The sequence below is a fragment of the Halegenticoccus soli genome, from assembly GCF_002844195.1.
GTDB classification, from domain to species: Archaea; Halobacteriota; Halobacteria; order Halobacteriales; family Haloferacaceae; genus Halegenticoccus; species Halegenticoccus soli.
The window spans coordinates 1-108,123 of sequence record NZ_PEND01000010.1 but is presented as its reverse complement, the minus strand read 5'-3'; the positions used below and the strand labels follow the sequence as shown (position 1 = coordinate 108,123).

107 protein-coding genes, 6 tRNA genes and 1 pseudogene (1 of these 114 only partly in view) are annotated in these 108,123 nt (G+C 69.2%); 50 read left to right on the top strand and 64 right to left on the bottom strand.

The genetic code is table 11. The features are described from left to right. The 5 genes from CNO20_RS21280 to CNO20_RS21260 form a co-directional block, all read right to left on the bottom strand. Nucleotides 1–698 carry the 5' portion of a tripartite tricarboxylate transporter permease gene (locus CNO20_RS21280; protein WP_101298214.1) on the bottom strand. Its footprint begins 544 nt before the window's first position, so only the first 698 of its 1,242 coding nucleotides appear in the window; the start codon lies at nt 696–698; its stop codon lies beyond the left edge, outside the window. A gap of 160 nt (nt 699–858) precedes the next feature. Beyond that, on the bottom strand, nt 859–1,188 hold the full coding sequence (gene rpl12p / locus CNO20_RS21275) for a 50S ribosomal protein P1 (RefSeq protein ID WP_101298213.1): 330 nt from the start codon (nt 1,186–1,188) through the stop codon (nt 859–861). A gap of 15 nt (nt 1,189–1,203) precedes the next feature. After that, a complete protein-coding gene (locus CNO20_RS21270) occupies nt 1,204–2,241 on the bottom strand; it encodes a 50S ribosomal protein L10 (protein WP_101298212.1) in 1,038 nt (345 codons plus the stop codon). After that, a complete protein-coding gene (locus CNO20_RS21265; protein ID WP_101298211.1) occupies nt 2,238–2,879 on the bottom strand; it encodes a 50S ribosomal protein L1 in 642 nt (213 codons plus the stop codon). Before CNO20_RS21265 ends, CNO20_RS21270 begins: the two co-directional genes overlap by 4 nt. 310 nt (nt 2,880–3,189) lie before the next feature. Next, nucleotides 3,190–3,678 (bottom strand): 50S ribosomal protein L11, encoded by a 489-nt coding sequence (locus CNO20_RS21260; RefSeq protein WP_101298210.1) that lies wholly within the window; start codon nt 3,676–3,678, stop codon nt 3,190–3,192. Between the two features lie 200 nt (nt 3,679–3,878). Between CNO20_RS21260 and CNO20_RS21255 the strand changes: the two genes are divergently transcribed. Together CNO20_RS21255 and CNO20_RS21250 are read left to right on the top strand one after the other, a co-directional pair. Beyond that, complete coding sequence (locus CNO20_RS21255; RefSeq protein ID WP_101298209.1) at nt 3,879–4,091, top strand: hypothetical protein; 213 nt, start codon at nt 3,879–3,881, stop codon at nt 4,089–4,091. 133 nt (nt 4,092–4,224) lie between these two features. Beyond that, a complete protein-coding gene (locus CNO20_RS21250; protein ID WP_101298208.1) occupies nt 4,225–4,533 on the top strand; it encodes a hypothetical protein in 309 nt (102 codons plus the stop codon). 108 nt (nt 4,534–4,641) lie between these two features. Here CNO20_RS21250 and CNO20_RS21245 read toward each other — a convergent pair whose 3' ends face one another. Next, entirely contained in the window at nt 4,642–5,037 is a 396-nt protein-coding gene (locus CNO20_RS21245) for a PIN domain-containing protein (RefSeq protein ID WP_101298207.1), read from the bottom strand. Continuing rightward, nucleotides 5,018–5,251 (bottom strand): antitoxin VapB family protein, encoded by a 234-nt coding sequence (locus CNO20_RS21240; protein WP_101298206.1) that lies wholly within the window; start codon nt 5,249–5,251, stop codon nt 5,018–5,020. The genes CNO20_RS21245 and CNO20_RS21240 overlap by 20 nt, the downstream gene beginning before the upstream one ends. A gap of 196 nt (nt 5,252–5,447) precedes the next feature. On the opposite strand from CNO20_RS21240, the gene tmcA reads away from it, so the two are divergent. Beyond that, nucleotides 5,448–7,709 carry a tRNA(Met) cytidine acetyltransferase TmcA gene (gene tmcA / locus CNO20_RS21235; RefSeq protein ID WP_101298205.1) on the top strand — a complete coding sequence of 754 codons (2,262 nt, stop codon included), beginning with the start codon at nt 5,448–5,450 and terminating at the stop codon, nt 7,707–7,709. Nucleotides 7,710–7,760: 51 nt separating this feature from the next. Continuing rightward, the gene (locus CNO20_RS23580) at nt 7,761–7,925 is read left to right on the top strand and encodes a DUF8014 family protein (protein WP_199174954.1); all 165 of its coding nucleotides are present in this window, start codon (nt 7,761–7,763) and stop codon (nt 7,923–7,925) included. 97 nt (nt 7,926–8,022) lie between these two features. Here the strand turns inward: CNO20_RS23580 and CNO20_RS21230 are convergent, their stop codons facing one another. From CNO20_RS21230 to CNO20_RS21205, 6 genes are all read right to left on the bottom strand, one after another. Beyond that, a complete protein-coding gene (locus tag CNO20_RS21230) occupies nt 8,023–8,757 on the bottom strand; it encodes a GNAT family N-acetyltransferase (RefSeq protein WP_101298204.1) in 735 nt (244 codons plus the stop codon). A gap of 132 nt (nt 8,758–8,889) precedes the next feature. Then, entirely contained in the window at nt 8,890–9,351 is a 462-nt protein-coding gene (locus CNO20_RS21225; protein ID WP_233204273.1) for a DUF8055 family protein, read from the bottom strand. Nucleotides 9,352–9,358: 7 nt separating this feature from the next. Then, complete coding sequence (locus CNO20_RS21220) at nt 9,359–11,032, bottom strand: FAD-dependent monooxygenase (RefSeq protein ID WP_101298203.1); 1,674 nt, start codon at nt 11,030–11,032, stop codon at nt 9,359–9,361. Beyond that, nucleotides 11,025–12,857, bottom strand: a complete 1,833-nt coding sequence (locus CNO20_RS21215; protein WP_101298202.1) for an electron transfer flavoprotein subunit alpha/FixB family protein — start codon at nt 12,855–12,857, stop codon at nt 11,025–11,027. The genes CNO20_RS21220 and CNO20_RS21215 overlap by 8 nt, the downstream gene beginning before the upstream one ends. Before the next feature lie 2 nt (nt 12,858–12,859). After that, entirely contained in the window at nt 12,860–13,723 is an 864-nt protein-coding gene (locus CNO20_RS21210; protein WP_101298201.1) for an electron transfer flavoprotein subunit beta/FixA family protein, read from the bottom strand. A 197-nt stretch (nt 13,724–13,920) separates the two neighbouring features. Further along, nucleotides 13,921–14,250, bottom strand: coding sequence for a 4Fe-4S dicluster domain-containing protein (locus CNO20_RS21205; protein ID WP_101298200.1), 330 nt, complete (start codon nt 14,248–14,250; stop codon nt 13,921–13,923). A gap of 100 nt (nt 14,251–14,350) precedes the next feature. Here CNO20_RS21205 and CNO20_RS21200 point away from each other — a divergent pair, with 100 nt between their 5' ends. Next, nucleotides 14,351–14,833: a DUF456 family protein gene (locus CNO20_RS21200; protein ID WP_101298199.1), complete on the top strand. Its 483-nt coding sequence runs from the start codon at nt 14,351–14,353 to the stop codon at nt 14,831–14,833. 92 nt (nt 14,834–14,925) lie between these two features. On the opposite strand, the gene CNO20_RS21195 is transcribed toward CNO20_RS21200, so the two are convergent. The 4 genes from CNO20_RS21195 to CNO20_RS21180 form a co-directional block, all read right to left on the bottom strand. Further along, nucleotides 14,926–16,641, bottom strand: a complete 1,716-nt coding sequence (locus CNO20_RS21195) for a glutamate--tRNA ligase (RefSeq protein WP_101298198.1) — start codon at nt 16,639–16,641, stop codon at nt 14,926–14,928. 99 nt (nt 16,642–16,740) lie between these two features. Then, complete coding sequence (locus tag CNO20_RS21190) at nt 16,741–17,544, bottom strand: DUF4397 domain-containing protein (RefSeq protein WP_101298197.1); 804 nt, start codon at nt 17,542–17,544, stop codon at nt 16,741–16,743. Nucleotides 17,545–17,862: 318 nt separating this feature from the next. Next, nucleotides 17,863–20,124: a CDC48 family AAA ATPase gene (locus CNO20_RS21185; protein WP_101298196.1), complete on the bottom strand. Its 2,262-nt coding sequence runs from the start codon at nt 20,122–20,124 to the stop codon at nt 17,863–17,865. Next, nucleotides 20,121–20,369, bottom strand: coding sequence for an Hsp20/alpha crystallin family protein (locus tag CNO20_RS21180; protein WP_101298195.1), 249 nt, complete (start codon nt 20,367–20,369; stop codon nt 20,121–20,123). Before CNO20_RS21180 ends, CNO20_RS21185 begins: the two co-directional genes overlap by 4 nt. Before the next feature lie 155 nt (nt 20,370–20,524). Here CNO20_RS21180 and CNO20_RS21175 point away from each other — a divergent pair, with 155 nt between their 5' ends. Further along, on the top strand, nt 20,525–21,295 hold the full coding sequence (locus tag CNO20_RS21175; RefSeq protein ID WP_394337279.1) for an alpha/beta fold hydrolase: 771 nt from the start codon (nt 20,525–20,527) through the stop codon (nt 21,293–21,295). 12 nt (nt 21,296–21,307) lie between these two features. Here CNO20_RS21175 and panB read toward each other — a convergent pair whose 3' ends face one another. Next, nucleotides 21,308–22,117, bottom strand: a complete 810-nt coding sequence (panB, locus tag CNO20_RS21170) for a 3-methyl-2-oxobutanoate hydroxymethyltransferase (RefSeq protein WP_101298194.1) — start codon at nt 22,115–22,117, stop codon at nt 21,308–21,310. A 209-nt stretch (nt 22,118–22,326) separates the two neighbouring features. Here panB and CNO20_RS21165 point away from each other — a divergent pair, with 209 nt between their 5' ends. The 6 genes from CNO20_RS21165 (at nt 22,327) to CNO20_RS21140 (ending at nt 31,406) form a co-directional block, all read left to right on the top strand. Beyond that, nucleotides 22,327–23,742, top strand: a complete 1,416-nt coding sequence (locus CNO20_RS21165) for a diaminobutyrate--2-oxoglutarate transaminase (protein WP_101298193.1) — start codon at nt 22,327–22,329, stop codon at nt 23,740–23,742. Between the two features lie 95 nt (nt 23,743–23,837). Further along, nucleotides 23,838–25,307, top strand: coding sequence for a pyridoxal phosphate-dependent decarboxylase family protein (locus tag CNO20_RS21160; protein WP_101298238.1), 1,470 nt, complete (start codon nt 23,838–23,840; stop codon nt 25,305–25,307). After that, on the top strand, nt 25,304–27,151 hold the full coding sequence (locus CNO20_RS21155; protein WP_101298192.1) for an IucA/IucC family protein: 1,848 nt from the start codon (nt 25,304–25,306) through the stop codon (nt 27,149–27,151). Before CNO20_RS21160 ends, CNO20_RS21155 begins: the two co-directional genes overlap by 4 nt. Nucleotides 27,152–27,354: 203 nt before the next feature. Beyond that, nucleotides 27,355–27,933 carry a GNAT family N-acetyltransferase gene (locus tag CNO20_RS21150; protein WP_233204276.1) on the top strand — a complete coding sequence of 193 codons (579 nt, stop codon included), beginning with the start codon at nt 27,355–27,357 and terminating at the stop codon, nt 27,931–27,933. Next, nucleotides 27,930–29,396: a lysine N(6)-hydroxylase/L-ornithine N(5)-oxygenase family protein gene (locus CNO20_RS21145; protein ID WP_101298190.1), complete on the top strand. Its 1,467-nt coding sequence runs from the start codon at nt 27,930–27,932 to the stop codon at nt 29,394–29,396. Before CNO20_RS21150 ends, CNO20_RS21145 begins: the two co-directional genes overlap by 4 nt. Nucleotides 29,397–29,462: 66 nt before the next feature. Then, nucleotides 29,463–31,406 carry an IucA/IucC family protein gene (locus CNO20_RS21140; RefSeq protein ID WP_101298189.1) on the top strand — a complete coding sequence of 648 codons (1,944 nt, stop codon included), beginning with the start codon at nt 29,463–29,465 and terminating at the stop codon, nt 31,404–31,406. 75 nt (nt 31,407–31,481) lie between these two features. On the opposite strand, the gene CNO20_RS21135 is transcribed toward CNO20_RS21140, so the two are convergent. After that, nucleotides 31,482–31,859, bottom strand: coding sequence for a hypothetical protein (locus tag CNO20_RS21135; RefSeq protein WP_101298188.1), 378 nt, complete (start codon nt 31,857–31,859; stop codon nt 31,482–31,484). Nucleotides 31,860–31,989: 130 nt separating this feature from the next. On the opposite strand from CNO20_RS21135, the gene CNO20_RS21130 reads away from it, so the two are divergent. Beyond that, a complete protein-coding gene (locus CNO20_RS21130; protein WP_101298187.1) occupies nt 31,990–32,298 on the top strand; it encodes a DUF5822 domain-containing protein in 309 nt (102 codons plus the stop codon). Between the two features lie 85 nt (nt 32,299–32,383). Here CNO20_RS21130 and CNO20_RS21125 read toward each other — a convergent pair whose 3' ends face one another. Further along, a complete protein-coding gene (locus tag CNO20_RS21125; RefSeq protein ID WP_101298237.1) occupies nt 32,384–32,935 on the bottom strand; it encodes an HAD family hydrolase in 552 nt (183 codons plus the stop codon). A gap of 118 nt (nt 32,936–33,053) precedes the next feature. Here CNO20_RS21125 and CNO20_RS21120 point away from each other — a divergent pair, with 118 nt between their 5' ends. Continuing rightward, the gene (locus tag CNO20_RS21120; RefSeq protein WP_101298186.1) at nt 33,054–34,427 is read left to right on the top strand and encodes a DolP-mannose mannosyltransferase; all 1,374 of its coding nucleotides are present in this window, start codon (nt 33,054–33,056) and stop codon (nt 34,425–34,427) included. An 84-nt stretch (nt 34,428–34,511) separates the two neighbouring features. Here the strand turns inward: CNO20_RS21120 and CNO20_RS21115 are convergent, their stop codons facing one another. From CNO20_RS21115 to CNO20_RS21105, 3 genes are all read right to left on the bottom strand, one after another. Next, nucleotides 34,512–35,660: an acyl-CoA dehydrogenase family protein gene (locus tag CNO20_RS21115; RefSeq protein ID WP_101298185.1), complete on the bottom strand. Its 1,149-nt coding sequence runs from the start codon at nt 35,658–35,660 to the stop codon at nt 34,512–34,514. 114 nt (nt 35,661–35,774) lie between these two features. Then, nucleotides 35,775–36,989: an alanine--tRNA ligase-related protein gene (locus CNO20_RS21110; RefSeq protein ID WP_101298184.1), complete on the bottom strand. Its 1,215-nt coding sequence runs from the start codon at nt 36,987–36,989 to the stop codon at nt 35,775–35,777. 49 nt (nt 36,990–37,038) lie between these two features. Next, nucleotides 37,039–37,560 (bottom strand): helix-turn-helix domain-containing protein, encoded by a 522-nt coding sequence (locus tag CNO20_RS21105; protein WP_101298183.1) that lies wholly within the window; start codon nt 37,558–37,560, stop codon nt 37,039–37,041. 214 nt (nt 37,561–37,774) lie between these two features. Here CNO20_RS21105 and CNO20_RS21100 point away from each other — a divergent pair, with 214 nt between their 5' ends. Continuing rightward, a complete protein-coding gene (locus CNO20_RS21100; RefSeq protein ID WP_101298182.1) occupies nt 37,775–37,981 on the top strand; it encodes a hypothetical protein in 207 nt (68 codons plus the stop codon). 203 nt (nt 37,982–38,184) lie between these two features. Further along, nucleotides 38,185–38,850 (top strand): helix-turn-helix domain-containing protein, encoded by a 666-nt coding sequence (locus CNO20_RS21095; RefSeq protein ID WP_101298181.1) that lies wholly within the window; start codon nt 38,185–38,187, stop codon nt 38,848–38,850. Between the two features lie 214 nt (nt 38,851–39,064). Here the strand turns inward: CNO20_RS21095 and CNO20_RS21090 are convergent. Then, a tRNA-Leu gene (locus CNO20_RS21090) sits at nt 39,065–39,149 on the bottom strand. A 157-nt stretch (nt 39,150–39,306) separates the two neighbouring features. Here CNO20_RS21090 and CNO20_RS21085 point away from each other — a divergent pair. Next, a complete protein-coding gene (locus CNO20_RS21085; RefSeq protein WP_101298180.1) occupies nt 39,307–39,867 on the top strand; it encodes a DUF420 domain-containing protein in 561 nt (186 codons plus the stop codon). Here the strand turns inward: CNO20_RS21085 and fdhF are convergent, their stop codons facing one another. Both fdhF and CNO20_RS21075 read right to left on the bottom strand, forming a co-directional pair. Then, complete coding sequence (gene fdhF / locus CNO20_RS21080; RefSeq protein ID WP_101298236.1) at nt 39,868–43,263, bottom strand: formate dehydrogenase subunit alpha; 3,396 nt, start codon at nt 43,261–43,263, stop codon at nt 39,868–39,870. Then, nucleotides 43,260–44,813, bottom strand: a complete 1,554-nt coding sequence (locus CNO20_RS21075) for an NADH-ubiquinone oxidoreductase-F iron-sulfur binding region domain-containing protein (RefSeq protein ID WP_101298179.1) — start codon at nt 44,811–44,813, stop codon at nt 43,260–43,262. The genes fdhF and CNO20_RS21075 overlap by 4 nt, the downstream gene beginning before the upstream one ends. Before the next feature lie 105 nt (nt 44,814–44,918). Between CNO20_RS21075 and yqeC the strand changes: the two genes are divergently transcribed. Then, on the top strand, nt 44,919–45,644 hold the full coding sequence (gene yqeC, locus CNO20_RS21070) for a selenium cofactor biosynthesis protein YqeC (protein ID WP_101298178.1): 726 nt from the start codon (nt 44,919–44,921) through the stop codon (nt 45,642–45,644). 15 nt (nt 45,645–45,659) lie between these two features. Here yqeC and mobA read toward each other — a convergent pair whose 3' ends face one another. Both mobA and CNO20_RS21060 read right to left on the bottom strand, forming a co-directional pair. Further along, nucleotides 45,660–46,280, bottom strand: coding sequence for a molybdenum cofactor guanylyltransferase (gene mobA / locus CNO20_RS21065; protein ID WP_101298177.1), 621 nt, complete (start codon nt 46,278–46,280; stop codon nt 45,660–45,662). Between the two features lie 8 nt (nt 46,281–46,288). Then, nucleotides 46,289–46,492, bottom strand: a complete 204-nt coding sequence (locus tag CNO20_RS21060; protein ID WP_101298176.1) for a hypothetical protein — start codon at nt 46,490–46,492, stop codon at nt 46,289–46,291. Nucleotides 46,493–46,634: 142 nt separating this feature from the next. Between CNO20_RS21060 and CNO20_RS21055 the strand changes: the two genes are divergently transcribed. Beyond that, on the top strand, nt 46,635–47,870 hold the full coding sequence (locus CNO20_RS21055; protein WP_101298175.1) for a CobW family GTP-binding protein: 1,236 nt from the start codon (nt 46,635–46,637) through the stop codon (nt 47,868–47,870). Here the strand turns inward: CNO20_RS21055 and CNO20_RS21050 are convergent. Beyond that, the gene (locus CNO20_RS21050) at nt 47,856–48,095 is read right to left on the bottom strand and encodes a hypothetical protein (protein ID WP_101298174.1); all 240 of its coding nucleotides are present in this window, start codon (nt 48,093–48,095) and stop codon (nt 47,856–47,858) included. The two genes, CNO20_RS21055 and CNO20_RS21050, sit on opposite strands and share 15 nt — an antisense overlap. Before the next feature lie 249 nt (nt 48,096–48,344). Here CNO20_RS21050 and CNO20_RS23575 point away from each other — a divergent pair, with 249 nt between their 5' ends. Continuing rightward, nucleotides 48,345–48,518 carry a hypothetical protein gene (locus tag CNO20_RS23575; protein ID WP_199174952.1) on the top strand — a complete coding sequence of 58 codons (174 nt, stop codon included), beginning with the start codon at nt 48,345–48,347 and terminating at the stop codon, nt 48,516–48,518. A gap of 51 nt (nt 48,519–48,569) precedes the next feature. Here the strand turns inward: CNO20_RS23575 and CNO20_RS21045 are convergent, their stop codons facing one another. The 4 genes from CNO20_RS21045 to CNO20_RS21030 all read right to left on the bottom strand — a co-directional run bounded on the left by CNO20_RS21045 (nt 48,570) and on the right by CNO20_RS21030 (nt 52,149). Next, a complete protein-coding gene (locus CNO20_RS21045; protein WP_101298173.1) occupies nt 48,570–49,730 on the bottom strand; it encodes a glutathione-independent formaldehyde dehydrogenase in 1,161 nt (386 codons plus the stop codon). Between the two features lie 123 nt (nt 49,731–49,853). Continuing rightward, nucleotides 49,854–51,353: an amidophosphoribosyltransferase gene (gene purF / locus CNO20_RS21040; RefSeq protein ID WP_101298172.1), complete on the bottom strand. Its 1,500-nt coding sequence runs from the start codon at nt 51,351–51,353 to the stop codon at nt 49,854–49,856. A 395-nt stretch (nt 51,354–51,748) separates the two neighbouring features. Next, on the bottom strand, nt 51,749–51,922 hold the full coding sequence (locus CNO20_RS21035) for a 50S ribosomal protein L37e (protein ID WP_101298171.1): 174 nt from the start codon (nt 51,920–51,922) through the stop codon (nt 51,749–51,751). Then, entirely contained in the window at nt 51,919–52,149 is a 231-nt protein-coding gene (locus CNO20_RS21030; protein ID WP_101298170.1) for an LSM domain-containing protein, read from the bottom strand. Before CNO20_RS21030 ends, CNO20_RS21035 begins: the two co-directional genes overlap by 4 nt. A gap of 235 nt (nt 52,150–52,384) precedes the next feature. On the opposite strand from CNO20_RS21030, the gene CNO20_RS21025 reads away from it, so the two are divergent. The 3 genes from CNO20_RS21025 (at nt 52,385) to idsA3 (ending at nt 57,131) form a co-directional block, all read left to right on the top strand. Beyond that, the gene (locus tag CNO20_RS21025) at nt 52,385–54,454 is read left to right on the top strand and encodes an Eco57I restriction-modification methylase domain-containing protein (protein WP_158237460.1); all 2,070 of its coding nucleotides are present in this window, start codon (nt 52,385–52,387) and stop codon (nt 54,452–54,454) included. 284 nt (nt 54,455–54,738) lie between these two features. Beyond that, a complete protein-coding gene (locus CNO20_RS21020; protein ID WP_101298168.1) occupies nt 54,739–56,085 on the top strand; it encodes an RNase J family beta-CASP ribonuclease in 1,347 nt (448 codons plus the stop codon). After that, nucleotides 56,085–57,131, top strand: coding sequence for a geranylfarnesyl diphosphate synthase (gene idsA3 / locus CNO20_RS21015; RefSeq protein WP_101298167.1), 1,047 nt, complete (start codon nt 56,085–56,087; stop codon nt 57,129–57,131). The genes CNO20_RS21020 and idsA3 overlap by 1 nt, the downstream gene beginning before the upstream one ends. Before the next feature lie 302 nt (nt 57,132–57,433). Here idsA3 and bcp read toward each other — a convergent pair whose 3' ends face one another. The 4 genes from bcp to CNO20_RS20995 all read right to left on the bottom strand — a co-directional run bounded on the left by bcp (nt 57,434) and on the right by CNO20_RS20995 (nt 60,642). Further along, nucleotides 57,434–57,889 carry a thioredoxin-dependent thiol peroxidase gene (bcp, locus tag CNO20_RS21010; RefSeq protein WP_101298166.1) on the bottom strand — a complete coding sequence of 152 codons (456 nt, stop codon included), beginning with the start codon at nt 57,887–57,889 and terminating at the stop codon, nt 57,434–57,436. A gap of 34 nt (nt 57,890–57,923) precedes the next feature. Beyond that, the gene (locus CNO20_RS21005) at nt 57,924–58,886 is read right to left on the bottom strand and encodes a DNA replication complex subunit Gins51 (protein ID WP_101298165.1); all 963 of its coding nucleotides are present in this window, start codon (nt 58,884–58,886) and stop codon (nt 57,924–57,926) included. Continuing rightward, nucleotides 58,883–60,043, bottom strand: coding sequence for a DNA primase small subunit PriS (gene priS, locus CNO20_RS21000; RefSeq protein WP_101298164.1), 1,161 nt, complete (start codon nt 60,041–60,043; stop codon nt 58,883–58,885). The genes CNO20_RS21005 and priS overlap by 4 nt, the downstream gene beginning before the upstream one ends. A 122-nt stretch (nt 60,044–60,165) precedes the next feature. Further along, entirely contained in the window at nt 60,166–60,642 is a 477-nt protein-coding gene (locus CNO20_RS20995) for a GNAT family N-acetyltransferase (protein ID WP_101298163.1), read from the bottom strand. A gap of 99 nt (nt 60,643–60,741) precedes the next feature. On the opposite strand from CNO20_RS20995, the gene CNO20_RS20990 reads away from it, so the two are divergent. From CNO20_RS20990 to CNO20_RS20980, 3 genes are all read left to right on the top strand, one after another. After that, nucleotides 60,742–61,155 carry an archease gene (locus tag CNO20_RS20990; protein ID WP_101298235.1) on the top strand — a complete coding sequence of 138 codons (414 nt, stop codon included), beginning with the start codon at nt 60,742–60,744 and terminating at the stop codon, nt 61,153–61,155. Nucleotides 61,156–61,299: 144 nt separating this feature from the next. Next, nucleotides 61,300–62,397: a DoxX family protein gene (locus CNO20_RS20985; RefSeq protein ID WP_101298162.1), complete on the top strand. Its 1,098-nt coding sequence runs from the start codon at nt 61,300–61,302 to the stop codon at nt 62,395–62,397. A gap of 51 nt (nt 62,398–62,448) precedes the next feature. Beyond that, the gene (locus CNO20_RS20980) at nt 62,449–63,909 is read left to right on the top strand and encodes an RtcB family protein (protein ID WP_101298161.1); all 1,461 of its coding nucleotides are present in this window, start codon (nt 62,449–62,451) and stop codon (nt 63,907–63,909) included. A gap of 205 nt (nt 63,910–64,114) precedes the next feature. On the opposite strand, the gene CNO20_RS20975 is transcribed toward CNO20_RS20980, so the two are convergent. Continuing rightward, on the bottom strand, nt 64,115–64,546 hold the full coding sequence (locus CNO20_RS20975) for a DUF7969 family protein (RefSeq protein WP_101298160.1): 432 nt from the start codon (nt 64,544–64,546) through the stop codon (nt 64,115–64,117). 179 nt (nt 64,547–64,725) lie between these two features. Here CNO20_RS20975 and CNO20_RS20970 point away from each other — a divergent pair, with 179 nt between their 5' ends. The 3 genes from CNO20_RS20970 to CNO20_RS20960 all read left to right on the top strand — a co-directional run bounded on the left by CNO20_RS20970 (nt 64,726) and on the right by CNO20_RS20960 (nt 66,805). Next, nucleotides 64,726–65,766, top strand: a complete 1,041-nt coding sequence (locus CNO20_RS20970) for an Mrp/NBP35 family ATP-binding protein (protein ID WP_101298159.1) — start codon at nt 64,726–64,728, stop codon at nt 65,764–65,766. Continuing rightward, nucleotides 65,763–66,074, top strand: a complete 312-nt coding sequence (locus CNO20_RS23570; RefSeq protein WP_199174951.1) for a DUF7976 family protein — start codon at nt 65,763–65,765, stop codon at nt 66,072–66,074. Before CNO20_RS20970 ends, CNO20_RS23570 begins: the two co-directional genes overlap by 4 nt. 95 nt (nt 66,075–66,169) lie before the next feature. Next, nucleotides 66,170–66,805 carry a uracil-DNA glycosylase gene (locus CNO20_RS20960; RefSeq protein WP_101298158.1) on the top strand — a complete coding sequence of 212 codons (636 nt, stop codon included), beginning with the start codon at nt 66,170–66,172 and terminating at the stop codon, nt 66,803–66,805. A 4-nt stretch (nt 66,806–66,809) separates the two neighbouring features. Here the strand turns inward: CNO20_RS20960 and CNO20_RS20955 are convergent, their stop codons facing one another. Together CNO20_RS20955 and CNO20_RS20950 are read right to left on the bottom strand one after the other, a co-directional pair. Beyond that, the gene (locus CNO20_RS20955; RefSeq protein WP_101298157.1) at nt 66,810–67,010 is read right to left on the bottom strand and encodes a hypothetical protein; all 201 of its coding nucleotides are present in this window, start codon (nt 67,008–67,010) and stop codon (nt 66,810–66,812) included. A 244-nt stretch (nt 67,011–67,254) separates the two neighbouring features. Beyond that, on the bottom strand, nt 67,255–68,229 hold the full coding sequence (locus CNO20_RS20950; protein ID WP_101298156.1) for a right-handed parallel beta-helix repeat-containing protein: 975 nt from the start codon (nt 68,227–68,229) through the stop codon (nt 67,255–67,257). 94 nt (nt 68,230–68,323) lie between these two features. Here CNO20_RS20950 and CNO20_RS20945 point away from each other — a divergent pair, with 94 nt between their 5' ends. The 4 genes from CNO20_RS20945 (at nt 68,324) to CNO20_RS20930 (ending at nt 70,038) form a co-directional block, all read left to right on the top strand. Further along, a complete protein-coding gene (locus tag CNO20_RS20945) occupies nt 68,324–69,079 on the top strand; it encodes a glycosyltransferase family protein (protein ID WP_101298155.1) in 756 nt (251 codons plus the stop codon). Between the two features lie 47 nt (nt 69,080–69,126). Beyond that, nucleotides 69,127–69,209 (top strand) — tRNA-Ser (locus CNO20_RS20940). Between the two features lie 230 nt (nt 69,210–69,439). Further along, nucleotides 69,440–69,628, top strand: a complete 189-nt coding sequence (locus CNO20_RS20935) for a hypothetical protein (RefSeq protein ID WP_101298154.1) — start codon at nt 69,440–69,442, stop codon at nt 69,626–69,628. Between the two features lie 89 nt (nt 69,629–69,717). After that, nucleotides 69,718–70,038: a DUF5785 family protein gene (locus CNO20_RS20930; RefSeq protein ID WP_101298153.1), complete on the top strand. Its 321-nt coding sequence runs from the start codon at nt 69,718–69,720 to the stop codon at nt 70,036–70,038. A 30-nt stretch (nt 70,039–70,068) separates the two neighbouring features. On the opposite strand, the gene udk is transcribed toward CNO20_RS20930, so the two are convergent. After that, entirely contained in the window at nt 70,069–70,764 is a 696-nt protein-coding gene (gene udk, locus CNO20_RS20925) for a uridine kinase (RefSeq protein WP_101298152.1), read from the bottom strand. A gap of 127 nt (nt 70,765–70,891) precedes the next feature. On the opposite strand from udk, the gene CNO20_RS20920 reads away from it, so the two are divergent. From CNO20_RS20920 to CNO20_RS20905, 4 genes are all read left to right on the top strand, one after another. Further along, complete coding sequence (locus CNO20_RS20920) at nt 70,892–71,653, top strand: GTP cyclohydrolase III (protein WP_101298151.1); 762 nt, start codon at nt 70,892–70,894, stop codon at nt 71,651–71,653. A gap of 86 nt (nt 71,654–71,739) precedes the next feature. Further along, complete coding sequence (locus CNO20_RS20915; RefSeq protein ID WP_101298150.1) at nt 71,740–72,366, top strand: CBS domain-containing protein; 627 nt, start codon at nt 71,740–71,742, stop codon at nt 72,364–72,366. A 132-nt stretch (nt 72,367–72,498) separates the two neighbouring features. Beyond that, a complete protein-coding gene (locus CNO20_RS20910) occupies nt 72,499–72,978 on the top strand; it encodes a GNAT family N-acetyltransferase (protein ID WP_101298234.1) in 480 nt (159 codons plus the stop codon). Between the two features lie 16 nt (nt 72,979–72,994). Continuing rightward, nucleotides 72,995–73,068 (top strand) — tRNA-Thr (locus tag CNO20_RS20905). Between the two features lie 111 nt (nt 73,069–73,179). Here the strand turns inward: CNO20_RS20905 and CNO20_RS20900 are convergent. After that, the gene (locus tag CNO20_RS20900) at nt 73,180–73,839 is read right to left on the bottom strand and encodes a helix-turn-helix domain-containing protein (RefSeq protein ID WP_101298149.1); all 660 of its coding nucleotides are present in this window, start codon (nt 73,837–73,839) and stop codon (nt 73,180–73,182) included. A 206-nt stretch (nt 73,840–74,045) separates the two neighbouring features. Then, entirely contained in the window at nt 74,046–74,213 is a 168-nt protein-coding gene (locus CNO20_RS23565) for a hypothetical protein (protein WP_199174950.1), read from the bottom strand. A 189-nt stretch (nt 74,214–74,402) separates the two neighbouring features. Here CNO20_RS23565 and CNO20_RS20895 point away from each other — a divergent pair, with 189 nt between their 5' ends. Continuing rightward, nucleotides 74,403–74,756 (top strand): hypothetical protein, encoded by a 354-nt coding sequence (locus CNO20_RS20895; RefSeq protein ID WP_143423310.1) that lies wholly within the window; start codon nt 74,403–74,405, stop codon nt 74,754–74,756. A gap of 434 nt (nt 74,757–75,190) precedes the next feature. Here the strand turns inward: CNO20_RS20895 and CNO20_RS20890 are convergent, their stop codons facing one another. From CNO20_RS20890 to CNO20_RS20855, 8 genes are all read right to left on the bottom strand, one after another. Beyond that, nucleotides 75,191–75,445: a DUF7999 family protein gene (locus CNO20_RS20890; RefSeq protein ID WP_101298147.1), complete on the bottom strand. Its 255-nt coding sequence runs from the start codon at nt 75,443–75,445 to the stop codon at nt 75,191–75,193. A 584-nt stretch (nt 75,446–76,029) separates the two neighbouring features. Beyond that, nucleotides 76,030–76,245, bottom strand: a complete 216-nt coding sequence (locus CNO20_RS20885) for a helix-turn-helix domain-containing protein (protein WP_101298233.1) — start codon at nt 76,243–76,245, stop codon at nt 76,030–76,032. Between the two features lie 230 nt (nt 76,246–76,475). After that, nucleotides 76,476–76,572: transfer RNA gene (locus CNO20_RS20880), tRNA-Leu, on the bottom strand. 172 nt (nt 76,573–76,744) lie between these two features. Further along, nucleotides 76,745–78,580 (bottom strand): FAD-binding protein, encoded by a 1,836-nt coding sequence (locus CNO20_RS20875; protein ID WP_101298146.1) that lies wholly within the window; start codon nt 78,578–78,580, stop codon nt 76,745–76,747. A gap of 16 nt (nt 78,581–78,596) precedes the next feature. Beyond that, nucleotides 78,597–79,478 carry a succinate dehydrogenase/fumarate reductase iron-sulfur subunit gene (locus CNO20_RS20870; RefSeq protein WP_101298145.1) on the bottom strand — a complete coding sequence of 294 codons (882 nt, stop codon included), beginning with the start codon at nt 79,476–79,478 and terminating at the stop codon, nt 78,597–78,599. A gap of 1 nt (nt 79,479) precedes the next feature. After that, a complete protein-coding gene (locus tag CNO20_RS20865; RefSeq protein ID WP_101298144.1) occupies nt 79,480–79,851 on the bottom strand; it encodes a succinate dehydrogenase hydrophobic membrane anchor subunit in 372 nt (123 codons plus the stop codon). Nucleotide 79,852: 1 nt separating this feature from the next. Further along, nucleotides 79,853–80,245, bottom strand: a complete 393-nt coding sequence (sdhC, locus tag CNO20_RS20860) for a succinate dehydrogenase, cytochrome b556 subunit (protein WP_101298143.1) — start codon at nt 80,243–80,245, stop codon at nt 79,853–79,855. A 213-nt stretch (nt 80,246–80,458) separates the two neighbouring features. Continuing rightward, entirely contained in the window at nt 80,459–81,484 is a 1,026-nt protein-coding gene (locus tag CNO20_RS20855; RefSeq protein WP_101298142.1) for a succinylglutamate desuccinylase/aspartoacylase family protein, read from the bottom strand. 162 nt (nt 81,485–81,646) lie between these two features. On the opposite strand from CNO20_RS20855, the gene CNO20_RS20850 reads away from it, so the two are divergent. After that, nucleotides 81,647–83,008, top strand: coding sequence for a RimK family alpha-L-glutamate ligase (locus CNO20_RS20850; RefSeq protein ID WP_101298141.1), 1,362 nt, complete (start codon nt 81,647–81,649; stop codon nt 83,006–83,008). Nucleotides 83,009–83,043: 35 nt separating this feature from the next. On the opposite strand, the gene CNO20_RS20845 is transcribed toward CNO20_RS20850, so the two are convergent. Continuing rightward, nucleotides 83,044–83,589 (bottom strand): DNA-3-methyladenine glycosylase family protein, encoded by a 546-nt coding sequence (locus CNO20_RS20845; RefSeq protein WP_199174949.1) that lies wholly within the window; start codon nt 83,587–83,589, stop codon nt 83,044–83,046. 166 nt (nt 83,590–83,755) lie between these two features. On the opposite strand from CNO20_RS20845, the gene CNO20_RS20840 reads away from it, so the two are divergent. The 5 genes from CNO20_RS20840 (at nt 83,756) to CNO20_RS20820 (ending at nt 88,114) form a co-directional block, all read left to right on the top strand. Then, nucleotides 83,756–84,091 (top strand): HalOD1 output domain-containing protein, encoded by a 336-nt coding sequence (locus CNO20_RS20840; protein ID WP_101298140.1) that lies wholly within the window; start codon nt 83,756–83,758, stop codon nt 84,089–84,091. A 66-nt stretch (nt 84,092–84,157) separates the two neighbouring features. After that, nucleotides 84,158–86,149, top strand: a complete 1,992-nt coding sequence (locus CNO20_RS20835; RefSeq protein ID WP_101298139.1) for a 3-hydroxyacyl-CoA dehydrogenase/enoyl-CoA hydratase family protein — start codon at nt 84,158–84,160, stop codon at nt 86,147–86,149. Nucleotides 86,150–86,214: 65 nt separating this feature from the next. Continuing rightward, nucleotides 86,215–86,289, top strand: a tRNA-Glu gene (locus tag CNO20_RS20830). Nucleotides 86,290–86,883: 594 nt separating this feature from the next. Then, the gene (locus CNO20_RS20825) at nt 86,884–87,534 is read left to right on the top strand and encodes an FxLYD domain-containing protein (protein ID WP_143423309.1); all 651 of its coding nucleotides are present in this window, start codon (nt 86,884–86,886) and stop codon (nt 87,532–87,534) included. A 157-nt stretch (nt 87,535–87,691) separates the two neighbouring features. Continuing rightward, nucleotides 87,692–88,114 carry a disulfide bond formation protein B gene (locus tag CNO20_RS20820; RefSeq protein ID WP_101298137.1) on the top strand — a complete coding sequence of 141 codons (423 nt, stop codon included), beginning with the start codon at nt 87,692–87,694 and terminating at the stop codon, nt 88,112–88,114. Nucleotides 88,115–88,247: 133 nt separating this feature from the next. Here CNO20_RS20820 and CNO20_RS20815 read toward each other — a convergent pair whose 3' ends face one another. From CNO20_RS20815 to CNO20_RS20795, 5 genes are all read right to left on the bottom strand, one after another. Next, the gene (locus CNO20_RS20815; protein WP_101298136.1) at nt 88,248–88,811 is read right to left on the bottom strand and encodes a DUF7344 domain-containing protein; all 564 of its coding nucleotides are present in this window, start codon (nt 88,809–88,811) and stop codon (nt 88,248–88,250) included. 177 nt (nt 88,812–88,988) lie between these two features. Further along, the gene (locus tag CNO20_RS20810) at nt 88,989–90,998 is read right to left on the bottom strand and encodes a SpoVR family protein (protein WP_101298135.1); all 2,010 of its coding nucleotides are present in this window, start codon (nt 90,996–90,998) and stop codon (nt 88,989–88,991) included. Then, nucleotides 90,995–92,314 carry a YeaH/YhbH family protein gene (locus CNO20_RS20805; RefSeq protein WP_101298134.1) on the bottom strand — a complete coding sequence of 440 codons (1,320 nt, stop codon included), beginning with the start codon at nt 92,312–92,314 and terminating at the stop codon, nt 90,995–90,997. Before CNO20_RS20805 ends, CNO20_RS20810 begins: the two co-directional genes overlap by 4 nt. Further along, a complete protein-coding gene (locus CNO20_RS20800; RefSeq protein ID WP_101298133.1) occupies nt 92,305–94,572 on the bottom strand; it encodes a PrkA family serine protein kinase in 2,268 nt (755 codons plus the stop codon). Before CNO20_RS20800 ends, CNO20_RS20805 begins: the two co-directional genes overlap by 10 nt. 3 nt (nt 94,573–94,575) lie before the next feature. Next, entirely contained in the window at nt 94,576–96,648 is a 2,073-nt protein-coding gene (locus CNO20_RS20795) for a PrkA family serine protein kinase (protein ID WP_101298132.1), read from the bottom strand. A gap of 594 nt (nt 96,649–97,242) precedes the next feature. On the opposite strand from CNO20_RS20795, the gene CNO20_RS20790 reads away from it, so the two are divergent. After that, nucleotides 97,243–97,647: a DUF5820 family protein gene (locus CNO20_RS20790; protein ID WP_101298131.1), complete on the top strand. Its 405-nt coding sequence runs from the start codon at nt 97,243–97,245 to the stop codon at nt 97,645–97,647. Between the two features lie 89 nt (nt 97,648–97,736). After that, nucleotides 97,737–98,186, top strand: a complete 450-nt coding sequence (locus CNO20_RS20785) for a UPF0179 family protein (RefSeq protein WP_101298130.1) — start codon at nt 97,737–97,739, stop codon at nt 98,184–98,186. 56 nt (nt 98,187–98,242) lie between these two features. Here the strand turns inward: CNO20_RS20785 and CNO20_RS20780 are convergent, their stop codons facing one another. Both CNO20_RS20780 and CNO20_RS20775 read right to left on the bottom strand, forming a co-directional pair. Beyond that, nucleotides 98,243–99,046, bottom strand: a complete 804-nt coding sequence (locus CNO20_RS20780; protein ID WP_101298129.1) for a M14 family metallopeptidase — start codon at nt 99,044–99,046, stop codon at nt 98,243–98,245. Between the two features lie 75 nt (nt 99,047–99,121). Then, nucleotides 99,122–99,604 (bottom strand): DUF309 domain-containing protein, encoded by a 483-nt coding sequence (locus CNO20_RS20775; protein ID WP_101298128.1) that lies wholly within the window; start codon nt 99,602–99,604, stop codon nt 99,122–99,124. A 118-nt stretch (nt 99,605–99,722) separates the two neighbouring features. Between CNO20_RS20775 and CNO20_RS20770 the strand changes: the two genes are divergently transcribed. Together CNO20_RS20770 and CNO20_RS24190 are read left to right on the top strand one after the other, a co-directional pair. Beyond that, nucleotides 99,723–99,806, top strand: a tRNA-Leu gene (locus CNO20_RS20770). A gap of 135 nt (nt 99,807–99,941) precedes the next feature. After that, nucleotides 99,942–100,073, top strand: coding sequence for a hypothetical protein (locus CNO20_RS24190; protein WP_269844165.1), 132 nt, complete (start codon nt 99,942–99,944; stop codon nt 100,071–100,073). Nucleotides 100,074–100,145: 72 nt separating this feature from the next. On the opposite strand, the gene CNO20_RS20765 is transcribed toward CNO20_RS24190, so the two are convergent. Beyond that, entirely contained in the window at nt 100,146–100,421 is a 276-nt protein-coding gene (locus tag CNO20_RS20765; protein ID WP_101298127.1) for a hypothetical protein, read from the bottom strand. An 82-nt stretch (nt 100,422–100,503) separates the two neighbouring features. Next, a complete protein-coding gene (locus CNO20_RS20760; RefSeq protein WP_101298126.1) occupies nt 100,504–101,139 on the bottom strand; it encodes an RNA ligase partner protein in 636 nt (211 codons plus the stop codon). A 571-nt stretch (nt 101,140–101,710) separates the two neighbouring features. On the opposite strand from CNO20_RS20760, the gene CNO20_RS20755 reads away from it, so the two are divergent. Next, nucleotides 101,711–102,160, top strand: coding sequence for an Lrp/AsnC family transcriptional regulator (locus tag CNO20_RS20755; RefSeq protein ID WP_101298125.1), 450 nt, complete (start codon nt 101,711–101,713; stop codon nt 102,158–102,160). A 103-nt stretch (nt 102,161–102,263) separates the two neighbouring features. Continuing rightward, a complete protein-coding gene (locus CNO20_RS20750) occupies nt 102,264–103,406 on the top strand; it encodes a DUF63 family protein (RefSeq protein ID WP_101298124.1) in 1,143 nt (380 codons plus the stop codon). A 151-nt stretch (nt 103,407–103,557) separates the two neighbouring features. Here the strand turns inward: CNO20_RS20750 and CNO20_RS20745 are convergent, their stop codons facing one another. The 3 genes and pseudogenes from CNO20_RS20745 to CNO20_RS23560 all read right to left on the bottom strand — a co-directional run. Beyond that, the gene (locus CNO20_RS20745; protein ID WP_101298123.1) at nt 103,558–105,261 is read right to left on the bottom strand and encodes a YcaO-like family protein; all 1,704 of its coding nucleotides are present in this window, start codon (nt 105,259–105,261) and stop codon (nt 103,558–103,560) included. A gap of 114 nt (nt 105,262–105,375) precedes the next feature. After that, the gene (locus CNO20_RS20740) at nt 105,376–107,769 is read right to left on the bottom strand and encodes a lamin tail domain-containing protein (RefSeq protein ID WP_101298122.1); all 2,394 of its coding nucleotides are present in this window, start codon (nt 107,767–107,769) and stop codon (nt 105,376–105,378) included. A gap of 177 nt (nt 107,770–107,946) precedes the next feature. Continuing rightward, nucleotides 107,947–108,123 (bottom strand): annotated as a pseudogene (locus CNO20_RS23560) (transcriptional regulator TbsP domain-containing protein); the annotation flags it as partial.

The following is a 108,123-nucleotide window of genomic DNA, read 5'->3' as shown; positions in this document are numbered from 1 at the left end:
CGCGGCAGCGCGAGGTGCGGGTCGTCCTGCGGCGGGACGCCCCCGCCGCCGAGCGCGTCGAGCAGGACGGGCGCGCCGAACAGTCCCGCGAACAGGGGCGCGAGGACGCCGCCCGCCGGGAGCGGCGCAGCGGGTGAGAGGTCGAGCGTCGCGGCGCCGAGCGCGGCGCTCAGCCCAAAGGCGACGACGCCCGCGACGGCGGCGCGGCGCGACGGCTCCGTGAGGACCACGAACGCGACCACCGCGGCGAGCACCAGCGGGAGGTGCGCCCGGACGTCGGCGTAGACGGCGGTCACGAGCCACGTGACGGGCAGGGCCAGCGGCACCGAAAGCGCGACCGCCGCGACGCTCCCGACCGCCGACAGCCTGAGCGCCTCCCGGCCCCGTCCGGCGAGGACCAGCCGGTGGCCGGGCAGCGCGGTCGCCGCCATCGCCGCGTCGGGGACGCCGAGCGCGAGCGCCGGAACCACGTCGAGGAACGTGTGCACGACGCCCGCCGCGAGTATCGCCGCGCAGACGGACGTTGGCGGGCCGGGAACCACCGGCGCGGCGGACGCGAGGAGGAGCGCGAAGTTGTTCGCGTGCAGCCCCGGCGTGAGACCGCTCACCGTCCCGAGGGCGACGCCGCAGAGCGCGAACGCGAGCGTCGACAGCGCGAGGTCGGGGGCGGCGACCAGCCGGGCGTCGAGGGGATCCATCGCGGCGAGTTGGCCGCCTCTTGGTACGTAAACGTTCGCGTCGAACGGCCCTCGGCGTTCCTCGGGCCGGGTTGATTCGGCGGTTCTCGTGGTAAACCGTCGGCTCGCGCGACGTCGATCGAAAAAATTCGGCTTTCGAGGGAGGACGGCCTGCCGAAGCTCAGCCGAACAGCTCGCCGAGGCCCTCGCCGCTGGCCTCGTCTTCTTCCTCGTCTTCCTCTTCTTCCTCGGCGGCGGCCTCCTCTTCCTCCTCGTCGGCTTCGGCCTCCTCGGCCTCCGCGCCGCCCGCGGCGGGCGCCGCAGCGGCGGGCGCGGCGGCGGCCGTCTCGACGGCCTCGTCGATGTCGACGTCCTCCAGCGCGGCGACGAGCGCCTTGACGCGGGATTCCTCGACGTCGACGCCCGCGGCCTCGAGGACCGCGGTCAGGTTGTCTTCGTTGATCTCTTCGCCCGTTTCGTTCAGGATGAGTGCTGCGTAGACGTATTCCATTGTCCTTCTCCGTTGTTATCCGAACATCGCGCCGAGCCCCTCGGCCCCCTCGTCGTCATCGTCGTCCTCGTCTTCGTCCTCGGCGGCTTCGGTCTCGGCGGCTTCTTCGTCAGACGGTTCCTCTTCGGCCTCCGCGGCGGGAGCGGCCGGCGCTTCCACGCCGCGTAGCTCCTCCGGGAGCGCCTCCTCGTCGTCGATCCGCGCGGCGAGCGCGCGGAGCTGCGCGTCGGCCTTGGCGACGAGATCCGGCACGAGGTCGGGCTCCGCGATCGCGGCGGAGAGGCCGACCGCCTTCGCCTCGCCGGTCGCCTTGGCGATGAGCAGCGGCGCGGTCTGTTCCGTCGGGTAGACGGCGTTGACCGACAGGTTGGTCGCGGCCGAGACCGCGGACTGGATGTTCGCGCGGTACTCGTCCACGTCGATGGCGAGCTCCTCGGGCTCGAACAGGACGCCCTCGGAGTAGACGCCCTTCAGGTCGAGCCCGACCTCCTTCGGCTCGATGCCGAGTTCGCTCAGGACGGAGGCGAGCTGCGCGCTGACCTCCTCGCCGGCGTCGAGGACGTGGCTGTCCTCGGTGACCTTGATCGACCCCTCCATGATGCGGGCCGACGCGCCGACCTGCTGGAGTTCGCCGACGAACGGACCCGGGTCGACGCCGGTGTCGCCCTCGGGGATGACGATGTCGTTCGGGGCGATCTCGCCCGCGTTGATCGGGGCGGGCGTCTTCGACGCTTCGAGCTGCCTGTACAGCCCGAACGGGTTGTCGTTCGTGCCGATGAGGGCGACCTGCCCTTCGATGTACCCCGTCAGCTGCTCGACGCCGTCGTCGACCTCCTCCAGCGCGCGGACGACGAGCGTGTTCCGGCTCATGCGCACCTCGGCGCTGCCGTGAAGCTCGCGGCGCATGTTCTGGAGCTGCCGGCTCGGGATCCCCGTGACGCCGACGACGCCGACGGACGCGTAGCTCTCGATGAACTCGACGAGTTCGTCGACCTCGTCCTGCTTCCACTGCGGGATGACCTCGGTTCGACGGACGGATTCGCTCTCGCTCATGCGGGTACCTCCACGGAGGGGCCCATCGTCGTCTTCACGTAGATGGAGTCGATGTTGAGCGGCCCCTTCTCGAGGTTGGCCTCCAGCCGCCGAACGATGACGTCGATGTTGTCGGCGATCTCCTCCGCCGACATGTCGTCGGCCCCGACGCGCGTGTGGAACGTGCGGCGGTCGCGGCTTCGAAGCTGAACGGTGTTCTTCATCCGGTTCACCGTCTCAACGACGTCGTCGTCGGGCTGCAGCGGCGTCGGCATCTTGCCGCGCGGACCGAGCACCCGACCGAGGTAGCGACCGATGTCCTGCATCAGGTTCGCCTCGGCGACGAAGAAGTCCGTGTCGTCCGCCAGATCTTTGGCGGCGTCGGTGTCGTCTCCGAGGTCTTCGAGGTCGTCGGGTCCGAGCACCTGATCGGCGACGTCTTCGGCGCGGAGCGCCGTCTCGCCGGTCGCGAACACGACGATCGTCGTGTCCTGGCCGGTGCCGGACGGCAGTACGATCCCCTCGTCGACGCGGTTCGACGGGTCGTTGAGATCCAGATCGCGCAGATTTATCGCGAGGTCGACCGTCTCGCGGAAGTTCCGCGGCGGCGCCTCGTCGAGAGCGCGAGAGACTGCTTGTACTAGTGTGTCGTCTGCCATTATTCACCTCCGTAGTGCGCAGGAGTCTGCTCCTACGGGTCAGTGAAACAGGCGAAGCCTGTCTCGTTTCTGACGAGGGCGATGCGCTACTTAAGCCCGTCGAACCTCCCACGGAAACGGACGGATCACGCGGTCGAAGCGGTCGCCCGCCCCGTTCGCGGCGGAGGAGCCGGCTCGGCGCGGGACCGTCGCCGCGCAGTTGTTATCAGAAAGGATACCAGTGGGCGGAGAATCGCGCGACCTACGCCGCCGCTTCCTCGGCGAAGACGGTGAGGCGTTCGCTTCGCTCGCGCCTCGTGCCGTCGCCTCGCTACGCCGCCGCTTCCTCGGCAAAGACGTCGTCGTACTCGCCGTCGTCGATCCGCTCTTTGAACTCGCGGGGGTCGTTGCCCTCGATGGTGACGCCGAGCGAGACGCAGGTGCCGACGACCTCCTTCGCGGCGTTCTTCAGGTCGTACGCCAGGAGGTCCGACCGCTTCTGCTCCGCGATCTTCTTCACCTGGTCGACGGAGATGTCGGCGACGAAGTCCTTCTGCGGCTCGCCGCTTCCGGTTTCGAAACCGGCCTCGTCCTTGATGAGCGCCGCCGTCGGCGGGACGCCCACCTCGATGGTGAACGAGCCGTCGTCCTCGTACTCGACGGTGACGGGCACTTCCATCCCGTCGAACGCGGCGGTCTGTTCGTTGATCTCGTTGACGACGTCCTGGACGTTGACGGGCGTCGGTCCGAGCTCGGGACCGAGCGGCGGGCCGGGGTTGGCCTTTCCGCCCGGAACGAGCGCTTCGATGGTTCCGGCCATGTCTCAGAGAAACCCGCGGCGACCTTTAAACGTTGCCAAGTCGCTTTTCGGCGGGCTTCCGCGATCGCTCCTCGGCGCATTACGACGCCGCGACGTCGCGGTGTCGTAGCCCCGCGGCCTCGCGGTACCGCCGTCCCGTCGCCGCCCCGTCGCCGTCGGCTCGATCACACTTATCCCCGACGGCGTCGTCTCTGTTTCGCATGGGAGGGACCGAAATCGCGCTTCGACTCGACGCCCGAACCCACGATCAGATCCGCGCGCGGCTGTCGGAGGACGAGACGATAGAAGAGTGGATCCACTGGGTGATCGACCGCGGGCTGACGGCCGACGAGGCGACCGAGGGGACGGACGACGGAGGCGACGGCTGGTACGACGAGGGGTTCGTCGAGTTCGTCGACGACTGCGCCATCTGATCCGATCCGCCGGTCGCGAATCGTCGCCGACGGATCGCCGACGTGATTCGGAGCCCGCGCCGACGCGCCCGCGGTCGGCGGCAGTCGGGTGCCGGGCAAAACGGCTAAGGGTTCCGTCGGTGTACTGACGGGTATGGCTGAGAAATCGTTCACGATGTTGGAGCTCCACTTCCACGACGGCACCGTCCAGCTCGGTTCGAAGACGTTCGGTCGGTCCTCCGGCGAAGAAGCCGAGGACGGCGAAGACGAGTTCGACTTCGACGAGGGAACGGACGCGGAAACGGCCGAAGCCGAGGAGACCGGCGGCGGAAACGGGCTCAAGGTCCTGCTCGCGCTCGCGGTGCTTATCGCCATCGCGGCCGTCGCGAAGAAGGTCACCGGCGGCGACGAGGAGTTCGAAGAGCTCGAGGAGCTCGACGACCTCGCCGAAGAGACGGCGTAGCTCGGCGACGAGATCCCGGGCGGTGCGCTTTTTCGGTGATTAGGTCGGCGCGAGGAGAGGGTGGAACGCAACGCGAGTCGCCGTCAGTAGCCGTTGACGTTCAGTCGGTCAGTAGCGATCGACGTCCAGTCCGTCGACGCGCTCGTAGTCCCGATCGCGGGTGACGAGCGTTCCGCCCGCCGCGCGGACGGTTCCCGCGATGAGTACGTCCATTTCGTTGATAGGCGTCCCCGAGCCGTGGAGTTCGGCGTTTATACGCGCGGCTTCGGTCGCCTCTTCGCTTCCGAACGCCAGCGATTTCGTCCACGCGAGGTCTTTCGAGAGCTGAGAGAGCCCCTCCGGCCCCTTCGTTTCGATTGCGTACTGAGATAGTTCGTACGCGACGTGCGGCGGGACGAAGAACGATTCCCCGTAGTGGTCTTTGACGTACGAGACGGCGGCCGCGTGCCCGTCGCGATCGGGACGGAAGTAGTCGATGAGGTGGCTAATGTCCAGACAGCGCATTTCGTCGCTCCTTCGCGTCGCGGTCGAACTTCTTCCGCCACTCGTCTCGCGTCTCGCCGAAGGTCGTTCCCTCCCACGCGCCGGCCGATTCGAGAGGGTCCGCTTCGGTCTTCGTGAGCCGTTCGAGCAGATCGCTAAAACTCTCCCCCTCCCGCTTTTCGGATGCGAGACGCTCGTAAACGTCCTCCCGAATCGTGATCGTTTTCGTCGCCATCGTGTACACGTACGTTTACGTTCACCCCGCGGATAAGCGTGTCGTCCGAATCCGCTCACGTCCGACCGGTCGCGGGCGAACGCGAGAGCCGCGGCTCGGACGCTGCGGACGACAACCGGCTCGGGGGTCGCGGAGGGGAACTAACTCGGAAGTCGCGGACGGAAACCATTACCCCGCGCGGTCGGTACCCGACGGTATGGACGTCTCCACGCTCGCGGCCGCGCTCCGCGAGGAGGCCGCGCGGACGAACGAGCGCCGCCTGCTCGTCCTCGCGGGCGACCGCGACGCCGGCGTCGACGCCGCGTTCGCGGCCGTCGAAGCGGCCGGTGTCCCGGACGAGGGGGTGACGCTCGTCACGTCGCGCGAGGGGTTCCGGTTCAAGCGGCTGTCGCCGAAGCGCGCCGCCGCGCTGCTCGGCACCACGCGCGACGCGATCGTCCTCGACGCCCACGAGGACTTCTCGCCCAACGCCCTCGGCCGCGTCGTCGGCGCGGTCGACGGCGGCGGCCTGCTCGTCCTCCTGACGCCGCCGCTCGACGAGTGGCCCGTTCGGCGCGACGCCTTCGACGAGCACCTCGCGGTCCCTCCGTTCGGCGTCGACGACGTGACCGGGCGGTTCCGCGAGCGCCTCGTCGGGACGCTCCGCCGGCATCCCGGCGTGGCGATCGTCTCGCTCGCCGAGGGTGACGCGACCGTCGAGCGCGACGGACTCACCGGCGCGGACGCGACCGTCGGAGCGTCCCCGCCGACCGTCCCCGCGGATCGGACCTTCCCGGCCGGCGCGTACGAGGCCTGCCTGACCGCGGACCAGGCGCGCGCCGTCCGCGCGCTCGAAGCGCTGTGCGACCCCGGGAACGCCGTCGTCGTCGAGGCGGACCGCGGTCGCGGCAAGTCGAGCGCGGCCGGGCTCGCCGCGGGGAGTCTCGCCTCCTCGGGCGCGGACGTGCTGATCACCGCCCCCGGCTTTCGGAACGCGTCCGAAGCGTTCGCCCGCGCCCGCGAGCTGCTCGACGCGCGAGGCGCGCTCGCCGCCGAAAGCGAGGACGGTCGAACGCTGGACGCGGCGGGCGGCGGTCGAGTGCGGTTCGCCCCGCCGCCGGACGCCGCCGAACTCCCCGGCGGGCCGGACGCGGTGCTCGTCGACGAGGCCGCCGCGCTGCCGGTTCGGCTCCTCTCGCGCTTCCTCGACGCGCCGGCGGTCGGCTTCTTCACGACGGTCCACGGCTACGAGGGCGCCGGACGGGGCTTTTCAGTCCGCTTTCGGGACCGCCTCGACGCGAGCGCCCTGGCGGTCCGCGACGTGCGACTCGACGAGCCGATCCGGTACGCCCGGGGCGATCCCGTCGAGTCGTGGGCGTTCCGCGCGCTCCTGCTCGACGCGCGGCCGGCGGTCGAGCCGCTCGTCGCCGACGCGACGCCCGAGTCAGTCGACTACCGGGCGCTGTCGTCGGAGGACCTGCTCGCCGACGAGCACCTGCTGCGCGAGGCGTTCGGCCTGCTGGTGCTCGCGCACTACCGGACCGAACCGGACGACCTCGCCCGCCTGCTCGACGCGCCGAACCTCGCGCTCCGCGCGCTCCTGCACCGGGGACGCGTGGTTTCGGTCGCGCTGCTCGCCCGCGAAGGGGGGCTGTCGGCGGAGACGCGCCGGTCGATGTACGACGGCGCGCGCGTCCGCGGGAACATGCTCCCCGACGTACTCACGAGCCAGCTCCGCGACGAGGACGCGGGGATCCCCGTCGGCTACCGGGTGATGCGCATCGCCACGCACCACGCCGTCCGATCGGAGGGGCTCGGGAGCCGGCTGCTCGCCGAGGTCCGCGCGGAGGTCGAGGGGGAGAACCCTGCCCGGACGGACTGGCTCGGCGTCGGCTACGGCGCGACGCCGGAGCTCGTCTCCTTCTGGGAGCGCAACGGCTACCGGACGGTCCACCTGTCGACGACCCGCAACGAGACCAGCGGCGAGTACTCGGCCCTGATGCTGCTGCCGCTGAGCGGGGCAGGGCGCGACCTCCGCGACCGCCACGCGCGGTGGTTCACGGAGCGCGCCGCGGGCGTGCTCTCCGACCCGCTCCGAGACCTCGACCCCGACGTCGCGCGGGCGGCGCTTCGGGCCGCCGGAGACGCCGTCGCCCCGGAGCTCACGGAGCGCGAGTGGCGGATCGCCGTCGGAGCGTCCTACGGCCCCGGGCTGTACACGACCGCGCCGGAGGCGTTCCGCACCCTCGCGCTTGCGCACCTGACCGCGCCGGACGGCGGCGCGGAGCTGACCGCGCGCGAGGAGCGGCTGCTCGTCCGGAAAGTACTGCAGGCGCACCCCTGGCCCGCCGTCGCCGACGAACTCGGGTTCGTCTCCGCCGGTCAGTGCATGCGGGCGCTCGGCGACGCCTACGCGCCGCTGGTCGATCGCTACGGGACCGACGCGGCGTTCGAGGAGCGCGAGCGGTACGCGGAGTAGCCCGGGGACGGCAGCGGTACACGGATTAGCCCGGGGGCGGTAGACCGTCGCATGGAGCAGTGCGCGGAAGAGGGGTGCGACAACCCGGCGGCCGTGCGGCTGTACGTCCCGTGGGCCGACGACCGGGACGTGTGTACGGCGCACGCTCGGGCGCAGGTGCAGCGGGACGGCGTCGTCGCGGAGCCGCTGGACGGGGCCGAGGAGAACTGGCGGTGAGACCGGCGGTGAGCGGCCGGACGTCGACGGCCGGCGGTGTGCGGCGGTGAGCGATGAACGGCGAGAGGCGGGGCCTCGATCGCCGCTCGACGGCCCCTCAGCGGAGATCCACCGCCATCATCACCTCGTCGACGTAGTCGCCGTTGATCTTGTAGTGGTCCTTCCGGACCGCCTCGGTCTCCCAGCCGTGGGCCTCGAGGAACTCGATGGCGGTCTCGTTGGTCGCGGGGACGCTGTTGTAGAGCTTCTCGAACCCGCGGTCGCGCGCCCACTCGACGCCGCGGTCGAGGAGCCTGCCGCCGATGTCGTGGCCCCGGTGTTCCGGGTGGACGCCGACGGTGAGCACCGCGGTGTGGCTCAGCTTCTCCGCCTCCGGCAGGTCGAGGTGGACCCAGCCGACCACCTCGTCGTCGACGGTCGCGACGAAGAACATCCGCGAGCGGACCTCGTTGTGCCGGAGGACGACCTCCTCGTGGTCGATCATGTCGGCCACCGTCTCCGCCTCGATGTACGTGCCCTCCTGGGCGACCATCCGCATCAGGTCGATGAGCCCGTCCAGGTCGACCTGGTCGGCCCTCCTGATCGTGAACCACATGCCGTCGGACTCGTGTTCGACGCCGGCGTCCTCCTGGTACGCGACCTGGAGCTTGTTGCCGACCTTCCGGACGTAGCCGTCCCTGCGGAGGATCGTCAGGTGGGCGCCGAGCGCGCCCGGATCCAGCCGCAGCGCGCGGCGCACCTCGTCCTCGCGCACCGTTCCGTGCCGCTCGATGTAGTTGTACACGTCCCGGCGGTCCTTGTCGTTGAACGTCAGCGTCTCCGTTATGTCCATGGGTACTGTTACCGCGCGACACTACATAATTGTTGTTCGTGATAGTACCGCGGGAGGTGTAGGGCGGATGACGCGTCTGTCGGGCGACCACCGGGTTCCGACGGGTGCGCACGGGCGCGCGTCAGTCGAGGGTCAGCGCGCCGGCACGCGGGTCAGAAGCTGCGCCGTGTCGCGGATGTTGTGCGTCCGGACGAGGAGTTCGGCGGCCTCGCGGACCGTGAACTCGGCGTCCATCTCGACGCCGTAACACCGCGCGTACAGCGAGAGCCAGTCGTTCGTCGCCCGCTGGAGCAGCGCGAACTCCTCGGCGGAGAAGGCGACCGTCCGCCCGCCGGTGCGCGCCTCGACGTAGAGCGCGACGACCGGGCCGAGGCCCGACCGGAGGTACGACATCGCGCGCTCCTCGGCCGGCGGGTCCGCCGGGGGGACGAACGCGTCTCGCTCCCGGCGGGCAGCCTCGGCGAGGTCGCGGATCCGCGCGCCGTAGGCCGCGTCCGCGGTTCCGTTCGTCACGCTCGCGTTCCCGTCCGCCGCGCCCGCGTCTTCGTCCGTTCCGTCCGTCGCGTCCCACGGATCCGGTGCTCCGTCCGCCATCGTCCGCTCACCCCTCCCTGAACTCGACGCCCTTGCCGCCGCGCGGGTGCTCCCACTCCGTCTCGGCGACGATGGCGCAGGTGCCGCACTCGACGCACGGCTGGGTGTCGAGGCTCACGACCGTCTCCTCGCTCCCGTTCGTCCGGATCGTCTCCTCGCGGTAGCAGCCGCCGCCGAAGTCGCGGGCGCTGACCGGACACGCCGTGACCGCCGCGCCGCTGGCCTCGTAGGAGTTGTCCGTGAGCGCGATGTGGGGGTTGCCGATGTCGGTGTCGTACGTCAGCTCCCCGATGCGCTCTTCGAGGCTCGGCGGCCGCACCCTGTTCTCGTCGCCCACTCGCTCGCCCAGCTCCTCGGCGATGACCGTCGGGAGCGTCACGTACGGGGTTCGCGTGTCCGGCACCATCGCGGCGAGCCGCGGCGAGCTGTACAGCCGGCCGAGCAGGCCGGAGAGCGCGCGGACCCCGGTCCGCCCGACCGCGGAGGTCAGGACGGAGTCGACGACGTTCTCGGCTGCGTCGCGCTCGCCGAGCGTCCGAACCGCCTCGTAGCCCCGCGGCCGGAGCTTCCGCATCACGCCCTCGTCGCGCAGCTTCCGCGCGTACCGCTCGCCCGCCGAGTCCGGGTCGCCGCGGGCTCTCGCCTCCGCGTAGGCTTCCGCCGCCAGCGCCCCGGCCGTGACCGCGTGGTTCATCCCCTTGATGATCGGCCCCTGCGCCTGCATCTGGCCGGCGGCGTCGCCGACGAGCAGGAGGCGGTCCGCGTGGGGCTCCGGGTGAGCGACCTTCTTCGAGTCCGGGACGAGCTTCGCCGAGTACTCCCGCTCGCGGTACTCGTCGCCGAGCCACTGCGCGAGGAGCGGGTGCGTGAGCAGCGCGTCGAGCAGCTCGTGCGGCTCCGCCCGCTCCGCGACGAGGCTGTCGAGGTGGAACACCGTCCCGATCGAGAGCGAGTCGGCGTTCGTGTAGAGGAACCCGCCCCCGCGAACGTCCCGGAACAGGTCGCCGGAGAACAGGTGGGCGACCCCCTCGTCCTCGTCGATTCCGAACCGTTCGGCGATGGCGTCCGACGGCACGTCGACGACGGCCTTGACGCCCTGGAACCACTCCGAGGGGTCCTCCCAGTCCATCAGCCCGGCGTCGCGCGCGAGTTCGCTGTTGACGCCGTCGGCGGCGACGATCACGTCCGCCGTGATCGGGTCGAGCTCGTCGCAGGTGACCCCGACGATCTCTCCGCCCTCGCGGAGCAGGCCGTTCACCCGGACCTCGGTCAGGAGCCCGCCGCCCGTCTCGCGCGCCATCTCGTGGACGCGGTCGGCGAGCCAGGAGTCCATCTTCCGCCGGAGGACGGCGTCCGACCACTCGGTGTCGTGCTCGTGGAGCCGGGTGATGTCGAACGTCTTGACGGCGTCGCCCGCGACGTTGTGGAGGTAGTACTCGGTAACGGGGCGCTCGGCGGCCTCCTCGCGGAAGCCCTCGAAGAGCGCGTCGATCGTGTACGGCGCTGACTCCTCGGCGTAGATGAGCCCGCCCGAGACGTTCTTCGAACCCGCGTCGACGCCGCGTTCGAGGACGAGCGTCTGGACGCCGTAGCGGGCGAGCGTCGCCGCCGCGGCCGCACCGCCCGGCCCCGCGCCGACGACGACCGCCTCGAAGTGCTCGTACTCCTCGGCCTCACTCATCGGTCTCACCCCCGTCGACCGCGGCGTCTCGGTCGTCGTCCGCCGCGGCGTCGCCGCCGCCGTCCGCGCCGTCTACGGCGTCACCACCGCCCGCCGCGGCGTCTCTCCCGCCGTCCGGCGCGGTGTCGTTGCCGCCGTCCGTGACGCCGCCGCTTCCGCTCCCGTCGGCGACCGCCTTCAGATCCAGTTCGCCGGTCTTCACCGCCTCCGTCAGCCGCGGGAGCACCTCGAAGAGGTCGCCCTCGATGAAGTAATCGGAGAAGTCGCGGATCCGGGCGTTCGGGTCGGTGTTGACGGCGACGATGGTGTCCGACTCGTCCATGCCGACCTTGTGCTGGACGGCCCCGCTGATGCCCGCCGCGACGTACAGCGTCGGCGCGACGACCTGCCCCGTCTCGCCGATCTGCCGCTCCTCGCGCGTGTACTGTTCGACGTGCGCGTCGAAGTTGTACGAGCCGGTGACGATGCCGCGGGAGACGCCCACCTCGGCGTCCTCGAAGGCGTCGGCGAGATCGATCGCCAGCTCCATCCCGAGCGTCGGGTCCTCGCCGATGCCCCGCCCGACGGCGACGATGACCTCGTGGCCAGAGAGGTCGATCCCCTCGTCCAGCCGGTCCCACTCCGTCACGTCGACGCGGAACCAGCCGTCGTCGAGTTCGAGGTCGTGGTCGACCACCTCGCCCTCGCGCTCGTAATCCGGCTCGGGTATCTCGAAGCTCCCCGGGATCACCGAGGCGCCCTGCGGGTGGAACTCCCGGTTCGGGTTGTCCAGACAGAGGATGGTGGAGTACTCGAAGCCGCTGAAGTCCGGCCGCTTCATGTGCAGGACGCGCTCGAAGGTCTTCTTTTCGCCCGGCGCGCCCGTCTTCACGGGGTTCGAGATGACCGTGTCCTCGATGTAGAGCCCGGAGCAGTCGCTGGCGAGGCCGGAGTCGAGTTCGGCCTGCACCTGCGCGGAGAGGTCCCGGCCGTTGTTCGTCGCCGGAAAGAGCACGTAGCGCGGCTCGTCGTAGTCGCGCCAGTCGGCCTCCTCGGGCCCCCTCTCCTCGCGCGGGTCGCCGCCCCACCGGGCCATGTCGCAGAAGATCTCGGCGTACGGCTTGTGCCGGAAGCGTTCGAGGCGCTCGTCCTCGTGGACGACGACGACGTCCGCGCCGCAGGCGATCACCTCCTCGGCGTGCCTCTCGACGTCGCTTCCGACGAGGACGCCGACGACCCGCTCGTCCTCGCCGTACTCGTCGTTGTACCCGTCCATCAGTTCGCGGGCCTTCCCGAGCATCTCGCGGGACACGTCGACGAGGTCGCCCGCCTGCGTCTCGCAGTACACCCACATGTCGCGGTAGGTGCCGCCCGAGAGCGCCCGGACGTGCTTTTTGTCCGCGGTCGGGTGGTCGAGGTCGGGGTGACGCTCCTCCGGCGTCTCCGGCTCCTCCGCCGCCCCCTCTTCCTCCTCGCTGCCCTCCACGGAGTCGATACGGCTCCGGATGAGCCGCTTCACGCTGTCGCGGTCTTCGCCTCCCTCCTCCGCTTCGAGGAGCCGTTCGAGCTCCTCGACCTCCTCGATCCCCTGGACGGCGTTGCCGACGTCCGCGGTGCTCATCTCCGACAGGTCGATCTCGTCGAGCTCGACCTCGTCCTCCGGACCCTCGTACTTCTCGATGCGGCTCTCGATGAGCGCGATCGCCTGCGGGCGGTTCTGCCCGGACTCCTCGCGCTCCAGGATCGCCTTCAGCGCATCGACGTCCTCGACGTCCTTGATCGCCGGGCCGAGTTCGGCGATCTCGTGCTCGTTCGGGTCGAAGTCGTTCGAGTCGGAGTCCGCCATCGTCAGTCACCCCCCGCCGCGAGCGGCGCCATGACGTCGAGCACCTCTCTCATCCCGTCCTCGTCGTCCGGGTCGACCATCGTCGCCTCGCGCTCGGCGGGCGCCTTGGGGATGGGGTCGACGGAGGAGACGATCGTCGGCGACCCGTCGAGGCCGATGTAGTCCGGATCGAGGTTCAGGTCGACGTGGTCCCAGACGGTCAGGTGCTCTTCGAACTCCTCGGCGCGGCGCTCCGTCCGCGCCCGGAGGTCCTTCAGTTCGAGCCGGTGGGACGCCGTCCGGTAGGACGGCTCGAACTCGGGGTCGGCGACGACGAACGCCGGCAGCTCCGTCTCGACCGTCTCGATCTCCTCGATGTCCCCCTCCACGAGGCGCTTCGCGCGGAGGGTGCGCTCCTCGGGGTCGATGTCGAGAGCGATGACGTGCGTGACGATCGGCATGTCGAGACACCAGCACGTCTGCGGGCCGGTGTGGCCCGTCTCGCCGTCGGCGGTCTTGAAGCCGGCGAAGACGACGTCCGGCTCGCCGAGTCGCTCGATCGCCGTCGACAGCGTGATCGCCGTCGCCCACGTGTCGGAGGCGGCGAGCTCGCGGTCGGAGATCAGATAGAGGTCGTCCGCGTACACCGACGCCATCGCCTCGCGGAGCACGTCCTTGTACCCCGGCGGACCCATGCTCATCACGCTCGTGCACCCCCCGTGTCGGACGCGCGTCTGCAGCGCGGCCTTCAGCGCGTGCCGGTCGTTCGGGTTCATCACGGTCGGCGTCTTGCCCCGTTCGAGGTGACCCTCCTCGTCGAACGATACCTGTCCTTCGCGGAAGTCGGGTACCCCCTTCGTGAGGACGGCAGTGTGTAGTGATACCATCGAACTAGGAGAGGGTCGCGCTGTTTCTTAATTGTTTTTCATAACGGGCTCCCCGAGGGTCAAAAGCCGACGGCTCGGCGGCGGGGCTTCGCGTCGACCGGCGCGGGAACGGCGCGCGGGTTCGGCGGCCCCCGCGGTTCCGCGCGCTCGGAGGGCCGGCCGGCCGAACCGACGCGCTCGCTGGCTTCCGCGGGAGCTCAGATGCGGCCGGCGCGCCCGGGGTCGACGTCGATGGCGTCGACGGGACAGACGTCGACGCAGAGCATGCAGTCGATGCACTGCGCCTCGTGCGTGGGTTCGGCCTTGATCTCGCTCTCCGGGTGGCCGGGGGAGTCGACCCACGTGAACACGTCGACCGGGCAGTCTTCCAGGCACGCGCCGTCCGCGATGCAGATGTCGAAGTCCACGGCGACGTGGGTGCCGTGGATGCCGAGTTTCTCCGGCGGATCGACCGGCCCCCACACGTCGACGCCGTTTTCCTCGCCAGCTAGCTCTCGGTTCTGCTCGAAGTTCGGATCAATGGGCATCGCTAACTATACACATTAATCGTAGCTATTTAAACCTACTAGGGAACGGGTTCGGCCGCGGGGACAAGCGGTATGTCGGTTCGCGGCGTCCGAACGGACGATGGTCGAAGCCCTGGCGCTCCTGGCGTTCGTCCTCCTCGTCGTCGGCGTGATCGGGAGCGTCGTTCCGCTCGTGCCCGGCGCGCTGTCGTCCCTTGTCGGCGTCTACCTCTACTGGTACGCGACCGGCTACTCGGATCCCGGTCCGCTCGCCCTCGCGGGGCTGACGCTCGTCGGCCTCGTCGCGGTGGCGGTCGACTACCTGTCGGGACCCATCGCGGCGCGCGCCGGTGGCGCGTCGCTGGCGACGACGGCGGTCGCGGCGGCGGTCGGCGTCCTCCTCGCGTTCGTCGTCGGCCCGCTGGGGCTGGTACTCGGCGTCGCCGGGACCGTGTTCGCCCTGGAGTTCTACCGGAACCAGGACGCGGAGGCGAGCCTCCGGACCGCACTCTACGCGACGGTCGGCGTGCTCGCGTCCTCCGTCGTGCAGGTGCTCCTGACCGGGTCGATGCTGGTCGCGATGGTGCTCGTGGCGGCGTTGTGACGACGCGGCGACGGCGTCGTGGGCGTGTTGACGGCGCGCGGAGACGGTACGGCGCCGACGGCGGTCGATCGTCGTCGGTTCGACCGCCGTCCTTACCGGTGCGCGAAGTAGACGACCGACCCGTCCTCCCCGTGAGCGTCCACGCGGGCGAAGCCGACGCGCTCGAACTGGACCACCTCGTCGACCTCCGTTTCGGCGAAGTCCGGCTCGGCACGCCCCGTTACGTCGCCGTCGGGCGTCCGCATCGTCACCGGCACCGCGCCGTCGGCGGGCACCCAGTGGATCACGTCGACGCCCTCCTCCCGGACGGCGTCGATGTCGTCGCCCGCGTACTCGAAGGCGTCCCGCGTGTGGCGCACGCAGCCGAAGCCCTTCAGCCAGACGCGCTTTCCGTTCGGCGGGACGTCCTCGGCCTCGACGCGCACCGCGCCCCCGACGGGGATGCGCCGCCGGCCGCGCTCCTCGTGGTCCGGGTGCAGCGGCGGCTCGCCGGCCTCGGGTCCGCCGACGACGGCCTTCTCGACCCCGTCGCGGACGAGGAAGTACCGGTTCGCCTCGTCGTCGACGAGCTCGCGGTTGTTGGCGTAGACGCTGCTCATCGCCAGGTCGACGTCGCTCGTCGAGAGGCCGAGGTCCACCATCGCGTCGGTGACGGCGGCCCCCCGGATGCCGCGCCGGCGGACGCTCGCGAGCGTCGGGGCGCGGGGGTCGTCCCAGCCGTCGAGTTCGCCCTCCTCGATGAGCCGCGCGATGGTCGAGGTGCTGAGCTTCACGTCGTACTCGTCGACCTGGATCTTCCCCCAGTGGAGGACTTCGGGGTACTCCCAGCCGAAGTAGTCGTAGACGAACCGCTGGCGCTTGGCGCTGTCCTGGAGGTCGATCCCGCGGATGATGTGGGTGATCCCCGTCAGGTGGTCGTCGATCCCGGACTGGAAGTCGAGCATGGGCCAGCAGCGGTACGCCGCGGCCTCCTCGCGCGGGTGCGGCGTGTCGACGACGCGGAAGGCGACCCAGTCGCGCAGCGCGGGGTTCTTGTGCTCGATGTCGGTCCTGACCCGGAGCACCATCTCGCCCGCGCCGTACTCGCCGTCGACCATCGCCTCGAACTCCCGGAGCGTCGTCTCGGGGTCCTTGTCGCGGTGGGGGCACGGCTTCCCGGCGTTCTTCAGCTCGGAGAACGCCTCGCCGGAACAGGAACAGGTGTACGCGCCGCCCATCCCGATGAGCTCCCTGGCGTGGTCGTAGTAGGTTTCGAGGCGGTCGCTCGCGCGGACGACCTCGTCGGGCTCGAAGCCGAGGTACTCGACGTCCTCCAGGATCGCGTCGTAGGCGTCGAGGTCGGGGCGCTTCGTCTCCGGGTCGGTGTCGTCGAACCGGCAGAGCATCCAGCCGTCGTACAGCTCCTTGTACGTCCCGATGACCGCCGGCATCCGGCCGTGGCCGAGGTGCCAGGGGCCGTTCGGGTTCGGGGCCGCCCGCATCCGGATCTCGTCGTACCCGTCGGCGTTCGGGAGGTCCGGCAGGGTCCGCTCGTCCTCCTCGTCCTCGGCCTCGAGTTCGGCGAGGAGGTCGGGGGCGAGCGCTTCCAGGCGCTCGCGGCGCTCGTCGGGGGTCAGGCCGTTCACCTCGCTCACCACGCCGCCGACGACGCCGGGGATCTCGCTTCCGTGGGGCCGGAACTCCGGGTTCTCGCCCATGAGCGGTCCCATGACCGCGCCGACGTCCGCGTCGCTCCCGTACTTGACCGCGTTGAACAGCGCGTGCTTCTCCGCCTCCGTTCTGACCCGATCGCGCAACTCCTGATCCATTACCGTCCGATTTCGGTCGCCGAGTAAAAACAGGCGTGGATTGGCCGTCCGCCCTCGCGGCGGTCGGCGCAGGCGCGGAGGTGGACCGCGCAGGGCCGTTCAGGCGTTGCTGCCGTCGCCGCGCAGGTCGCAGGGGTCGAGCGGCTCGGTTCCCGCGTCGGTGGCGACCAGCAGGTCGAACGCGCGGTCGTCGGGCGCGTCAGCGGGCGCGTTCTCCGGCGAGAGGTACCCGATCGCGAAGGCGGTGTACTGGACGCCCGGTTCGAGCGCCACGTCGAACGTCGCGACCACGTCGCCGTCGTCGTTCTCGGTGTCGCCCCGGACTTCGAGCGTGTACTCGCCCGCCGGAACGACGACGTAGTCGGTCTGGTCGCCGAAGCTCACGCCGTCGAAGAGCGTCAGGTCCGCGCCCTCGACGGTCACGTCGACCGCGGGCGCGTCCGGCGACGTGTGGACGAGGCGTACGAGCGCCACGTCGTCGTCGACGAGCACCAGCGGCTCGAACGTGCCGTCGGAGAGCTGGCCGACGGCCGCGACGGTGTAGAACTTGCTCTCGAGGGTCACGTCGCCCTCGAAGGCCACGGTTTCCGGGTCGCCGGCCGCCGTGATCTTCACCGTGTACGTCCCGGGCTCGACGACGAGGTAGTCGGTCACGGTCCCGAACTCGACGTTCGAGAGGACCTTCTCGCCGTTCACGTACACGTCGACGGCGGGCGCGTCCGGCGACGCGTGCGCGACGCGAACGGCCGCGCAGTCGCCGCCGTTTCCGCCGCCCCCGTCATCGTCCGAGCCGCCGTGTTCGTTCGCGCCGGCGACGCCCGTCCCGCCGACGAGCGAGAGCGCTCCCGCGGCGCCGACAGCCTTCAGTACCGTTCGCCGCGACTGATTCGATTTCGATGTCACGTCCGACCACAGGGACGTTCACGGGATGAAGCCGAACGACCGTTGCGGGCCGGTTTACCGGGCCTACAGGGGACTACGCCCCGTTTATCCGGCTCTTCGAGTGATAGATCGGCGCTCGCCCGCGAGTGCCGATAGCGCGCAGACGGCGGCGCGCGAACCGGCGGACTCCGGCCCTCTCGGAGGAAAACCGGACGCCGAAGCGCTCCGAAATGCGCGTTTCGGGCGGTGGCTCGATGTTTCGACTGCGAGCCGGAAAAGTCGAGGAGAGCCGGCGCGGCGCGCCGAAAACCGAACGTCGAACGGCGGGTGCGGTCGGACCTACTGGAAGGTGCGGCTGACCTCTCCCTCGGTGTCCCGCCCGACCTCGCTCTTCTGGAACCGCTCTTCGATCTCGTCGTAGCGCTGGCGGACCTCGTCGGTCACGCTCGGGCCGACCTGATCGAGCGCCTGGTCGAAGTGGTCCATCGTGATGCGGACGTTCCCGACGCTCTCTGCGATCTCCTCGGGTTTCACGCTTCCGATGAACTCGCGGGACGCGGCCAGCGCCGCTTCGCGGGCCAGCGCTTCGAGGTCCGCGCCGACGTAGCCCTCGGTCCTGCGGGCGAGCCGGTCCAGGTCGACGTCGTCCGCGAGCGGCTTGTTCCGCGTGTGGACCTCGAGGATCTTCCGGCGGGCCTCCTCGTCCGGGACGGGGACGTGCACGTGGCGGTCGAGCCGGCCCGGGCGCAGGAGCGCCGCGTCGATGAGGTCCGGCCGGTTCGTGGTCGCGATGACGACCACGTCCTCGAGCGCCTCCAGGCCGTCGAGTTCGGTGAGGAGCTGCGAGACGACGCGCTCGCCGACGCCGGAGTCGCCGGTGCGGCTCCCCCGCTCGGTCGCGATGGCGTCGATCTCGTCGAAGAACACCACCGTCGGGGCGTTCTCGCGGGCCTTGCTGAAGATCTCGCGGACGCCCTTCTCGGACTCGCCCACGTACTTGTTCAGGAGCTCCGGCCCCTTGATGGAGATGAAGTTGCTCTCCGACTCGTTGGCGACGGCCTTCGCGAGCAGCGTCTTGCCGGTGCCCGGCGGGCCGTACAGGAGCACGCCCTTCGCGGCGTCCATGTCCATCGCCTGGAACACCTCGGGGTAGTCGAGCGGCCACTGGATCGTCTCGCGGAGCCGCTCTTTGGTGCTCTCGAGGCCGCCGACGTCGTCCCACGTGACGTTCGGCACCTCGACGAACACCTCGCGGAGCGCCGAGGGCTCGACGCCCTTCAGCGCCTCCCTGAAGTCGCCCTCGGTGACGACGAGCGAGTCGAGCACGTCGGCGTCGATCTCCTCGGCTTCGAGGTCGAGCTGCGGGCGGATGCGCCGTAGCGCGTTCATCGCCGCCTCCTTCGCCAGCGATTCGAGATCCGCCCCGACGAACCCGTGGGTGCTCTCGGCGTACACGTCGAGGTCGACGCCGTCCGCGAGCGGCATGTTCCGGGTGTGGACCTGCAGGATCTCCTTGCGGCCGTCCCGGTCCGGGACGCCGATCTCGATCTCGCGGTCGAACCGCCCGCCCCGGCGGAGCGCGGGGTCGATGGCGTCGAGGCGGTTGGTCGCCCCGATGACGACGACCTGCCCGCGCTCTTCGAGCCCGTCCATGAGCGAGAGCAGCTGCGCGACGACCCGCCGCTCGACGTCGCCGCCGGCCTCGGATCGCTTCGGCGCGATCGAGTCGATCTCGTCCATGAAGACGATCGCCGGCGCGTTCTCGGTCGCCTCGTCGAAGATGTCCCGGAGCTGCTCCTCTGACTCGCCGTAGTACTTCGACATGATCTCCGGCCCCGAGATGGTGTGGAACGAGGCGTCGATCTCGTTGGCGACGGCCTTGGCGATGAGCGTCTTGCCGGTGCCCGGCGGGCCGTGCAGGAGCACGCCCTTCGGCGGCTCGATGCCGAGCCGCTTGAACAGCTCGGGGTGACGCATCGGCAGCTCGATCATCTCGCGGACCTGTTCGAGTTCGCGGTCCAGGCCGCCGATGTCCTCGTAGGTCACGTCGGGACCGTCGCCGCCGCCGGCGGCCGCGCCGCGGATCTGCTCGGCGGGCTTCTCGCTGATGGAGATCTCCGTCGAGTCGTTGATCACGACGGTTCCGCTCGGCTTCGTGCTCGCGATCTTCAGCGGGACCGCCTGGCTCTGGTTGGCCATGAAGCCGAAGCCGAAGGGGATCTGGATGGACTGGCCCTTCGTGACCGGCTGTCCCGAGAGCTTATCCCGGATGTGCGGCCCGATGTTGCCGCTGATGCGGAGGTTCTGCGGGAGCGCGATGCTCACCTCGCGGGCGGGCTTGACGTCCGCCTTCTCGACGTCGACCTTGTCGTCGATGCCGACGTCCGCCTGCTGGCGGAGTCGCCCGTCGATCCGGATGACGCCCGTGCCGTCGTCCTCGGGGTAGCCGGGCCAGACGCGCGCGATGGCGGTTCCCTCTCGCCCCTCGATTCGGATGAAGTCGCCGCCGCTCAGCCCCATCTCCTCGGCGGCGACGCGATCGATGGCCGCGAGCCCGCGGCCGGCGTCCTTCTGTTTAAGCGGTTTGACGGTGAGCTTCATTTCGCACCACTGAGAGTGAGTACGCCGTTTTTCATAAACGCTTCCGCGCCCGCGTCCGGGAGTTCGAACTCCGTCTCCCAGACGCGGCCGTCCCGTTCGACGACGATGATGGCGGTCTCGCCGACGACGTCGACGTCGACCGCCTCGTCCGAGACGCCGAGGTCGGCGGCGACGACCCACTCGTCGCCGTAGTCGTACCGGCGGAGGAACCGTTCGCTCCCGCCGACGAATTGCTGCTGACTCATGATGAATCCTAACTCCAAGTTAGTCGGTTAAGTATATAACTCTTCTGTCGACGAAATCGGAAGACGGGATCGGGTTACGTTCTAACCGGTCGAAATGCGGTTCCGGCGATCCGCGCGACGCGTGGCTTCATATGCCGCACGCGACAAGGTTGGATATGGACGAAGTTACACATCACGGCCGGACCACGGCGTACCGCCGGTCCGACCGGGGCGGATCAGAGCCGGGAGTCCTCTGCGTCCACGGGAGCGGCGGCTCGCACGCCGTCTGGAAGTCGCAGTTCCGCCTCGCGGACGATCGGCCCGTCGTCGCGCTCGACCTGAGCGGGCACGGCGAGAGCGATGACGTCGACGCGGACGCGGGGTACGAGTCGCTCTCGGCGTACGCCGACGACGTCGTCGCGGCGGCCGAGGAGACGGGCGCGCGGGTGCTCGTCGGCAACTCCCTCGGGGGCGCGGTGGCGATGACGGTCGCGCTGGAACGCGACCTCCCGCTCGACGGCCTCGTGCTCGCGGGGACGGGCGCGAAACTGACGGTTCTCGACGACCTGCTCGCGTGGCTCTCGGACGACTTCGACCGGGCGGTGGAGTTCCTCCACAAGCCGGACCGGCTGTTTCACGACCCCGACGAGCGGTACCTCGACCTCTCGAAGGAGGCGATGTACGACGCCGGCCGGGCCGTCACGGAGCGGGACTTCCGGACCTGCCACGGGTTCGACGTGCGGGACCGCCTCGGCGAGATCGACGTCCCGGCGCTCGCCGTCGTCGGCGAGCACGACAAGCTGACGCCCCCGTGGTACCACGAGTTCCTGGCGGAGGAGATGCCCGACTGCGACGCGGTCGTCGTCGACGACGCCGCCCACCTGGCGATGCTCGAACGGCCGAAGGCGTTCAACCGGGCGGTGTCTGCGTTCCTCGACGGGCTGTGAGGCGGCGGGAGGTCAGTACAGCTCGTCCAGCTCCTCCTCGACGTGGCTGTGTTCGGCCGTCGGGAACTCGCCGGCCTCGACCGCGTCGCGGTACGTTTCGACCGCCGCCCGCATCTCCGAGCGCACGTCGCCGAACTGCTCGGCGAAGGGCGGCGCGTAGTCGCTCAGCCCGAGCACGTCGGTGATCACGAGCACCTGGCCGTCACAGTCGGGGCCGGCGCCGATGCCGATCGTCGGGGCGCCGATCGCCTCCGTCACCTGCGCGGCGAGGTTCGCCGGGACGTGTTCGAGGACGAGCGAGAACGCCCCCGCCTCCTCGTGGGCGCGGGCGAGGTCGAGGATCTCCCGCGCCTCGTCGCGGGTCGTCCCCTGGCGGGCGTATCCGGTACGCTTGACCTGCTGGGGGGTGAGGCCGAGGTGCGCCATCACCGGAATGCCGAGCCGGACGAGCTTCTCGGTCAGCTCGACCGTGTGCGGCCCGCTTTCGAGCTTGACCGCGTCCGCCCCGGCCTCCTTGAGCATCGCGCCGGCGTTGCGGACGCTCTCCGCCTCGCTCACGCCGACCGAGAGAAACGGCATGTCCGCGACGACCAGCGACTCCTCGGCCGCGCGCGCGACGGCCGCCGTCCGGCTCTTGACCTCCTCGAAGGTGACCGGGAGCGTCGAGTCGTACCCGAGCACCGCGTTGCCCATGCTGTCGCCGACGAGGATCACGTCGACGCCCGCCGCGTCGACGACGGCGGCCGTCGGAGCGTCGTAGGCGGTCAGCATCGTGATCGGTTCGACCCCCGCCTTCGTCGAGAGGTCCCGCGTGGTTGGCATGCCCGGCGGTTGGTCGCGGGGCGGATAAATACGTGCGGTCGCCGACGGGTCTGCCGGATTACAGGCGAGAACCGCCGCCCGACCGGCCGCCGACCCGGCTGAGCGGCGCGTCGGTCTCGACGCTTTTCCGCGCACACATGTTTGTGAATTTTTAGGTATGCCTAAAAATCGAACGCTTTAATAGGAGTTAGGTTGGCCTAAAACTCCACATGCAACACGAGAGAACGAAAGCGTCGAACGGGTCGGCGTCCGCGGACCGGGCGGCGGCGCACGGCTACGGAGACGCCTCGAACGCGCGGTTGCTCCGACAGCAGGCGGCGCGCGAGTCGAACGCGCGGACGTATCCGCGGAACCTCCCGTTCGCCATCAGCCGGGCGCGGGGGATCGAAGTGGAGGACGCGGACGGAAACGTCTACTACGACTGCCTCGCGGGCGCCGGGACGCTGGCGCTCGGACACAACCACCCGGCCGTCGAAGCCGAGATGCGGCGGCTCCTCGACGAGGACCGCCCGCTGCACACCCTCGACGTCACGACGCCGGAGAAGGAGGCGTTCGTCGACGCGCTGTTCGACAGCCTCCCGACCGAGTTCGCCGAGTCGGCGAAGGTGCAGTTCTGCAGCCCCGCGGGCACTGACGCCGTCGAGGCGGCGCTGAAGCTCGTGAAGACCGCGACCGGCAACCGGAGCGTGCTCGGGTTTCAGGGCGGCTACCACGGGATGACGAACGGCGCGCTCAGCCTCATGGGCGACACGGACGCCAAGGAGCCGATCGCCGGGCTGATGCCGGGCGTCCACCACCTGCCCTACCCGTACGACTACCGGCCGCCGTTCGGCATCGGCGGCGAGGAGGGACACCGGGCGATCAGCCGGTACGTCGAGCACCTGCTCGACGATCCAGAGAGCGGGATCACGAGTCCGGCGGGCGTGGTCGTCGAGCTCGTCCAGGGCGAGGGCGGTGCGATCCCCGCTCCGGACGAGTGGACCCGCGAGATCCGGCGGATCACCCGGCAGCGCGACGTGCCGCTCGTCGTCGACGAGATCCAGACCGGGCTCGGCCGGACGGGGGAGCTGTACGCCTTCGAACACGCCGGCATCGTCCCGGACGCGGTGACGCTCTCGAAGGCGATCGGCGGCGGCCTCCCGCTGTCGGTCGTCGTCTACCGCGAGGAGCTCGACGAGTGGGAGCCCGGCGCGCACGCCGGCACCTTCCGCGGCAACCAGCTCGCTATGGCCGCCGGCCGGGCGACGATCGAGTACGTGCTCGAAAACGACCTCGACGAGCGCGCCGCCGAGATGGGCGAGCGCCTCCGCGGGCGGCTCGAACGGACGGCCGAGTCGTTCGACGCGGTCGGCGACGTGCGCGGGCGCGGGCTGATGCTCGGCGTCGAGTTCGTCGACCCCGACGCCGAGCCCGACGCGGTGGGCGCGCAGCCGGCGGACGGCGACCTCGCGGACGCCGTCCAGTCGGCGTGCTTCGACCGGGGTCTCGTCGTGGAGACCGGCGGCCGCCACGGCGCGACGGTCCGCTTCCTGCCGCCGCTCGTCGTCACCGCGGAGCAGGTCGACGAGATCGGCGAGATCTTCCGCGAGGCGGTCGCGGCGGCCGTCGAGGGGGTGGACGCGTGAACCGTCCGGAATCCGGTATCCACGGCGCGGAGGGTCGGTCGGCCGACGACCTGTTCCTCTGGAGCGCCGCCGGTTCCGCGACCTACGAGGAGGCGATGGACCGCACGGTCGACGCGGTCTGTTCGTCGGTCGCCGGCTCCGCCGCGCCGTACTCGGGTCGCACCTACGAGGAGCTCGCCGAGGAGCTGACGGACGTGGAGGCCATCCCGGACCGCGGGGTCGGCCTCGACGCCGCGATCGACTGGGTCGCAGAGCACGTCCTCGCGCACTCGGCGATCGTCTCCGACCCGCGGTGCGTGGCGCACCTCCAGTGTCCGCCGCTCGTGCCCGGGCTGGTGGCCGAGACGCTGCTCTCGGCCGCGAACCAGTCGCTCGACTCGTGGGACCAGAGCCCCGCGGCGACGGTCGTCGAGGAGGCGCTCGTCGGGGAGCTGTGCGAGCTCTTCGGGTACGACGGGGCGGCGGACGGCGTGTTCACGAGCGGCGGGACGCAGTCGAACCTGATGGGCCTCCTCCTGGCCCGAGACCGCCGCGTCCACGAGACGTGGGACCGATGGGTGCAGGACGAGGGCCTGCCGCCGGAAGCCGACTCGCTCCGCGTCCTCTGCTCGGAGGTCGGCCACTTCACCGCCAAGCAGGCCGCGGCGCAGCTCGGCCTCGGCGAGGACGCCGTCGTGGCGGTCCCGACGGACGACGACTTCCGGATGGATCCCGCGGCGCTGGACCGGTCGATCGCCCGCCTGCGCGAGGAGGAGTTGCGCCCGTTCGCGCTCGTCGGAACCGCCGGGACGACCGACTTCGGGAGCGTCGACCCGCTCTCGGCGCTCGCGGACCGCGCCGAGGCGCACGACCTGTGGTTCCACGTCGACGCCGCCTACGGCGGCGCGCTCGCCCTGAGCGACGAGCACCGGGGGACGCTCGCGGGGATCGAGCGCGCCGACTCGATCGCCGTCGACTTCCACAAGCTGTTCTACCAGCCGATCAGCTGCGGCGCGTTCCTGCTCCGAGACGGGGCGAACTACCGGTACATCGACCGGAACGCGTCGTACCTCAACCCCGAGGAGGACGAGACCGCCGGCGTGCCGAACCTGGTTTCCAAGTCCGTCCAGACGACCCGCCGGTTCGACGCGCTCAAGCCCTTCCTGACGTTCCGGGCGCTCGGGCGGGACGGAGTCGCGGAGCTCGTCGAGTACACCCTCGACCTCGCGGACGACGTCGCGGAGCTGATCGACCGCGACCCGGCGTTCGAACTCGTGAACGAGCCGACGCTGAACGCGGTGGTGTTCCGGTACGAGCCGTTCCGGAGCCACCCCGAACTCGACGACGGCGAGTGGGCGGATCGGCTCAACCGCGAGATCCGCGACCTTCTCCTGGAGCGCGGGATGGCGGTCGTCGCCCGAACCGAAGTCGAGCGGACGGGGCGCGACGGCGACGCCGAGGTCGAAAGCGACGCCTGTCTGAAGTTCACCCTCCTAAACCCGCAGACGACGGTCGACGACGTCGCCGACGTGCTCCTGAGCGTCAAGCAGTACGGCGCGGCCATCGAATCGGAGGTGGGCGAATGACGTCGGTCGGCGACGGCTGTGCGACCCCCGCCGAGCACGCCGAGTCGGCGACGGTCCACGCCTTCCTGAACTGCTACCTCCGGGAGACGGGGGACTACGAGGTCGTCCGGGCCTCGCGGACGCCGGTCGAAACTGACGCCGATCGCGCGGTCGTCTGCGAGCTCGAAGCGCAGGGCATCGCCCTGTTCGCCCCCATCCGGTACGAGTCGCCGACCGGGCGACACCTGTTCGACCTGCCGGTGCGCTACCGTTCCGGAGACGGTGCGCCGGTGCCGGCGGACGCCGCCACCCTCGCCGCCCTGCTCGGCAAGGAGCTCTCGCTCGCGGCGGGCGGCGAGGACGAGGGCGAGGGGAACCTCTCGGAGCTCCTCCGCCGGGTGCTCGAAAGCGAGCGCAACGTCGAGCGGTTCGTCGCGGCGCGCTCGGACGACGCCGAGCGGCTCTACGGCTTCGAGACGTCGTTCCGCGACGCGGAGCAGTCGCTGGTGTACGGCCACCTGCTCCACCCGACGCCGAAGAGCCGCGAGGGGATCGCGCGTCGCGACGCGTCGACCTACGCCCCCGAGCTCCGGGGGTCGTTCCCGCTGTACTACTTCCGCGCCGACCCGGACCTCGTCGAGAGCGGATCGGCCCGCGAGGAATCGGCGGTCGAGTGGATCGAATCGGAGCTGCGCGCGGACGACGCCGTCCCGGAGTCGTTCCTTGAAGCGCACGTCGAGAGCGACGACGCGCTCCTTCCCGTCCACCCCTGGCAGGCCGAGTACCTACTCGACCAGCCGCACGTCCGCGCCGCGGTCTCCGGCGGCGTGCTCGAACCGCTGGGACGGGTCGGCCGCGAGTACTACCCGACGACGTCCGTCCGGACGGTGTACAGCCCCGAGTCGTCGTTCATGCACAAGGGGTCGCTCGCCGTCAAGATCACGAACTCCGAGCGGACGAACAAGCTCCCGGAGCTGGATCGCGGCGTCGCCGTCGCCGAGCTGCTGGCGACCGAACTCGGCGACGAGCTCCGCGACCGGTTCCCGTCGTTCGACGTGATCCGCGACCCCGCGTACCTCACGCTCGACCTGGACGCGTACCGGGACGACGGAGGGGGACCGGAGGGACCGGAGTCGGGCTTCGAGGTCGTCCTCCGCGAGAACCCGTTCCGCGGGCTGGACGCCGCGAACGCGACGCCCGTGGTCGGGCTCTGTCAGGACGGGATCGACGGCCCCTCCCGGCTGGCGCGGATCGTCGAGACGCTCGCCGAGCGCGAGGGGCGATCGACCGACGCCGTCGCCCGCGACTGGTTCCGGCGGTACCTGCGGATCTCCCTGCGCCCCGTGCTGTGGCTCTACCTGACGCGGGGCGTCGGCGTCGAGGCGCACCAGCAGAACAGCGTCCTCCGGCTGGAGGAGGGCTACCCCGCGGAGTTCTACTACCGCGACAACCAGGGGTACTACTTCTGCGAGTCGACCTACGACGAGATCGACGCGATCCTGCCCGGCGTGGGAGAGCGGGCGGACACGATCTGTCCGGACGCCGTCGCCGACGAGCGGATCCGCTACTACGTCGTGCTCAACAACGTCTTCGGCGTCGTCAACGCCCTCGGCGTCGCCGGGCTCGTCGACGAGCGCGACCTGCTCGCGATCCTGCGGGAGGAGCTTCGCTCGCTGCGGGAGTTCGACCGCGACTCCTCGGAGCTCATAGAGAGCCTGCTGTCGGCGAGGCGGCTCCCGTGCAAGGCGAACCTGCGGACGCGCTTCCGCGACATGGACGAACTCGTCGGGTCGCTCGAAGAGCAGTCCGTCTACACCGAGATTCCGAACCCGCTCGTGACCGAACTGGAGGTGACACGGCGATGAACGACGACGAATCGGCGGTGCACGCCGACGAGGTGAGCGCTGACGAGTCGGCCGGAAGCGCCGACGAGGTGAGCAACGACGAGTCGGCGACGACCACCGACGAGGTGAGCGACGACGAGTCGGCGACGACCGCCGACGTGAGAGGTACCGACGCGAACAACCGCGCGACGAGCGCCGCGGTCGCCCCCGACCCGGCGGCGACCGTGACCGCGCCGTACGATTACCAGCGGTACGACCCGGAGATCGACCGGACGGTCTCCTTCAGGCCGGCGACCGTGGCCGCCGACCTCGGCCGGCTCCACTGCTGGCTGAACGAGGAGCACGTCCTGCCGTACTGGCGGTTGAACCACCCCCTTCCGGTCTTTCAGGAGAAGCTCGCGGAGAAGCTCGCCGACGATCACCTGACGCCCTACGTCGGCTGTCTGGACCACGTCCCGATGAGCTACTGGGAGCGGTACTGGGCGGCCGACGACCCGCTCGCGGACCACTACGACGCGGAGCCGACCGACCAGGGGATCCACCTGCTCATCGGCGCGCCCGAGTACCTCGGTCGGGGGTACGCGACGCCGCTGCTCCGATCGATGACGGAGCTCATGTTCCGCCACCCGGAGACCGACCGCGTCGTCACCGAGCCCGACGCGCGCAACGAGAAGGCGATCCGCGTGTTCGAGGCGTGCGGCTACGAGCCCGTCCGGGAGTTCGAGTTCCCGGCGGAGGACAAGACGGCGCTGCTGATGACGTGCTCGCGCGAGCGCTTCGAGTCGGAGGTGCTCGGCCGATGAGCCCGCCGGACGACGGTGCGGCCGCCGAGGGCGTCGAAGGTTCCGGCGTCGAAGACGGCAACGGCGCGGACGCCCGAGCCGCCGAAGGTCACGACGCCGACCGCGTACACGACGTGCTCGGCGTCGGCCTCGGGCCGTTCAACCTCGGGCTCGCGGCACTCGCGGATCCGATCGACGACCTCGACGCGGTGTTCCTCGAACAGAAGCCCGAGTTCGCCTGGCACGAGGGGATGCTCATCGAGGGCGTGACGCTCGAAGTCCCCTTCACCGCGGACCTTGTGACGCTCGCCGACCCGTCGAACCCCTACAGCTACCTCAACTACCTCCGGGAGACGGACCGCATCTACGAGTTCTACTTCTACGAGCGGTTCCACATCCCGCGGCGGGAGTACAACGAGTACTGCAAGTGGGTCGCGGACCGGCTCCCCGCCTGTCGGTTCAGCCGCCACGTGGTCGACGTTCGGGGCGGCGCGGACGGCCCGTTCGAGGTCGTCGCCGCGGACCCCGAGACGGGCGAGCGGCGCACGTACCTCGCGCGGGACCTCGTGGTCGGCGTCGGGAGCCGGCCGTACGTCCCCGAGGCGTTCGCCGGCCTCCCGGACGAGGACGTGTTCCACACCGCCTCGTACGTGCGCCGGCGCGATCGAGCGCTCGACGCCGACGGGATCACCGTCGTCGGCTCCGGCCAGAGCGCGGCCGAGGTGTTCCAGGACCTGCTGGAGCGCCAGCCGGACCGCGGCTACCGCCTCGACTGGATCACCCGGTCGGACGGGTTCTTCCCGATGGAGTACTCGAAGCTCGGGCTCCAGCACTTCACGCCCGAGTACTCGCGGTACTTCTACGATCTGCCGCAGCCGGTGTGCGACGACCTGCTGCCGGAGCAGGACCTCCTCTACAAGGGGATCGACCCCGACACGAGCGACGAGATCTACGAGGCGCTGTACGAGCGCTCGATCGGCGACGCCGACCCGGCCGTCGGGATGATCGCGATGACGGAGGTCGAGGGGATCGAGCCGACGGCCGACGGCCGGTACCGCCTGCGCTGCGAGCAGTGGCAGGAGGGAACGCGGTTCGCCCACGAGAGCGACGTGGTGATCCTCGGCACCGGGTATCACCGCCCGACGCCGGCGTTCCTCTCGTCGCTCGAACCGAACATCCGCCGCGACGAGCGCGGTCGGTTCCGCGTGAAGGAGGGCTACGGCCTCGAAACCGACGGACTCGACGGCCGACTCTTCGTCCAGAACGCGGAGGTGCACACCCACGGGGTCGGCGCGCCGGACCTCGGGCTCGGCTGTTACCGCAACGCGGTCATCCTCGACCAGCTGGTCGACGAGTCGCCGTACCCCGTCGACCGCGACACGGTTTTCCAGGACTTCAGCGCCGAGCGGTTCGTCGAGAAGTCGCCGGCGAGCGAGCTGCTGCCGACCGAACCGACCGAACCCCCGGCGCAACTCGACGACTGAGCGTGAGGCCCCGGAAATCGGCTGGATCGTCCCTCCGACCGAATCGCCCGCGAAACGAACCCCACGATGCGAGACACGACCACGACAACGATGGACGACACGCTGACGGACGACACGCTTCGGAACGCACTGGACGACGAAAACTGGACCGCGGCCGAGCGCGAGCTGCTGGAGAAGATGCTCGCGGAGTTCATGTACGAGGACCTGGTCGACGCCGAACCCGTCGGCGAGGTAGACGGCAGCACCCGATACGAGCTCGATCTCGGCGACGTCGCGTACCGGTTCGTCGCCGAGGAGCGGCTGATGGACAGCTACCTGATCGACGAGGGCTCCGTCGAAAAGCGGGTCGCGGACCGGGACGGAACCGGGGGTGACCAGACCGGGACCGGAGACGGCGAGGGCGAGTGGACCGACGCGACCGATCCGGTCCAGTTCCTGCTCGACGCCCGGGAGCACATCGGCACCGACGAGCTGACCGCCGGCCACCTGATCCGCGAGTACCGGAACACGCTGCTCGCCGACGCGCACATCCGGGCGCGGCAGGGCGAGGCGGGCCGCGACCTCGCCTCGATGGGCTACGCCGAACTGGAGGGCGAGATGACCGGCCACCCGTGGATCACCTACAACAAGGGCCGCATCGGCTTCGGCTACGATGACTACGCCTCCTACGCGCCCGAGATGAAAGAGCCCGTGCGGCTCCACTGGCTCGCCGTCCGCGAGGACCGCGCGACGTTCGCCGCCGTGGACGGGCTCTCGCCCGAGGAGCTGCTCCGGGACGAACTCGGCGAGCGGTACGACGCGTTCAGGGACGAGCTAGCCGACCGCGGGCTGGACCCGGACGACTACCACCTGCTCCCGGTCCACGAGTGGCAGTGGGACAACACCGTGGTGCAGCTCTACAGCAAGGAGCTCGCGGAGGACGCCATCGTCCCGCTCGGCCCCGGCGAGGATCGGTACCTGCCGGCCCAGTCGGTCCGGACGTTCCTCAACGTCGACGATCCGACGAAGCACAACGTCAAGCTCCCGCTCCGCATCCTGAACACGCTGGTCTGGCGCGGGCTGCCGGGCGAGCGCACGGAGGCCGCGCCGCTCGTCACCGAGTACGTGAAGCGGATCCGCGACGACGACCCGTTCCTCCGCGACGAGTGCGAACTCGTCCTGCCGGGGGAGGTTGCCGGCCTGAACTACGACCACCCCGAGTTCGACCAGCTGGAGGATAATCCGTACCAGTACGACGAGCTACTGGGGTGCATCTGGCGCGAGAGCGTCGAGGGGCTGATCCGCGAGGACGAGCGCGCGATCACGCTGTCCGCGCTGATGCACGTCGACGGCGCGGACGGAGATCCCGTGATCGCCCAACTGGTCGAACGCTCGCCGCTCGATCTGGAGGCGTGGCTCGACGAGCTGTTCGCGACGATGCTCCCGCCGCTGCTCCACTACCTCTACCGCTACGGGACGGTGTTCTCACCGCACGGCGAGAACACGATCGTGATCCTCGACGGGGAGAACGTCCCGACGCGGCTCGGCGTGAAGGACTTCGTCGACGACGTGAACGTGAGCGACCAGCCCCTGCCCGAACTCGAACGGCTCCCCGGCGACTTGCGGGACGTGCTCCGGACGGAACCGCCGGAGGGGCTGTGTCAGTTCATCTTCACCGGCCTCTTCGTCTGCGTCTACCGGTACGTCTCGAACGCCCTCTCCGAGCACCGGGGCTACCCCGAGGAGGCGTTCTGGGCCCAGGTCCGCGAGGCGGTGCTCGACTACCAGGAGCGCTTCCCGGAACTGGAGGAGCGGTTCGAGCTGTTCGACCTGCTCCGGCCGGAGTTCACGAAGCTCTGTCTGAACCGCAACCGGATGGTCGACTACGGCTACGGCGACGCCGAGGGGCGACCCCACGCCTCCGAACACGGGACCGTCCGCAACGCGCTGCACGAGGTGGCGGCTGGCTCGACCGACGCCGACGGTTCGGCGGAGTCTCCCGAGGCGGCCGACGTCGAGGCCGACGACTGACGGCTCGCCGGTCACCGCCTCGGATCCCTCGAGGGGGCGCGTGACGGGGCGCGCGTGCGGCGCGGGGCCCGTCGGCTACGCGGGGCGCTCCGCGAGCCGATCGACGAGGCGTTCGGCGATCCGACACGCGTCCGCGGTCTTCTCCAGCGAGACGGACAGGTGTCGTCCCTCGGGGAGCCGGAGCACGACCTGCGTCACCGCCCCGTAGGCGACGATCACGTACTCGACGCCCCCGACGTCCCACTCGCCTCTGCCCTCCGCGAGCGTCAGGATCGCCGGGTTTACGATCCGCTCCTCCGCTTCGTCGCTCGCGTCGGGGTTCGCCGGTTCGACGCCCGGCCGGTACGCCGACCGCGGCTCGTCGCCCGCGCGGCCGACCGCGACCCACCTGACGGCCGGGTCCGCCGCGAACGCCATCTCGGCGAGTTCGTCGAACGCGAGTTCTCCGTCCATGAGCGCTCGGAGGCGACGGACGAACATAAGACCGGCCGCGGGTCCGCCGCCCCCGGCGGAGGCGGGTTCGGAGCGCGCGCCGCCCGCGGAAACCGGCAGGCATTAGCCCCTGGCTCCGCAGGGGAGGGATGTGCAGCCCGTCGAGCGCTCGAACCCCGAAGGAATCGACTACGGCTGGGTGATGCAGGTCACCTTCGTGGTCACGATCCTGGTCGGCGCGCCGATCGTCGCGGCCCTCTCGACGGGCGCGTCCCTCCCGACGTGGGAGTCGCGGGTCTCCTTCGCGGTCCGCGTGGGCGCGGTCGTCTGGATGGTCACCGCGGTCGCCGTCTACCTCTACGCCCGCCGGACGAACGCCGGCGACGGCGGGTCGGATCCGGACGAGATCGAACCGGACGAGGGGGGGACGGAGCGCGCCGACGAGGCGGGGGACGACTGAGCCGCGGAGAACCGTTTTCGTCGGAGTTTCGCTGTCAGTATCGGATCAGAACTGGACGGCCGGCTTAGTGCCCCGAACGGCCGTCTCAGTGCCCGGACGGGCCGCCGTCGACGTACCGGAAGTCGACGCCCGCCCGCTCGGCGGTGCGTTCGTCGCGGCGGGAGTCGCCGACGAACAGCGCGCGGTCCGGTTCGACGCCCAGCTCGCGGAGGGTGGCGAGCAGCGGTTCGGGGTCGGGCTTGCGCGTCGCCACCGTGTCGCGGCCGACGACGGCGTCGACGTGCTCTGCCAGCGAGTGCGCGTCGAGCGCCGCGCGGACCGCCGCCTCGCAGTTGAGCGAGCAGACGCCGACGGGGACGGCGTGGTCGGCCACGTCCTCCGCCAGCGCGAGGAGCTCCGAGAGCTGCGCCCCGCTCCGCTCGTGTTCGGCGATGACAGACTCCAGTTCCCCGCGGAGGCCGTGCTCGTCGGCCAGATCGAGCATCCCCCAGAGGTCGCGTCCGTCGGCGTCGATCCCCGCGTCCTCGAACACCGCGGCCGCGTCGTCGGCGACCTCGCCCCAGTTCACGACGAGGTCGACGAGCGTCCCGTCGAGGTCGTACACGATCGCGTCGTAGTCGGCGAGCCCTTCACTCACGCTCACGCCGACACGTGCGCGCCGGCGGGAGAAGACGGCTTCGATCCGGCGACGCGACGCGCGCCGACTCACCGCCTAAGTGTCTCGGCGTCGCTAGTGTCCGTAACGGTCCCCGCAGATGTCGGACAGCCGCCCACCACCCAGCGGCCTGCTCGAACGACGATGGTCGGCGCTACTCGCGTCGATCACAGCGTCGCTGCTCGCGGTTTCGACCGCCGTCGCCGTCGCGGCCGGGCCGTGGCTGGTCTCGCCGGACTCGGCGATGTTCCAGCACGGCGGGTGGTACGTCTCGCGGGGCGCGGTGCCGTACGTCGACTTCTGGGACCTGAAGCCGCCGCTCGTGTACGCCGTGACGGCGGCGCTGGCCGTCGCCGCCGGCGGCGACGTGCTCGTCCTACACGCGCTGAGCGTCCTCGTCGCGGCGGCCGCGGTGCTCGCGAGCGTCGCGCTCGTCGGGCGGCTCGCCCACGACCTGACCGGCGACGGGGCGGCCGCGTTCGCCGCCGGATTGACCATCCTGGTCGTGCCGGCGACCTACGGGTTCCCGCCCTTCGGGATCCGGCCGAAGTACCTCGCGCTCTGCTTCGGCGTCTGGAGCCTCTTTCTCGCGGTCCGAGACCGACCGGCCCCGAGCGGCGCCGCCGCCGCGCTCGGGGCCGGGTTTCACCAGCAAGGGGCGGGGATCGCCGCGCTCGTCGTCGCTATCGCGGCCAGTTGGACCGGTCGCGGAGGGGTCGTTCGAGCGGTCGGCGGGGGACTGCTCGTCGCCGTCGCGGTCGTGCTGCCGTTCGCCCTCGCCGACGCCCTCGTGCCGCTCTTCGTCGAGACGGTGCTCGCGCCGGCGGCCACCGCGCGACGGTACACGCTGCCGGGTCGCGTCCTCGATATCGCCCTCGAACTCGGCTACGGAACCGTCGTGATCCCCGTCGCCGTCTACGGCTGGTTCCGCCCGAACGACCGCCGCGTCGGCGCCGCGGTCGCGGCCGACGGCGGGTCGTCGGCGAGCGCGTGGTGGGTTCCCGTCGGAGGCGCGCTGTACGGGTCCGTCGCGCTGTTCGTGGATCTGGAAGGGTCGCTGGACATGATTCTGTGGCTGCCGTTTCTCGCGCTCGGCGTCGGCTCGCTCGTCGCGTCCCTCCGCCCGACCCGGCGGGTCGCCCTGCTCTGCGTTCTCGGGCTGCTCGTGGTGTCGGGCCCCGCGTGGGATCTCGCCCCCGATCCGCCGCTGCGAGCGGAGCTGGAGAACGCGCGTGAGCGGCACGACGTGGCAGACTTCGGCCACGTTCCCGATCGCCCGTCCGGCGTCCCGGACGTTCGAACCGTCTACTGGGAGAAGCGGAAGCCCGACACGTGTCACTACCGGCTCAGCGAGAAGGAGCGCGTCTGGGTGCACGAGACGGGGGGCGACTTCCGCGACGCGCGGTGCGGGGAGTGGCCCGGCAAGGGCCCGCCGTCGATCGGAGAATTCGGGGTTCTCATAGGGTTATCGTAGGAGTTCATAGATTATCGACGAAGAAGCGAGAGACGCCACCCAGGGACGGGCTTCGAAACCGCCGGCTGGCTACGATAATCCCTATCAGCCCAGCAGGCCGCGCGCGATGATCTTCTTTTGGATCTCGGTCGTCCCCTCGTAGATGGTCGTGATCTTCGCGTCGCGGTAGAACCGTTCCACGTCGAACTCGCTCACGTAGCCGTAGCCGCCGTGGATCTGCACCGCCTCGTTGCAGACGTCGACCGCGGCCTCGCTGGCGAAGTACTTCGCCATCGACGCGGCGATCCGCGGATCCTCGCCGGCGTCGTCCAGCCGCGCGGCCTCGCGGACGAGCAGCCGGGACGCCTGGAGTCTGGTCCCCATCTCGGCGAACTTGTGGCGGACGGCCTGGATGTCGGCGATCGGCCGGTCGAACTGCTCGCGCTCTCGCGCGTACTCGCGGGCCTCGTCGAAGGCCGCCTGCGCCACGCCGACCGCCTGCGAGGCGATGCCGATGCGCCCGCCGGTGAGGATCTCGAACGCGGCGGAGAGGCCGCGCCCCTCCTCGGTGAGCCTGTTCTCCGCGGGGACGCGAACGCCGTCGAAGACGAGCGCCGTCGTGTCCGACGCCCGCAGGCCGAGCTTGTGCTCCTTCTTGCCGACCTCCAGCCCGTCCGCGTCCTTCGGGACGAGGAACTGGGTGATGGAACCGGGGTCGTCCGGGTCGGTCTTGGCGAAGAGGATGCAGACGCCGCCGCGCTCGCCGTTCGTGATCCACTGCTTCTTGCCGTCGATCACGTACTCGTCGCCCTCGCGGCGGGCGACCGTCTCCATCTCCGCCGGGTTCGATCCGGCCTGCGGCTCGGAGAGCGCGAACATCCCGACCGGTCGACCCTCGGCCATCCTCGGCAGCCACTCCGCTTTCAGCTCGTCGGAGGCGAAGGTGGCGATGCAGGAGGTGGCCAGACAGTGCACGGAGAGGGCCGTCGCGACCGCGAGCTGGCCGTAGGCGACCTCCTCGTTGACGAGGCTGTAGGTGGTGCGGTCGGCGTCGAAGCCGCCGTACTCCTCGGGGACGGTGAGGCCGGTCAGGTCGAGGTCCGCGAGGCCGTCCCACACGTCCTCCGGGAACGCCTCGCGTTCGTCGGCCTCCCGCGCCCCCGGTCGGATCTCCTCGATCGCGAACTCCCGGACCACGTCGCGGATGGCTCGCTGCTCGCCCGTGAGCGCCGAGCCGGCGTCTGCCAGTGCCATACTGGTGGATTCGGTCCCTCGTGGAAAAAGATGATTGATCGGTTCGATCCGTGCCCCGGGGTAGCACGGAGATATCCCCGGAATCGGGGAGAGCCGAGTCGGCAGGGAGGGCGATCACCCGCGGAGGAACTCGACGACCTCCGCCGGATCCGCGGACAGGCCGCCGCCCTGAGCGAACGTCGGTCCGCCGCCCCCGCCGCCGCCGAACTCGTCCGTCACCCGTCCGACCACGTCTCCGGCCGCCACCTCGCCGGTCGAGGCCACCGCGACGAACGTCGACCCCTGTTCGCCGACCGCGACAAGCACGTCGCCGAGGTCCCCCGCGCGCTCCTTCAGTCGCTCGCCCACCTCGTTCGGCCCGAAGCCGTCCACGCTCCCGACGCGCCAGGTCGCCCCGTCCCGCTCCGCGGTCCGGAACGCCGCGAGGCGAGCGTCGAGCACCTCGGCTTTCAGTTCCCGGAGCTCCGACTCCAGCTCGGCCTTCTCGTCCCGCAGGGTCGCGGCGAGCTCGGCCATGTCGTCCACGCCGGTTCCGAGCGTCCGGGCCGTCTCGAACGCCGCCGTCCGCACCTCCGCCCTGCGATCGATCGCCGCCGGGCCGACCGCGAACTCGATCCGCGTGAGGCCCTCCCCCGGATTCGAGCGGTCGAGCACCTCGACGGGGCCGATCTCCTCGGTGTTCGAGACGTGCGTCCCGCCGCAGGCGGCCACGTCCCACGGCTCCGCGTCGCCGTCCGCCCCGCCGACGGTGACGACGCGCACGCGGTCCGAGTCGGCGAAGACGCCCTCCTCGGTCTTCGTGTTGAACGCCACCTCCTCGCGCTCGCGCGCCTCCTCGGCCGGCACCTCCTCCCACGAAACCGCGCGGGAGTCCCAGACCGCCCGGTTCGTCAGGCGTTCGAGTTCGACGAGCACGCCGTCGTCGACGTCGGTTGTCGTCCGGAAGTCGACGCGCACCTTCTCGGGGCCGATGTCGAAGCCGCCGTACCCGAGATCGTCGAGCAGCCGCCTGCCCGCGCCGTAGAGCACGTGGCTCGCGGTGTGCGCCCGCATGCAGTAGGTGCGGAACGCGTCGTCGACGACGCACGTCACCTCGTCGCCCGCGCCGAACGCCGGCTGCTCGGCGAGCACGTGGACGACGGTTCCGTCGCCCGCCGTCCGAACGCCGTCGACCGGGATCCCGGACACGGTTCCCCGGTCGGCGGGCTGACCGCCGCTCTCGGCGTAGAAGTACGTCCGGTCCAGCGTCACCTCCGCCCCGTCGACCGAGCGAACCTCGGCGTCGAACGTCCGAACGTCCGGCTCGGCGGCCGCGCGTTGTGCTACCATGGGCGCGTGCAGACGCCCGAGGGAGAAAAATCGTGCGAAGCGTGCTACCTCATCCCTCGGTCAGCCGCAGGTCGAGCCGGTCCTCCAGCTTTCGGACGACCGAGCCGCCGACTCCCGCGCGCGTCGCCCGCCCCTGCTCGACCGCGAGCAGGTCGTCCTCGTCGACGTCGAGTTCCGCCGCCAGCTCTTCGACGGTCAGCCCCTCCTCCTGCCGCGTTCGTTCGACGAGGCTCCCGTAACCCGAGACGAGGTACGGCAGGCGGTCCTCCTCGTAGTTCGTCCCCTTCTCCTCCCAGCGGGTCGGATCGCCCTTCCGCGCGTCGTACATCCGGGCGGCCCGCTGTGCGGCGCGCTTCTTCCGGCTCGGCTCGCTCTCGTCGCGGCTCCGGTTCGACTCCTCCCGCTTTCGATCCCTCGCGCGGTTTTCGCCGTGCGGGGCGCAGTCGGGGCACACGAGGAGGTTCGCGCCGGCGACGTTCGCCCGACGGAGCCGCCCGCTCCGCTTGCCGCAGAGTTCGCAGCTGTCGCCGTCGTCGCCGCCACCTCCGCGTCCCGTCGAGTACTTGGCCATGCCCGGAGTACCGTCGCTACGGTTTTAAACCCGCGGTCGGGGGAGCGAGCGCGCCGACGCCGCACCCCGTCTCGCGTCCGAGTATTCCATCTGCGACCTCGATCGAAGGCGGCGGCGGGCGCTGACCGTAAAAAGGGTTGAATTATCAACCCGGCGTATAGAGGGAGTCGCCGCTCTAATTCGGGCGATGACTTCTGGGCCGAAACCGCGAGAGATGCGCGTATCGCCGGAGGGCGACGCGTCCGAGAGCGTGCCCTCGTATCGGTTGGACTGCGTGGCGTGTTCGTACGCGGAGGTCGTCGACGGCGTGCGCCCCGCCCTCGAACGCGGGATGGAACACGAGGACGAGCGCGGGGACGATCACTTCGTCGAGGTCGAACTGATCGATGACCGAGCGAACGGACCGGAGCGGGAACCGTAGAACGCGCCGCGAAGGCGTCCCGGGGACCGCGTAACCGCGCGTCGAAGGGTCGGACGCGTCGACCGCCGTTCGCCCGCGAATTCCGATTACCGTTTACGCGATGAGTGGAAACTGTTAATTCCGAGCGCGTGCGCATCTTTCCTACGGTCCGAGTAAACGCTCGACGCGCCACCACACTATCAGCGACAAGACGATTCACCGCAATGATCACCGCCACACTCTCGATCAAATCCACGGTACTCCGGCGGGCGCTAGACGCCGTTCCGGACATGGATCTGACCGTCGAGCCCGGCCAGTTCCCGTTCGTCGGAGAGAAGAGCGCCAAACTCCTCGTCTGGGCGACCGGAGACGAGTTCGACCGGTTCGAATCGGACGCCGAAGCCGATCCGACGGTCAGCCGGGTCTCGCCGATCGCGACGATCGACTCGGATCGGCTTTACCGAGTCTCCCTCGCGGACGACGAGCTCGAATCCCTCTTTTCGACCCTGTTTTACGACCACGACACGATCCTCGTCCGGGGGACGATCACCGCCGCCGGGTGGGAACTCTGCATGCGAGCGCTCGACAAAGCCGCGATCTCGCGCGTCTACGACCAGTTACGCGAACGGGAGACCCCCGTCCACCTCCGGTCCATCTACTCCGAAAGCGACGGCCGCGGCCGGAGCGCGGACCTCTCCGCGGAGCAGTACGAAGCGCTCGCGGTCGCGTTCGAGCGGGGGTACTTCGACGTCCCCCGCCGGACGACCTTGACGGAGCTCGCCGACGACTTCGACGTTTCGAGTCAGGCGCTCTCCGAGCGCCTCCGCCGCGCTGAGGCGACCGTCCTCGAGAACGTTCTGGACGGCGATTCCGCGGAGTCGGGCGAGTGACGCCGCGCTCGGACGATCCCTGATCAGCGCCGGACGCGCCGAGCGGGCGCGTCGACTCGTTCCGGGGCACGAGGGGACGACCGAGATCCGAAAGAGGATGACCCGGCGGAGACTCCTCTCTCGGGCGTCGGTTTCGGAAGGATTGTGCGTGGGTGCTGTGTCCCTGAGGGGGTAGCACCCGCATCTACGCCCTCACGTTCGTTCGGGCATGCGATGCGTGGGACCGGATTTGAACCGGCGGACCTCTACAGGACAGCGCCCTCAACGCTGCGCCGTTGGCCTGGCTTGGCTACCCACGCTCGCTGCGTCTTTCGGTCTCGCGCTGACGCGCATCCTTCGATTGACCACGGTCCGTTAAAAGCCCTTCTCTTTGTCCGAGCCGTGCCGGGCGTTCCCACTGCGGCGGACCCCGGCCGCAGTCCGAACGGCTTTGGCCACCGCGTACCGAGTGCCCCCATGGAACTTCGGGTACGGAATCACGTTCCCGCGCTGACCGCCCTCCTGACGGCCGTGTCGCTCGCGCTCGTCTTCGGGGCCGCACTCGGAGCGATCCCGCAGACCGCCTTCCCCCGCGCGTCGGACGCCGTCCTCGACGCCATCCCGCACGTCAACGCCGTCGTCAGCGCCGCGGCCGTGGTCACCATCGCGGCCGGCTGGCTGTCCATCCGCCGCGGAAACGTCCGCCGCCACCGCCGCCTGATGATCGCCTCGCTCGGCCTGTTCGCCGCCTTCCTCGTCCTGTACCTCTACAAGGTGATCCTCGAAGGACCGGCGGAGTTTCCCGGCCCGGAGGCGGTGTACCGGTTCGTCTACCTCCCGACGCTGGCGGTGCATATTCTCCTCGCCGTCGTCTGCATCCCGCTGCTCTACTACGTCGTCCTGCTCGCGCTCACGCGACCCGTCTCGGAGATATACGACACCCGCCACCGGACGGTGGGCCGCGTCGCCGCCTCGCTGTGGCTGCTCTCGTTCGTTCTGGGGAACGTCGTGTACGTGCTGCTGTACGTGGCGTACTGATCAGTCGTCCCCCGTCGCCCTCGATCCGGCGTCGGCGCCCGGGTCCGAACCCGCCGGCGTCACCCGAACGCTCGCCACCTTGTACTCCGGGATGCCGCTCGTCGGGTCGAACGCGTCCTCCTGCGTGAGCGTGTTCACCGCGCCCTCGGCGAAGTGCATCGGGATGAACACCACGCCCTCGCCGGGGCGCTCCGTCACCTGCGCCTTCGCGGTGATGCTCCCGCGCTTGGACTCCACGCTGACGTACCCGCCGTCTTCGACGCCGAGCCGGTCGGCCGTCGCCGGGTGGATCTCGACGAAGCTCTCGCCGACGTGCGAGAGCATGCCCTCCATCCGCCGGGTGAGCGTCCCCGTGTGCCAGTGGTAGAGGACCCTGCCCGTCGTGAGCGTCAGCGGGTACTCCTCGTCGGGGAGTTCGCCGGGCTCGCCCATGTCCGCCGGGACGAACCGCGCTCTCCCGTCGGGGAAGTTGAACTCGTCCTCGTAGAGGAACCGCGTTCCCGGGTGGTCCTCGTCGGGGCAGGGCCACTGGAGTCCGCCCTCCTCTCTCAGCCGGTCGTGGCTGATGCCGCCGTAGATCGGCGCGATGGTCGAGATCTCGTCCATGATCGCGGCCGGCGAATCGTAGTCCCAGTCGCGGCCCATGCGCCGGGCGAGCGCCTGGAGGATCTCCCAGTCCTGCCGCGCCTCGCCCGGCGGCTCCAGCGCCTTTTGAACCAGTTGGACCCTGCGCTCGGTGTTCGTGAACGTGCCGTCCTTCTCGGCGAACGTCGCCGCCGGAAGGACCACGTCGGCGTACTCGGCCGTCTCCGTCATGAAGACGTCCTGTACGACGAGGAAGTCGAGCGCCTCCAGGGCCTCCTCCGCGTGGGTGATGTCCGGCTCCGACAGGGCCGGGTTCTCGCCCATGACGTACATCGCCTTGAGATTGCCCGCGAGCGCCTCGACGAACGTCTCCGGCACCTTCAGCCCGACCTCCTCCGGCGGGCGGACCCCCCACCCGCGCTCGAACGCGTCGAGGACGTCCGGGTCGGTCACGTCCTGGTAGCCGGGCAGCTTGTTCGGGAGCGTCCCCATGTCGCCGCCGCCGCCCTGCACGTTGTTGTGGCCGCGGAACGGCGAGAGGCCGGCGTTCGGCTCGCCGACGTTGCCGGTGACGAGCGCGAGGTTCGCGAGCGCGAGGACGTTCTGCGTCCCGTGGGAGTGCTGGGTCATCCCCATCGCCCACCCGAAGACGCAGGAGTCGGCCGCGGCGATCGTCTCGGCCGCCCGGACGAGATCGTCGGGCGCGACGCCGGTCAGGCGCTCCACCTCCTCGGGCGTGAACGGTTCGACCTTCTCGACCAGCTCGTCGAAGTGCTTCGTCCGCTCCTCGACGAACTCGGCGTCGTGGAGGTCGTTTTCGACGACGTGGCGGATCATGCCGTTGATCCACGCCACGTCGAACCCGGGCTTCGTTCGCACGTACTGGTCGGCGTGCTCGGCGATCCCGACCTTCCGCGGGTCGAAGACGACGAGGTCCGCGCCGTCGCGCACGTTCCGCTTGATGCGCGTCGCCAACACCGGGTGGCTCTCGGTCGTGTTCGACCCGGTGATGAGGTAGCAGTCGGCGTTGGCCACGTCGTCGCCGCTGTTCGACATCGCCCCGTAGCCGACGGTCTGCAGGAGCGCCGCCACGGTCGAGGAGTGACACAGCCGCGCGCAGTTGTCGATGTTCTTCGTGCCGAGCGCCGTCCGCGCGAACTTCTGCATCAGGTAGTTGTCCTCGTTCGTGCACTTCGAGGAGGCGAAGCAGGCGACCGCGTCCGGCCCGACCTCGTCGCGGACCGCCGTCAGCCCCTCGACCACCCGATCGAGCGCCTCGTCCCACGTCGCCTCGCGGAACTCGCCGTCCCCCTCGTCCCTGACGAGGGGCGTCGTCAGCCGCCCCTCGTGGCTCACGAACTCGTAGCCGAACTTCCCCTTCACGCAGGTCGAGAAGTCGTTCATCGGCGCCGACGCCGCGTCCGTGGGGCGGACGCCGAGCACCTCGTCGTCGGTCGAGTACAGCTCGAACCGACAGCCGACCGCGCAGTACCCGCAGGTCGTCTCCGTCTTCTCGATCCTGCCGAGGCGGTAGTCGCCGACGCCCTTGGCGACGTCGAACAGCACGCCCTCGGGCATCGTCTTCGCTGCGATGCCCTCGGCCGCGTGCTCCCCGGCGAGGAACGCTCGCTTCCCGGCCTCGGTCGCCGCCTCCCGCGCCCGCCGCCTCGCGCGGGCCATGAACCGCGCGACGCCGGATGTCTCGGCGTCGGCGCGCCCGACGCCGAGGTCGTCCACGCCGTCTCGGGTCGCGCGTCGCGTTTCCTCCTTCTCGCCGCCGAGTCCGCGCGACGGGCCGCCGTTCCTCGCCTCCGACGCCTCGATGACCTTCCCGACGGAGTTCTTCTGGTTGAACCCCGGGATCGGGAGCGTCGTCGCGTCCGCGAGGCCCGTCTCGACGAGCGAGCCGGTCGGGCAGACCGTCGCGCAGTGGCCGCAGGAGACGCACTCGGAGTCGGCCATCGTCTCGGCCTCGGACTGGAATCCGATGCGCGTGTCGGGGCCGGACCCCTCGATCCGGAGGACGCCCTCTACCTGCACGTCGTTGCAGGCCTCGACGCAGCGGTTGCAGAGGATGCACTTGTTGCGGTCGATCTGGATGAACGGCGAGGTGGCGTCGAGCGGTTCGTACGCGTCGCGGTCGTCGAGGACGCCGTACCGCGGGTGCGTCACGTCGTTCTCGATGGCGGCGTCCTGCAGCTCGCAGCGGCCGTTCTTCCCGCAGGTCGTACACCGGAGGTTGTGGTTCGACAGGACGAGATCGAGGTTCACGTCGCGCGCCTCCGCCGCCGCGTCGGCGTCGGTCCGGACCGTCATGCCGTCCTCGACCGGGTGGCTGCACGACGGGACGACGCCGTGCTCCTCCGTCTCGACCACGCACGTCCGGCACTCGCTCCGCGGGCCGATCTCGTCGGCGGCCGTCGCCGACTCGTCCTCTCTGATCTCATCGGCGGCCGATGCCGATTCGCCCTTACTGTCCTCGTAGGCGCGGTCGTAGTAACAGAGCGCGGGAACGCCGTCCGTCGCGTCGGCGGCGACGAGCGCGTCGAGGATCGTGGTCCCCGAACGCACCGCGACGGTCCGGCCGTCGACCGTGAGCGTCACCATCTCCGCGGTTCCGGCCCCGGCTCCGTCACCTCCGCCCGCACCGATCCCGGCTTCGACGGGCGGATCGTTCGCCGTCCCCGGGGTGAAATTTTCCGTCAGCGGCGTCTCGTGCCGCGGGTTCTCGACCGCCGGCACGCGGGGGAGCGAGCCGGGGGCGGAGTCTGCGCCGTCGTTCGCGTCCGGTGTGGTGTCTTCGGTGCTCATGATCGTCTCGTCGTACACTCGCCGCTCGGACAGCGACCGTCCGCGTGGGCGCGGAACTCGCCGCCGAACTCGTCCACGGCGGTCGCGACCGGCCGCTGGGCCTCGATGCCGAACTCGCAGACGCTCGTCTCGCGCATCGCCCGCGCGAGTTCTCGAAGCCTCCCGGCTTCGTAGTCGCCGTCGTACACCCCCCGAAGCAGGTTCGTCAACTGCTTCGATCCCTCGCGACAGGGGACGCACCGGCCGCAGTTCTCCTCGCTCGCGAAGCGCGCCCGCGCCCCGACGAGCGCGACGACGCAGCGGTCGCGGCCGAACACCTCGACGACGCCGTTCGTGCCGAGCCCCGACGCCGCGAGCGCCGGCGCGCTCGCGGGGAGGTCGAGCGCGCGGGTGAGTCCGCCGAACCGGCCGCCGACGCTCGCGAACTTGAACCCGCCGCGGTCGACCGCGTCGAGGGCGTTCCCCAGGCGCTCGCCGGTCGACAGTTCGACCGTCGCGGGGGCGCCCACGTCGCCGGCGACCGTCACCAGCCGCGTGCCCGGGTCCGCGTCGTCGGGATCGAGGTGGTCCGGGTCGACGAGCGCCGCGCGGACCTGGGCGAGCGTCCGCGGCGTGTGGATGATCGTCGGCCGGCCGTACAGCCCGTACTCGCTCGGCCGCGGCGGGCGCAGGCGGGCCTCCAGCCGGTCGTTGCCCTCCATCGATTCGAGCGCCATCGTCATCTCGCCCGCGATGTCGCGGTCGGGACCGGCGACGACGTCGATCTCGTCGGCGTCGACCGCGCCGGCGGCGACGGCGGAGTCGACGGTCTCCCCGACGCGCTCGCGGGCGAGGTCGTCCGCCTCGTTCAGGTAGACGACGACGTCGGTCGCGCCGACGAGCGCTCGAACCGCGAGCGCGCCGTCGAGGACGCGCGCCGTCGCGCCTTCGAGCAGCGTTCCGTCTCCCGCGGCGCTCGGGTCGGCCTCGTGGGCGTTGACGACGACCACGGGGTCGCCGCCGGCCTCGCGCGCCAGCTTCCACTGGTCCGCCACTGGCTCGTCGGTGCTCCCGTCCCCGCGCCCTCTTCCGAGGAGGCCGGCCGCCGACAGCCGATCGAGGGCGTCGTCCCCCTCCCGGTCGGCGATCAGGGCCGCGGAACCGTCGGCGAGCGCTCCGGAATTGGTCGGATCCGCCCAGCCGCACGGCCCGAGAACCCGCCGCCGACCGACGGCGAGCGGCCCCGTCTCGGGACGGGGGAGCGTCGCCGCGTCCGGCGCGTGAGCGACGACGGCGTCCGCCCCCTCCGCGGGAACGCCCCCGTCTTCGAGGTCGGAAACCAGCGCGGCCGCCCGCTCGGGCGAGGGCGCGGCGTGGAAGGCGGTGGTTCCGTCGCGGGTCAGGAGGACGAGCGGATCGAGCCCGGCCGCGCCGGCCGATCCGACGGCGACGACCGGAACCGAGGACGCGGCGGCGCGAGCGGCCGACAGAACGCCTCTCGCCGTCGGCGTCCCCGAGCCGACGCAGACGCGCGCGACGGGTCCGTCGGAGTCGATGTCCGAACTGTCCATCGATCGTGGATCGATCCACGCGGGCAAAAGTTTTGGCACGCGATAGCACGCCGGTCCGGGTCGGCCACCCGATCCGTTTTACCGGCTCGGTCCGTGGAGAGGCGCATGAACCTCGTCGAGGCGCTCGGAGCGCAGGGGCTGGTCTGCGTCGTCGGAGCGGGCGGGAAGAAGTCCGCACTCTACGCGCTCGCGGCGCGGCTCGATCGGGCGGTCGTCACGGCCACGGTCCGAATCCCGATCTTCGACCCGCATGTCGCGGAGATGATCGTCGCAGACGACCCGGTCGCGGCCGTCGAAGCGGCCGACCGGTGGCCCGTCGGCGTCGTGCCCGCGCGAGAACGCGACGATCGCTACCTCGGCTACGACCCGCAAACCGTCGCCGATCTCGCGGCGACCGACTTCGCGGACGCGGTGCTCGTCAAGGCCGACGGCGCGCGGATGCGCGAGTTCAAAGCGCCGGGCGATCGGGAGCCGCGGGTGCCCGCGTCGGCGGAGACGGTGCTGCCGGTCGCGAGCGTGCACGCCGTCGGAGAGCCGCTCTCCGACGTGCGCGTCCACCGCGTCGAGCGCGTCTCCGAGATCACGGGACTGGCGCCCGGAGAGACGATCCGACCGGCGGACGTGGCGGCGGTGCTCGCGAGCGAGCGCGGGGCGCTGAAGGGCGCGCCCGCGGACGCGACGGTCGTTCCGGTGCTGAACAAGGTCGACACCGACGACCTCCGCGACGTCGCCCGGGAGATCGCCCGGGAGGTCGCAGACCACCCGCGGGTCGCCCGCGTCGCGCTGACGCGCTTTGCGAGCGACGACCCGCTCGTCGAGGTGGTCGAGTGAGACGCGAGAGGCCGACTAACGCTCGGACGAGAGGCGCGCCTCCGCCTCCCGGAGCTCCTCGCGGGTGTTGACGTTCTCGAACACGTCGAGCGACGCGCGCTCGCGCACCTCTTCCTCCTCGACGACGACGTAGTCGAGGTCGAAAAGCGGCGCGACGACCTTCGACTCGCCGCGCGCGAGCGCCGCGTCGCAGGCGTCCGCCATCGCCCGCGCGCGGTAGACCGCGTGCGTCGTCTGGAACCAGCCGTCGCCGATCCGCGGCACCGCGGCGTCCCGACCCGCCGCGCGCTCGAAGAGGTAGTCGACGAGGTCCGGGTCGACGAAGGGCATGTCGCAGGCGACGACGAAGGCGTACTCCGCGTCGACGGCGCGCAGGCCGGTCCGGATTCCCGCGGTCGGCCCGCGGTCGGGTTCGGGGTCGAGGGCGAACGTCACCGGGTTCGGATACCCGGCGAGCGCGTCCGCGAGCCGCGCCTCCTGCTCGCGGCGGCAGTTGACCACGAGCCGATCGGTCGCGGACGAGAGGCGGTCGGCGACGCGCCGGATCATCGGCGTGCCGGCGAGCGGGGCGACCGCCTTGTCCGCCTCGCCGAACCGGGTCGAGTACCCCCCCGCGAGGACGACGGCGCTTCGCATCCCTCGGCTCACCGGGCGAACGGCGGTTCGAGGCGGGGTCGCCGTCGGATCCGCCGGACGAACGCGAAGAGCGCCGCCAGCGCCGCGGCGAGGAGCGCGACGGCGACGACGGTCCGCGTCCGGACGGAGCCGGACGCCCCGTCGGCCTCTCGATCCGCCGGCGCGCCGGACGCCTGGGAATCCGATTCGTAATCGACCCGAGTAGGTGCCATGACCGGGCGTTGGGTCGGTCCCCGGTAAACTGTTACGTCGGGGCGGCGCTCCCGGGGTCCGGTACTCCGATCGGACTGAATTTCGTCGGCGCGCGAACGGGCCACTAAGCGATCGCGGCGCGTAGTCGAGAGCGGAGATACCATGACTCACGATTCGTCGAACGCGCGCGTTCCGGTCACGGTCGTAAGCGGCACGCTCGGGGCGGGGAAGACGACGCTCCTGAATCACGTGCTCCGAAACCCGGGAGGAAGACGGGTCGCCGTCGTCGTCAACGACGTCGGCGAGGTGAACGTCGACGCCGAGTTGCTCGCCGGCTCGACCGACGACGAGATCGTCGATCTCTCGAACGGGTGCATCTGCTGCCGCCTCCGCGGGGACCTGCTCGACGCCGTCGAGCGGCTGGCCGAGACGCGCGACTTCGACGTCCTGCTCGTCGAGGCGTCGGGCGTCAGCGAGCCGATGCCGATCGCCCGCCTGTTCGCCGGCGGCGACGCCGACAGCGACGTCGATCCGACGGCGTACTACCGGCTCGATACGACCGTGACCGTGCTCGACGCCTACGGGTTCTGGAAGGAGTTCGACGCCGGCGCGTCGCTCCCCGCCGGGGCGGCGCGCGACGCCGACCGACCGCTCGCCGACGTGCTCGTCGACGGCATCGAGTTCTGCGACGTGCTGCTTGTGAACAAGTGCGACGCGGTCCCCGACGACGTGCTCGACGACGTCGAGGAGGTCGTCGGGACGCTCCAGCCCCGCGCCGAGATCGTCCGCACCGTCCGCGCCGAGGTCGACCCCGACCTCATCCTCGACGCGGGGCGGTTCGACTTCGAGGCGGCGAGGCGGGCCGCGGGGTGGAAGCGGCACCTCGCGGGACGAACGGACGAGCGCGACGGTCGACCCGCCGGCCGTGACGGCGGAGAGCGCGACGATCACGGCGATCACGACGACCGCGGGGATCACGACGGCCACCGCCACGGAGACCGCGGCGAGTACGGCGACGACCGCCACCACGGCCACGACGAACCCGCGGTCGCGTCGTTCGTCTACGAGCGGACGCGCCCGTTCCACCCGGAGCGCTTCGGCGCGTGGCTGCGAGAGTGGGACGGAGACGTGATCCGGGCGAAGGGATTCTGCTGGGTGGCCGGACGCGACCGGGAGGTCGTCGGCGTCAGCCGGGCGGGGCCGTCAGTGCAGGCGGGTCCAATCGGCGAGTGGGACCCCGATCGCGACGAGCGCGCGACGCGGCTCGTGTTCATCGGGCGCGAGTCGATGGATCGGGAGCGGATCTCGGAGGAACTGGACGGCTGTCTGGCGACGGACGCGGAGCGGGCGGGAGAGCGGGACCCGACGGCCGACCCGTTCCCGCTATCGTCGCCCTGAGCCCGGGGTGCGGGCGCTCGGATCGGCGTTTCGCGCGTCGTCGTCCCCGTCCCCGTCATCGGCGGCCGCGTCGGCCGGGGACACCTGCTCGCGCAGTTCGTCCCACGATTCGTGGAACCCGTGCGTCGACCGGCTCGACCCCGCGTTCACCGCCCGCTGGTACACGTCGTCGTAGTCGAGCAGCCTGTCCCACCCCTGCATGTTGTAGTTGCAGTACTGGCACATCCTTCGCCCCACGTACTCCCGCGCGTCGGTTAACGGTTCTGTCGGCGACCGTCGCCGCGGATCTGTCGACGGCCGCCACCGCCGCGGTTCCGTCGGTGACTCCCGACGCTGCGGGTTCGTCGCCGACCCTCACCGCCGCGATTCCCCCGGCGAACGCAGCCGCGTCGACCGGGCGGAGCCGCGAACCTGTCACTCCGGCCGATCGGTCCGCGGGAACCCGAGAAGTACAAATACGTCCGCGCGAAACAGATGAACGAATCGAACCACATTCTCGCGACGAACGACGCGGACGACGGCGGACCGATCTCCGGGCGCTGCGACCACTGCGACTGGCGGACGACGACCGATTCCTACGCGGCGATGGTCAGGGCGTACCACGACCACCTCCGGGCGGAACACCCGGAGGCGTGGCTCCGCGCCTGAACCGCGTGCGAAACATCGCCTCCCGGCCTCGCGAACCGCGGACGGGCGGGGCTACGGTTCGAGCAGGACCTTGGTGACCCCCTCCTCGCGGTTGTCGAACTTCTCGTACATCTCCGGCGCTCTGTCGAGGTCGACCCGGTGGGAGACGACGAAGCTCGGCTCTGCGCGCCCCTCGATGATGAGGTCGCGGAGCTGGCGGTTGTACCGCTTGGCGTTGCACTGGCCGGTGCCGAGCGCGATGCCCTTCTCGAACAGCTTGCCGAAGTCGATCCCGAGACGCCCCATCTCGGCCATCTCGTCCGGCGCGCCGGGGTCGGACGGAACGTACAGGCCGGGAATCCCGAGCTTCCCGGTCGCGCGGACGGTCCGGATCAGCTGGTTCAGCACCACGGCCGGGTTCTCGCGGGCGGGGTCGTAAGCGTCGTCCCCCGGATCGGTCTTCGGATCGATCGCCTGGTAGCCGACGGCGTCGACGCCCTTGTCCACCCCGTCGCCGTGCATGTCCTTGATCTGCTCGACCGGGTCGCCCTCCTCGAAGTTGATCGCCGTCGCGTCGCAGTGCTCTTCGGCCAGTTCGAGCCGGCTCGGGACGCGGTCGACGACGTAGATCTCCGACGCGCCCTGGAGCTTCGCGCTGTACGCCGCCATCAGGCCGACCGGCCCGGCCCCGTAGACGGCGATGGACTCGCCGGGCTGGAGGTCGGCGAGGCGCGTCCCGTGCCACCCGGTCGGGAAGATGTCCGCGAGCAGCGCGAAGTCGTCCTCGTGCTCGTCGCCCTCGGGGAGCTTCAGGGCGTTGAAATCGGCGTAGGGGACGCGCAGTTTCTCGGCCTGACCGCCCTTGTACGGCCCCATGGCGACGTACCCGTACGCGCCGCCGGCGAAGCCGGGGTTGACGTTGGTGCAGAAGCCGGTGTAGCCGTTCTCGCAGTTGCGACAGAAGCCGCAGGCGACGTTGAACGGGAGGACGATCCGATCACCCTCCTCCAGCGTGTCGACGCCCTCGCCGACCTCCGAGACGGTTCCCATGTTCTCGTGCCCGAAGACGATCCCCGGCTCCGCTGCCGTCCGCCCCTCGTACATGTGCAGGTCGGACCCGCAGATCGCCGACGTGGTGATGTCGATCACGACGTCGTTCGGGTGTTCGATCTCCGGTTCGTCTACCTCCTCGACGGCTACCTGGTGCGGTCCCTTGTACACGACCGCGCTCATTGACATGTTATAGCACCTCATAGGAGGGACAACGCTAAGACACATGACATTTTTTTCACGGCCTGCGATACGTCGTAGCGGGGTGAGAGATCGGTGATCCGGACGGTCGCGGGGGAACGAGGATCAGTCGGACGCGGGAGTCGCGTCCTCGGGGGCGATCGGCGGGCGGGTCACCTCGCGGTCGGTGGCCTCGCCCTCGATGTCGTAGGGGTACTCGCCGGTGACGCAGCCGAGACAGAGGTCCGCTCGCGACTCGCCGAGCACCGACGCGACGGCGTCGATCGAGAGGTACGCGAGGCTGTCGGCGCTGATCGCCTCGCGCACCTCCTCGACGGACCTGTCCGCGGCGATGAGCTCCTCGCGGGTGTGCATGTCGATCCCCATGTAGCAGGGGGCGACGATCGGCGGCGCGCCGATGCGCATGTGCACCTCCTCCGCGCCCGCGTCCCGCAGAAGCTCGACGAGCTGGGTCGAGGTCGTCCCGCGCACGATGCTGTCGTCGATGAGCGTGACGGTCCTGCCCTCGACGGTGCTCCTGATCGGGTTGAGCTTCAGGCGAACCGCCCGCTCGCGCTCGTCCTGCGTGGGCATGATGAACGTCCGACCGACGTACCGATTCTTCATCAGCCCCTCGGCGAATTCGACGGCGTCGCCCTCCTCGTCGGCCGCTTCGTTCGCCGCCTCGGCGTACCCGGAGGCGAACGCGCGCCCCGAGTCCGGGACCGGCATCACCACGTCGGTGTCGATGCCGCTTTCCTCCCAGAGCTTCCGGCCGAGGTTCCGGCGGACCTCGTAGACGAGGTTGCCGTCGACGATCGAGTCCGGCCGGGCGAAGTAGACGTGCTCGAAGAAGCAGTGCGCGGAGTGTTCGCGCTCGAAGAGCTGGTACGTGTCGTACCCCGCGCCGTCCTTTTCGAGGACGACCAGCTCGCCCGGGCGCACGTCGCGGACGAGTTCCCCGTCGAGAGTGTCGATGGCCGCGCTCTCGCTCGCCAGGATGTAGCCGTCGTCGAGTTCGCCGATGCAGAGCGGGCGGTTCCCCTCGGGGTCGCGGACGCCGAGCACCACGTCGTCGTGCATGATCGTGAGCGAGTACGACCCGTGGATGCGCTCCATCGTCCGCTTGACCGCGCGGACGAGATCCTCCTCCAGCAGGTTGCGGGCGAGGTCGTGGGCGATCACCTCCGTGTCGCCGTTCGAGGTGAACGCGTGGCCGAAGCCCTCCAGCTCGGCGCGGATCTCGTCGGCGTTGACGAGGTTGCCGTTGTGCGCGAGGCCGAGCGAGCCGGACTTGAACGAGACCGCGAACGGCTGCGCGCAGCAGGCGTCGACGCCGCCCGCGGTCGGATAGCGGACGTGGCCGATCCCCGCCGAGCCCTTCAGCCCGTCGAGGTCGTCCTCGCCGAAGGCGTCGCCCACCAGCCCCATCTCGACGTGACTGTGCTGTTGGAACCCGTCGTGGGTGACGATCCCCGCCGACTCCTGACCCCGGTGCTGGAGCGCGTAGAGCGAGTAGTACAGGGGGCGCGCGGCGCTCCGATCCGCGAGGGAGACGCCGGCGACGCCGCACTTCTCGGTCAGCCCGCCCAGGGGGTGACGGCTCGAATCCCGCCCGTGTTGCATACGGACGGCTAGAGACGGTCGACGATTAAAAACCCCCGTCATTGTGCGGAATTCATCTCGGTGTTCGGACGAAGATGTACAAGAACACGCATACTCCTCGGGCGCTCGCCCTCCCGTCGCAGACGGTAGCGAGGCTGCTCCGGCGACGGGCGACGAGACCCTCGTGACGGGCGACGAGACTTCCGTGACGGGTGACGAGACCCCTGCGACGGACCGCGCGAGACCCTACACGAAACCCCGCGACGGATCGCGACGGGGTGGCTTCGCCGCCGTCGGGTCGTCGCGGTTCACGTGCGCGTCGGAAGTAGCGGAGTCGGCAGGAGCGACCTTCCCGACGCGCCGCTGTTCGGGTGAAATCCGCGAGAGAAAACGGAGACGAGAGTCGGGACCGCGGACTACTCGCCGGCCTTCGACTGCCAGGCGTACTCGCGGCGCTTCGCCGACTTGCCGAAGCCGCAGGCCGAACAGACTTTCTTCTTGACGTGGTACGATTTCTCGCCGCAGCGACGGCACTTCACGTGGACCGTCTTGTTCTTCTTCCCTTGGCTCGGGGTTCCTGCTCCCGTCATGCTTTGATCGTGACGACGTTATCGCCGCGTATAATCGTTGTGTCTTCGACCGCCTCGACGTCGAGGTCGCCGAGCACGTCGTCGGCGTCGAGGTCCTCCTCCAGCACCACGTTCATGTGCTGATCGTAGCCCGCGAGCACCCCGTGGTAGGCGGTGCCGTCCTTCAGGTTGACCGTGACCGGTTCGTTCAGGGATGCCTCCAACACGTCCAGGGGTCGTCCGCTCATGACAGAGACGCATCCCGTTCGTGTATTAAACATACCGGACAGGACCCGAGACAATGCGCTCGCCGCGGGGATCGCGCCGGCGGTTCGGCCCACTGAACGACTATACCCTCTCGCTCCGTTATCACGACCGACGGAGCGACCCGTCCGCCGGGCGGCGCGGCGGTTCGGCGACGGTCCGCCGAAACGCGACCCACGGTCCGTCGGCCCCCGATTCGCGGTCCGTCGATCCCGATCCATGCCCCCCTACGACGCCTCCGACGTGCCGGACGACGCCCGCGAGAGCGTCGCGGCCCTCGCCGAGCGGGTGGCGCGGGGGGACCTCGCCGCGGTCGACGAGGACTTCCTCGGCGAAGCGTACCAGGAGCGAGTGCCCGACGAGGTCAGAAAGGCGCTCGGGCAGTACTACACCCCCCGTCCGGTCGTCCGGTACGTGGTGCGGCGCGTCGAGGGTCGACTCGACGCCGACAGCGTCGTCCTCGACCCGGCGTGCGGCAGCGGCGCGTTCCTGACGGAGCTGTGCGCCGCCCTCGCGCGCCGCCTGGCCGACGCCGGGTGGGACGCCGATGCCGCCCGCCGGCACGCGCTCGAAACGCAGCTCCACGGCGTCGATCTCGACGAGTTCGCCGTTCACCTCGCGGCGGTGAACGTGCGGCTGCGAGGCGGCGGCGGTCGATCCGCCTCCGGGGCGGCCAGCCCGTGCGTCGTCGTCGGCAACGCGCTCGTCCCGCTGGACGCGGCCGGCTGCGGGAACGAGGACGGAAACGGAGACGCGGATGGGAACGAGGGCGGAGAGACGGAGGGAGAGGGGAACGAGGGCGGAGAGACGGACGAAGACGGATGGGGAAAAGCGGGCGGAACGGGACGCGAAAACGGGGGAGAGAGGGGCGCGAGCCGACGGGTGGCGCGGCTGTTTCGACGCGTCCGCCGCGAGCGGGGCGGTTTCGACGCCGTCGTCGGAAACCCGCCGTACGGCGTCGTGGCCCGCGGGTCGTCCGTGCCGCTGTCGGACGGGACGTACGGCGAGGCGATCGAACGGGGGTACCGGGACGTAACCGAGGGCCGGACCAACGTCGCGAGCCTGTTCGTCAAGCGCGGGCTGGATCTCCTCGATCCCGACGGCGGGATCCTCGCGTTCGTCCTGCCGAAGTCGACGCTGTACGCCCGCGGCTTCCGGGCGCTCCGCCGACACGTCGCGGGGCGCTGTCGGATCGTCGAGATCGCCGATCTCGGGCGGGCCTGGGACGACGTGGGGTACGAGCAGGTGATCCTCTTTCTCGAACTCGAAGCGGACGGTCGACGCCGGGCGGCCAACGACGTCCGCGTCGTCTCGGGCGTGGGGGACGTGACCGCCCTCGAACGCGGGGAGTACGCCGAGCACGCCGTCTCGCAGTCGCGGTTCGACGGCTCGGGCGCGTTCCCGATCTACTACCCGTGCGCCGCGGATCCCGACGGCGGATCGATCTGGGAGGCCGTCTGGGAGCGCTCGATCCCCTTCGGGGAGGTCGACGCCGACGTGTTCCGGGGGCTGGCGATCCAGAGCGAGGCGGACCGCCTGTCGGACGCGGGCCGCGGGCCGGACTGGACGCCGATCCTCCGCGGCCGCCACATCGGGGGCGACCTGCCCGAAACCGGCGAGAGCTGGTACCTGAACGCCGAAGACGCCGAGTACGTCGACGCCGGCGGCGACCTCCCGCGGAAGGCGGCCCGACTGGAGCGGGACAAGATCGTCTGCAAGCGCCTTGTGTCGAGCGACGTCAAGATCGACGCGGCCTACGACGACAGCGCGTCGGACCCGGCGGTCCCCCGACCGTACTACAACTACGACACCGTGACGAACGTCGTCGTCGAGGACGACCGGTTCGACGACCTGTACGTCCTCGGCGTCCTCACGAGCGACCTCGTCGCCGCGTACCTGCGCGACGTCGTGTTCGCGCGCGCGACGCTGACCATGGATCTCGACGGCCCCTACCTCGATCAGCTTCCGGTGGCGGCGATCCCCCGGACGGAAACCGAGGCGGACCCGGGACAGGTGACGCAGGCGGACGTGCGCGCGGTCGTCGAGACGCTCGCGGAGACGAAGGCCGCGCTGGAGGCCGGCGGCGGCGAAGCGGGCGGGAACGGAGACGGGGAGAGGGGCGGAGAGGGCAAAAGGGGCGGGGACGCGGAGGCCGTCGACGGCGACCTCTGGGACCGGTTCCGGCTGGCGCGGCGGAAACTCAACGACCACGTGTACCGTGCCTACGGTGTCGACGAGGACGGGCGACGGCTACTGGCCGACCTGCGCGAGCCGGAATCGGACGGGTGACCGAGGGCAGCGGCTCGAAGCGGCGGCGATCAGTGTCTGCGAGCGTCGCGCCCCTCCCCGGCGCGCCGACTCAGGCAGTTTTTAATAGCCGGGCGTGTAAGCCCGAACAACGCAACCCCGCGGGCAAGTGCGGCGCGCACCGAACCGGCGACGGTCGGCGGCGGTGTCGTCGCACGCGGGGGTCAACGACCGACGCGCTGTAAGACGCCGGGGCCGTGGGCCCCCGTAGTGGGGATTTCAGTGAGCACAGCTGCCACGTTTGTGGCGTTTCAGTGCCCGAAACCATGGAAATCGAAATCGCAACAATCGGCGGATACGAGGAAGTCGGTCGCCAGATGACGGCCGTTCGCGCGGGCGACGACGTCGTCATCTTCGACATGGGGCTGAACCTCTCGCAGGTTCTGATCCACGACAACGTCGAGACCGAGCGGATGCACAGCCTGGACCTCATCGACATGGGGGCCATCCCGGACGACCGCGTCATGAGCGACCTGGAGGGGGACGTGCAGGCCATCGTGCCGACGCACGGCCACCTCGACCACATCGGCGCGATCTCCAAGCTCGCCCACCGCTACGACGCGCCCGTCGTGGCGACGCCCTTCACCATCGAGCTGGTGAAACAGCAGCTCCAGGGCGAGAGCAAGTTCAACGTCGAGAACAACCTGATCAAGATGGGGGCCGGCGAGACGATGTCGATCGGCGAGCGGTGCGAACTGGAGTTCGTCAACGTCACCCACTCCATCATCGACGCGATCAACCCGGTGCTGCACACCCCCGAGGGCGCGATCGTCTACGGGCTGGACAAGCGCATGGACCACACGCCGGTCATCGGGGACCCGATCGACATGGATCGGTTCCGCGAGATCGGCCGCGAAGGGAACGGCGTCCTCTGCTACATCGAGGACTGCACCAACGCGGGTCGGAAGGGCCGGACCCCGAGCGAATCGGTCGCCCGCCGGCACCTCAAGGACGTGCTGTACTCCATCGAGGACTACGACGGCGGCATCGTCGCGACGACGTTCTCGAGCCACATCGCCCGCGTGAAGAGCCTGGTCGAGTTCGCCGACGACATCGGCCGGCAGCCGGTGCTGCTCGGCCGATCGATGGAGAAGTACTCCGGCACCGCAGAGCGGCTCAACTTCGTCGACTTCCCCGAGGACCTCGGCATGTACGGCCACCGCAAGTCCGTCGACCGGACGTTCAAGCGGATCATGAAGGAGGGCAAGGAGAACTTCCTGCCCATCGTGACCGGCCACCAGGGCGAACCCCGAGCGATGCTGACGCGCATGGGCCGCGGCGAGACGCCCTTCGAGCTCGACGACGGCGACAAGGTCCTCTTTTCGGCCCGGGTCATCCCGGAGCCGACGAACGAGGGCCAGCGCTACCAGTCCGAGAAGCTCCTGCGGATGCAGGGCGCGCGCATCTACGACGACATCCACGTCTCCGGGCACCTCCGCGAGGAGGGCCACTACGAGATGCTGCGGACCCTCCAGCCCCAGCACGTCATCCCTGCCCACCAGAACCTCAGGGGCTTCGCCCCATACGTCGACCTGTGCGAGAGCCAGGGGTACACGCTGGGCCGGGACGTGCACGTCACGCGAAACGGCAACATGATCCAGATCGTAGAGTAATGACGTCCGAAGCGACGGAGGAGCGAGTGCTGCGCGCGGTCGACGAGCGGCGCAGGCTCGTCAACGAGGCCATCGACGAGGAGCTGCCGATGGCGGAGCCGGAGCGGCTGTACGAGGCGTCCCGCTACCTCCTGCAGGCGGGCGGCAAGCGGCTGCGACCGACGGTGACGCTCCTCGCCGCCGAGGCGCTCGCGGACGTCGAACCGCTGTCCGTCGACTACCGGTCGTTCCCGTCGCTGGACGACGACGCGGTCGACGTGATGCGGGCGGCGGTGAGCCTGGAGATCATCCAGTCGTTCACCCTCATCCACGACGACATCATGGACGACGACGACCTCCGTCGCGGCGTGCCGGCGGTCCACGAGGCGTACGACACCGAGACGGCCATCCTCGCGGGCGACACCCTCTACTCGAAGGCGTTCGAGATCATGAGCGACACCGGCTCGAAGGCCGAGCACGGCCTGGAGGCGATGCGGCTCCTGTCGACCACCTGCACCCGGATCTGCGAGGGGCAGGCGCTCGACGTGCAGTTCGAGACGCAGGCGGAGGTGCTCCCCGAGGAGTACCTCCAGATGATCGAGTACAAGACGGCGGTGCTGTACGGGGCGGCCGCGGCAACGCCCGCCGTGTTGCTCGGCGCGAACGAGAACGTCGTCGACGCGCTCTACGGGTACGGAATCGAGGCGGGGAGCGCGTTCCAGATCCAGGACGACGTGCTCGATCTCACCGTCCCGAGCGAGCGGCTCGGAAAGCAGCGCGGCTCCGACCTCGTGGAGAACAAGGAGACGCTGATCACGCTTCACGCCCGCCAGCAGGGCGTCGACGTGGACGGCCTCGTCGACGCGGCGGACGCCGAGTCGGTCGCGGAAGCCGAGATCGACGAGGCGGTCGACCGCCTCGAAGCCGCCGGCAGCATCGAGTACGCCCGGGAGAAGGCCCGAGAGCTGACGGAGCGGAGCAAGGATCGGCTGTCCGTGCTGCCGGACAACGAGGGCCGACGCCTCCTGTCCGACATCGCCGACTACCTCATCACGCGCGGATACTGAAACCGCGCGGAACGGTACCGGCCGAAGCCGTCGAAGTTCCGCCTGGACCGACGGCGGAGCAAGCTGACGGGCGAAACGAGGTGGCGGATCGGCGACGAGATCGCCGTTCTCCGCTCTTCGGTCGGACGGAAACGGACAACCAGTTGCGAGTTTATTTCACCGGAAACCCGGTGTGTGGGTAGCGGCTGCGCTGCCCGACGAGCGCGGGCGCGGATCAGATCGGACCGGGCGGACGCGGCCCGGGCTCGACGAGCGCGCGGACGGGGACGGGAGCGCCTGGGATCGCCGATCCCGAATTCGAGCTATTCGAGGTCGGCGAGTATCTGCTCGGCGTGACCCTCGGGAGAGACGCCCTCGTAGACGCGCGTGATCTTCCCGTCGGGGTCGACGACGTACGTGTTCCGGAAGACGCCGTCGAACGTCTTTCCGAACATGTTCTTCTCGCCGTAGGAGTCGTAGGCGGCGGCAACCTCGCCGGACTCGTCGGAGAGGAGTCGGAAGGGGAGGTCGTACTTCTCCGCGAACGCCGCGAGATCGGAGACCGGGTCGTCGCTGATTCCGAGCACCGCGACCCCCCGCTCTTCGAACTCGTCGGAGGCGTCGCGGAAGCTGCACGCCTCGGTCGTGCAGCCGGGGGTGTCGGCGCGGGGGTAGAAGTAGACGACCACGGTGTCGCCGCGGTAGTCCGAGAGCGAGACGCGCTCGCCGCGCTGATCGGGCAGTTCGAAGTCGGGCGCATCGTCGCCGACGCTGAGCATAGGTGGGTCTAGGAGGCCGGACACAAACAGTTTCCTAGTCGAGCCGTTCGGCGGCGTCGCGCTCTACCAGCGGTTCGGCGTTCGCGGTGGGCAGCGTCACCACGTCCTCCGCTTCGAGGTAGTACTCGCGCTCGTCGACCCCGAAGATCTCCCCGACGTCCGCCGTGATGCGGACGGTCGTCCGATCGGTCCCGTCGGCGTTCGGAGACGCGTCGCCGCCCGCGGATCGAGACGCGCCGTCGCCCGCGGACCGGGACGCGTCTTCGGCCCGGTCGTCGGGTTCGGGAGCCCCCGACCGCGGTTCGTGACCGTCGCCGGCGGGTCCGTCGGGGGCGTCGCCCGCCGAAGCGGCGTCCGATCCGTCGGGAACGCGGCCGTCCCCGTCGTCCGTTTTCGAGCCGGGGTCGTCCGGTCCGCCGCCCATGGCGTCCGCGAGGACGCCGCCTGAATCCGGGCGCTCGGTGCCGGGTTCGCCGCCCCGGTCCGCGCCCGGTTCGTCGATCGAGTCCGCGTCCGAAGCTGCGCTCTCGGACGCGGGGACGCCGCCGGGCGCTTCGGGCGTCCCCGAGTCGTCGGTCCCGCCCTCCGCGTCGGCCGCGGCCGACCGGCGCTCGCCGGCGAGCACGTCGAGCACGTTCGACTTGTTTCGCTCGATCCGCTCGACGAGGTCGTCGAACAGCGCCCGCTCCTCGGCGGTCATCCCGTCGTCGTCGACCGGCATGTCCGCCGCGGCGAAGCTGGCGAGCTTGACCACCTTGCCCACCCGCCGCTCGTACACCGCCTCGACGACCTCCTCCGCGGTTTCGATCTCGTCTGTGAGGCGGCCCACCTCCGGCGAGGAGAAGGGGTCGTCGGCCTCCGCCGCGATGCGCTTTCGCTCCTCCTTGAGCCCTTCGACGTACGCGGCGACGTCCCCGTAAAACGAGTCCCGGAGGTGCTGTAAGCTGTCCTTCCGGCGCTCCTTCGACTGGACGGTTCTGAGCTCGTCGAGGTTCATTCCCTTGCCTTCTCCGCGTCGCCGCGCGCCATCAGGAACACGCCGACGCACTCTCGAACCGTGTTCTCTCCCGCCTCGATCTTAGTCCTTTCCCCGAGGAGGTCGACCGCCGTCTCCGCGCGGGCGTCGATCCTGATCTCGCCGCCCGTGAACCGGTCCGGCACCGCGTCGACCAGCGGGTCGAACTCGTCCAGCGCGTCGCGGTCGATGCGCGTCACGCGAAGGCCGGTCCCGCCGTGGAGGCTCCCGGGGAGGCGGATCAGCCGCTTCGTGTCGGTCGTCACCGGCTCGTCGATCGGCGCGGTCTCCCGCTCGACCGTCTCCCGGGCGATCGACTCGACGAGCATGCGCAGTCCGGGGCCGCCGACCTCGACGTTGCCGGCGCGGATCGCGTCGGGGTTCCGCCTGAACGCGCCGAGTATCGTCGTCGCGCGCCCCTCGCCGATGCCGTCGAGTTCCCGGAGGCGGTCGAGCGCGTCCTGCTCGTCCGTCGCGCGGAGTTCCTCGACGAGTTCGAGCAGCGCCTCGTGCGTCCGCCTGCCCCACCCGCCCTCGGTCCGGAGTGTGCGCCGGGTCGTCGTCCCGGTCTGGACGGTGGTGACGAGGCCGTCGAAGTCGAGGTCGACCGCCCGGACGTAGTCGACGATCTCGCGGCGGGCTTCGCTATCGAGGTCGCGCACGCCGTCGTCGCGGACGTGGACGTGGTACCCGCGCCCGCCGGAGAAGACCACTTCGAGGTCCTCGAAGGCGAAGTCCGTTTCGAGGATGTCGAGCAGGCGGCGGAGGGCGTCCTTGCAGGCCACGAGCATTCCCCCGTAGCTCGTGGCCTCCGGGTCGATGGCCGGGAGGTGGTCGGCGTCGAGGTCGAACACCAGGTCCGCCTCGCGCCAGCCCTTGCCGTCCATCGTGCTCGCGCTCGGATCGGCGTAGCGCGCGGCCGAGAAGTACGCGTGGCGGGGCGCCTCCCGGGCGAGAAAGTCCCCGAGGTCGCCGAGATCCAGGAGCGACTGGTGGCGCACCATCGTCGTGCCGGTTCCGGCGGTCCACGGGATGTGGCCCCACTCGCGGTCGCCGGCCGCCGGTGGGGCGACGATATCGACGCTCCGGTAGTAATCGCCGAAGCGGCCCTGGAGGTACGCGCGCGTCCGGTCGTCCATCGCTTCTCCGACCTTGTGAGAGCGCGGGTATAGGCGTTTTCGTTGCGGGCGCGAACGGTCGAGCGGAGCGCGGAGGGCTCAGCGGCGCGCGGTCGGTTCGGCGGGGTGTGAGGCGGGGCCGTTCACCGGCGCATGAACCCGGAGAGCTTGTCCCGGATCCCCTCGTGCTCGCCCAGCTTCAGGTAGTAGGCGTCGCCGCCGTCCTCGTAGTAGTTGTCGATGCGGCGCTTGATCTCGAAGCCGATGTGCTCGTAAAAGCGCAGCGCCCGCTCGTTCGTCGTTCGCGCGTGGCAGGTGACGACCCGGTGGTGCTCGGCGACTTCGGCGACGAGCCGCCCGCCGTACCCCTGCCCCCTGACCTCCGGGGCGACGGCGAGAAAGAGGATGTACCCGTCGCGCCGGACCGAGGCGAAGCCGATGAGTTCGTCGTCGATGAAAAACAGGTGCGTCGTCGACCGGCGGTACGCGTCCATGAAGAACCCCCGTCGCTGCTTGAGGACGCCTTCGTCCCGACGTATCCGCTCTTTGAGCTCCCACGCCTGCTCGGCGTGCGCGTCGGTGCCCGGTTTGTCCACCCGTTTCTCGACGTTGACGCTCACTACCACACACCTAACATGGTCTGGGATATAACTCCACCGTCGTCACGCCGAACGGAACGAACGGAAGCGACTTGAGTGCGCCCGTTCAACCGCGAGACGGTGAGTTACGCACTGCGGGACCACACGGCCGACGTGGCCGTCGAGGCGGCGGCCGACGACCTCTCGGAGCTGTTCGCGGCGGTCGCCGACGGCCTCGCGGCGGCGATGTGCGAGTCGGTCCCCGAGGACGGCGGCGACTGCTTCCCGATCAGCGTCCGCGCCGAGAGCCGCGAGGCCCTCCTGTTCGATTACCTCGACCAGCTCATCTACGAGCGCGACGTGCGGGGCGTCCTGCCGGTCGACAACCGCGCCGCCGTGCACCGCGACGGCGACGAGTGGGTCGTCGAGGCGACAGCTCGGGGGGTCCCCCTCTCGGCGGTCGTCGCCCGCGAGGTGAAGGCCGTGACGTACTCCGAGATGCGCGTCGAGGAGACCGCCGACGGCTGGGAGGCGTACGTCGTGTTCGACGTGTGACCGGCCCATCGAATCGTCGGTTCGCCGCGACGACCGCTTCCGTTCGTCGCGGGCGACGTCGACCCCGGCGTCGCGCCCGTCATCGGTTCCCGGGGAGAGAGAATCGGGGCAGGACTTAGCGTCCTCGCCGCCGAAGAGACGACTATGAACCGACAGTCGACGACGGTGGGAGCCGCCGTCGGAGCCGTCGCGGTCCTGCTGCTCGCGGCGGTGGGCACGGCCCGGGCGCACGTCGAGTACGTCACGCCCGGCGGCGATCCGGTCGAGGTGGCCGCGTTCCTGGTCGACGCGCTGACCGATCCGTTCAACCTCCTCGTCCTCGCCGGCGGCGCGGTCGTCCTCGGGGCGATCCTCGGGCTGTACCTCCGGGTCAGGCCCGCCCGGCGCGACGTCGACGTGCTCCGGGCGTCCCTCGCGTCCTACCGCGATCTGCTCCCGTGGCTCCTGCGGTTGAGCATCGGGCTCCCGCTCGTCGGCGCGGGCTTCACGGGCTACTACTTCACCCCGCTGTACCGGCCGCCCGCGCCGACGTTCGTCCGGCTGTTCGGCATCGCGGTCGGCTTCCTGCTGCTGTTCGGGCTGGCGACCCGCTTCGTCGCCGCCGTCGGCCTCCTCGGCTACCTCGCGGGGGTCGTCGCCGAGCCGGCGCTCCTCCTCGCGTTCGAGTACGTCCCGGCGTTCCTCGCGATCGTCCTCGTCGGCGGGGGTCGCCCGAGCGCGGACGAGGTGATCGCGCGGATGGCGGACGACGAGCGCACGCTCTACTCCCGAATCGACCCGTTCTACCGGCGGCTCGCGGTGCCGTTCCGGCGGCGGATCGAACCCTACGAGGCGTTCGTCCCGACGGTCCTCCGGGTCGGACTCGGCCTCACGTTCCTCTACCTCAGCGTCGCGGAGAAGCTCGTGAACCCGGGCGACGCGCTCGCGGTCGTCGGGAAGTACGATCTGACGGCGGTCGTCCCCGTCGCGCCGGAGCTGTGGGTCGTCGGCGCGGGGCTCGTCGAGGCGCTCGTCGGCGTCATGCTGATACTCGGGCTGTTCACCCGGGCGTTCGCCGGCGTCGCGTTCCTCCTCTTCGTGACGACGCTCTTCGGCCTGCCGGACGACCCGGTGCTCGCGCACATCAGCCTGTTCGGGCTGGTCTCGGCGCTTCTGGTCACCGGAGCCGGGCCGTTCGCGTTCGACGCGCGGCTGCACGAAGCGCGCGCGTCGGAGGACGGGCGGGTCGCCCCGGTCGATTGAACCGATCGCCGTGACGGAACCCTATTCAATCGGGCGACCGTTTTTTCACGTATGAAGACGCGAGAGTTCGACGGCATCCGCCTCGAACAGGTCCGGGAGTACGTGTGGGAGATCCCGCGGGAGGGCGACATGCGCGTCCCCGCGCGCGTGCTCGCCAGCGAGGAGCTCCTCGAACAGATCGGTGACGACAAGACGCTCCAGCAGCTCCGGAACGCGACGCACCTGCCGGGGATCACGAAGCACGCGATCTGCATGCCCGACGGTCACCAGGGGTACGGCTTCCCCGTCGGCGGCGTCGGCGCGACCGACACCGAAAACGGGTGCATCTCGCCGGGGTCGGTCGGCTACGACATCAACTGCGGCGTCAGGATGATGCGGACGAACCTCACCTACGACGACCTCCGGGGGAAGGAAGAGGAGCTGGTCGACTCGCTCTTCGCCAACGTCCCCTCGGGGCTCGGCGGCGGCGGCATCGTCGAGGGCGACGTGGACACGGTGAACGAGGTGCTCGCCCGCGGCATGGACTGGGCGATGGAGGAGGGGCACGCGGTCGAGGCGGACCTCCTGCACTGCGAGGACGAAGGTCGCCGTCCGGACGCCGACCCCGACGCGGTGTCCCAGAAGGCGAAAGACCGGGGGAAGAACCAGCTCGGCAGCCTCGGCAGCGGCAACCACTTCCTCGAAGTCCAGCGCGTGACGGACGTGTACCGCCCCGAGGTGGCCGAGGCGTTCGGCATGGAGGAGGATCAGATCGTCGTGCTCATCCACTGCGGGAGCCGCGGGCTCGGCCACCAGGTGTGCAACGACTACCTCCGGCGCATCGAGAAGGAACACGGCGACCTGCTCGCGGCGCTCCCCGACAGGGAACTCGCCGCCGCGCCCGCCGGATCGCCGCTCGCCGAGGACTACTACGGCGCGATGTGCGCCGCGATCAACTTCGCGTGGACGAACCGCCAGCTCATCATGCACCGCACCCGCCGGGTGTTCGAGCGCGCCTTCGGCCGCGACTGGGAGGACATGGAGATGCACCTGATCTACGACGTGGCGCACAACATCGCGAAGAAGGAGGTTCACGACGTGGACGGGGAGGAGCGGGAGCTGTACGTCCACCGGAAGGGCGCGACGCGGGCGTTCCCCGCCGGCCGCCCCGAGGTCCCGCGCGCCTACCGCGACGTCGGCCAGCCCATCATCATCCCGGGCAGCATGGGCGCGGGCAGCTACGTCCTCCGCGGCGGCGACGCCTCGATGGAACTCACGTTCGGCTCGACGGCCCACGGCGCCGGTCGGGTGATGAGTCGCACGCAGGCGAAAAAGGAGTACTGGGGCGAGACGGTCCGAAACGACCTGCGCGACCGGCAGAAGATCTACGTCAAGGCCCAGAGCGGCGCGACGGTCGCCGAGGAGGCACCCGGCGTCTACAAGGACGTTGACGAGGTCGTCCGCGTCTCCGACGAGCTCGGCATCGGCGACAAGGTCGCGCGGACGTTCCCCGTCTGCAACATCAAGGGCTGAGCGGCATCGTCGAGGGCGGCGTCCCCGGCGGCGAGAGTTTTTATCCGAAAACGGGACCAGCCGCACGTATGCGCTGACGACGGTCGCGAAGCGAGTCGAGGCGGGTGTGCGGCGCGCCGCTTCGCGTTTCCTCCGGACCGCGCCGCCTGTTCGCACTCACGGAGCGGATGCTCGGACGCTCTGACGCGCTCCGGGACAGGGGACTTCAGGACCAGAAGCCGCCGGGGCCCCGAGGACCGCGGGGGCCCCGAATACCCGTCACCCGGTCGGCGGGGTTGATCTCGACGAACTCAGACGGTCTCCGCGGGTCGAGTTCCTCCCCGTTTTCGAACTTCACGAAGCTCAGGTAGAACCGTCGGCCGCACCCCTCCGGAGCGTCGACCAGCTCGCCGTCCGGCCCGATCTCGGCGGTGCGCGCGGAGTCGTCCTTGCCGACCTCGCCGGCGGCCGACGCCGACTCGTCCTCCCCGCAGACGAACTTCACGCCGTCGGCTTCCTCGTAGTCCTCGTCGGGGGCGGCGTACTCCCACCCCTCGAACGGGAACGGCGTGACCGCCTTGTCGGCGAGGTACTCGTCCCGTTCGAGTTCGACGAGCTTCCCGCAGTGGGGACAGGAGTAGGTGACGGTGAAGGTCATCGCCCGAGCTACGCCCTCCGCGGGTTTAACGTCCGCGTCGGACGCGCGTCCGGTGCTGGGACGTCTCCGCCGTCCCGTCGGGCGGAGCGCACTCGGACGGTGCGGTGACCAGTGCGGCGACCGGGGAAAATCCGCCCTCGGTGGCAACTCTTATCCGCCGTTCCCTCCGAAGGTTGGACATGAACGAAGCGGACGTGCGCGAGCGACTCCGGGAGGTCGAGGATCCCGACCTCGGTGAGGACATCGTCTCGCAGGGGCTCGTCAACGCCATCCAGGTCGAGGACGGAACCGTCCGAATCTCGCTCGCCCTCGGAGCGCCGTACGCGCCGCACGAAACGCGGATCGCCGAGCGCGTCCGCGAGGTGCTCGAAGACGAGGACGTAGCTGTCGAACTCACCGCGAAGCTCCCCTCCGATCTCACGTCCGACGAGCAGGTCCTGCCGGGCGTGAAGAACGTCGTCGCCGTCGCCTCCGGCAAGGGCGGCGTTGGGAAGTCGACCGTCGCGGTCAACCTCGCCGCCGGGCTGTCGAAGCTCGGCGCTCGGGTCGGGCTGTTCGACGCCGACGTGTACGGGCCGAACGTCCCGCGGATGGTCGCCGCCGACGAGCGCCCCCAGGCGACCGCGGAGCGGAAGATCGTTCCCCCGGAGAAGTACGGGATGAAGCTCATGAGCATGGCGTTCCTCGTCGGCGAGGACGACCCGGTCATCTGGCGCGGACCGATGGTCCACAAGCTCCTCACGCAGCTCGTCGAGGACGTGGAGTGGGGCGAGCTGGACTACATGGTCGTCGACCTCCCGCCGGGCACGGGCGACACCCAGCTGACGGTGCTGCAGACGCTGCCGCTCACCGGCGCGGTGATCGTCACGACGCCACAGGACGTGGCGCTCGACGACGCGCGGAAGGGCCTCCGGATGTTCGGCAAGCACGAGACGAACGTCCTCGGGGTCGTCGAGAACATGGCCGGGTTCCGCTGTCCCGACTGCGGGAGCGTCCACGACGTGTTCGGATCGGGCGGCGGGAAGGCGCTGGCGGACGAGACGGACCTCCCCTACCTCGGTGGCGTCCCGCTCGATCCCGCGGTCCGAACGGGCGGCGACGGCGGCGAGCCGATCGTGCTCGAAGAGGAAAGCGAGACGGCCGACGCGTTCCGCGTGCTGACCGAGAACGTCGCGAACAACGTCGGAATCGTCAACCGCCGCCGGGCGAGTGGACGATGAGGGACGCGAACGTCGACGCGAACCGGACGAAGGGCGGCCGGCGTCCGTCCGAAGGCTCCGGGGACGCCGAACGGTCGGAGACGGCCGACGGCGAGACGGCGTTCGAACCGGATCCGGAGCGCGTCCGATTCCTGCGCGAGATTGCCGACGACGTCCGGAGCGACAGTTCCGAGAGCAGACAGGTGGCGGCAATCCTCTACCGCGTGAGCGACCTCTACGACGAGAGCGGCGACACGTCGCCGGAGGAGATCTATCTGAACGTGCGCAACATCATGCGCATCAAGGAGCGGGGCGGCAGAGAGCGGTAGTAAACGCCTCGCGCGGCGACCGCGCGCCGACCGAGCAGCCGACAACGGGGACGTCGACCCGACGGATTTTGGTGCGCGCCGCCCGAGGTTCGACCGTGGACGCACACCAGGACACGCTGAAGAATCCGTTCAGCATGGACGAGACCTGCGCGAACTGCCCGGCGCTCCGCGAGACGCGGTCGAACGTCGTCCACGGCTACGGCGACGTCGGCGCCGAGTTCCTCTTCATCGGAGAGATGCCCGGCAGGGGCGCCGACGAGAGCGGAATCCCCTTCGTCGGCGACGAGGCCGGACGGCGCCTCCAGTACATCCTGGGCGAGCTCGGCCTGTCGCGTACCCCGCCGGACGCGGCGGAGCCGGACCTCCAGAACGTCTTCGTGACGTATCTGACCCGATGTCGGCACCCCGAGCGCGCGCCGACGGACGAGGAGATCGCCAACTGCGAGCCGTACCTCAACGCCGAGATCCGGATGATCAACCCGGAGATCATCGTCCCGATCGGGCAGCGGGCGCTCGAAGCACTCGCCGTCGAGTACACGACCCGCCGTCCGGACAGCTTCGACGCGGACGAGGAACACGCGACGACGATCCGCGGTCGGGGCTTCGAGCTGGTCCCGATGGTCGAACTCGACCGGCAGACGGACGAACTGACGGAGGCGTTCGTCGAGCACGTGAAAACGGAGGTGTTCGGGCGGGACTATCGGCAGACGAAGGGTCGACGCGGTCGCTGACGGACTACCAGTACGGGGTCGAGGTACCGCCGCCGCCGCGAGCGCCGAGCAGCGCGGCCCCCGCCACGGCGACGGTCACGAGCACGAACACGACGAGAGCGGCCGGTCTCGACTGGAGGCCGAGTCCGAAGAGCGCGAGCGAACCGACCAGCGCGAGTCCGAGGAGCGCGACGACGATGCGGGTGACTGATCCGATCGAGTTCATGGGCAATCCTCCGTCCGGCCGTACTAAACCTCTCCGGCGAATCGGGGCGAACCCCGCCCGAACTCGGCTCGGAGGAGCCACTCGTCGTTCGGGTGGGGCGACCGCAGAAGGGGTGGTGTGTCAAAGTGTCGGACCAACCCAGGATCACACTGAGTCTGTCCACTTACGCGTACTGTCTCGAACACTATAAAGTCGCGTCAGACGATCGTCTGACGGAGGGAGAACCGAGCGAAATGCCGCGACGTCACCGAAGCGGCGTCCCGTCGAGCGCGACGTGCGTTTCGTCGTACAGCGCGGCGCGCTCGCAGCCGAACCCCTTGAAGAACCGGTCGCCGTACCGCCGGTACACGCAGTCGCGGACCGCCACTCCCTTCGACCCGTGGAGGTTCACCGCCCGCAGCACGCAGTCGCGGTCGTGCCAGCACCGCCGCGGCGTCGCCCCGTGGAAGTAACAGCCCGAGACGGACAGGCCGTGCGCGCCGTCGCCGTACACTTCGACCGGGTGGTCCTCCCGGCGGCCGTTGCCCTCGACGTACGCGTCGCGGATCGAGACCGCGGGCGAGCGGACGTCGATGCCGTGGGAGTGACAGAGCTGGACCGTCCCGCCGTGGATCGCCGTCTTGTAGCCCCGGAGGCGGAAGCCGACACCCCGACAGGCGGTCGCCCGGCAGCCGTAGAAGTGGGTGCTGTGCGGATTCGCCCCCGAGTCGAGGCGGAACCCGTCGCCGCCGCAGTTCCACGCCTGGACGTTCGAAAAGGTCGTCCCGTAGGAGCCGTGCTCGCCCTCTCCGACGCGGACGCCGTGTCCCTTCGTCCGAAGGACGACCGTGTCGACGATCCCCTGCGGGGACGACTCGACGGCGATCCCCGCGCCGCCCTCGCCGCCGTGGACGCGGAGGTTCTCGATCGTGAACGGGTACGAGTACCCCGCGGGTCCCGCGCCCCTGATCGAGAGCACGTCGCCCCCGACGTCGTCGTGACCGATCCGGGTGACGGACGGCCCCTGCCCCCGGAGCGCGAAGGGTGCGAAGTCATCCCCGTCAGCGTGGAGCGCGATCGGATACGACTCGGCGCTCGGGTCGTACGCTCCGGTGAGTTCGATGCTGACGCCGCGGTCGCGGGGGGCCTCGTCGTAGGCCGCCTGTACGGTGTCGAACGCCCCGTGCGAGGCGACGACGGGCGGGGGATCCGGGGATCCGGGAGCGGTCGGTCGAGTCACGTTCCGCCCGAAAGGGCCGCGAGCACATGAGCGTGTCCGCCGACCGGGCGGCGGGATCAGCGGGTTCAAGGGCGCGCCGGGACCACTGTCCGGTATGACAGTCATCGTCGTCCTCGCGGATCCGCCCCGGGAGGGGTTGGTGCTGCCGGAGCTGGCCGAGACGAGCCCGCTCACGGAGGCCGAGGCGGCCGAGCTCTACGCCGTGATGGTGAAGGACGCCCTCCTCGCCGCGGAGCGTTCCGGCGGGGAGTTGCTCGTGAACTACCGGCCGGACGACCTACTTCCGGACGAGTACGCGGGCGACGAGAGCGCCGAGGCGGAGGTGCGCGCGCTCGCGGCCGACGCGCTCGGTGGGGTCGAGGACGTGCGCTTCGAGGTGCAGGTGGGGTCGACCTTCGACGCCCGCGCGGGCAACGCGGCGACGCACCTCCTGCGGGAGGAGGGCGTGCAGTCGGTCGCGGTCGTCCGCGGGTCCGCCGCGTTCCTCACGCGAACGATCGTCGACTCGGCGGCGATGAAGCTCCGAACGAACGAGGTGGTCCTCGGACCGGCGACCGGCGGCCGCGCGTACTACGCCGGGTTCACGGAACCGATCGACTACGCCGGCGCGTTCGCGCCGCCCGAGCTTGAGACGCTGACGGCGCGGGCGACGGACGCCGGCCACAGCGTCGAGTTCCTCCCGATGCAGCCGGTCGTCGAGCGGGGAGACGATCTGCTCCACCTCCTCCCCCTGCTCGAAGCGCGGATCGAGGCCCGTCGCATCGTCCCGAAGCACGCGGCGACCTTCGTCCGCGAGAAGGGCCTTCGCGCGGAGTTCGGCGACGGGGAGCCCCGCGTCGTCCGGGAGTGACGGCGACCGACAAACCTTAGGATCGTCCCCCGGTAGAGTGCGGTGCCGGTGGGATGGCAGAGTGGACTATTGCGCCTGCCTTGAAAGCAGGTGGCCTTCGGCCTCCTGGGTTCGAATCCCAGTCCCACCGCCTTCTGAGGCGGCTGACCGGGGAGGGCCGGGCGTGCTCGCACAACTAGCGGCACGACGGTGCGACGGCACGGTGACAGCGCACCGATAGCGGACTGATAGCGGACCGATAGCGCACCGACACCGCGTCTGATCCCCCGCGCGCGTCGGTCCCACGTCTACTCCCCGCGGATCCTGAAGTACTCATTCGCTTGACAAAGGCTCATTACCGAAACGGACGAACGACACGATATGTCCCACAGTCCCGAGCGCCCCGTCGAGTTCGTCTGCGAGAACTGCCACGTCATTTACGCCGGAACCGTCTTCCGCGAGGAGGGGGGCGGCCACCGGTACGAACCGCCGGAGGAGTGCGCTGCGTGCGGCGCGCGCGAGTTCGTCGAATTGACCCAGTACCCGCACGCGGCGGCCCACACGGAGTAAGGGTAGCGACCGACCTTCGCCCCGCGTCGTCGCCCGGCAGCGAGCGCGGAGAGCGTAACGGCTTTGAGCCGTCCGGGCAAGCCACGAGTATGGACTGGCCCCACGACCCCGACGGCGAGCAGGGCAGCGAGGGAATGCGCAAGTACGGCCACGCCGTCATCGCCAAGAAGGTGGACGAAGACGAGGACTTCCCGCTGTCGCGCGACGAGTTCGTCGCCGAGTACGGCGACGACCCGATCCGCCTCGACTACGAGCGCGTCGTGAGCCTCCGCGAAATCTTCGAAGCCGTGGACAAAGAGGAGTTCTCGGACTTCGTCGACTTCCACAGGGCCGTCGGCCGCGCGATGCGCGCGGAGGGCTTCTGGTTCTACGAGGGCGCGGACGCGTTCGTGAAGGGGAACAAGGCCTGATCGCGTCGGGAGAAGGCACCCGCCGCCCGCTCAGTTCTCCGGCCCGTCGAGCGGAACCCGACCGACCATCTCCCGCTCCGGCGCGTCGCGTTCCCAGCGTCTGACCCCGTCGTCCCCTACTTCGGACTGCACCTTCTCCTCCAGCAGGTTCACCGCCACGTTGTTCGCCCCCTCGGGGATGATGAGGTCGGCGTGTTTCTTCGTCGATTCGACGAACTGCTCGTGCATCGGCTTGACCGTCGAGAGGTACTGGTCGATGACCCCGTCGAGGCCCCGACCGCGCTCGATGACGTCGCGCTGGATCCGCCGGAGGATGCGCACGTCCGCGTCCGTTTCGACGTACAGCCGGAGGTCGAGCATCTCGGTTATCCGCTCGTCGTAGAGCGCGAGGATGCCTTCGAGAACGATCACGTCGGTCGGCTCCACGCGGATCCGCTCGTCCTTCCGGTTGTGGACCTCGAAGTCGTACTGGGGCATCTCGACCGGCCGCCCTTCGAGCAGGTCGGTCAGGTGCTCGTACAGCAGGTCCCACTCGAACGCCGACGGGTGATCGTAGTTCACCTCCTGTCGGTCGGCCACGTCGAGGTGACTCAGATCCAGGTAGTAGTTGTCCAGCGGGATCCGCGTCACCGACTCCCCGACGCTTTCGGTGACGAGCCGCGCGACGGTCGTCTTGCCGGCTCCGGTCCCGCCCGCGATGCCGATGACGAACGACGGGATGGTCATCACCGGGAGACGGTCGGGCAACGGTTTGAAAGCTGCTGTTTGCTCTCCGTAGTAGTCGCTTGTTCACACTCGACACGCCGGATCGGATTCAGCAGCCCTTATCAGGAGCTGGACGTAGCTCAGAACTGTGACGAACGCGCAGCTCACCCAGATCCAGATCGACAACTACGGTCCCTGGACGGTCACGCCGGAGCCCCGCCGCGAGATGGACCTCCAGACGCTTCAGTCGCGCCTGTTCGCCGATCTCGCCCAGTTCGTCGGCTCGCGCGACGGCTACGTCTTCTTCACTCGCTTCGACAACATGGTCGCCCTCACCAACGGGATCGGCCGCGACGCCCACCGGCTCCTCCAGGAGACGATCGCAAACCGCTATCCAGTCACCGTCAGCCTCGGCGTGGCGGCCGCGCCGCGACCGATCGACGCCCTCGCGGCGGCCAGCGAACGCCTGCAGGCCGTCGGCAGCGCGCAGGACGGCGACCGCCGCGAAGTGCTGTCGGGGGAGTTCCTCGCGGAGGCCGACCGCCGGGACGACGACGTGCGGATCGCCCACTTCGACGTGAACGACGCGACCGGCCGGTACACCGACCAGCTCAACGAGTTCGACTCGTTCATCCACATCGAACAGGGGTACGCGTCGCTGATGCGGCACATGCGGGAAGAGCACGGGGCGCTATCGTTCTTCGTCGGCGGCGACAACGTCATCGCCATCGCGCCGGAGCTCTCCGCGTCCGACTACCGCGCGGCGCTGGAGGCCGTCGCGTCCGAGGCGGACGTCGAACTGAAAGTCGGGGTCGGAGCGGCGCGGAGCGCCCACGGCGCGGGGATGCGCGCCAAGCACGCGCTGGAATCGTGCCGGCGGACCGACGCTTCGGTCGTCTTCGAGCCGTAACGGCGCTCCGAACCCCTATATTTCGCCGCTCGTCTCATAAGCGTGCTGGAGGTACCTTTTAGCCGGGGTCTTCCGAATCACTATATATGCTAGGTGACGCCACGGTTCGAGATGTCATGACGAGGGAGTTCGTCGGGGTGAGCGAGTCCGACGCGGTCGGCGCGGCGGTGGAGCTGCTGCTGGACGAAGGGGTCGACTCCGCCGTCGTGCTGCGCGGACAGACCCCCGTCGGGATGCTGTCGGCCCGCGACGCGCTCGCGGCGTTCGTCAACGGCCGCGAGAACGGAGCCCTCGCGGACAACTCCGAGGGAGTGCTCGCTCGCGGCGAACCGAACCCGGCCGAGATGCGAGTGTCGCACGTCATGACCGCGCCGGCCCCCGAGATCGACGCGAGCGACGCGCTCTCGGAGGCCGAAGAGCGGATGGTTTCGGAGGCGGTCGGGCGGCTGCTCGTCGTCGAAGACGGCGGACTCGTCGGCGTGCTCACCGCCGGCGACCTGATGGCGGCGACGCGGTCGCACGCCTCGGAGGAGCAACACACCGTCGCCGAGGTCGCCGACGATCGGTCCGCTCCGGGGGCGAGCGAGAGCGCCTACGACGCGGACGAAACCGACTACGCGACGCAGAGCATCTGTGAGGTCTGCGGAACGTTCGCCGACGGGCTGACGAACGCCAACGGACAGCTCGTCTGCGCCGACTGTCTCGAGATATAACGTCCGGCGGGAGGATTCGACACGGTAGTCGGTGCAGAAAAGTCTTTGTTCGCCGGGAGAGTACTCCGCCGTTGCGGACGCCGAATGACGCGATCGGCTCGCGGGTCCCCGGGCGACCGGTGGGTGAACGGAATGAACATCGACACGCCGGAGATAGCGGAGGCTGACGTCGTCGCGGACCTCTGGGTGCGGCTCGCGCGCGGACAGCGCGAGTACGGCTCGCACCTGGCGGCGGACGCGAACCGCGCGGCGGTCCGCGAGGCGGTCACCCGACACATCGTCACGGACGGCCTGCTCGTCGCCCGCGACCCGGAGATCGTCGGGTTCGTGATGTTCGGCCTCGAAATCGGATCGTACGAACAGGAGGTCTGTCGCGGACTCGTTCGGAACCTCTACGTGCGCGCCGACCGCCGCGGCGAGGGGATCGGATCGGCGCTCATGGGCGCGGCCGAGGCCCGGCTGACCGCCCGCGGCGCGGACGTCGTCTCGCTCGAAGCGATGGCGAGCAACCGCGACGCGATCCGTTTTTACCGACGCCACGGATACCGGCCGCATCGGATCGAACTGGAAAAGCGCGTCGAAAGCGATAATAAGACAAGGGAAGACGGGTAACTACCGGCCGCGCCGGGCCAGGAGAGCATGGGCGGTTCATGCACTCGACTTGTAATCGAGACTTCGTGGGTTCGAATCCCACTCCTGGCTTGCCACGTCAGGGGCTCGATCCGATCGATTTTCTCACCGAGTACGACTACCTCTGGGCGGATTCTCACCGTGCAGCCGAAACGAAGGGGTTCGGGACGACGCGACGGGCGGCTACTCGTCGTTCGGCGGGCCGACGAGCAGCGTGTCCTCGACCAGCGCTCGGTGACCCCGGCGCATTCGTTCGGAGAGCGCTTGGTGAGAGACGTCGAGGTGATCGGCGAGGTCCTCCAACGTGCTTTCGCGGGGGACGTCGAAGTACCCGCGCTCGCAGGCCGTCCTGAGCGCTTCGTACTGCTCCTTCGAGAGGCCGTACCGACCGGCGGGCTCCCCGTTCAGTTCGCGGATCACGCCGACGTCGAAGGTGAGACCCTTGGCGCGACAGAACTCGTGGGTCTCGCTCACCGAATCGCGCGTCGGGTACATGATTCGGAGGGACCAGCTTCGGTCCGATCCGTACGCGTCCATGACCGTCGCGTTCGAGTTCGTGATCATGTGGAGCACGAGCTCCACGTGGTCGATCCACTCCATGCGGTACAGCTGTTCCGCCTCGAAGTCCGCGAGGAGCGAGAGGTTCTCTACGCTCGGGTCCTCATCGAGGCGCTCTTTCACCGTCTCGCTTTCGCCCCCGCGTATCCAGACGAGGGGCATGATCGCGTCCGGACCGCTCTTCACGATCCGTTCCACTTCGAACTCCAGTTCGGGATCCGCCGTCAACGTGTTGTAGAGGGCGAACTCGTCGGCCGGGATCGTCCCTCTCACGATCGTCGCCATGTAGATCCAGCTAGTTCGTCTGTCGCGCTTAACACTTCTCACCCGTCCACGCCGCGCTACGGTATCTCACTGTGCGCGAGTTCCTCTCGGCGGTTGTGGACCGAAGCCGGATTTCGGTCCCCGGTCGCGCTCGGCGCACCCGGGCGTTTGCGGGCGTGACGAACGACGAGAGCCGGGCGCGACCCGCAGCGGCACTTCGGACGTGATCACGAAAGCGGTTCGTCCTCGTCGGCCCACTCCGACAGTATGCGGCGACGCTGTGCGATCTCCCCCGCGTAGCCCGGTAGTATCACGCCCCGGTCCAGGTACAGTTGCCAGGCGATGTCCACCTCCCTCTCGTCCGCGGTACCGCGATCGAGATCTTGCTTGCTCATTGGCCACCTCCTCCCGGGGATCGTACGACCCGCACGCGGATAACCGCAGTCACTGTCCGAGTTATGAAACGTTCGGAACGCCGTCGGAAAGGAATGATGGCGCTCCGGAACGAACTGATCCGCGTGCGCCGAGTTCGGTCGGTCGACGCCGTCCGATCTCGTCTTGCGCGATCTCTGATAGGTGGGAAGATGGACTACGACTACGACAACCTCTGCGCCGATTGCCGGCGGCGCGTCGACTCCGTCGTCAACACGCCGCCGCCGCCGTGGGTCGACGGCCACGAGACGTGGTCGCCGACGGAGCGCGTCGGCGTTTCGCCGCCGGTCGATCCGACCGACTGTCAACGGTGTCGGAAGGCGGCGAACTGGTACGGATTCGGGGTGCACGGCGCCAACGCGAGCGGGTGCCCGAACTGCGGGTCGGCGCTCGTCGTCGGCCGCTCGGGGCGGTCGCGCTCCGACCGTCCGTATCGTCGCTGTCCCGAGTGCGCTCCGACGCTCACAGAGCGGGTGAGGCGATTCCTCCGGCGGATTCTCCCCTGACTGGTCCGACGGTCGCCCGCGTCTCGGACCGGCGCGACTCGCGGACCGCCCGCTCGCGCGTCGGACCTCCGGCTCCTGCACGTGTGTGGTACAAGGAGGCACCCCCGGAGAGGGGGCGCAAGTCATGAACTCGTTGTTTCGCGCACGGGACGGGGAGATCCGAGCGGATGGAACCGGTTCGATGCGTCCGGCTGAAACCGGGACCTTTTAACACCTTGTCAGAGGCACCGAGTTACGACGATGTTACGCTGTCCCGCTTCAGCGGTTTCCCCGTCGGTGATCAGTTCTCGAATATCCGCGTTAAGAAGTTTGCTTGTCTTCTCAACGTCTTTTTAAGCTCGACGAATATACCTTTCCGTGACACGAAAATCCGTTCGACGACGGCGAGGGGCTTCGAGTCCACGCACCGACGGGAAAGCCGGCCGACCGGCGGGTTACGCCGGCCTGGGCGTTCGGATTTCGACGGCCCGCCACGCGTTCGCGCGCACTCCGAGCGGCTCCAGCACGAGCGGAATCGACGTTCCGGCGGGGAGCGCCCGGAGCGTCGATTCCAACTCCGGAGTGGCGTATTCGACGACGTGCCGCGTCGCGTTCCGCTCTTCGACCTCGACGGTCATCGCGCCGTGGTCGTTCATCGGCCTGACGACGCGGACCGTCTCCCCCTCGGCGTTCTGACGTACCGCAGCCATGTTCCCGCGTACGCGCCTCGGCCGCTTAAGCTCTGATATGTCCGCTATCCCCCCGAACGGATGACTCAATAGGGGTACGTGTCGTCGAAGCGTCGGGGACTCCGTCGGTCGGGTTTTCACCGGATCGGGTGATTCCGCCTCGGGCTGTCAGTCCGCCGTCGGGGACGAACCGCCCGACCTGAGTATTCATGCGGAGCGCTTATTCGCGTCACCGCACGATTATCATTCCATGGGAGGTAATCCAGATTCTGACGAAGTGAGACGGATAAAAAAATTCCTCGCGGAGCCCCGGCACCGCCGCCACCCGGAGATGCTCGTGCCGGACGACGAGGAGTAGTCGCCGACCGGCGCGGTCCCGACGGCCCCGGAGTCGGAACCGCGCCGGATTTTCACTCGACGCTGGATTTTCCGACGGGTGAACATTTATTCCGAAAGAACGCCGTAGGTAACGGTATGGAGGGACCGGACCTGTTTTTCCTCGTCGTCGTGCTGCTGATCTTCGCGGTGATCCTGCTCGGACTCGTCCTCAGCTTCGTGTGAGAGCGGTCGACTCGCCGCGTCCGCCGGAGAGCCCGATGAGCCGCTCAGCGGAGGACGTACCGCTCGGCCTCTCGGCTGACCAGTCCCCGGTCGCGAAGCGTCGCGAGGATGCTGTACAGGGAGAGCTTCCGCATCCGGAGCGCGTCCTGGAGCTCCGTCACCGTCGCGGAGCCGTGCGTCGACAGGTAGAGGTAGACCAGTTTCGCCCGCGGCGACCGCAAGTCCCCGGGGATCGTCGTCTGCGTCGTCGTCCGCTGCATCATCGTACGCCCTCCCTCGGTTTCGACGATAATAAAACTTCCACTCGACAATTGTCGATCTCACGGGGCGGCCGCGTCGGGGCTCGTACGTCCGGTCGAGACGGTTTATTCGATTCCGCGTGAATTCTTCGAGGCGGTCGAGGCGGGCGCAACGCGGGGCGTTTTCGACCGTCGTCGACCATTGTTCGGCCGCCGTCGGTCGCGCTCCGCCGCGGCGGTGCGGAAAAGAGCGGAAGGGGCGGGATTCGAACCACGCGAAGCTGTATTAATCCGCCGCTCGGGTGTGAACCCTGAGGCGGCGATGCTCTACCACTGAGCTACCCTTCCTCTTCGGGGTACGCGGCGAGGACTTAATACCTTTGTCACTTCCGCGAAATCGGACGCCGGCTCGACGGTCGACTCGGACGGCCCGCGAGGGAGACGAGTGGCCGAACTGACCGGAAACCGACAGAAGAGACGGAATTGAGCGGATCGAGGAACTGAAACGGGGCGGCGGGGCTCAGTAGCTCCGGATCTTCGGCTCGTAGGTCTTCTCCTCGCCCTCGAGGAGGACCGGCTTGTACCACAGTTCCGGCTCGCCGTTGTTCCACGACAGCATCGTGTGTTTGAGCCAGTTCTCGTCGTCGCGCTCCTGGTGCTCCTGCCGCCAGTGCGCGCCGCGGAACTCGTTTCGCGCGAGCGCGCCCAGCGTGATCGTCTCGGCGATGTCTATCACGTTCCGCGTCTCGATCGTCTGCTGGAGGTCCGTGTTGAACGTCCGCGAGGGGTCGGCGACGTACACGTGCTGGTAGTCTTCGCGCGCCGCGCGGATCTCGCGGAGCGCCTTCTTGAGGCCCTCCTCGTTCCGGAAGACGTTGACCCACTTCGTCATCGCCTTCTGGACCCGGGCGCGGATCTCGGCGTGCTGGATGCCGTCGTCCTTGTTCATCAGGTACTCGACGCGGCGGCGCTCGGCCTCGACCGCGGCCTCTACCACCTCGTCCGGGTCGGTGAGCGTCGCGGCCCCGCCGTCGGCGACGGCCTCGTCGGAGATGCCCGCCTCGCCGAGCGCGACGGGCGAGTCGACCTCGCCCTCCTCGACGTCGCCCGCCTTGCCGGTCGTGAGCCTCGCCTCGCCGAGATCCGTGCCCGCGGCGTGCTGGCCCGCGCGCTTGCCGAACACGATGAGTTCGGGCAGCGCGTTGCCGCCGAGGCGGTTCGCGCCGTGAACGCTCACGCAGGCGCACTCGCCGGCCGCGTAGAGGCCGGAGATGCACGTCTCGCCGTTCTCGTCCGTCTCGATGCCGCCCATCTCGTAGTGCTGGCCGGGTTTCACCGGCATCGGCTCCTCCAGCCCGTCGACGCCTTCGAAGTCCTCTGCGAGGTGGAGGATGTTCTCCAGGCGGTCGATGATGCGCTCCTCGCCGAGGTGGCGCATGTCGAGGTGGACGTACTCGTCCTCGATGCCGCGCCCCTCGTTGACCTCCGTGAGTTCGGCCCGCGAGACCACGTCGCGGCTGGCGAGTTCGCCGGCGTTGTTCGCGTAGCCGCGTTCGAACATGAACCGCTCGCCCTCCGCGTTGTAGAGGATGCCGCCCTCGCCGCGGACCCCCTCGGAGATGAGGACGCCCGTCGACGGCAGGGTCGTCGGGTGGAACTGGACGAACTCCATGTCCTCAAGCGGGACGCCCGCGCGGTAGGCCATGGCCTGCCCGTCGCCCGTACAGGAGACGGCGTTCGTCGTGTGATCGTACGCCTGACCGGGGCCGCCGGTGGCGAGGATGACGCCGTTTCGCGCCTTGAAGCCCGCGACCTCGCCGGTCATCACGTCGTAGGCGACGACGCCGTGACAGCTACGGTCGCGCGGGTCCGGTTCGTCGGTCACCGCGAGGTTCATGACGTACCACTCGTCGTACACCGTGACGCCGCGCTTCACCACCTGCTCGTACAGCGTGTGCAGCAGGTGGTGGCCGGTCTCCGCGCCGGCGTACGTCGTCCGCGGGAACGACAGCCCGCCGAACGGCCGCTGGGAGACGCGTCCGTCCTCCTCGCGCGAGAAGGGCATCCCCCAGTGTTCGAGGGTGATGACGTCCTCGGGGGCGTCCTTACAGAGCGTTTCGATGGCGGGGGCGTCCCCGAGGTAGTCCGAGCCCTTCATCGTGTCGTAGGCGTGAGACTCCCAGGAGTCGCCCTCCCGCAGCGCCGCGTTGATCCCGCCCTCGGCCGCGCCGGTGTGGCTCCGGACCGGGTGGAGCTTCGTCACCATGGCGACGTCCGCTCCCTCCTCGTGAGCCGCAATGGCCGCCCGGAGGCCGGCACCGCCCGCGCCGACGACGAGTACGTCGTGTTCGTACATTGGATTCACCTTGCTGTTACCAGAACTTCAGGTTGTTCTTCACCGCTTCGCGCTTCAGCTCCTGGATGTGCTCCGTCAGCGGGATGTCCTTCGGACACACCATCGTACAGGAGAACTGGGTCTGGCACCGCCAGACGCCGTGTTCCTGCTCGATGATCCGCATGCGGTGCTGTTTCAGGTCCTCGCCCTCCCGCTCGTCCATGGCGAACCGGTACGCCTTGTTGATGGCCGCGGGGCCGAGGTACTCGTTGTCGCCGGCGGCGATGTTGCACGAGGAGTAGCAGGCGGCGCACCAGATGCACCGCGTGGACATCTTGATCTTCTCGTGGTTCTCCCGCGACTGGCGCTGTTCTTCCAGTTCGCCCTCCGGCAGCTCGTTCGTCTGGAAGTACGGCTCGACCGCCTCCATCTGGTCGTAGAAGTGCTCCATGTCCACGACGAGGTCCTTGACGACCTCCTGGTGGGGGAGCGGCTCGACGCGCACCGGCTCTTCCAGGTCCGAAAGCTGCGTCCGGCAGCCGAGCCGCTGGCGGCCGTTGATGAAGAACGCGTCGGACCCGCAGATGGCCTGCCGGCAGGAGTGGCGGAAGGTGAGGCTCGAATCGAAGCGGTCGCGGGCGTAGATGAGCGCGTCGAGGACGGTCATCCCCTGCCTGTAGGGGACGTGGAAGTCGTCGAAGCGCGGCTCCTGCTTGTCCGCGACCTCCGGGTCGTACCGGAACACCTTCAGGTGGTAGGTGTCCTCCTGCTCCGCCGTCTCCTTCGGCGACTCGATCTCCCTGCCGCGCTTTTCGCGGAGTCGCCGCTGCTGCGGCGAACTGGCGGCGATGATGTCCTCGTCCGCCGATTCGGTGTCGGTCTCGGTCTGGTTCTTGGGTTTCTGCTCTTGCGTGCTCATGCTAGATGATCTGGATGCCTGCCCATGCGTTCGCGGTGCGGATCCCCTGGACGATGAGGACGAGGCTCGCGAGGACGAGCGTCCACTTGACCGCCGTCTTCCTGCTGCCGGACAGCCCCTGGTTGATGAGCGCGTTGTACACCCCGTTGACGCCGTGGAACGTCGCCGTCACGAGAAACAGGATCATGAGCGAGTAGTAGGTCCACTGGGTCATGCGGGCCTGGCTCATCGCGAAGCTGACCTCGTCCGCGTGGTTGACGAAGTGGAGGAGGAAGAAGTGAAACGCCAGCACGATCACGAGGAACGCGGCCGTGATGCGCTGCCACAGCCAGCGGCGGCCGCCCGGCCGGAACGAGGAGTACCGTTCCGCCATCTTAGAACACCCCCGCGACGAACGTCGGGACGCTCGCCACGACGATCGCGCCCGTCAGGACGAGCGACGCGTAGAAGCTCTTGTCCTGCGCCTCCAGTCCGATGCCCAGGTCGACGAGAAGCAGTCGAAGCCCGTTGAGGATGTGGAACACCGCGACCGCCAGCAGCCCCACTTCGAGGATGCGGACGATCAGCAGGCTCTCGAGGGCCCGGATGGTCTCCGTGTACAGGATCTCGCCCGACAGCGCCGTCGACAGCACGGCGATGTGCGTGAACAGATAGCCCACGAGCACCCAGCCGGTGAACTTGTGGAAGATCCAGGCCCACATCCCGGCCGAGAACTCGCGCCACCTGCCGAAGTCCTCGACGAGGCCCCGATTGTAAGACTGACTCATGCTCGCTTTGAGTCTCGGAACCCGGGTGGTATAGAAGTTACGTAACCTCGCCCGCGTGCGCGTGAAAACCGGCAGTTCCTGCCCGTGTCGGCGGCCGATCGCCCGGTCGCCCGGCCCCTGCGTTTGACGTCGCACCCCGCGTCCGACGTCGCACCCCGCGTCCGACGTCACACCCTGTTTCCGACGTCACACCGTGCGTCCGACTTCCCGCCGCTACGTGTCGGCGGCGGAGTCCGGGGACTGTTCGCGCTCGACGACGCGCCGCGTCCGCTCGTCGAGCGCGACGAGGTGGCAGACCGGGTTGCCGGGGTAGACGACCGGGTTCTCCAGCACCCCGACGAGCAGCCCCGTGAAGGGCGCTTCGACGCCGACGTTGTCGTCCTTGAACGGGTTGGTGATCGTGCAGATCTGGTCGCCCTCGTGGACGAGCGCGCCGCGCTCGAAGTGCATGTCGACGATGCCGCCCGCGTCCGCCCGGATCCACGTCTTCTCCCTGTCGCCGGTGATGACCGTCCGCCAGCCCGGCCACCGGACGGTGCTCGTCTCCCTGAGGCCGTACTCGGCGAACACGCTCTCGACGCCCGCGAGCGCGTCGTCGATGAGCGCGCGCTGGAAGCGGTGCGCCTCCCCCATCTCGATCGTGATCGTCGGCGTGCCGGCCTTCGTCGCCTCGCCGCGGAGCGTCCCCTCGGGGCCCTCGCTGTCGATGATCACGTTCGTCCCGAACGCCTTCGCGAGGCGTTCGACGGCGGGGTCGGACATGTCCGCGCGGACGTGCAGCATGTTCGTCCGCCCGCGGGTCGACGTGTGGAAGTCCAGCCCCAGGTCGCAGGGTTCGATGAAGTTCGTGTAGATGACGTGCGCCATCCGCTTTGCGCTCGTCGATCCCTCCCGGCCCGGAAACGACCTGTTGAGGTCGCGATCGTAGATCGGGAGGTACCGCTGCTGGAAGAGGAACCCGGGGACGTTCAGGACCGGCAGGCAGACGAGGGTCCCCGCGAGGTCGGAGAGGTCCCACTCGTGTGCCACCTCGCGCACGACTTCGATGCCGTTGAGTTCGTCCCCGTGCGTCGCGGCCGTCAGGAACACGGTCGGCCCCGGACGCTCGCCGTTGATGATCGTTACCGGGATGCGGATCGGATCGCCGAGGTACGTCTCGCTGATCCCGTACCGGAGGTTCTGCGTCTCCCCCGGACCGACCTTCCCCCCGTTGTAGGTGAAGGTCCCGTCCTCGTTCATACCACCTCTCGGAGAGGACCGCATATATACCCGTCCCTCGCGTCCGGCCGCGATAACGGCGCGTTTAACGGGAGAAATCATATCCTATCTGACCCGTATCGGCCGATAACCGGCGATACAACCGGCATATCTTTGAAACCGGATGCGGATAGGTTGGGATACATGGGTATCACAGATGGGGACGACGTCCGAGTCGGCGTCCTGTCGCTGCACAACAGCAAGGAGACGAAGGCTATCCTGAACGCGGTAGAGGACCTTGGCCACACGCCCGTCTGGTTGCGCCGGGAGAACACCGCCATCAGCGTCGAGGACAGCGCGCTCACGGTGGAGCCGGAGGTCGACATCGTCGCGAACCGACTCCTGCTCTCGAACACGGAGGAGCCCGCGGAACTTCTGGGCCTGGCGACCACGTTCAACCGCATCCGACCGATGCTGAACGAGCCAGACGCCGTGCTGACGGCGATCCACAAGTTCGCGACGGCGGCGACGCTCGCGAACTGGAACATCCAGGTCCCCGACGCGCTGTTGGCGCTCTCGAACGACCGGCTCAACCAGGGCCGGGAGCGGTTCGGCGAGGTCGGCGTCTACAAGACCGCCATCGGCACCCACGGCGGCGGAACGTGGAAGGTCGATCTGACGGAGCCGGTGAACCCGAAGGTGGGCAACCGGCAGGCGTTCCTCCAGAAGCTCATCGAGCGCGACGAGACCCGCCACCGCGACCTCCGGGTGTACGTCGTCGGCGAGGAGATCATCGGCGCGATGTACCGCTACGCGCCCGAAGGGGACTGGCGGACGAACGTCGCCCTGGGCGGCGACGTGCAGAACGCGACCGACGAGCTGCCGGACGAGGCGGCCGAAATCGCCCTCTACGCGACCGACGTCATGGGGCTGGACTACGCGGGCGTCGACCTCGTCGAGGGCGAGGAGGGCTGGTTCGTCCTCGAAGTCAACCCCACCGCCGGATTCAAGGGGCTCTACAAGGCGACCGGCCGCAGTCCCGCGCCGTACATCGCGAAGATGGCCGTCGAGGCGGCGGGCGGCGACGTCGACGACGAGCGCGTCGCGGAGCTCGCGGCGACGCTGGACGACTCGGTGCCGGCGAGCATGCCGCGGGTCGAACCGCCGGAGCAGGAGGAGGTCCCGATCATCGGGTACATCGAGGAGGTCGTCGTCAGCGGCACCAGCGGGTCGACGCAGGCGCTCGCCAAGTCCGACACCGGAGCCACGCGGACCAGCATCGACACCCGCCTCGCCGCGGAGATCGGTGCGGGACCGATAAAGAGCATGACGCGCGTCAAATCCGGCAGCATGAAGCGGGGGAAGGCCCGGCCCGTGGTCGACCTCGTCATCGGTATCGGCGGCAAGCAGCACACCGTCACCGCGAGCGTCGAGGACCGGAGCCACATGGACTACCCGCTGCTCCTCGGCCGCGACATCCTCGAACACTACCGCGTCGACGTCCGCCGGCGGGCAGACGCGGACGTCCCGGACGACGAGCGCGAGGAGGAGTACCTCGAAGAGTAGCGGTAGCGCCCGCCGGACGCTGCGTCGCCTCCCGCCTACGACTCGTACTCGGCCCAGATATACCTGGTCGCGACGGAGCGGTACGGTCGCCACCGCTCGGCGACCTCCCGCATCTCCGCGCGGGTCATGCCGTCGCCGTTTCCGTACAGCTGTTCGATGCCCCGCCTGACGCCGAGGTCGCCGAGCGGGAGCACGTCCTCCCGCCCGAGGACGAACAGCAGGTACATGCGGGCGGTCCACTCGCCGATCCCCTTGATCCTCGTGAGTTCGTCGATGACCGCCTCGTCCGAGAGTTCGGCGAGCCCCTCGCGGGAGAGGTCCCGCTCTCGGAACGCGCGGGCGGCGTTCCGCACGTACTCGACCTTGGTGCGGCTGAGGCCCGCCCGGCGGAGCGCGTCCTCGTCGGCCGCGAGCACGCTCTCGGGCGTCACCTCGCCGAGGACCTCGAAGACGCGCTCGCGGACGGCGGCCGCCGACGCCGTGCTCAACTGCTGGTTGATGATCGACACGACCAGCCGCTCGTACTCGTTCGGGGCCGGCCTCGTCTCGATCGGTCCGTGCTCGTCGATGAGACGCGACATCACCGGATCTTCTCGAAGGACGGATTCTGCGTCTGCTGTCACGGTATCTCCGGCGTGGAGTATCGCGTCGACGGACTTAACGCGCACGACACCGGGCCCGATACCGTTCCGAATACGAATAAATTCATATACGATATGAATAATAACGGACACTACCGGAGGAACGATGATCCCTGAACACGTGAAAACGCTGCGGACGCTCGGCGAGGGGGAGCGGGGCTACCTGGTGCGGTACTCGGTGGACGAAGGAGAGCCGTTCGGCACGGCGATCGTCGAAGCGGTCGAGGCGATCGATCCCGGAGGGTCGATACGGGACGAACCGCTCGACGTCGCCGTCGACGCGGACGCGCTGGACAACCTCTTCGGAGCGCAGTACGACGGGACGCCGCGGGGGGACGGCGTCGTCGTCTTCGAACACTGGGGGCTGCTCATCGTCGTCGAGACGAGCGGCGCGGTGTTCGTGTACGACGCCCCGGAGGGCGGACCGCCGAGCGCCGAATAAACTTCCCGTCCGTTGTGAATTCGGACGAGGGAAACGTTCAAACAGCCGGCGGCCGAGCCATCGCCCATGGAGCTAGCCGAGGTAAACACTATCGCAGTTCTGGGAGCGGGCAACATGGGCCACGGCATCGCCGAGGTCGCGGCGCTCGCCGGATACGAGGTCGCGCTGCGCGACATCAAGGAGGAGTTCGTACGGAACGGGTACGACCAGATAGAGTGGAGCCTCGGAAAGCTGGCGGAGAACGACCGGATCGACGAGGACGAGGCGGACGCCGCGCTCGACCGGATCACGCCGCTCGTCGACCTCGAGTCGGCCGTCGAAGACGCGGACGTGGTCGTCGAGGCGGTCCCGGAGAGGATGGAGATCAAAAAGGAGGTGTACCAGGAGCTGGAGTCGTACGCGCCCGACCGGGCGATCTTCGCGACGAACACCTCCAGCCTCTCGGTCACCGAGCTGTCGGAGGTGACGGAGCGACCCGAGCGGTTCTGCGGGATGCACTTTTTCAACCCGCCGGTCCGGATGCCGCTCGTCGAGGTCATCTCCGGCGCGCACACGGACGACGCGACGCTCGACCTGATCGAGGGGCTGGCGGAGTCGATAGGGAAGACGCCCGTGCGCGTCCACAAGGACAGCCCCGGGTTCATCGTCAACCGCGTGCTCGTACCGCTGATGAACGAGGCCGCGTGGATCGTCCACGAGGGCGACGCGACCGTCGCGGAGGTCGACAGCACGACGAAGTTCGACATGGGCCTCCCGATGGGGAGCTTCGAACTCGCGGACCAGGTCGGCATCGACGTGGGCTACCACGTGCTCGAATACATGCACGAGGTGCTCGGCGACGCCTACCGCCCGTGCCCGCTCCTCGAAGAGAAGGTCGATGAGGACGACCTCGGGAAGAAGACCGGGCGGGGCTTTTACGACTACGAGGGCGGCGAGGGCGCGCGGATCCCGAGCGACGAGGGGCGCGAGGACGTGCGCGAGCGCCTCCTCGCCGTCATGGCGAACGAGGTGGCGGGGCTCGTCGAGAACGAGGTCGCGGACGCCTCCTCGATCGACCGCGCCGTGCAGCTCGGCGCGGGATTCCCGGACGGTCCGGCGAAGATGGCCGACGAGGCCGGCCTCGACTCGCTGGTCGAACGGCTCGACGGCCTTCACGAGGAGACGGGCGAACCGCGTTACGAGGCGGTGGAGCTCCTCCGCGAACTCGCCGAGTCGGGAGCGAGCTTCTACGGCGAGGACGGCGGGACGGCGGGCGTCGGCGCGGCGTCGGCGCTCGACTTCGAGACGCTCCGCGTCGAACGCGAGGGTCGCGTCGGCCACGTCGTGATCGACCGCCCGCACCGGATGAACACGATAAGCGCGGAGCTGATCGACGAGCTCGCCGCGGCGATCGACTACCTCGAATCCGACGACGAGACGCGCGCGATCCTCCTCACGGGCGAGGGCGACCGCGCGTTCTCGGCCGGGGCGGACGTCCAGAGCATGGCCGCCGGGGGAGCCGACCCGCTGGCGACGGTCGAGCTCTCGCGGAAGGGCCAGCAGGTGTTCGGCGAGCTGGAGGCGTGCGACCTGCCGGTCGTCGCAGGCATCGACGGCTACTGCCTCGGCGGCGGGATGGAGCTCGCAACCTGCGCGGACCTGCGGGTCGCGAGCGAGCGCTCCGAGTTCGGGCAACCGGAGCACAACCTCGGTCTGATGCCGGGGTGGGGCGGCACGCAGCGGCTCCGCCACATCGTCGGCGAGGGGCGCGCGAAGGAGATCATCTTCACGGCCGAGCGGTTCGACGCGGAGACGATGGAGCGCTTCGGTTTCGTCAACGAGGTGGTTGGGAACGACGAGCTCGCCGACCGGGCGATGGAACTCGCGACGGACCTCGCGAACGGGCCGCCGATCGCCCAGAAGTACACGAAGCGCGCGATGCTGAAGGGCCGCGACGACACCGACGCCGGCCTCGAGATCGAGTCGCAGGCGTTCGGCCACCTCGTGGGCACCGAGGATCTGATGGAGGGCGTCACGGCGTTCACGAGCGACCGCGAACCGGAGTTCGAGGGGAAGTAACGCAGCCCGATCGCCGTTCGGTAACGGAATCTTTAAACGAATACCCGAGTCAGATTCTACTGCGCGCTCGGTTGGTGTAGTCCGGCCAATCATGTTGGCCTTTCGAGCCAACGACCGGGGTTCAAATCCCCGACCGAGCATCTTCTGCGTGAACTGCCGCGCGGAGTCCCGTCTCCGCGCGACACCCGTGAACGAAGAGATGCGAGCACTCGGGCGATTTGAGCGAGCGAGTCGCAGCGCGCGAACGGAGTGAGCGCGACCGTCTCGCCCGGTTCAAATCCCCGACCGAGCATCTTCTGCGTGAACCGCTGCGCGGAGTCCCATCTCCGCGCGACGTTCGGACGGGGTCGGAAAATCGCGGTCCGTCGCGGAACGAGGGACGGCCGGAGAGCGACCGCCGTGGCGACTGTGACCTTGCGGAGTGCGTTCGAATCAGGCGACGGTCGCTTCCGCGTCACCGCCCTCGGATGACGCAGTTATCAGTGCCCTCGGCGGGCGCTAGGAGATGGGACCCCGCCTGTAAAGTACGTTTTCGCCGATCGATCGAAACCTCGCGGGCACCGGACCCTCGTCGTCGCCTCGAAGACGGCACCTCCCGCGGCGGCGCGGGGACGACGCGCGGTAGCGCGCGGCTGGGGCGCGCAACCGGCGGATTTCGTCACGAATTCTTCTAATAGTCTTATTTATGAATGTGAGAAAATTTGATGTGCGAGCGAGACGTCGTGTCGGACGTAATGGCTCGCACGTACCCACGACGAGAGATTCTCGTCGCCGGCGGCAGCGCGCTCGCGGTCTCCCTCGCGGGATGTTCCGGCATCGAGGGAATCGGCGACGACGGCGCGGACGGACAGGACTCCCCGAGCCCGACCGACGGCGAACCGTCCCCCGCGGGAGGGACGGACACGCCCGACGCGACCGACTCGCCGACGCCGGAGGAGACGACCGGGTCGGAGACCACGACCGACTCCGAGACGACGTCGGACCCGGAGGAGACGTCGACGCCCGAAGACACGCCCGAGGAGACGACCGAGGAGGAAACCGACACTCCCGAAGAGACGACCGAGTCGGAGGAGACGACGGGCGACGGGTCGGGTTCGGACGGGGGAGGCGGTTCGAGGAGGGTCGAGATCGTCGACCACACGCTTCTCGGGGACGAGTACGACGGTTCGCACCTCGTCGGAACGGTGAAGAACGTCAGCGACGAGACGCTCGCGTCGGTCGAGGTCCGCGCGACCTTCTACGACGCCGAGGGGAACCGTCTGGACTCGGTGACCTGGAGCGCCGAGGACGTCGACCCGGGCGAAACGATCGAGTTCGAACTGCAGACCGACGCCGAGGAGCCGAACGTCGACCGGTACGAGGTCGAAGCGACGGCGTCGAACTGAGGCGCGTCGGCGCGCCGGCTTCGTCGGATCGCGGACCGGCGGGGCGACGCTCGCCGCTTTGTGCCGCCCGGATCCGCCGCGTGCCGCCGCCTCGTCGATCGATGCGCTCCCGCGCGAGGCGACACAGTAACGGTAGTAGCGATCCGAGACTCGGTCGATGAACCGGGGTCGCCTCCTGCTCGCCGCGTCGACGGCCGTCGCGGCCGTCGCGACGGCCGGGAGCCTGTACTTCAGCGTCGGCCTGGGGCTCGTCCCCTGCGAGCTCTGCTGGTACCAGCGCGTCTTCATGTACCCGCTGGTCGTCGTTCTGGGCGTCGCGGCGCTGGACGGGGACGAGGACGCGTGGCGGACCGGCCTCGCGCTCGCGGTCCCCGGCGGACTCGTCGCGGCGTACCACACCTACTTGCAGGTCGGCGCGGCGGGGAGCGCGTGCTCGATCGGAGGGGGCTGCGCCGCGGTGCTCTACCCGATGGCCGGCGGCCTCCTCACCATTCCGCGGCTCTCGCTCGTCGCGTTCGCGCTCGTCGCGCTCGGACTGGCGGGCCTCGCCGCGTCGCGGTCCGACCGCCGCCGCGGTTGACGCGCGGTGGATCGCGGCCGGTCGCGGCCGATCGCGTCGAATCCGGCCGAAACGAGATGCGACGACGGGGGGCGACCGACGGAGGGCGGCGCGCAGTCGCCGCCGGCGGGTCGCTCCGGGAGTGGCGGGATACTCAGCGGTCCTTGAGCCGGTGGAAGAGCGAACTCTGCTGCGTCGTGATGTGGTAGACCGCGGAGACGACGATGAGGGCGAAGAACGCGCCGCCCAGGACGGCCGCGTCGACCGCCGAGACGACGGGGACGCCGAAGCGCTCCGCGATCAGAACCAGGAGACCCAGCAGGCCGAGCCCGAGGTAGTACTCGCCCCACGAGAGGCCGTACTTCGGGACGATTTCGAGGTACACGGTCACCTCGTCGGCGTGCTCCGCGAGGGTGACCTCCTTGGCGTTCGCGTCGTACGCGACGATGCCCAGATCGTCGAGCTTCGGCAGGTGCGTCTGGTGCAGCGAGACGTACACGCTCTGGCGGATGTTGCGGGGCGGCGGGGACTCACCCGACTCGACGCTCGCGATGTGCTCGGCGAGGTCCCGGACGGTTTCGGTCCCGTCCCGTTCGCGGAGCCGTTCGAGGACCAACCGGCGGCGATCGTTCCTGAGAACGTCGTGAATCTGGGTGGATTCGAGCGCCCCGTCGCCCGGGGCGCTTTCCGTCGCCTGTTGGACCCCTTTTGAATTCATCCCGAACTGTTCTCTCGTCTGACACGGCTTGAATCTAACCGATAATTTTCTGCCTTTCGACATATTTCGAATGTCGGAACACTCATTATTTATGTGATCGTCGAAAGGATGACATCCGCGGGACTCCGCTCCGAACGCCCGCGCTCTCGGTTCCGAAGATCGGGCGGGAGAAGGGAGTCACGCGAGCCAGTCGTCCGGCTTCGTGTCGTAGTCGACGTCGCTGGCGGCGATGCGCTCTTCGAGGTCCGCTTCGAGCTCGTGGGTCTCGAACGACGTTCCGTCGTATCTGATGCGCTTTCCGACCTCGATCGGCTCCGGCTCGCGGTTGCGGCGACGGGCGATTTCGAGGTCGTGGTCGTCGTACTCCTTCACGATGGTCATCAGGTTCACCGGGCGGCCCCACAGGTCGTAGAGGCGTTCGAGCACCCCCTTCGCCTGCTGGACGTCGAGCATGACGCCGTTGTACTGGTGGCCGAGCAGCAGTTCGCCGCGGTTGTCGTAGTTGCCGTCGTAGACCGCGATCGTCGGCTTCCCGAAGTTCGTAAACCGCAGGAGCAGCTTCTTCTTCACGTCCTCGTACTCGCTGCTCGTGACGCGGAAGTCGCCGCTGGCCCGCGTGTACTCGTACGTGAAGTAGTGGTTCTCGGTGACGAACTCCTGGGTCAGGAACGCGTCGAGGAACGTCACGTCGTTGTGGCTCTCCCTGACCTCGCGCATCCGGTCCCAGCCCGCGGCGTAGTTCACGTCCGCGATCGCCTCCTCGACGGTGTCGTAGCGCTCGTCGTCGAACATGTAGCGCGCGAGCTGCTCCAGCTCGGACCGCCGGATGCGACCGAGGAAGCCGCGGTTCTGCGGCTTCACCAGCGAGAAGTGCCGTTCGGCGAGCCCCTCGTAGGTGAGCACCTTCCAGGGGTACCGGTCGACGTCGACCGCGTCCGGGTCAGTGAGCGCCCGGTCGAGCGCCTCGTGGTCGACGCGCGGATCGTCCTCGCCGAGCGCGAGGAGCTCCTCCAGCGCGTCCGACCGAACCCCGTCGATGGCCGGATCCGCCCGGAGGAGCTCCTGCACCTCGTCGAAGTCGACGACCTCGTGGAAGTTCCGCCAGGAGACGCCCGTGACGCGCAGGAGCTTGTCCGCGACCTCGCGGCGGTTGGCCGTGTTCTCGATGTACTCCCAGAGGTCCTTTCCCAGCTTGTAGGGGTTGAGTCCCGGCGACCCCAGGACGCGCGCCTGGTGGTCGGCGTAGGTGATGAACTCGTCCGTCCCCGCGAACCGCTCCTCGCTCATCATCATCGACTCCCAGTAGGCGGCCCACCCCTCGTTCATCACCTTCGTCATCTTCTGGGCCGCGAAGTAGTACGCCTCCTCGCGGAGCATGTCGAGCACGTCCTTCTGCCAGGGCTCCATCTCGACCGCCCTGTCCTTCTCATCGTCGTAGCGCATCCCGTGCTCTCTGAGGAACGCCAGCACGTCCTTGCGCGGCTCTTCGAGCTCCGCGGCCTCCTTCTCGGCGGCCTCCAGCCGATCGAGCCACTCCTCGTCGAACACCTGCCGGCGGACGTCCTCGGAGATGTTCAGCTGCTCCAACCGCTTGCGCAGGTCCTCGCGTTCCTCGCGCTCGCGGGGGCTGCCCGCGTTCACGAACGCGCGGTGCTGGTCGATCGTGTCCTCCAGGCAGAGGACGGCGTCGATGAACGCCTCGACCTCGCCGCGGTCGATCTCCGGGTCGTCCATGTAGCGGCCGATCGCCTCGGCGTGCTGTTCGAGCATGGCCGCGGCGGCGAGCGCGTCTCCGTCGTCGGCGAACATGCCGAACCACTCGTTGTTGGCGAAGAAGTCGGCGTGCGCCTCGACGTGAGTGATCACCGCCTTCTGGTCCGAGAGCGAGTTCGACTCCTGCAGGAACGCGTGGGAGGGGTTGTCGTTGTTGACGATCTCGAACGCCTTGCCCATCCCGAACTGGTCCTGCTTGCGCTGGCGGTCGTAGGTCATCCCCCAGCGCCAGTGCGGGTACCGGGTCTGGAACCCGCCGTAGGCGATGAGCTGGTTCATCTCGTCGTGGTCGACGATCCAGTAGTTCACCGGGTACGGTTTCAGCCCGAGTTTCCGCGCCAGCGCGCCGGCCTCCCGGACCGGCTCTTCGAGCCTCGCCGCCTCCTTCCGCGCGTCGATCCTGTCGTCTCTCATGATGCGTCCTCTGTGCTGAGGATCCGGTAGATCGCGTCCACCACGTCCTCCGGCTGCTTCACGTACGCGACGACGACGTTGCCCTCGTCGCTCAGCGAGCTTTCGACCTCCTCGGCGTGCGTCGCGTTGATCGCGTTGCCCCCGGGCTGGGTCTCCACGTAGGCGTGGAGGTTCGCCGGGATCTCCCGCATCAGCGGGATGACGTTCTCCTTCGTGTCGTTCGAGGAGTTCTCGCTGTCGCCCGCCGCGAAGACGTAGCGGTTCCACTCGCTCCAGGGGTACTCCTCTTCGAGGATCTCCTTGGCCAGTTTGTACGCCGAGGAGATCTTCGTCCCGCCGCCGGAGCGGATGCCGAAGAACTGCTCGCGCTCGACCCGCCAGGCCTCCGCGTCGTGGGCGATGTAGACGAACTCGGCGTTGTCGTACTTGCCGGTGAGGTACCAGTCGAGGGGCGTGAACGTCCGCTCGACCAGTTCGCGCTTCTTCTCGCGCATCGACCCGGACACGTCGCGGATGTTGACGACGACGACGTTCTTCTGCTTCTCCTCTATGACCTCCGGGTGCCGGTAGCGCTCGTCCTCCCGGCGGAACGGGATGTCCCGGAGCCCGTCGCGGCGGATGCGCTGGATCGTCGTCGTCCGCTCGACGTTCTCCATCATCTCCTCGAAGCTCTCCCATGCGCCCTTCTCGGACTCGGGGACGTCCTTCGCGGCGTCCTCGATCCACGCGCGGGAGACGAGGATGTTCTCCTCGCGGGCCCACCGGAACACGTCGTCCGCCGTTGCGCCGTCGACCTTCAGCGCCTCGCGGACGTAGTCCTCGTCGAAGTCCATCGCCAGCTTGCGCTTCAGGCCCGCCTTGAACAGCTTCTGGAAGTCGAGGGTGCTGTTCGGGCCGGTGCGCGTCACGTCGGTGAAGTCGCCCTCGATCTCCTCGATCACCTCCTTGCCCTTCGGTTCGAGTTCGAGGCCGAGCTCCTCGTCGAGCTCCTGGGCGAACTCCTCAGGGTCCATCTGGTAGTACTCGTGTTCGGCCCCCTCCTCGCCGGGTTCGCCCTCCTCGTCGCCGTCGCCGGGCTGCGGCCGGGGCTGGCCGATCGGCTGGCCGACGTCCGGCGTGCCGCCCTGCCCCTGGCCGACGCCGCCCATGTCGCGGCGGTCGTAGGCGAACTCCGGGAGGTCGACGATCTTGATGGGGATGTTGATGCTGTTCGGCCCGCTGCCGCCGAGGTCGCCGTAGCTGATGAACTCCTTCAGGTCCTCGCGGCGCTCCTCGCCGACCTCGCGGAACCGCTCGACATCCTCTCTCAGTCCCATTTGTAGCTCACCTCGCGCATCACCTTCCGGCTCGTCAGCTCGGCCGACGCCTCGCTGTAGCCGTGGTCGGTCATGTGCTCGATCGTGCGCGCTTTGATCGCTGCCGTCTCGGTGTTCGCGGGGGGGTCGTTCCACTGCCGCGGGTCGAGGTCCTCGAAGAGCCGCTGGACGTCGGTCCAGTCGTGCGTTTCGAGCACCTCCTTGATCACCGGGATCTCCGAGAAGTCCACGTTCGAGACGGAGAACTCCTCGTCGCGGTTCTCCCACGCGTAGCGGTTCAGCGCCGTGATGACCTTCTCCCGGCGGAACCGCTTCACCGGGTCGGTCGGCTCGTTGCCGACGTACGCGCCGGAGCCGAACCGCCCGAGGTGCTCGGTCTCGAACAGCTTCATGAGGAGCGGATCCGGGTCGACCGGTCCGCGCTCGGTCTCCAGCTGCTCGTCGCCCGCCCACGCGTAGACGTGCTCGACGTACTCCGCGACGGTCTCCTCCTCGACGCCCTTCTCGGCGAGCAGCGCGTCGAGCACGTCCCGCTCCTGCTGTTCGAACACGTAGCTCTTCACGGACGCGAGCCTGCCCTCGTACTCCGTCGCCTCCGCGCGCGAGAACACCGGCGTCTCGGCCAGTTCGTCCGCCATCGCGTCGAGGACGTCGCCCGGCATGATGACGCGCTCGACCGGCAGCTCCGGGTGGTGGCGGTCGCGGTCGCCGTGGAGGAGGTCCGCGACGATGTCGCGCGTGTAAGTGACGGGGATGCCGTGGGTGCCGTCGCTCTCGTGGCCGAACTCGAACTCCTCGATGTCGCGCCGGTCGTCGCCCTCCTGCAGGTAGCCGCGGTCGAAGAGCACCGCCTTGTCGACGAGATTCAACCCCGGCGGCACGTCTTCGGCGTCCAGGCGCGTCACCACGCTGTACAGCGCCGCCGCCTCCAGCGCGTGCGGGGCGAGCTCGCGGTCGCGCACGTCCCCGCGGCCGTCGCGCACATCCAGGACCAGGGGCGCGCGGATGCGCTCTGCGATCTCCTCGTAGTCGTCCGCGTCCCACACCTCGGTCTCGTTCGTGAGTTCGCGGCGGATGAGCTCGGTTTCGAGGCTCAGGTTCGTGAGGTAGCGGAACTCGTGTCGGTCGAGCCGCCGCTTCAGCGCCTTGAGCGGGTCCCGCCCGTTCCGGTCCGCGAACTTGTCCAGTTCCACGTCGAGGTCCGGGTTCGAGATGATGACGAGCTGCGTGTCGATGTCCATCCCGATCCCCTTGTCCAGCTTGACGTGCCGCTCGTCGGGGACGTTGAGCAGCTTCTGGAGCAGGTCGGAGTGCTGGGTGGCGTCCTCGACGATGGTGAGCAGGCAGTTGCCCTGCGACAGCACCCCGTCGTAGGAGAACGCCTGCGGGTTCTTCCGGCCCCGCGAGTCGAGCTCGCGGAGCATCCCCGGCATCCAGCTCCCGACGAGCCGCTCCTTCGGCGACCCGTCGTCCTCGGAGTGGAGCACGCCGATCCCCCGCCCGACGTCGACGACGTAGTTCTTCACCCGGAGGTGCTTCGGATCCGTGATCGCGGAGAAGAGGTCCCCCTTTCCGTTCCGCCGGTACTGCTCCTCGAGGTAGTCGTACGCCTCGCGGCAGAACGGGTCGAGGTCCACGTCGACGGCGACCGGGATGTGACCGTCGAGCTCGGCGTTCATGTCGGCCAGGAGGCGGCGTCGGACCTCCGGCGGGAACACGGAGAACGGGTGGACCTGGACGGGGCTCTCGTACCAGTCGTCCTCGTCGTCGATCCCCTCGTCGCCGTAGCTCAGCCCGCGGGTGTCGGAGGCGTTGGCGACGTTCCACTCGACGGTGTACCGCCGGCCCTCGGGCGTCTTCGAGTACTCGCGCAGGCCGTTTATGAGACAGCGCTTCAGCTCCGACTTGCCCGTCGCGGTCGGCCCGTCGAACCAGATGATCTTCTCGCCCTTGCCGCGCTCTGCGGCGATGGTCCGGAGGTCGTCGACGAACCCGTTGAGCACCTCGGTGTTGCCCAGGATGGCGTGTTCGCCGTCGTTGTGCGGGTCGTCGAAGAAGCGGTACCGCTCGCGCTCTTCGCCCTCCTCGACGACCGGTCTGGTCCCCATCGACTCGATTGCTTCGAGCAGGTACTTGCTCGCGTGCGAGGCGATCGAGGGCGACTCGAAGGCGGCGTCGACGTACTCCGCGAGGCTCATCGGCTCCTCGTACGCCCCGTCGAGCGCGCGGTCGGCCTCTCGAATGTAGTTCCGTCGCATCGTCTATGACTCGAGCTCGGCCTTGGCCACCTCCGCGCCGGCGAATTCGAGCACTTCGCGCGCCCCCTCGCGGGAGTACCCCTGCTCCTCCAGCGCGTCGATCCACGAGTTGCGCTCGTCGTCGTCGAGCTCGTTCGCGGACACCAGCGCCGAGAAGTTGATGTTGTGCTTCTTGTCCTCCCAGAGCTTGCGCTCCAGCGCGCGGCGGAGGCGGTCGTTGTCCTGCGGGTTGAAGCTCGTCCCCTCGCGTGCGCGCCGCGAGACCCAGTTGGACACCTCCTGACGGAAGTCGTCCTTGCGGTCAGCGGGGATGTCCAGCTTCTCCTCGACCGACCGGAGGAACTTCTCGTCGGGGTCCTGTTCGCGGCCGGTGAGCTCGTCCTTGACGGTGGCGTCGTCGATGTACGCCATCACGTGGTCCATGTACTTCTCGCCCTGCCGGCGGATCTCGTCGAGGTCGTACGCCAGCGCGTGGCGCACGTCCTCGATCGCCCGCTCCTTGTACTCCTCGCGCACCATCTCGAGGTAGCGGTGGTACCGCTCGATGTTCTCCTCGGGGATGGACCCGTGGTTCTCCAGGTTCTCCTCGAAGTGGTTGAACGCCGTCAGCGGACTGAGGTAGCTCCGCCCCCGGTGGGTCGAGTCCATGATCGCCTCGGCGATCTCGTCGCCGATGAACCGGGCGGAGATGCCCTCCATCCCCTCGGAGATGTCGGCCTTCGCGTCGCCCTCCTCGCGGAGCTTCTTCACGTCGACGTCGTCGCCGTCGTCGATCTCGCCGTTGTAGGCCTTCGCCTTCTGTATCAGCGAGATGCGCTCGCCGTCGGGCTCCTCGATGCGGGTCAGGACGCCGAACAGCCCCGCCATCTCGAGCGTGTGCGGCTCGATGTGCATGTGCGGAACGTCGGCGTTGCGGAGCATCTTCTGGTAGATCTCGGCCTCCTGTTCGTACTCGAGGACGTACGGGAAGTCGATCCGCTTGGTGCGGTCGTTGAACGCCTCCATCTTCTCGTCGCCCTTCTTGTCCCGGTACTCGGGCATGTTCGTCCGGCCGACGATCACCTGGTCGATGTCGATCCGGGGGTTGTTCTTCGGCTTGATCGTCTGCTCCTGGCTCGCGTGCAGGAAGTCGTACAGGAACTCCCGCTGGAGCTTGAGCAGCTCCTCGCCGGAGAAGATACCGCGGTTGGCGTTGCAGAACGCCCCGGAGTAGTCGAACGCCCGGGGGTCCGACTCGCCGTACACCGCCAGCTTCGAGTAGTTGACGTCGCCCGTGAGCTCCGTCTCGTCCTGGTTCTTCTTGTCCTTCGGCTCGAACGTCTCGATGCACTGGCGCTTGTTCTCGCTGGCGACGAGGCGGACGATCTCGACGTGATTTTCGAGCACCGCCTTCAGGTCGTCGTCGTAGTACGCGAGCAGCTGGTCCATGTAGAACTCCGACGCCGGGTCGAGCGACTGCTCGTTGCGGATGGTGTAAGGGGCGTCGAAGTTCTCGTTGAGCCGTTCGATGACGCGGTCGCGCTGCTCCTGCGGGAGCAGCACGATCGGATCCTGGTTCATGGGCGACTGGACGGTGTCGTCCGCCGGGTCCTGGTCCCTGATAACGTCACAGAGGTTCACCCAGCGGAACGTGTACATCCGCCCCTCGTCGCGCATGGTGTAGTCCTCGAAGTACCGACGAACCATCGAGTCGAAGTGCGACTTGCCGGAGCCGACCGGCCCGAGCAGCAGCTTGATCCGCTTTTCGGGACCGAGGCCGCGGGCCCCGCTTTTCACCTTGTTCACGAACTCGTGGATCGATTCGTGCACCTCGCGGCCGTAGAAGATGTTCTCCCCCTCGTGGAGGGGGTCCTCGGAGGCCATGAGGTACTCTACTACTCCGGCGTCCTCGTCGTACCGGGTGCCGTAGTAGTCGAACATGTCGGCAACGCGCTGGTGGGCGTTGCGGGCGATCCGCGGGTCTTCGTACACCTCTTTCAGGTACCAGTCGAACGATTTCGCTTCCCGCAGGTCCGCGGGCACCGATTCCTGGTAGTGCTGACTGAGGTCTTCGAGGGTTTCGATCTCGCCGTTCATTGTATCACTGACGGAGTCTCGTCTTGTTGCGGGCCGGACTCGTCGTCGGCCCAGCGCGGGGAGATGAGTCGGGAGAGAGACGGAGAGAGCCAACGTCGGAACCGGACGCGTCGCTCGTGCCGGGGGCGGCAGTCACGGCGAGCGGTTTGTCCGGTTCGTGGCATGTTCAATCATACCACTCCTTCCGCGCGGCAACAATTATCAGCGTCTTGATCCGACAGAACGTCAACGGTCGACTGGCGATGCGCGGAGGGTGTGGTCGTCCGGTCGGCGTGGACCGAGACTATTTAGACTGTGAGATGCGCTCCCATATAACTCTTGCCCCAAATTTGGGTGGGGACCGCCGTTCGAGAGGGGGAAAAAGCGGCGACGGGAGCCACTCGAAAGGTGGCGACGCGTTCCTAATATCCTCACCATTTATATACGAGGTGCCGATGGCGACGGGTGAGTCGGCGTTTGGGGCCACGATCGGCCGGAAATTCGGCGCTCATCGAAACGATCGTAACCCGGTTCGCCGACGACGCCGACGCGGTAGCGTCCTCCCCGCGGCGTCGAACGTGACGCATTAGCGTCCGGAGAACCTACGCGTTTCGTATGAGCTTCGACGGACTGCCGGAGGGGTGGACGGTGTGGAACGACGAACCCGACGGGCGCGGCATCCTCGCGTACCGGCCGGACGTGTTCGACACGCGGGAGTTCCCGGCGCCGTGCCTCCCGACCGTCTTCGTGACGAACGGCTCGCGGCGGCGGCGTCCCGGGGCGGCGCAGATGCCGACCGACGAGTGGCACGTGACGCTGTTTCTCGAACCCGAGGTGGAGGCCGGGACGGAGACGTACGACTCCCGCGACGCCGCCGTCGAGGGCGCGGTCGCCTACGCTCGGCGCTTCGCCGAGGGCGAGATCGACTACCGGGAGCTGTATCAGGTCCCGCGGGAGGAGTACTTCGAGCGCCTGGACGAACTCACCGGGCGGGGGGACGATCCGGACGAGCGCAACTGAGTCGCGACGACGACCGCGGGTGAGCCGGACCAATCGACCGGAACCGCCCGAGCGGGGCCCTTATCCGCGCCGGACGCGAACTGGATCCCATGTCGAAAGTCACGCTCATCGGGACCCGCCTCGCCGACGTGGGTCGGGAGTTCGTCTACCAGGGCGAGTCCCGCGGATGCGAGGGGTGCCCGTACCGGAACCAGTGTCTGAACCTCTCGGAGGGGAACCGGTACCGCATCACGGGCGTCCGCGAGAACGCGCAGACGCTCGAGTGCGCCGTCCACGACGCGGGCGTCAGGGCGGTCGAAGTCGAGCCCGCGTCCGTCCCGGCGAACGTCGCCTCGAAGGGGGCGTACGCCGGCAGCAAGGCGCGGCTCGAAGGGTCCTGTCCGCACACCGACTGCCCCAGCCACCCGTGCTGCGTCCCCGCCGGAGCCGACTTCGACGAGGAGTACCGCATCCGGACGGTTCTCGGCGAGCCGCCGCACGACTACTGCATGCTCGACCGGGACCTGACGCTGGTCGAGTTCGCGCCGAAGGACGAGTGAACACCCTCTTTCGCCCCACTTTTTCCCTCGTTCGACGACGCAGACCGCGAGACCGCCTACTCCAGCGTTCCGACGCGCTCCGCGGCGTAGCCGAACACGTCCGCGTAACCGTACGGCGACATGAGGATGGGGTAGAACGGCGCGTCGGCCGACAGGCGCTCGCCGTCGGCGGCGGCGAACCGCTCGCCCGCCGCCACCCGCTCGAAGTTCGTCGCGTACACCTCGTACTCCTCGGCGGGGTCTTTCGGAATCGGCTCCAGCAGCCTGAAGACGGTCACGTCCCGCCGTTCGCCCGCCTCGACCGGGTCGTCGGTCATCGGCGCGGAGAGCGCCCCGGTGGCGGCGAGGAACGATCGGACGAGCCAGTAGGCGTTGTCCGCGGCCTCGTCCGACCCCTGAAATCCGCACTCGACCTCGACGGTGTGGGGGTGTTCGATGAGCCGGCCGTCGGTGAACCGGTCCGTCTCGACCACGATGTCGACGGGCAGGTGGGGGCAGATCGCCCGCGTCACGGCGTCGACGGTGTCGACCAGCGCGAACGGTTCGCCGTACGACTGCGTCGAGTGCAGCGAGAGCGTCGTGCAGTCGCGGAGTTCCCGCGCGAGTTCGTGGGCGAGCCGCCGCTCTATCGACCTCGCGTCAGGGTCGCCCGGGAACGCGCGGTTCAGGTCCTCGTCGATGTAGCGGACGTCGCGTTCGAGCGCCTCCTCGTGGGCGACGACGAGCTTCACCGGGCGCGACGCGGTCGGCTCCTCGGCGACGAGCCGCTCTATCGCGTGGACCCCGCACGGCTCGTCGCCGTGGACGGCCGCGACGACCGCGACCTCCGGGGTTCCCTCCCCCAGCTGGTAGATTCGCATCGTCGAGTAGTTCGCGCGGTCGCTAAAGTCAGTTAAGAATCGACGCGACCGCCGAAGCGGGGAGAGCCGACGCGGTCAGTCGAGCCCCTCGGCGTACTCGTAGTCCACGTCGTAGGCCGTCGGCCGCTGGCCGTCGATGGCGATTCGCCAGCCCTCCAGCGCGGTCGGATCCGAGAGCGCCGCCTCGAGCGTCCGCCGGACGTCCGCGAGGTCGACGCCGTAGAAGTCGTCCGGCACGCCGGCGAGGTACTGCAGCGCGGTGCGAAAGAGCGAGCGCATCCCCTCGTCGTTCTCGAAGTCGAAGTGCTTGTACGCGCCGGCGGCGACCTGCACCATCCCGTGGAGGAAGGCGCTCTCGACCGTGCCGCCGCCGTAGTTGTACCACTCGTCCTCGAAGCAGTCGTGCGACTCGTGGAAGTCGCCGGAGTTGAAGAGGCGCACACCGTGTTCCACCGCGCGGCGGAGCGTCGCGTGTTCCCACTGCCGGACGTCCGTGCGCCAGCCCGTCGGGTTGCCGAGCGGCGGTGCGACGCCCGGATCGCGGGTGTGCTCGTCCATACCACAAGCTATCCACCGAGGCGTGTAACTCCATCGGCGAGCGCGGACCCGGCGGGTTTGTATCGCTGCACGGCGTTTCGGAACGTTTTAAGCGCCTCCGGCCGGTAGCCACGACTGCGCGAAGGTAGCCAAGCCTGGAAACGGCGGCGGACTCAAGATCCGCTTCCGTAGGGGTCCGTGGGTTCAAATCCCTCCCTTCGCACTGTTCCGAGCACACGCCTGCGAGCGACTGCTATGTCGCTCGCGTCGCTTGCGGAGAACGTTCCGAACGCGGACACGGGAGAATCACGCTCGGAGGACAGTATTCAAATACGATTAGCGCCTAGCCGGATCGTTAATGAAAGACTGTAACGAATGCGGGGCGCGGCTCTCCCTGCGGCGGCCGAGCGACGCGGAGTACGGCGTTCCGGCGGTCGACGGCCGCCGGTATCCCGACGAGTGTCCGCGGTGCGGCGCCGAGGTCCGATAGAAGGTCGAAAGCGGAGGCGCGGCTCCCGGTCGGATCGGTCGAAGAAGCGAACTCCGGAGAGCGACCGCGCCGTTACCGTTCGCCGCCGTCGGCGGCGACGCGGCGGCCGCGCTCCGCGACGAGCGTGTCGGCGTAGTCGCGTACCTGCTCCGGTTTCGGGCGGTAGCCGTCGCGGGCCTCCGACGCGATCATGTCGATGACCTCCGCCACGTCCCGACTCGAACCGTTCTCGTGGAGCTGTTCGAACACTTCGCCGTACACCGTGCTCTCCCAGTGGCTCCAACTGTCCTCGTCGAGGCGGCACGAAGCGACGTACTCCAGTTGTTTGACCGCGGTCTCCGGACGCATACATCCCGATTCTCGATCCAGGATTAAAAAACTACTCTATTTCGTAACTGAGTAAATAGCTGCGAGGCGGGGTGGAGAGCCGCTACCGCGTGCGATCGCTCGCTTCGAGATACGCGTCGAGGAGGTCCGGGAAGTCGCGCCCCCGGAGGTAGCGGAGACCGAAATCGGCCGCCCAGTCCACGATCCCGGTGTCCTCGGTGACGACGCCCGCGTCGAGTTCCCGCGCGAGGACGAGCAGATCGAAGTCCTCCTGGGAGTCGAGCACGCCCCGGCGGAGGGTGTCGCGGTACTCGTCCCGGAGCTCCGAGATGACCCGATCGACCTCGTCCGCGTCCCCCCCGCCCCGCGCCCTCCGGACGGCGTTCTCCGAGACGCGGAGCCCACGGTTCACCCGCTCGCTCATCTCCCGAATGAAGCCCTGGACGACCTCCGCGGGGATCATGACCTCGTAGTGGGCGGGGTTCTTCTTGATGATCCAGACGTTCAGTTTCGAGCGCGTCTCCGGCGGCACGTCGCGGCTTTCGAGGATCGAGAGGAGCTCCGCGTGCACCGACGGCGGCATGTAACAGGAGATGTTGAGTTCGAGCTTCGCCCGCGCGATCGTGTCGAGAAACCGATCGAGCGCGGCGGCGAGGTCCTCGCCCTCCTCGCGGATCGCGTCACTGAGGAACAGCGACGTGTCGAGAACGAACCGTTGCTTGAGCGGATAGTCGGCCATCAGGTCCCGTAGGACGGCGGGATAGATGAACGCGCGGCCCCTGCGGCGGCCGTCGGCCGTCTCGTTCGACCGAGTGCGCCGTTACTTGCCCTCGCGAATCGGTTCGGGAAATCGCAGAAAAGTTCATGTGTGTCGGTAGCATACTACATGATTGCGGAACTCGCGGGGACAAACCGGACGACCGATTTCGGTCCGCGAAAAGCGGATCGGAGCCGGTGAGGCGTAAACACCGAGCGCTCCGTAACAGGAGTCCGAGGTCAACGCGCCGAAGGAGAACCGTCCCGACCCAGGACCGTTCCGGAAGGAACGGCGCGAAGGCCAACTAGCGGACGACGCGAAAGCGGCGTTCGTGAAACCGCGTCCGTCGGGAGACCGGCGGACGACGGACGAGCCGTAAGGGTCGTTGAAAACGTCACCCGTCCGGGTCCAAGCCGCGGTTTTCGCCTTTTGTCGACCCCAACGCGCGAGCGGGCGAGCCGTTGCGACGATTCCGCGGAGCTTTCGCCCCGCGCTCCGAGCGGGCGCTCCGGCATCCGCAACGCCAAAGGCGGCTCCCCGAGAGCGGTCGGTCATGAAACTGGATGACACGGATCGAGCGATCCTGCGGATCCTCCAGGAGGACGCCCGAACCCCGTTCAGCGAGATCGCCCGACGGATAGACATGTCGAGCGCGACGGTGCACGATCGGGTCGGACGGATGGAGGAGGCGGGCGTCATCGAAGGGTACCACGCCAGGGTGGACCCCAAAGCGGTCGGCTTCGGCACCTCGGCGCTCGTTGGCCTTCGCGTCAAACAGGGCCACGAGTCCGAAGCGCTCGAACAGCTCCGCGAGATCGAGGGCGTCCGGGAGATCCACCTCACCACCGGGGAGTGGGACGTGATGCTCCGCGTCTACGCCCCCGACACCGACGGGCTCCGCGAGCTGATGTTCGAGCACATCGCCCACATGGAGGGGTTCGCGCGGTCGCAGACGATGGTCATTCTCGGCACCGAGTACGAGAGCCCCGGCCTGCCGATCTGATCGACGTCCCCCGACGCACCGTTCGTATCACCTCCCGGCCGCGAATGCGCGCCCCGCGTCCGAGACCGGAACGCTCAACAGGGCGTGCGCCACCTTTCGGCATATGGCAACGGTCGCAGAGCGGGTCGGCGTCGCCCCGGAGCGTCTGTGGGGCGGCACCGTCCTCGCCCTCCTCCTCGCGCTCGTCGGCGGGTCGATCGCGTTCCCGCGCGCGGTGTACGACGGCTTCCTCTGGCGGTACTTCTGGGGACCGGTCGTCGCCGACGGCAACGGCGCGGTCTGTGCGGTCCGATCCGGCGGCACGACCCGACTTCTGAACAGCCAGTCGGCCTGCGCCGCGGCCGAGGGATTCGTCGCCTACCCCGGGTACACGCTCGTCTCCGAGGTCGGCTACATCGTCACTCTCCTGCTGATGCTGATGGGCGTCGTGCTCCTCCTGCGCCGGCTCGGCATCGGCGAGGACCGGACGTTCTTCTTCGCCCTGTTCCCGTTCATGCTGTTCGGCGGGGCGCTCCGGGTCGTCGAGGACGCCGGCATCGCCGCGATGCGCGCGGGCGTCGACCCGGCGATCCCCTTCCCCTGGAGCGCCCTCATCATCAGTCCGTTCATCTACTTCACCGTCTTCTTCGTCACGCTCGCCGTGGTCGTCGCAAGCGTCTGGCTCGACCGGCGCGGCGTCATCGACCGATACGAACGGGGCGTGTTCTGGGCCGGCGCGGCGATCCTCGCGGTCACGGTCGGGTACCTCGTCGCGCTCGCGGTCACGACCGAGTACGTCACGTTCCATCCGCAGGTGCTCGTCGTGATCCTCGTCGGCGCCACGCTCTCGACGGCCGTCGTCTGGTGGCTCATCGAGACCTACGCGCCGGACATCAACACCGGGACGGAGTACATCGGACTGGTCGTCATCTGGGGGCACGCCGTCGACGGCGTCGCGAACGTCGTCGGCCTCGACTGGATGGGCGCCCTCGGCGCGGGGCCGAATCTCGTCCCGAAGCACCCGGTGAACGCGGCCATCGTCGATCTCACGGGTGCGGTCCTGCCCGAGTCGGTGCTCGCCGTGACCGGCGACGCGTGGCCCTTCCTCGCAGTGAAGCTCGTCGCCGCGACGTTCGTCGTCTGGGTGTTCGAAGACGAGATCATGGAGGAGAGTCCGCGGTACGCGATCCTCCTCCTGATCGCGATCCTCGCCGTCGGGCTCGGGCCGGGGACCAGGGACATGCTCCGGGCGACGTTCGGCATCTGACCGGCCAAATTTTATATCGGATGGGGGGACCAGACCCCCCGTGCGCTGATCTCGCGCCGCGAACCGGTCCGCGATAGCACGGCACGCCCGTTCGCGTCACCCGCCCCCGCGCCGTCTGTTTGCACTCCTTACCTCCCCCCTCGTGCCGCCGTCAGGGGTACGGGTGGTACGCCTTCTCCGGCCGCGGTTCGAATCCGAGCTCCCGCGGCACCGAGTCGGCGCGTTCGCCGAAGAACGCCTCGCCGGTGAAGAGCGGCTGCGCCTCCGGTATCAGAACCCGGAGCGCCTCGAAGCCGAGCTCCGCCACGTCGCGCGGCGTGATCCGCGCGGCGTAGGCGTCGAGGCCCGCGTCCGCGACCCGGGCCACGACCGCTTCCAGCTCCGTTTCACCGGAAACGCGGTCTCCGCCGAGGCTGTCGGCCGGGACCCGCCCGTCGATCTCGACGAACGCCCGCGCCTCCGCCGGGAAGTCCGCGTACCGCCCGATCGCCCCCTCCTCCTCTGCGGCCCGATCGGGGCCCATCGCGCGCAGCTCCATCCAGTTTTGGAGCGCCTCCGCGAGCGCCGACTCGGCGGCGGCGTTCGCGTCGAGATCCGCGCCGGATCCCATCGCGAAGCGGGGCCACGGCCCGTCCCGGTGGACGGCGACGGCGATCACCGGCACGTCCACGTCCTGCGTCACGAGAAGCGGCGTCACCGAGAGGTTCTCGGCGCGGGCGCGTCCCGCGAGCGTCTCGAACGCCTCGCTCTCGACCGAGAGCCCGAGCGGCTCGAACGTCGAGTACCACGCGATCATCGTCGCGTCCCGCTCCACCACCTCGTACAGTCCGGAGAGAATCGCCTCGACCGTCGAGTTTCCGAGACCGAGACCGGTCGTGATCGCCGGTTTGTGCCGCCGCGCTGGCGGCGGGAACTGGACGAACTCAGCCGGAAGCGACGCCGATTCGCCGGTCGCCAGGTCGACGCCCTCGACCCAGGGAATCGGTTCCTCGGGATCGGGAGAGCGATAGCTCTCGGGCCTGACGAACTCCGCCGGAGAGACCGGACGCGCCAGGTTCGTCGCCGGCGCGGTCCTGAACTCGGTCGAGCGGTAGACGCCGGCGCTGTACCGCTCTAAGCCCTCGCCGAGGGCCTTCATGAACGCCCTGTCCCAGTCCGGATCTGCACCGGCCGCGAACTCGGCGGCGCGAGCGTCGCTGAAAACCGTCGTGTCGGCTGTCTGGGCGAGGTAGTACGGGATCGGAAACGACTCCCGCTCGCCGACCTGCCGGACGAGGCCGACGCGCTCGTCGAGCGCCCGCTCGGCGCGGGCGAGCGCGTCGTCCAGCGACGCGTCGCGGTAGTCGAGCGACAGCCTTCGGTCGCGTTCCTCGCCGCAATCGCACCCCGGAACCGGGGGAAACGACCGCTCGGGACCGGGAACCTCGACGAGAGTCCCCGAAATCGGTCCGCCGGCCAGAAGTCGGATCGCCCGCCTGCCGGCGATCGCGCCGGCGAGGCGGACGGCGCTTCGATCCCCGCGGGGACGGTCAGCTTCGGCGTCGGGATCGAGATTCGAGGCGACCCGCGCTCGAAGGCAGGCGTAACAGCCCGAACCCGGACCGAACGCGGCGACTGACGCGTCGATTCCGTCGAACGCGCGACCGCCAAGCCCGCCGATTTCGACCGCGAGCCACCGGTTCGCGGCTCCCACCGCCCTCTCGAACGCCGACGCGCCGGCGGGAGCGACGACGACGCCGAGGTCGAACCCGCCGAGGGCGTCCGGCGCGGTTTCGGCGACCGTCGCGTCAATGTCGGAGAAGGCCGCCCGGAGCGATTCGACCGCGGGGCCGCTCCCGACGATGCCGATGTCCATGCCGAGCGAGACGCGACCGAGGGAAAAAAGCGTCTGGATCGACGCCGGGGAAGTCTGCGTCCGGCGAGACGTCACTGGGAGGTCATCGAGGCGTCGACGAGACGCCGACGAGCGTCAGTACGGTTCCTCGATGACGAGCGTCCCGGCGTCGTCGTAGACGTAGACGGTGTCGCCGCCGTTGTTCCAGACCGGCGTGGAACTCCCCCAGTAGAGCTCGGTCTCGGTGTCGTCGCCGCTTCCGGTGTAGAGTGTCACGTACGCGCCGGCGTCGAGGGAGAACGACGGGAAGGCGTAGGTTTTGTCGACCTCGTCTTTTACCTGCCAGTCGGTCAGATCGAGCGCCCCGGTTCCGGCGTTCTCGAAGACCAGGTACTCGTCGTTGAGGTTGTCCCAGTCGTCGCCCTCGGCGTCCTCGTGGATCTCGACCAGCGCGAGTTCCCCCGATCCGTCGCCGGATTCGGCGTCGTACGCGTCGAACAGATCGAAGCTCGCGTCGAAGTCGGTCGTCGCGAGCACCTCGGGATCGGCGTCGACGTTGTTCGTCCCGTCGGTCACGCGGTCGGCGTTCAGGCGGAGGTCGGTGCCCAGCCCGGCCGCGACCTCGTTGAGGTTGTCGCGTGCTTCGCCGCTCGTCCAGCCGGTGCCGACCAGGACGACCGCCCCGCCGTCGCCGACGAACGCCGAGAGGGCGTCGAGTTCCGCGCTCGTGAACGCCTCGGGCGGCGTCGTCACGAGCAGCGCCCGGCCGCGGGAGAGGTTGTCGGCGGTGAGCGCGTTGACGCCCTCGAAGCCGATTCCCTGCCCTTCGAGATACCGCTGGTAGTACGCCGCGTCTTCCGCGGAGAGCCCGAAAGTCGCGCCGAACTGGCCGTGACCGCCGTCGATGAGCACGTCGCCCGTCCGGTCCGAGAGGAGGTCGACGAGGTTCGTCAGGAAGACGAAGTTCTCGAACGTCGAGGTGTCGACGTTGTACCCCTCCTCGGATTCGTAGCTCTCGTCGATCAGCTCGCCCCCCACGACGCCGACGCGCGCCGCCTCGTCGACCGCGACGAGCGGAATCCGGTCGTAGGACACGCCGGCGTCGACCTCCTGGCTCGCGGTCGACTCGGCGAAGACCGGGACGCGGGCGGGGTCGACCGGGCCGTCGGCCGTCCGGACGCTCGACGCCTTCGGGAAGAACAGGTCGTCCACGTCGCGGTTGCGGATCGACGTCGAGTTCTCGGGGTCGCTCTCCGCCCAGAGGCCGATCCCGTCCGCGCGCGCTGCCGCCTCGGCGTCCCAGAAGGTCTCGTGCTTCGAAAAGCCCGAGTCGTACACGCGGGCGTACCCCTCCTCGACGCACCGGAGGTTGTACAGCGTGTCGCGCGATCCGCTGCCGGCGTCGTAGTGAACGTACCCGAGGAGCCGACCGTAGACGTCGCGGACCGGCTCGTTCGGGTCGAAGCTCAGGTCGACCGTCTCGCCGTCGAGCTCGCCGAGCGCGAAGTCCGTCGCGTTCGCGCCCCACGTCTCCAGATACGTGGTGTCCTCGATCCCCTCCCACTCCTGGATCCGCTCGTACTGGCTGTTCGAGCTCGTTTCGGGCGTGTCGATGCCGAGAACGCGGACGTTCTCGATCGCGCCGTCGAGATCAACCTTGACGGTGTCGCCGTCGAGGACCTCCGTCACGGGGACCGTGTAGGTCTCCGTCGGATCCAGCCCGAGCCCCTCCCGGTCCGCGAAGTAGTCGAACGCCGCGTTGAACTCGTCGGTCACCGGCTCGTAGTCCCGGCCGCCGTTCCGAACCTCGTCCGTCACCTCGTCGTCGTTGAATCGGAACGACAGGCCGAGGTACCCCGGAACGTCGTTGAGGTTGGCCGTCTCGTCGTAGTCGTTGTAATCCGACTGGTCGTGGAGGAACAGGACGCCGCCGCCGGCGACGAAGTCGGCGAGCGCGTCGAGTTCGCCGCTCGTGAGGGCCGTACCCGGTGAGGTGACGACCGCCGCGTCGGCCCCGCCGAGGTCGCCGACGAGGTTCGACGTCGCCCGCACGTCGTACCCGTTGCGCTCGGCGTACGCGTGGAACTCGGAGAACTCCGAGAGCCCGTAGTACTGGCCGTGACCTTCGTCCCAGAGGACGACGCCTGTGCCGCCGACTTCCGCGTCCCAGACGTTGAGCACGAACTCCTCGTTGCCGCGCTGCCAGTCGGTCCCGTCGTCGACGAGCATCGCGCCGAACCCGACGACGCCGGCCTCGCTCGCGACGAGGGGGATGGGCGTCGAATCGTCGTAGATCACGCCGTAGCCGTCGCCGTCTCCGTCGGCGTTCGTCGCGGTGTCCTCGGCCCGGACGGCGACGATCGAATCGTCGGTCAGCTCGCCGTACTCGGCGTCGAGCAGGCTGGCGGTCGAGTCGAACGCGAGCGAGGCGAGCTCCCCGCTCGCCGCCGTGCGCCCGATCGTCTCGTGACTTACACCGGCCGCCGCCGCTGCCGTTGCAACCGTCCGCAGGAAGGTTCGTCGGCGCATATTACTTTCATTTAGGTAATTCGTATTAACTTATTTCATCAGAAAATATATTCCGATACGTACGCGGAGATAGGAGAATCGATGGCACGCCAGGGGCGGATCGTGTCGAGCGGAGAGACGGCGCTGTCGCTCGGAAGGACGAAAAACGGAGAAGGCCGGGGTGCCCGGGAACCGCGATCAGTTCAGCAGGCTCTGGGCGACGCCGGCGAGGTCACCGGCACCGGCCTGCCGGAGGCGGTCGTCGCCGAGTTTGAGCCGGAGGCGGGGGCGGCCGACGTCGATGGGGACCTTTTCGGTGTCGATGAGGCCCATGTCTTCGAGGCGGGTTTTGGTGCGCGAGAAGGTGGCCTTGCT

What these genes read in the sequence shown, in the direction of transcription:
- mobA (WP_101298177.1), bottom strand. Translation starts at nt 46,280, where the DNA reads ATGCGAAGCGCCGTCGTCCTCGCGGGGGGGTACTCGACCCGGTTCGGC.
- CNO20_RS21255 (WP_101298209.1), top strand. Translation starts at nt 3,879, where the DNA reads ATGGGAGGGACCGAAATCGCGCTTCGACTCGACGCCCGAACCCACGAT.
- CNO20_RS20745 (WP_101298123.1), bottom strand. Translation starts at nt 105,261, where the DNA reads ATGGACATCGGCATCGTCGGGAGCGGCCCCGCGGTCGAATCGCTCCGG.
- CNO20_RS21220 (WP_101298203.1), bottom strand. Translation starts at nt 11,032, where the DNA reads ATGAGTGAGGCCGAGGAGTACGAGCACTTCGAGGCGGTCGTCGTCGGC.
- CNO20_RS20865 (WP_101298144.1), bottom strand. Translation starts at nt 79,851, where the DNA reads ATGGCGGAACGGTACTCCTCGTTCCGGCCGGGCGGCCGCCGCTGGCTG.
- CNO20_RS21245 (WP_101298207.1), bottom strand. Translation starts at nt 5,037, where the DNA reads ATGCGCTGTCTGGACATTAGCCACCTCATCGACTACTTCCGTCCCGAT.
- CNO20_RS23565 (WP_199174950.1), bottom strand. Translation starts at nt 74,213, where the DNA reads ATGAGCAAGCAAGATCTCGATCGCGGTACCGCGGACGAGAGGGAGGTG.
- CNO20_RS20790 (WP_101298131.1), top strand. Translation starts at nt 97,243, where the DNA reads ATGAGCTTCGACGGACTGCCGGAGGGGTGGACGGTGTGGAACGACGAA.
- CNO20_RS21115 (WP_101298185.1), bottom strand. Translation starts at nt 35,660, where the DNA reads ATGGCACTGGCAGACGCCGGCTCGGCGCTCACGGGCGAGCAGCGAGCC.
- CNO20_RS21215 (WP_101298202.1), bottom strand. Translation starts at nt 12,857, where the DNA reads ATGGCGGACTCCGACTCGAACGACTTCGACCCGAACGAGCACGAGATC.
- CNO20_RS21250 (WP_101298208.1), top strand. Translation starts at nt 4,225, where the DNA reads ATGGCTGAGAAATCGTTCACGATGTTGGAGCTCCACTTCCACGACGGC.
- CNO20_RS20900 (WP_101298149.1), bottom strand. Translation starts at nt 73,839, where the DNA reads ATGGCGACGATCGTGAGAGGGACGATCCCGGCCGACGAGTTCGCCCTC.
- priS (WP_101298164.1), bottom strand. Translation starts at nt 60,043, where the DNA reads ATGGACGACCGGACGCGCGCGTACCTCCAGGGCCGCTTCGGCGATTAC.
- CNO20_RS21140 (WP_101298189.1), top strand. Translation starts at nt 29,463, where the DNA reads ATGCGAGACACGACCACGACAACGATGGACGACACGCTGACGGACGAC.
- CNO20_RS20775 (WP_101298128.1), bottom strand. Translation starts at nt 99,604, where the DNA reads ATGGACGAGCACACCCGCGATCCGGGCGTCGCACCGCCGCTCGGCAAC.
- CNO20_RS20785 (WP_101298130.1), top strand. Translation starts at nt 97,737, where the DNA reads ATGTCGAAAGTCACGCTCATCGGGACCCGCCTCGCCGACGTGGGTCGG.
- CNO20_RS20740 (WP_101298122.1), bottom strand. Translation starts at nt 107,769, where the DNA reads ATGCGCCGACGAACCTTCCTGCGGACGGTTGCAACGGCAGCGGCGGCG.
- CNO20_RS21180 (WP_101298195.1), bottom strand. Translation starts at nt 20,369, where the DNA reads ATGAGTCAGCAGCAATTCGTCGGCGGGAGCGAACGGTTCCTCCGCCGG.
- CNO20_RS21020 (WP_101298168.1), top strand. Translation starts at nt 54,739, where the DNA reads ATGGAAATCGAAATCGCAACAATCGGCGGATACGAGGAAGTCGGTCGC.
- CNO20_RS21165 (WP_101298193.1), top strand. Translation starts at nt 22,327, where the DNA reads ATGCAACACGAGAGAACGAAAGCGTCGAACGGGTCGGCGTCCGCGGAC.
- CNO20_RS21050 (WP_101298174.1), bottom strand. Translation starts at nt 48,095, where the DNA reads ATGTGCCAGTACTGCAACTACAACATGCAGGGGTGGGACAGGCTGCTC.
- CNO20_RS21205 (WP_101298200.1), bottom strand. Translation starts at nt 14,250, where the DNA reads ATGCCCATTGATCCGAACTTCGAGCAGAACCGAGAGCTAGCTGGCGAG.
- CNO20_RS21260 (WP_101298210.1), bottom strand. Translation starts at nt 3,678, where the DNA reads ATGGCCGGAACCATCGAAGCGCTCGTTCCGGGCGGAAAGGCCAACCCC.
- CNO20_RS21270 (WP_101298212.1), bottom strand. Translation starts at nt 2,241, where the DNA reads ATGAGCGAGAGCGAATCCGTCCGTCGAACCGAGGTCATCCCGCAGTGG.
- CNO20_RS20805 (WP_101298134.1), bottom strand. Translation starts at nt 92,314, where the DNA reads ATGGGACTGAGAGAGGATGTCGAGCGGTTCCGCGAGGTCGGCGAGGAG.
- CNO20_RS20875 (WP_101298146.1), bottom strand. Translation starts at nt 78,580, where the DNA reads ATGTACGAACACGACGTACTCGTCGTCGGCGCGGGCGGTGCCGGCCTC.
- CNO20_RS20980 (WP_101298161.1), top strand. Translation starts at nt 62,449, where the DNA reads ATGAAGACGCGAGAGTTCGACGGCATCCGCCTCGAACAGGTCCGGGAG.
- CNO20_RS21210 (WP_101298201.1), bottom strand. Translation starts at nt 13,723, where the DNA reads ATGGTATCACTACACACTGCCGTCCTCACGAAGGGGGTACCCGACTTC.
- panB (WP_101298194.1), bottom strand. Translation starts at nt 22,117, where the DNA reads ATGCCAACCACGCGGGACCTCTCGACGAAGGCGGGGGTCGAACCGATC.
- CNO20_RS21075 (WP_101298179.1), bottom strand. Translation starts at nt 44,813, where the DNA reads ATGGACAGTTCGGACATCGACTCCGACGGACCCGTCGCGCGCGTCTGC.
- CNO20_RS20915 (WP_101298150.1), top strand. Translation starts at nt 71,740, where the DNA reads ATGCTAGGTGACGCCACGGTTCGAGATGTCATGACGAGGGAGTTCGTC.
- CNO20_RS20750 (WP_101298124.1), top strand. Translation starts at nt 102,264, where the DNA reads ATGGCAACGGTCGCAGAGCGGGTCGGCGTCGCCCCGGAGCGTCTGTGG.
- CNO20_RS20970 (WP_101298159.1), top strand. Translation starts at nt 64,726, where the DNA reads ATGAACGAAGCGGACGTGCGCGAGCGACTCCGGGAGGTCGAGGATCCC.
- CNO20_RS21085 (WP_101298180.1), top strand. Translation starts at nt 39,307, where the DNA reads ATGGAACTTCGGGTACGGAATCACGTTCCCGCGCTGACCGCCCTCCTG.
- CNO20_RS20810 (WP_101298135.1), bottom strand. Translation starts at nt 90,998, where the DNA reads ATGAGAGACGACAGGATCGACGCGCGGAAGGAGGCGGCGAGGCTCGAA.
- CNO20_RS20795 (WP_101298132.1), bottom strand. Translation starts at nt 96,648, where the DNA reads ATGAACGGCGAGATCGAAACCCTCGAAGACCTCAGTCAGCACTACCAG.
- CNO20_RS21030 (WP_101298170.1), bottom strand. Translation starts at nt 52,149, where the DNA reads ATGAGCGGACGACCCCTGGACGTGTTGGAGGCATCCCTGAACGAACCG.
- CNO20_RS20850 (WP_101298141.1), top strand. Translation starts at nt 81,647, where the DNA reads ATGGGTATCACAGATGGGGACGACGTCCGAGTCGGCGTCCTGTCGCTG.
- CNO20_RS21105 (WP_101298183.1), bottom strand. Translation starts at nt 37,560, where the DNA reads ATGGCCAAGTACTCGACGGGACGCGGAGGTGGCGGCGACGACGGCGAC.
- CNO20_RS21185 (WP_101298196.1), bottom strand. Translation starts at nt 20,124, where the DNA reads ATGAAGCTCACCGTCAAACCGCTTAAACAGAAGGACGCCGGCCGCGGG.
- CNO20_RS21025 (WP_158237460.1), top strand. Translation starts at nt 52,385, where the DNA reads ATGCCCCCCTACGACGCCTCCGACGTGCCGGACGACGCCCGCGAGAGC.
- CNO20_RS21240 (WP_101298206.1), bottom strand. Translation starts at nt 5,251, where the DNA reads ATGGCGACGAAAACGATCACGATTCGGGAGGACGTTTACGAGCGTCTC.
- CNO20_RS20855 (WP_101298142.1), bottom strand. Translation starts at nt 81,484, where the DNA reads ATGAACGAGGACGGGACCTTCACCTACAACGGGGGGAAGGTCGGTCCG.
- CNO20_RS21175 (WP_394337279.1), top strand. Translation starts at nt 20,525, where the DNA reads ATGGACGAAGTTACACATCACGGCCGGACCACGGCGTACCGCCGGTCC.
- yqeC (WP_101298178.1), top strand. Translation starts at nt 44,919, where the DNA reads ATGAACCTCGTCGAGGCGCTCGGAGCGCAGGGGCTGGTCTGCGTCGTC.
- CNO20_RS20760 (WP_101298126.1), bottom strand. Translation starts at nt 101,139, where the DNA reads ATGGCCGACTATCCGCTCAAGCAACGGTTCGTTCTCGACACGTCGCTG.
- CNO20_RS21265 (WP_101298211.1), bottom strand. Translation starts at nt 2,879, where the DNA reads ATGGCAGACGACACACTAGTACAAGCAGTCTCTCGCGCTCTCGACGAG.
- CNO20_RS21195 (WP_101298198.1), bottom strand. Translation starts at nt 16,641, where the DNA reads ATGGATCAGGAGTTGCGCGATCGGGTCAGAACGGAGGCGGAGAAGCAC.
- sdhC (WP_101298143.1), bottom strand. Translation starts at nt 80,245, where the DNA reads ATGAGTCAGTCTTACAATCGGGGCCTCGTCGAGGACTTCGGCAGGTGG.
- CNO20_RS20835 (WP_101298139.1), top strand. Translation starts at nt 84,158, where the DNA reads ATGGAGCTAGCCGAGGTAAACACTATCGCAGTTCTGGGAGCGGGCAAC.
- CNO20_RS20885 (WP_101298233.1), bottom strand. Translation starts at nt 76,245, where the DNA reads ATGCAGCGGACGACGACGCAGACGACGATCCCCGGGGACTTGCGGTCG.
- CNO20_RS21005 (WP_101298165.1), bottom strand. Translation starts at nt 58,886, where the DNA reads ATGAACCTCGACGAGCTCAGAACCGTCCAGTCGAAGGAGCGCCGGAAG.
- CNO20_RS20930 (WP_101298153.1), top strand. Translation starts at nt 69,718, where the DNA reads ATGGACTGGCCCCACGACCCCGACGGCGAGCAGGGCAGCGAGGGAATG.
- CNO20_RS20845 (WP_199174949.1), bottom strand. Translation starts at nt 83,589, where the DNA reads ATGTCGCGTCTCATCGACGAGCACGGACCGATCGAGACGAGGCCGGCC.
- CNO20_RS21045 (WP_101298173.1), bottom strand. Translation starts at nt 49,730, where the DNA reads ATGAGCGCGGTCGTGTACAAGGGACCGCACCAGGTAGCCGTCGAGGAG.
- udk (WP_101298152.1), bottom strand. Translation starts at nt 70,764, where the DNA reads ATGACCATCCCGTCGTTCGTCATCGGCATCGCGGGCGGGACCGGAGCC.
- CNO20_RS20910 (WP_101298234.1), top strand. Translation starts at nt 72,499, where the DNA reads ATGAACATCGACACGCCGGAGATAGCGGAGGCTGACGTCGTCGCGGAC.
- rpl12p (WP_101298213.1), bottom strand. Translation starts at nt 1,188, where the DNA reads ATGGAATACGTCTACGCAGCACTCATCCTGAACGAAACGGGCGAAGAG.
- CNO20_RS20935 (WP_101298154.1), top strand. Translation starts at nt 69,440, where the DNA reads ATGTCCCACAGTCCCGAGCGCCCCGTCGAGTTCGTCTGCGAGAACTGC.
- CNO20_RS20765 (WP_101298127.1), bottom strand. Translation starts at nt 100,421, where the DNA reads ATGCGTCCGGAGACCGCGGTCAAACAACTGGAGTACGTCGCTTCGTGC.
- CNO20_RS23570 (WP_199174951.1), top strand. Translation starts at nt 65,763, where the DNA reads ATGAGGGACGCGAACGTCGACGCGAACCGGACGAAGGGCGGCCGGCGT.
- fdhF (WP_101298236.1), bottom strand. Translation starts at nt 43,263, where the DNA reads ATGAGCACCGAAGACACCACACCGGACGCGAACGACGGCGCAGACTCC.
- CNO20_RS21060 (WP_101298176.1), bottom strand. Translation starts at nt 46,492, where the DNA reads ATGGCACCTACTCGGGTCGATTACGAATCGGATTCCCAGGCGTCCGGC.
- CNO20_RS21055 (WP_101298175.1), top strand. Translation starts at nt 46,635, where the DNA reads ATGACTCACGATTCGTCGAACGCGCGCGTTCCGGTCACGGTCGTAAGC.
- bcp (WP_101298166.1), bottom strand. Translation starts at nt 57,889, where the DNA reads ATGCTCAGCGTCGGCGACGATGCGCCCGACTTCGAACTGCCCGATCAG.
- CNO20_RS21110 (WP_101298184.1), bottom strand. Translation starts at nt 36,989, where the DNA reads ATGGTAGCACAACGCGCGGCCGCCGAGCCGGACGTTCGGACGTTCGAC.
- CNO20_RS21155 (WP_101298192.1), top strand. Translation starts at nt 25,304, where the DNA reads ATGACGTCGGTCGGCGACGGCTGTGCGACCCCCGCCGAGCACGCCGAG.
- CNO20_RS21230 (WP_101298204.1), bottom strand. Translation starts at nt 8,757, where the DNA reads ATGGACATAACGGAGACGCTGACGTTCAACGACAAGGACCGCCGGGAC.
- CNO20_RS20825 (WP_143423309.1), top strand. Translation starts at nt 86,884, where the DNA reads ATGGCTCGCACGTACCCACGACGAGAGATTCTCGTCGCCGGCGGCAGC.
- tmcA (WP_101298205.1), top strand. Translation starts at nt 5,448, where the DNA reads ATGGACGTCTCCACGCTCGCGGCCGCGCTCCGCGAGGAGGCCGCGCGG.
- CNO20_RS21225 (WP_233204273.1), bottom strand. Translation starts at nt 9,351, where the DNA reads ATGGCGGACGGAGCACCGGATCCGTGGGACGCGACGGACGGAACGGAC.
- CNO20_RS21200 (WP_101298199.1), top strand. Translation starts at nt 14,351, where the DNA reads ATGGTCGAAGCCCTGGCGCTCCTGGCGTTCGTCCTCCTCGTCGTCGGC.
- CNO20_RS21145 (WP_101298190.1), top strand. Translation starts at nt 27,930, where the DNA reads ATGAGCCCGCCGGACGACGGTGCGGCCGCCGAGGGCGTCGAAGGTTCC.
- CNO20_RS20780 (WP_101298129.1), bottom strand. Translation starts at nt 99,046, where the DNA reads ATGCGAATCTACCAGCTGGGGGAGGGAACCCCGGAGGTCGCGGTCGTC.
- CNO20_RS20985 (WP_101298162.1), top strand. Translation starts at nt 61,300, where the DNA reads ATGAACCGACAGTCGACGACGGTGGGAGCCGCCGTCGGAGCCGTCGCG.
- CNO20_RS20840 (WP_101298140.1), top strand. Translation starts at nt 83,756, where the DNA reads ATGATCCCTGAACACGTGAAAACGCTGCGGACGCTCGGCGAGGGGGAG.
- CNO20_RS20945 (WP_101298155.1), top strand. Translation starts at nt 68,324, where the DNA reads ATGACAGTCATCGTCGTCCTCGCGGATCCGCCCCGGGAGGGGTTGGTG.
- CNO20_RS23580 (WP_199174954.1), top strand. Translation starts at nt 7,761, where the DNA reads ATGGAGCAGTGCGCGGAAGAGGGGTGCGACAACCCGGCGGCCGTGCGG.
- purF (WP_101298172.1), bottom strand. Translation starts at nt 51,353, where the DNA reads ATGCAACACGGGCGGGATTCGAGCCGTCACCCCCTGGGCGGGCTGACC.
- CNO20_RS20815 (WP_101298136.1), bottom strand. Translation starts at nt 88,811, where the DNA reads ATGAATTCAAAAGGGGTCCAACAGGCGACGGAAAGCGCCCCGGGCGAC.
- idsA3 (WP_101298167.1), top strand. Translation starts at nt 56,085, where the DNA reads ATGACGTCCGAAGCGACGGAGGAGCGAGTGCTGCGCGCGGTCGACGAG.
- CNO20_RS20870 (WP_101298145.1), bottom strand. Translation starts at nt 79,478, where the DNA reads ATGAGCACGCAAGAGCAGAAACCCAAGAACCAGACCGAGACCGACACC.
- CNO20_RS20975 (WP_101298160.1), bottom strand. Translation starts at nt 64,546, where the DNA reads ATGACCTTCACCGTCACCTACTCCTGTCCCCACTGCGGGAAGCTCGTC.
- CNO20_RS24190 (WP_269844165.1), top strand. Translation starts at nt 99,942, where the DNA reads ATGAAAGACTGTAACGAATGCGGGGCGCGGCTCTCCCTGCGGCGGCCG.
- CNO20_RS21135 (WP_101298188.1), bottom strand. Translation starts at nt 31,859, where the DNA reads ATGGACGGAGAACTCGCGTTCGACGAACTCGCCGAGATGGCGTTCGCG.
- CNO20_RS21160 (WP_101298238.1), top strand. Translation starts at nt 23,838, where the DNA reads ATGGACCGCACGGTCGACGCGGTCTGTTCGTCGGTCGCCGGCTCCGCC.
- CNO20_RS21095 (WP_101298181.1), top strand. Translation starts at nt 38,185, where the DNA reads ATGATCACCGCCACACTCTCGATCAAATCCACGGTACTCCGGCGGGCG.
- CNO20_RS20755 (WP_101298125.1), top strand. Translation starts at nt 101,711, where the DNA reads ATGAAACTGGATGACACGGATCGAGCGATCCTGCGGATCCTCCAGGAG.
- CNO20_RS20955 (WP_101298157.1), bottom strand. Translation starts at nt 67,010, where the DNA reads ATGAACTCGATCGGATCAGTCACCCGCATCGTCGTCGCGCTCCTCGGA.
- CNO20_RS21120 (WP_101298186.1), top strand. Translation starts at nt 33,054, where the DNA reads ATGTCGGACAGCCGCCCACCACCCAGCGGCCTGCTCGAACGACGATGG.
- CNO20_RS20820 (WP_101298137.1), top strand. Translation starts at nt 87,692, where the DNA reads ATGAACCGGGGTCGCCTCCTGCTCGCCGCGTCGACGGCCGTCGCGGCC.
- CNO20_RS20800 (WP_101298133.1), bottom strand. Translation starts at nt 94,572, where the DNA reads ATGCGACGGAACTACATTCGAGAGGCCGACCGCGCGCTCGACGGGGCG.
- CNO20_RS20895 (WP_143423310.1), top strand. Translation starts at nt 74,403, where the DNA reads ATGGACTACGACTACGACAACCTCTGCGCCGATTGCCGGCGGCGCGTC.
- CNO20_RS23575 (WP_199174952.1), top strand. Translation starts at nt 48,345, where the DNA reads ATGAACGAATCGAACCACATTCTCGCGACGAACGACGCGGACGACGGC.
- CNO20_RS21100 (WP_101298182.1), top strand. Translation starts at nt 37,775, where the DNA reads ATGCGCGTATCGCCGGAGGGCGACGCGTCCGAGAGCGTGCCCTCGTAT.
- CNO20_RS20890 (WP_101298147.1), bottom strand. Translation starts at nt 75,445, where the DNA reads ATGGCTGCGGTACGTCAGAACGCCGAGGGGGAGACGGTCCGCGTCGTC.
- CNO20_RS21035 (WP_101298171.1), bottom strand. Translation starts at nt 51,922, where the DNA reads ATGACGGGAGCAGGAACCCCGAGCCAAGGGAAGAAGAACAAGACGGTC.